The sequence below is a fragment of the Pseudomonas sp. 3JA genome (assembly GCF_036961705.1).
Lineage (GTDB): Bacteria > Pseudomonadota > Gammaproteobacteria > Pseudomonadales > Pseudomonadaceae > Aquipseudomonas > Aquipseudomonas fluorescens_Q.
In genome coordinates this window covers 1-113819 of record NZ_JBAMDJ010000008.1, presented here as the reverse complement: position 1 = coordinate 113819, position 113819 = coordinate 1, and the positions used below count along the sequence as shown (strand labels likewise).

General features: G+C 60.1%; 105 protein-coding genes and 3 tRNA genes (1 of these 108 running past the window's edge). 49 read left to right on the top strand and 59 right to left on the bottom strand.

The features are described 5' to 3' along the window. The 9 genes from V7773_RS08655 to V7773_RS08615 form a co-directional block, all read right to left on the bottom strand. Positions 1–1290, bottom strand: the 5' portion of a protein-coding gene (locus tag V7773_RS08655) for a SurA N-terminal domain-containing protein (protein WP_336073029.1). It extends 582 nt beyond the left edge of the window; 1290 of the gene's 1872 nt are visible here — the first part of the coding sequence; the start codon lies at positions 1288–1290; the stop codon falls past the left edge of the window. A gap of 224 nt (positions 1291–1514) precedes the next feature. Next, positions 1515–1787, bottom strand: a complete 273-nt coding sequence (locus V7773_RS08650) for an HU family DNA-binding protein (RefSeq protein ID WP_002552737.1) — start codon at positions 1785–1787, stop codon at positions 1515–1517. A gap of 148 nt (positions 1788–1935) precedes the next feature. Next, positions 1936–4332 (bottom strand): endopeptidase La, encoded by a 2397-nt coding sequence (gene lon, locus V7773_RS08645; RefSeq protein ID WP_057448844.1) that lies wholly within the window; start codon positions 4330–4332, stop codon positions 1936–1938. 161 nt (positions 4333–4493) lie between these two features. After that, the gene (gene clpX, locus V7773_RS08640; RefSeq protein ID WP_063322129.1) at positions 4494–5777 is read right to left on the bottom strand and encodes an ATP-dependent Clp protease ATP-binding subunit ClpX; all 1284 of its coding nucleotides are present in this window, start codon (positions 5775–5777) and stop codon (positions 4494–4496) included. Positions 5778–5884: 107 nt separating this feature from the next. After that, positions 5885–6526, bottom strand: a complete 642-nt coding sequence (gene clpP, locus V7773_RS08635; protein WP_003183177.1) for an ATP-dependent Clp endopeptidase proteolytic subunit ClpP — start codon at positions 6524–6526, stop codon at positions 5885–5887. A 93-nt stretch (positions 6527–6619) separates the two neighbouring features. Further along, positions 6620–7930, bottom strand: a complete 1311-nt coding sequence (gene tig, locus V7773_RS08630; RefSeq protein ID WP_063322130.1) for a trigger factor — start codon at positions 7928–7930, stop codon at positions 6620–6622. A 423-nt stretch (positions 7931–8353) separates the two neighbouring features. Then, a tRNA-Leu gene (locus tag V7773_RS08625) sits at positions 8354–8438 on the bottom strand. Between the two features lie 58 nt (positions 8439–8496). Further along, positions 8497–8572: transfer RNA gene (locus tag V7773_RS08620), tRNA-His, on the bottom strand. A gap of 41 nt (positions 8573–8613) precedes the next feature. Next, positions 8614–8690 (bottom strand) — tRNA-Arg (locus V7773_RS08615). A gap of 281 nt (positions 8691–8971) precedes the next feature. On the opposite strand from V7773_RS08615, the gene folD reads away from it, so the two are divergent. After that, complete coding sequence (gene folD / locus V7773_RS08610) at positions 8972–9826, top strand: bifunctional methylenetetrahydrofolate dehydrogenase/methenyltetrahydrofolate cyclohydrolase FolD (protein WP_003199858.1); 855 nt, start codon at positions 8972–8974, stop codon at positions 9824–9826. Positions 9827–10139: 313 nt separating this feature from the next. Then, positions 10140–11078 (top strand): D-alanyl-D-alanine endopeptidase, encoded by a 939-nt coding sequence (gene pbpG, locus V7773_RS08605; RefSeq protein WP_336073016.1) that lies wholly within the window; start codon positions 10140–10142, stop codon positions 11076–11078. Positions 11079–11090: 12 nt separating this feature from the next. Here the strand turns inward: pbpG and V7773_RS08600 are convergent, their stop codons facing one another. Then, positions 11091–11285, bottom strand: coding sequence for a DUF6021 family protein (locus V7773_RS08600; protein WP_060738326.1), 195 nt, complete (start codon positions 11283–11285; stop codon positions 11091–11093). 100 nt (positions 11286–11385) lie between these two features. Further along, positions 11386–12063: a peptidase C39 family protein gene (locus tag V7773_RS08595; protein ID WP_336073015.1), complete on the bottom strand. Its 678-nt coding sequence runs from the start codon at positions 12061–12063 to the stop codon at positions 11386–11388. 223 nt (positions 12064–12286) lie between these two features. Here V7773_RS08595 and V7773_RS08590 point away from each other — a divergent pair, with 223 nt between their 5' ends. Continuing rightward, positions 12287–12451 carry a hypothetical protein gene (locus tag V7773_RS08590; protein ID WP_336073014.1) on the top strand — a complete coding sequence of 55 codons (165 nt, stop codon included), beginning with the start codon at positions 12287–12289 and terminating at the stop codon, positions 12449–12451. Between the two features lie 71 nt (positions 12452–12522). On the opposite strand, the gene V7773_RS08585 is transcribed toward V7773_RS08590, so the two are convergent. Both V7773_RS08585 and V7773_RS08580 read right to left on the bottom strand, forming a co-directional pair. Further along, positions 12523–13272, bottom strand: coding sequence for a TerC family protein (locus V7773_RS08585; protein ID WP_092145405.1), 750 nt, complete (start codon positions 13270–13272; stop codon positions 12523–12525). Between the two features lie 26 nt (positions 13273–13298). Continuing rightward, positions 13299–13550, bottom strand: coding sequence for a hypothetical protein (locus V7773_RS08580; RefSeq protein WP_063322134.1), 252 nt, complete (start codon positions 13548–13550; stop codon positions 13299–13301). A 139-nt stretch (positions 13551–13689) separates the two neighbouring features. Here V7773_RS08580 and nhaR point away from each other — a divergent pair, with 139 nt between their 5' ends. Continuing rightward, entirely contained in the window at positions 13690–14586 is an 897-nt protein-coding gene (nhaR, locus tag V7773_RS08575; protein WP_063322135.1) for a transcriptional activator NhaR, read from the top strand. Here nhaR and V7773_RS08570 read toward each other — a convergent pair. Beyond that, positions 14583–15734, bottom strand: coding sequence for an MFS transporter (locus tag V7773_RS08570; RefSeq protein ID WP_336073013.1), 1152 nt, complete (start codon positions 15732–15734; stop codon positions 14583–14585). The genes nhaR and V7773_RS08570 overlap by 4 nt on opposite strands. Before the next feature lie 281 nt (positions 15735–16015). On the opposite strand from V7773_RS08570, the gene sstT reads away from it, so the two are divergent. Continuing rightward, complete coding sequence (sstT, locus tag V7773_RS08565) at positions 16016–17248, top strand: serine/threonine transporter SstT (RefSeq protein WP_092223871.1); 1233 nt, start codon at positions 16016–16018, stop codon at positions 17246–17248. Between the two features lie 217 nt (positions 17249–17465). On the opposite strand, the gene V7773_RS08560 is transcribed toward sstT, so the two are convergent. Next, complete coding sequence (locus V7773_RS08560) at positions 17466–17975, bottom strand: DUF1993 domain-containing protein (protein ID WP_072346575.1); 510 nt, start codon at positions 17973–17975, stop codon at positions 17466–17468. Between the two features lie 130 nt (positions 17976–18105). Between V7773_RS08560 and V7773_RS08555 the strand changes: the two genes are divergently transcribed. After that, positions 18106–18753: a YceH family protein gene (locus V7773_RS08555; protein ID WP_336073012.1), complete on the top strand. Its 648-nt coding sequence runs from the start codon at positions 18106–18108 to the stop codon at positions 18751–18753. Positions 18754–18759: 6 nt separating this feature from the next. Here the strand turns inward: V7773_RS08555 and V7773_RS08550 are convergent, their stop codons facing one another. Continuing rightward, positions 18760–19581: a shikimate 5-dehydrogenase gene (locus V7773_RS08550; protein WP_092223869.1), complete on the bottom strand. Its 822-nt coding sequence runs from the start codon at positions 19579–19581 to the stop codon at positions 18760–18762. Positions 19582–19841: 260 nt separating this feature from the next. Here V7773_RS08550 and V7773_RS08545 point away from each other — a divergent pair, with 260 nt between their 5' ends. Continuing rightward, positions 19842–20192 carry a hypothetical protein gene (locus V7773_RS08545; RefSeq protein ID WP_063322141.1) on the top strand — a complete coding sequence of 117 codons (351 nt, stop codon included), beginning with the start codon at positions 19842–19844 and terminating at the stop codon, positions 20190–20192. A gap of 170 nt (positions 20193–20362) precedes the next feature. Here the strand turns inward: V7773_RS08545 and V7773_RS08540 are convergent, their stop codons facing one another. The 6 genes from V7773_RS08540 to V7773_RS08515 all read right to left on the bottom strand — a co-directional run bounded on the left by V7773_RS08540 (position 20363) and on the right by V7773_RS08515 (position 29030). Beyond that, entirely contained in the window at positions 20363–21883 is a 1521-nt protein-coding gene (locus V7773_RS08540; protein WP_072346569.1) for a nucleobase:cation symporter-2 family protein, read from the bottom strand. A gap of 124 nt (positions 21884–22007) precedes the next feature. Beyond that, entirely contained in the window at positions 22008–22832 is an 825-nt protein-coding gene (locus tag V7773_RS08535; protein WP_092223865.1) for an arylamine N-acetyltransferase family protein, read from the bottom strand. Positions 22833–22949: 117 nt separating this feature from the next. Further along, on the bottom strand, positions 22950–23744 hold the full coding sequence (xth, locus tag V7773_RS08530) for an exodeoxyribonuclease III (RefSeq protein WP_063322144.1): 795 nt from the start codon (positions 23742–23744) through the stop codon (positions 22950–22952). A gap of 69 nt (positions 23745–23813) precedes the next feature. After that, a complete protein-coding gene (locus V7773_RS08525; protein WP_336073010.1) occupies positions 23814–26390 on the bottom strand; it encodes a bifunctional diguanylate cyclase/phosphodiesterase in 2577 nt (858 codons plus the stop codon). 204 nt (positions 26391–26594) lie between these two features. Further along, positions 26595–28166, bottom strand: coding sequence for a sensor domain-containing diguanylate cyclase (locus V7773_RS08520; RefSeq protein ID WP_336073009.1), 1572 nt, complete (start codon positions 28164–28166; stop codon positions 26595–26597). A gap of 204 nt (positions 28167–28370) precedes the next feature. Next, positions 28371–29030 (bottom strand): ribonuclease T2, encoded by a 660-nt coding sequence (locus V7773_RS08515; RefSeq protein ID WP_336073008.1) that lies wholly within the window; start codon positions 29028–29030, stop codon positions 28371–28373. 179 nt (positions 29031–29209) lie between these two features. Here V7773_RS08515 and chrA point away from each other — a divergent pair, with 179 nt between their 5' ends. Then, the gene (gene chrA / locus V7773_RS08510) at positions 29210–30568 is read left to right on the top strand and encodes a chromate efflux transporter (RefSeq protein ID WP_336073007.1); all 1359 of its coding nucleotides are present in this window, start codon (positions 29210–29212) and stop codon (positions 30566–30568) included. Here the strand turns inward: chrA and arsN2 are convergent. Further along, the gene (gene arsN2 / locus V7773_RS08505) at positions 30565–30996 is read right to left on the bottom strand and encodes an arsenic resistance N-acetyltransferase ArsN2 (protein ID WP_336073006.1); all 432 of its coding nucleotides are present in this window, start codon (positions 30994–30996) and stop codon (positions 30565–30567) included. The two genes, chrA and arsN2, sit on opposite strands and share 4 nt — an antisense overlap. A 179-nt stretch (positions 30997–31175) precedes the next feature. On the opposite strand from arsN2, the gene V7773_RS08500 reads away from it, so the two are divergent. The 3 genes from V7773_RS08500 (at position 31176) to V7773_RS08490 (ending at position 32353) form a co-directional block, all read left to right on the top strand. Further along, the gene (locus V7773_RS08500) at positions 31176–31442 is read left to right on the top strand and encodes a type II toxin-antitoxin system RelE/ParE family toxin (RefSeq protein ID WP_336073005.1); all 267 of its coding nucleotides are present in this window, start codon (positions 31176–31178) and stop codon (positions 31440–31442) included. A gap of 2 nt (positions 31443–31444) precedes the next feature. Beyond that, positions 31445–31732 carry a NadS family protein gene (nadS, locus tag V7773_RS08495; RefSeq protein ID WP_336073004.1) on the top strand — a complete coding sequence of 96 codons (288 nt, stop codon included), beginning with the start codon at positions 31445–31447 and terminating at the stop codon, positions 31730–31732. Between the two features lie 132 nt (positions 31733–31864). After that, entirely contained in the window at positions 31865–32353 is a 489-nt protein-coding gene (locus V7773_RS08490) for a hypothetical protein (RefSeq protein ID WP_336073003.1), read from the top strand. A gap of 76 nt (positions 32354–32429) precedes the next feature. Here V7773_RS08490 and V7773_RS08485 read toward each other — a convergent pair whose 3' ends face one another. After that, positions 32430–33647 (bottom strand): MFS transporter, encoded by a 1218-nt coding sequence (locus V7773_RS08485; RefSeq protein ID WP_336073002.1) that lies wholly within the window; start codon positions 33645–33647, stop codon positions 32430–32432. 361 nt (positions 33648–34008) lie between these two features. On the opposite strand from V7773_RS08485, the gene V7773_RS08480 reads away from it, so the two are divergent. Next, positions 34009–34926, top strand: a complete 918-nt coding sequence (locus tag V7773_RS08480; RefSeq protein WP_336073001.1) for an AraC family transcriptional regulator — start codon at positions 34009–34011, stop codon at positions 34924–34926. 5 nt (positions 34927–34931) lie between these two features. Here the strand turns inward: V7773_RS08480 and V7773_RS30405 are convergent, their stop codons facing one another. The 3 genes from V7773_RS30405 to V7773_RS08470 form a co-directional block, all read right to left on the bottom strand. Next, positions 34932–34991, bottom strand: coding sequence for a hypothetical protein (locus V7773_RS30405; RefSeq protein WP_442963463.1), 60 nt, complete (start codon positions 34989–34991; stop codon positions 34932–34934). Positions 34992–35129: 138 nt separating this feature from the next. Beyond that, positions 35130–36644 carry an amino acid racemase gene (locus tag V7773_RS08475; protein WP_336073000.1) on the bottom strand — a complete coding sequence of 505 codons (1515 nt, stop codon included), beginning with the start codon at positions 36642–36644 and terminating at the stop codon, positions 35130–35132. 10 nt (positions 36645–36654) lie between these two features. Then, positions 36655–37956 carry a dicarboxylate/amino acid:cation symporter gene (locus V7773_RS08470; protein ID WP_336072999.1) on the bottom strand — a complete coding sequence of 434 codons (1302 nt, stop codon included), beginning with the start codon at positions 37954–37956 and terminating at the stop codon, positions 36655–36657. A gap of 184 nt (positions 37957–38140) precedes the next feature. Here V7773_RS08470 and V7773_RS08465 point away from each other — a divergent pair, with 184 nt between their 5' ends. Next, the gene (locus tag V7773_RS08465; protein WP_336072998.1) at positions 38141–39088 is read left to right on the top strand and encodes a LysR substrate-binding domain-containing protein; all 948 of its coding nucleotides are present in this window, start codon (positions 38141–38143) and stop codon (positions 39086–39088) included. Positions 39089–39098: 10 nt separating this feature from the next. Here the strand turns inward: V7773_RS08465 and V7773_RS08460 are convergent, their stop codons facing one another. The 3 genes from V7773_RS08460 to V7773_RS08450 all read right to left on the bottom strand — a co-directional run bounded on the left by V7773_RS08460 (position 39099) and on the right by V7773_RS08450 (position 40769). Then, positions 39099–39959, bottom strand: coding sequence for a nickel/cobalt efflux protein RcnA (locus V7773_RS08460; RefSeq protein ID WP_336072996.1), 861 nt, complete (start codon positions 39957–39959; stop codon positions 39099–39101). A 7-nt stretch (positions 39960–39966) separates the two neighbouring features. Further along, complete coding sequence (locus V7773_RS08455) at positions 39967–40254, bottom strand: metal-sensing transcriptional repressor (RefSeq protein ID WP_053183374.1); 288 nt, start codon at positions 40252–40254, stop codon at positions 39967–39969. Positions 40255–40493: 239 nt separating this feature from the next. Beyond that, positions 40494–40769: a hypothetical protein gene (locus tag V7773_RS08450; RefSeq protein WP_013692639.1), complete on the bottom strand. Its 276-nt coding sequence runs from the start codon at positions 40767–40769 to the stop codon at positions 40494–40496. Positions 40770–41277: 508 nt separating this feature from the next. On the opposite strand from V7773_RS08450, the gene V7773_RS08445 reads away from it, so the two are divergent. The 4 genes from V7773_RS08445 to V7773_RS08430 all read left to right on the top strand — a co-directional run bounded on the left by V7773_RS08445 (position 41278) and on the right by V7773_RS08430 (position 43363). Next, positions 41278–41448 carry a YhfG family protein gene (locus V7773_RS08445; RefSeq protein ID WP_003199786.1) on the top strand — a complete coding sequence of 57 codons (171 nt, stop codon included), beginning with the start codon at positions 41278–41280 and terminating at the stop codon, positions 41446–41448. Then, positions 41448–42047 (top strand): putative adenosine monophosphate-protein transferase Fic, encoded by a 600-nt coding sequence (locus V7773_RS08440; protein WP_336072993.1) that lies wholly within the window; start codon positions 41448–41450, stop codon positions 42045–42047. Before V7773_RS08445 ends, V7773_RS08440 begins: the two co-directional genes overlap by 1 nt. A gap of 143 nt (positions 42048–42190) precedes the next feature. After that, entirely contained in the window at positions 42191–42874 is a 684-nt protein-coding gene (locus V7773_RS08435) for a metallophosphoesterase (protein WP_336072992.1), read from the top strand. Between the two features lie 216 nt (positions 42875–43090). After that, positions 43091–43363, top strand: coding sequence for a CopG family ribbon-helix-helix protein (locus V7773_RS08430; protein ID WP_336072991.1), 273 nt, complete (start codon positions 43091–43093; stop codon positions 43361–43363). 145 nt (positions 43364–43508) lie between these two features. Here V7773_RS08430 and V7773_RS08425 read toward each other — a convergent pair whose 3' ends face one another. Both V7773_RS08425 and V7773_RS08420 read right to left on the bottom strand, forming a co-directional pair. Then, on the bottom strand, positions 43509–43817 hold the full coding sequence (locus V7773_RS08425; RefSeq protein ID WP_072346527.1) for a BrnA antitoxin family protein: 309 nt from the start codon (positions 43815–43817) through the stop codon (positions 43509–43511). Then, positions 43795–44070, bottom strand: a complete 276-nt coding sequence (locus tag V7773_RS08420; protein ID WP_072346525.1) for a BrnT family toxin — start codon at positions 44068–44070, stop codon at positions 43795–43797. Before V7773_RS08420 ends, V7773_RS08425 begins: the two co-directional genes overlap by 23 nt. A gap of 179 nt (positions 44071–44249) precedes the next feature. Between V7773_RS08420 and dusA the strand changes: the two genes are divergently transcribed. Beyond that, complete coding sequence (gene dusA, locus V7773_RS08415) at positions 44250–45236, top strand: tRNA dihydrouridine(20/20a) synthase DusA (protein ID WP_442963457.1); 987 nt, start codon at positions 44250–44252, stop codon at positions 45234–45236. 178 nt (positions 45237–45414) lie between these two features. Continuing rightward, positions 45415–46341 carry a transaldolase gene (gene tal / locus V7773_RS08410; RefSeq protein ID WP_003199698.1) on the top strand — a complete coding sequence of 309 codons (927 nt, stop codon included), beginning with the start codon at positions 45415–45417 and terminating at the stop codon, positions 46339–46341. Between the two features lie 196 nt (positions 46342–46537). Here the strand turns inward: tal and rssC are convergent, their stop codons facing one another. The 3 genes from rssC to V7773_RS08395 all read right to left on the bottom strand — a co-directional run bounded on the left by rssC (position 46538) and on the right by V7773_RS08395 (position 49235). Then, a complete protein-coding gene (gene rssC, locus V7773_RS08405) occupies positions 46538–47020 on the bottom strand; it encodes an anti-sigma factor antagonist RssC (protein WP_028237685.1) in 483 nt (160 codons plus the stop codon). Then, positions 47020–48201, bottom strand: coding sequence for a two-component system response regulator RssB (gene rssB / locus V7773_RS08400; RefSeq protein ID WP_053120765.1), 1182 nt, complete (start codon positions 48199–48201; stop codon positions 47020–47022). The genes rssC and rssB overlap by 1 nt, the downstream gene beginning before the upstream one ends. Before the next feature lie 344 nt (positions 48202–48545). After that, positions 48546–49235: an MlaA family lipoprotein gene (locus V7773_RS08395; RefSeq protein ID WP_003199692.1), complete on the bottom strand. Its 690-nt coding sequence runs from the start codon at positions 49233–49235 to the stop codon at positions 48546–48548. A 202-nt stretch (positions 49236–49437) separates the two neighbouring features. On the opposite strand from V7773_RS08395, the gene V7773_RS08390 reads away from it, so the two are divergent. Next, on the top strand, positions 49438–50058 hold the full coding sequence (locus V7773_RS08390; RefSeq protein WP_336072989.1) for an HAD family phosphatase: 621 nt from the start codon (positions 49438–49440) through the stop codon (positions 50056–50058). A gap of 109 nt (positions 50059–50167) precedes the next feature. Next, on the top strand, positions 50168–50431 hold the full coding sequence (locus tag V7773_RS08385; protein ID WP_336072988.1) for a DUF4404 family protein: 264 nt from the start codon (positions 50168–50170) through the stop codon (positions 50429–50431). Between the two features lie 186 nt (positions 50432–50617). Here the strand turns inward: V7773_RS08385 and queF are convergent, their stop codons facing one another. Together queF and copI are read right to left on the bottom strand one after the other, a co-directional pair. After that, entirely contained in the window at positions 50618–51448 is an 831-nt protein-coding gene (gene queF, locus V7773_RS08380; RefSeq protein ID WP_013692631.1) for an NADPH-dependent 7-cyano-7-deazaguanine reductase QueF, read from the bottom strand. Between the two features lie 61 nt (positions 51449–51509). Next, positions 51510–52055 carry a copper-resistant cuproprotein CopI gene (gene copI, locus V7773_RS08375; protein WP_336072987.1) on the bottom strand — a complete coding sequence of 182 codons (546 nt, stop codon included), beginning with the start codon at positions 52053–52055 and terminating at the stop codon, positions 51510–51512. 157 nt (positions 52056–52212) lie between these two features. Between copI and V7773_RS08370 the strand changes: the two genes are divergently transcribed. Next, positions 52213–52893 carry a heavy metal response regulator transcription factor gene (locus V7773_RS08370; protein ID WP_063322168.1) on the top strand — a complete coding sequence of 227 codons (681 nt, stop codon included), beginning with the start codon at positions 52213–52215 and terminating at the stop codon, positions 52891–52893. Next, positions 52890–54248 carry a heavy metal sensor histidine kinase gene (locus V7773_RS08365; RefSeq protein ID WP_336072986.1) on the top strand — a complete coding sequence of 453 codons (1359 nt, stop codon included), beginning with the start codon at positions 52890–52892 and terminating at the stop codon, positions 54246–54248. The genes V7773_RS08370 and V7773_RS08365 overlap by 4 nt, the downstream gene beginning before the upstream one ends. Positions 54249–54406: 158 nt before the next feature. Here V7773_RS08365 and V7773_RS08360 read toward each other — a convergent pair whose 3' ends face one another. From V7773_RS08360 to V7773_RS08350, 3 genes are all read right to left on the bottom strand, one after another. Then, the gene (locus V7773_RS08360) at positions 54407–55651 is read right to left on the bottom strand and encodes a lipoprotein-releasing ABC transporter permease subunit (protein WP_063322170.1); all 1245 of its coding nucleotides are present in this window, start codon (positions 55649–55651) and stop codon (positions 54407–54409) included. Positions 55652–55714: 63 nt separating this feature from the next. Beyond that, complete coding sequence (gene lolD / locus V7773_RS08355) at positions 55715–56398, bottom strand: lipoprotein-releasing ABC transporter ATP-binding protein LolD (protein WP_162843734.1); 684 nt, start codon at positions 56396–56398, stop codon at positions 55715–55717. 7 nt (positions 56399–56405) lie between these two features. Continuing rightward, the gene (locus V7773_RS08350) at positions 56406–57656 is read right to left on the bottom strand and encodes a lipoprotein-releasing ABC transporter permease subunit (protein WP_063322171.1); all 1251 of its coding nucleotides are present in this window, start codon (positions 57654–57656) and stop codon (positions 56406–56408) included. Positions 57657–57750: 94 nt separating this feature from the next. Between V7773_RS08350 and V7773_RS08345 the strand changes: the two genes are divergently transcribed. Both V7773_RS08345 and V7773_RS08340 read left to right on the top strand, forming a co-directional pair. Next, positions 57751–58347, top strand: a complete 597-nt coding sequence (locus V7773_RS08345; protein ID WP_063322172.1) for a PilZ domain-containing protein — start codon at positions 57751–57753, stop codon at positions 58345–58347. Beyond that, positions 58344–59066, top strand: coding sequence for a glycerophosphodiester phosphodiesterase (locus V7773_RS08340; RefSeq protein ID WP_063322173.1), 723 nt, complete (start codon positions 58344–58346; stop codon positions 59064–59066). Before V7773_RS08345 ends, V7773_RS08340 begins: the two co-directional genes overlap by 4 nt. Before the next feature lie 42 nt (positions 59067–59108). On the opposite strand, the gene sthA is transcribed toward V7773_RS08340, so the two are convergent. Together sthA and V7773_RS08330 are read right to left on the bottom strand one after the other, a co-directional pair. Then, positions 59109–60503: a Si-specific NAD(P)(+) transhydrogenase gene (gene sthA / locus V7773_RS08335; RefSeq protein WP_003183399.1), complete on the bottom strand. Its 1395-nt coding sequence runs from the start codon at positions 60501–60503 to the stop codon at positions 59109–59111. Between the two features lie 359 nt (positions 60504–60862). Next, positions 60863–61912: an FAD:protein FMN transferase gene (locus tag V7773_RS08330; protein ID WP_442963456.1), complete on the bottom strand. Its 1050-nt coding sequence runs from the start codon at positions 61910–61912 to the stop codon at positions 60863–60865. Between the two features lie 70 nt (positions 61913–61982). Here V7773_RS08330 and V7773_RS08325 point away from each other — a divergent pair, with 70 nt between their 5' ends. After that, the gene (locus tag V7773_RS08325) at positions 61983–63281 is read left to right on the top strand and encodes an MFS transporter (protein WP_336072984.1); all 1299 of its coding nucleotides are present in this window, start codon (positions 61983–61985) and stop codon (positions 63279–63281) included. Between the two features lie 99 nt (positions 63282–63380). On the opposite strand, the gene V7773_RS08320 is transcribed toward V7773_RS08325, so the two are convergent. After that, positions 63381–64844: a glyceraldehyde-3-phosphate dehydrogenase gene (locus V7773_RS08320; protein ID WP_336072982.1), complete on the bottom strand. Its 1464-nt coding sequence runs from the start codon at positions 64842–64844 to the stop codon at positions 63381–63383. A 168-nt stretch (positions 64845–65012) separates the two neighbouring features. Between V7773_RS08320 and mfd the strand changes: the two genes are divergently transcribed. The 3 genes from mfd to V7773_RS08305 are packed head-to-tail and all read left to right on the top strand — an operon-like array spanning position 65013 to position 71744. After that, a complete protein-coding gene (gene mfd / locus V7773_RS08315) occupies positions 65013–68462 on the top strand; it encodes a transcription-repair coupling factor (protein ID WP_063322178.1) in 3450 nt (1149 codons plus the stop codon). A 10-nt stretch (positions 68463–68472) separates the two neighbouring features. Next, positions 68473–69039 (top strand): CsiV family protein, encoded by a 567-nt coding sequence (locus V7773_RS08310; RefSeq protein WP_063322179.1) that lies wholly within the window; start codon positions 68473–68475, stop codon positions 69037–69039. A gap of 11 nt (positions 69040–69050) precedes the next feature. Next, a complete protein-coding gene (locus V7773_RS08305) occupies positions 69051–71744 on the top strand; it encodes a DEAD/DEAH box helicase (RefSeq protein WP_336072980.1) in 2694 nt (897 codons plus the stop codon). Positions 71745–71825: 81 nt separating this feature from the next. On the opposite strand, the gene V7773_RS08300 is transcribed toward V7773_RS08305, so the two are convergent. The 3 genes from V7773_RS08300 to V7773_RS08290 all read right to left on the bottom strand — a co-directional run bounded on the left by V7773_RS08300 (position 71826) and on the right by V7773_RS08290 (position 77036). Further along, positions 71826–75110 carry a DEAD/DEAH box helicase gene (locus tag V7773_RS08300; RefSeq protein WP_336072979.1) on the bottom strand — a complete coding sequence of 1095 codons (3285 nt, stop codon included), beginning with the start codon at positions 75108–75110 and terminating at the stop codon, positions 71826–71828. A 36-nt stretch (positions 75111–75146) separates the two neighbouring features. Continuing rightward, positions 75147–76145, bottom strand: a complete 999-nt coding sequence (nagZ, locus tag V7773_RS08295) for a beta-N-acetylhexosaminidase (RefSeq protein WP_336073075.1) — start codon at positions 76143–76145, stop codon at positions 75147–75149. A gap of 183 nt (positions 76146–76328) precedes the next feature. Then, positions 76329–77036, bottom strand: a complete 708-nt coding sequence (locus V7773_RS08290) for a TetR/AcrR family transcriptional regulator (protein WP_063322182.1) — start codon at positions 77034–77036, stop codon at positions 76329–76331. A 241-nt stretch (positions 77037–77277) separates the two neighbouring features. On the opposite strand from V7773_RS08290, the gene lexA reads away from it, so the two are divergent. Together lexA and sulA are read left to right on the top strand one after the other, a co-directional pair. Beyond that, entirely contained in the window at positions 77278–77886 is a 609-nt protein-coding gene (gene lexA / locus V7773_RS08285; RefSeq protein ID WP_003199651.1) for a transcriptional repressor LexA, read from the top strand. 10 nt (positions 77887–77896) lie between these two features. Further along, the gene (gene sulA / locus V7773_RS08280) at positions 77897–78370 is read left to right on the top strand and encodes an SOS-induced cell division inhibitor SulA (protein WP_063322183.1); all 474 of its coding nucleotides are present in this window, start codon (positions 77897–77899) and stop codon (positions 78368–78370) included. A 71-nt stretch (positions 78371–78441) separates the two neighbouring features. Here the strand turns inward: sulA and V7773_RS08275 are convergent, their stop codons facing one another. From V7773_RS08275 to V7773_RS08245, 7 genes are all read right to left on the bottom strand, one after another. Then, positions 78442–78675: a hypothetical protein gene (locus V7773_RS08275; RefSeq protein WP_003183419.1), complete on the bottom strand. Its 234-nt coding sequence runs from the start codon at positions 78673–78675 to the stop codon at positions 78442–78444. 106 nt (positions 78676–78781) lie between these two features. Beyond that, a complete protein-coding gene (locus tag V7773_RS08270) occupies positions 78782–79306 on the bottom strand; it encodes a DUF6586 family protein (protein ID WP_336072977.1) in 525 nt (174 codons plus the stop codon). A 233-nt stretch (positions 79307–79539) separates the two neighbouring features. Further along, a complete protein-coding gene (gene topA / locus V7773_RS08265) occupies positions 79540–82152 on the bottom strand; it encodes a type I DNA topoisomerase (protein ID WP_092148387.1) in 2613 nt (870 codons plus the stop codon). Positions 82153–82267: 115 nt separating this feature from the next. Next, on the bottom strand, positions 82268–82504 hold the full coding sequence (locus tag V7773_RS08260; protein WP_003199644.1) for a DUF1653 domain-containing protein: 237 nt from the start codon (positions 82502–82504) through the stop codon (positions 82268–82270). A gap of 108 nt (positions 82505–82612) precedes the next feature. Beyond that, positions 82613–83788 (bottom strand): acetyl-CoA C-acyltransferase FadA, encoded by a 1176-nt coding sequence (gene fadA / locus V7773_RS08255; RefSeq protein WP_024618393.1) that lies wholly within the window; start codon positions 83786–83788, stop codon positions 82613–82615. Positions 83789–83818: 30 nt separating this feature from the next. Further along, the gene (fadB, locus tag V7773_RS08250; RefSeq protein WP_092148389.1) at positions 83819–85966 is read right to left on the bottom strand and encodes a fatty acid oxidation complex subunit alpha FadB; all 2148 of its coding nucleotides are present in this window, start codon (positions 85964–85966) and stop codon (positions 83819–83821) included. 487 nt (positions 85967–86453) lie between these two features. Then, the gene (locus V7773_RS08245; protein ID WP_063322187.1) at positions 86454–86891 is read right to left on the bottom strand and encodes a hypothetical protein; all 438 of its coding nucleotides are present in this window, start codon (positions 86889–86891) and stop codon (positions 86454–86456) included. A gap of 102 nt (positions 86892–86993) precedes the next feature. Here V7773_RS08245 and V7773_RS08240 point away from each other — a divergent pair, with 102 nt between their 5' ends. Then, a complete protein-coding gene (locus V7773_RS08240; protein WP_336072976.1) occupies positions 86994–87434 on the top strand; it encodes a universal stress protein in 441 nt (146 codons plus the stop codon). Positions 87435–87567: 133 nt separating this feature from the next. Here V7773_RS08240 and V7773_RS08235 read toward each other — a convergent pair whose 3' ends face one another. Continuing rightward, entirely contained in the window at positions 87568–89484 is a 1917-nt protein-coding gene (locus V7773_RS08235) for an ATP-binding cassette domain-containing protein (protein WP_336072975.1), read from the bottom strand. A 213-nt stretch (positions 89485–89697) separates the two neighbouring features. Here V7773_RS08235 and V7773_RS08230 point away from each other — a divergent pair, with 213 nt between their 5' ends. Further along, the gene (locus V7773_RS08230; protein WP_336072974.1) at positions 89698–91626 is read left to right on the top strand and encodes a transglycosylase SLT domain-containing protein; all 1929 of its coding nucleotides are present in this window, start codon (positions 89698–89700) and stop codon (positions 91624–91626) included. A gap of 119 nt (positions 91627–91745) precedes the next feature. On the opposite strand, the gene V7773_RS08225 is transcribed toward V7773_RS08230, so the two are convergent. After that, positions 91746–93527 (bottom strand): ABC transporter transmembrane domain-containing protein, encoded by a 1782-nt coding sequence (locus tag V7773_RS08225; protein WP_336072973.1) that lies wholly within the window; start codon positions 93525–93527, stop codon positions 91746–91748. Positions 93528–93776: 249 nt separating this feature from the next. On the opposite strand from V7773_RS08225, the gene V7773_RS08220 reads away from it, so the two are divergent. Beyond that, positions 93777–93956 (top strand): PA1571 family protein, encoded by a 180-nt coding sequence (locus tag V7773_RS08220; protein WP_003199629.1) that lies wholly within the window; start codon positions 93777–93779, stop codon positions 93954–93956. 181 nt (positions 93957–94137) lie between these two features. Here V7773_RS08220 and pdxB read toward each other — a convergent pair whose 3' ends face one another. Further along, positions 94138–95280: a 4-phosphoerythronate dehydrogenase PdxB gene (gene pdxB / locus V7773_RS08215; protein WP_336072972.1), complete on the bottom strand. Its 1143-nt coding sequence runs from the start codon at positions 95278–95280 to the stop codon at positions 94138–94140. A 317-nt stretch (positions 95281–95597) separates the two neighbouring features. On the opposite strand from pdxB, the gene V7773_RS08210 reads away from it, so the two are divergent. Continuing rightward, positions 95598–96998 (top strand): MATE family efflux transporter, encoded by a 1401-nt coding sequence (locus V7773_RS08210; protein ID WP_336072970.1) that lies wholly within the window; start codon positions 95598–95600, stop codon positions 96996–96998. On the opposite strand, the gene tusA is transcribed toward V7773_RS08210, so the two are convergent. Together tusA and rlmM are read right to left on the bottom strand one after the other, a co-directional pair. Continuing rightward, positions 96995–97246 carry a sulfurtransferase TusA gene (tusA, locus tag V7773_RS08205; protein ID WP_063322194.1) on the bottom strand — a complete coding sequence of 84 codons (252 nt, stop codon included), beginning with the start codon at positions 97244–97246 and terminating at the stop codon, positions 96995–96997. The genes V7773_RS08210 and tusA overlap by 4 nt on opposite strands. A gap of 187 nt (positions 97247–97433) precedes the next feature. After that, entirely contained in the window at positions 97434–98507 is a 1074-nt protein-coding gene (rlmM, locus tag V7773_RS08200) for a 23S rRNA (cytidine(2498)-2'-O)-methyltransferase RlmM (RefSeq protein ID WP_336072968.1), read from the bottom strand. 172 nt (positions 98508–98679) lie between these two features. On the opposite strand from rlmM, the gene acnA reads away from it, so the two are divergent. The 4 genes from acnA to V7773_RS08180 all read left to right on the top strand — a co-directional run bounded on the left by acnA (position 98680) and on the right by V7773_RS08180 (position 104940). Continuing rightward, positions 98680–101421, top strand: coding sequence for an aconitate hydratase AcnA (gene acnA, locus V7773_RS08195; protein WP_336072967.1), 2742 nt, complete (start codon positions 98680–98682; stop codon positions 101419–101421). 406 nt (positions 101422–101827) lie between these two features. Next, positions 101828–102616 (top strand): CPBP family intramembrane glutamic endopeptidase, encoded by a 789-nt coding sequence (locus V7773_RS08190; protein WP_336072966.1) that lies wholly within the window; start codon positions 101828–101830, stop codon positions 102614–102616. Between the two features lie 86 nt (positions 102617–102702). Then, entirely contained in the window at positions 102703–104268 is a 1566-nt protein-coding gene (locus tag V7773_RS08185; RefSeq protein WP_092345893.1) for a methyl-accepting chemotaxis protein, read from the top strand. Positions 104269–104475: 207 nt separating this feature from the next. Beyond that, positions 104476–104940 (top strand): hypothetical protein, encoded by a 465-nt coding sequence (locus V7773_RS08180; RefSeq protein ID WP_336072965.1) that lies wholly within the window; start codon positions 104476–104478, stop codon positions 104938–104940. A gap of 98 nt (positions 104941–105038) precedes the next feature. Here the strand turns inward: V7773_RS08180 and V7773_RS08175 are convergent, their stop codons facing one another. Beyond that, positions 105039–105725 (bottom strand): alpha/beta family hydrolase, encoded by a 687-nt coding sequence (locus V7773_RS08175; RefSeq protein ID WP_336072964.1) that lies wholly within the window; start codon positions 105723–105725, stop codon positions 105039–105041. 96 nt (positions 105726–105821) lie between these two features. Between V7773_RS08175 and ccoN (V7773_RS08170) the strand changes: the two genes are divergently transcribed. The 10 genes from ccoN (V7773_RS08170) (at position 105822) to V7773_RS08125 (ending at position 113560) form a co-directional block, all read left to right on the top strand. Beyond that, the gene (ccoN, locus tag V7773_RS08170) at positions 105822–107246 is read left to right on the top strand and encodes a cytochrome-c oxidase, cbb3-type subunit I (RefSeq protein WP_060738426.1); all 1425 of its coding nucleotides are present in this window, start codon (positions 105822–105824) and stop codon (positions 107244–107246) included. A gap of 10 nt (positions 107247–107256) precedes the next feature. Then, complete coding sequence (ccoO, locus tag V7773_RS08165) at positions 107257–107865, top strand: cytochrome-c oxidase, cbb3-type subunit II (RefSeq protein ID WP_063322200.1); 609 nt, start codon at positions 107257–107259, stop codon at positions 107863–107865. Positions 107866–107868: 3 nt separating this feature from the next. After that, entirely contained in the window at positions 107869–108072 is a 204-nt protein-coding gene (locus V7773_RS08160) for a cbb3-type cytochrome oxidase subunit 3 (protein WP_063322201.1), read from the top strand. Continuing rightward, a complete protein-coding gene (gene ccoP / locus V7773_RS08155; RefSeq protein ID WP_336072961.1) occupies positions 108069–109025 on the top strand; it encodes a cytochrome-c oxidase, cbb3-type subunit III in 957 nt (318 codons plus the stop codon). Before V7773_RS08160 ends, ccoP (V7773_RS08155) begins: the two co-directional genes overlap by 4 nt. A gap of 498 nt (positions 109026–109523) precedes the next feature. Beyond that, positions 109524–110966, top strand: a complete 1443-nt coding sequence (gene ccoN / locus V7773_RS08150) for a cytochrome-c oxidase, cbb3-type subunit I (RefSeq protein ID WP_063322203.1) — start codon at positions 109524–109526, stop codon at positions 110964–110966. Then, complete coding sequence (gene ccoO / locus V7773_RS08145) at positions 110966–111574, top strand: cytochrome-c oxidase, cbb3-type subunit II (protein WP_018925301.1); 609 nt, start codon at positions 110966–110968, stop codon at positions 111572–111574. The genes ccoN (V7773_RS08150) and ccoO (V7773_RS08145) overlap by 1 nt, the downstream gene beginning before the upstream one ends. 6 nt (positions 111575–111580) lie before the next feature. Beyond that, entirely contained in the window at positions 111581–111766 is a 186-nt protein-coding gene (locus V7773_RS08140; RefSeq protein ID WP_003183474.1) for a CcoQ/FixQ family Cbb3-type cytochrome c oxidase assembly chaperone, read from the top strand. Next, the gene (ccoP, locus tag V7773_RS08135; protein WP_336072959.1) at positions 111763–112746 is read left to right on the top strand and encodes a cytochrome-c oxidase, cbb3-type subunit III; all 984 of its coding nucleotides are present in this window, start codon (positions 111763–111765) and stop codon (positions 112744–112746) included. Before V7773_RS08140 ends, ccoP (V7773_RS08135) begins: the two co-directional genes overlap by 4 nt. 149 nt (positions 112747–112895) lie before the next feature. Continuing rightward, a complete protein-coding gene (locus V7773_RS08130; RefSeq protein WP_336072958.1) occupies positions 112896–113150 on the top strand; it encodes a type II toxin-antitoxin system Phd/YefM family antitoxin in 255 nt (84 codons plus the stop codon). Next, the gene (locus tag V7773_RS08125) at positions 113150–113560 is read left to right on the top strand and encodes a type II toxin-antitoxin system VapC family toxin (RefSeq protein WP_336072957.1); all 411 of its coding nucleotides are present in this window, start codon (positions 113150–113152) and stop codon (positions 113558–113560) included. The genes V7773_RS08130 and V7773_RS08125 overlap by 1 nt, the downstream gene beginning before the upstream one ends. Positions 113561–113819: the final 259 nt, after the last annotated feature.

Here is a 113819-nt window from a genome sequence, read left to right as displayed (position 1 = left end):
TTCACCGCCTTCACGACCGAACGGGGCCGATGTATGAATGGTCAGCTTCAGGTCCTGGGCCGGCTGCGCCAGGTCGGACGCTTCGAACGAGGCATCTTCCAGTTGCTTGGTCGCCTCCACGAAACGCTGCTCCACCTGCTGAGTCTTCAGCTCGCGGGTCAGTTTGTCCTTGAGGCTGGCGAAGGTCGGCACTTCAGGCGCTTCGACCCCCAGCAGCTTGATCAGGTGCAAACCGAAATCGGTACGGACCGGTGCCGAGACCTGGTCCTTGTTCAAGGCGTACAAGGCCTTTTCGAACTCCGGATCGTAGACACCTGGGCCGGCATAGCCGAGATCGCCGCCGTTGTTCGCCGAACCCGGGTCCTGGGAAAACTCCTTCGCCAACGCTTCAAACGACTCGCCTTTGGCCAAGCGAGCCTGGATCTCTTCGATCTTCGCCTTGGCCTGGGCTTCGGTCACCTTGTCGTTCACTTCGATCAGGATGTGCGCAGCGCGACGCTGTTCGGACAGGTTGGCGATTTCTTTCTGATAGGCCGCTTGCAGGTCTTCGTCCTTGACGCTGACCTGATCGAAGAAAGAGGCTTTCTTCAGCTCGAGATAATCGATGACCACCTGGTCAGGTGTCATGAATTCCTTGGCGTGTTGGTCGTAGTAAGCCTTGACCTCATCGTCGGTCAGCTTTACCGACGCAGGATCGGCCTTGATGTTCAAGGTGGCGAAATCACGCGTCTGTTTTTCCAGGCGTGCAAATGCCAGCACTTGGGCATCGGTGACGAAACCGCTGCCCGCCAGGCCGGCGCGCAACTGACCGATCAGCATTTCCTGAGCCAGCATCTGGCGGAACTGCATACGGCTATAACCCAGCTGGCGGATCACCTGATCGAAACGCTCGGCGCTGAATTTACCATCCACCTGAAACTCAGGCGTCTGCAGGATGACTTGATCAAGCGCAGCTTCCGAGAAAGCGAATTTCGCATCGTGTGCACCTTGCAGCAGCAACTTGCGGTCGATCAGGCCCTTGAGCGCCGAATCGCGCAGCATTTTTTCGTCCAGCAGGGAGGCGTCGAAATCCTTGCCCAGCTGTTGCATGAGCTGACGGCGTTGCATGTCGACCGCCTGGCTCAGCTCGTTCTGGCTGATTTTTTCGCCGTTGACCTTGGCCGCGTCATTGCTGTTGGTGGTGGCTTGAAAAATGGCATCGAAACCGGTCAACGCCATCAATGCGACGATGACCCCGATGATGGTCTTGGCAATCCAGCCTTGTGAATTGTCCCTGATATTCTGCAGCATGCGTCCCCCAAAAACGGTTGAACTTCAAATTTAGGCAACCGTGGAGCGTGGGTAGAATCCGGATAGAAGAAAGGCGCATCCGAGGATGCGCCTTCTCGTAACTGGCGGAGCGGACCGGGCTCTAACCTGCAAGCCCTGGTGTGCCAGACCGGTTGCAACCGGCCGTATTACCGCTCCGCTGCCAAGCCAGGCATGACCCCGACCCGGATAAACTCAACGAAACCTTAGTTAACGGCTTCTTTCAGTGCTTTACCAGCTTTGAAGCCTGGCTTTTTGGCAGCAGCGATTTCCAGCGTCTTACCGGTCTGCGGGTTGCGACCGATACGAGCAGGACGATCGGTCACGGAGAAGGTACCGAAACCAACCAGAACAACGGAGTCGCCAGCCTTCAGAGCGCCAGTGACGGATTCGATTACAGCGTCCAGCGCACGGCCAGCAGCAGCTTTCGGGATATCAGCGGATGCAGCGATAGCATCAATCAGTTCCGACTTGTTCACTCTAAGTCCCCTTATATCTATTTGAGATGATTCTAAGTTTTTTTGGTGAAAGCAAAAACGAGTGCTGAATGGCCTGCAGACACTTAAGAGCCGCTTTATAACAAGGGCTCTAAAAAACTGTCAAGGAAGCCCCCCAGGCAAATGCGTATTAATGCGTGCTAATTCTTTCCTTAGAGTCAGACTCTCGCTTTTCTTCCTTCGCGACAATCTCCGGAGCCACATCCGGCAAGGGCTCCGGCGCGTATTGCAGCGCAATTTGCAGGACCTCGTCAATCCATTTAACGGGTTTGATCTGAAGATCTTGCTTGATGTTGTCAGGAATTTCCTTCAGGTCGCGGACATTCTCTTCGGGAATGATCACGATCTTGATCCCGCCACGGTGTGCCGCCAGCAGTTTTTCCTTCAGGCCGCCAATCGCCAGGACCTGGCCACGCAACGTGATTTCACCCGTCATGGCGACGTCGGCGCGCACCGGAATACCGGTCAATGCCGAAACCAGGGCCGTGCACATGCCTACACCAGCGCTTGGGCCGTCCTTGGGCGTAGCCCCTTCAGGCATGTGGATATGCGTATCGCGCTTCTCATGGAAGTCCAGGGGAATACCCAGGCTCCGCGCGCGACTGCGAACCACCGTCAGCGCAGCGGTGATCGATTCGACCATCACGTCGCCCAGGGAACCGGTCTTGATCAGTTGCCCCTTGCCCGGCACCACGGCGGCTTCGATGGTCAGCAACTCACCACCGACCTGGGTCCAGGCCAAGCCAGTCACCTGGCCGATCTGGTCCTGTTGCTCGGCAAGGCCATAGCGGAACTTGCGTACGCCCAGGAAGTGCTCCAGCAGGTCAGCAGTGACCTTGACCGCGAAGCGTTTTTCCAGCGCATGTTCCTTGACCGCCTTGCGGCAAACCTTGGCAATCTGCCGCTCCAGGCCACGCACACCGGCTTCGCGGGTGTAGTAGCGGATGATGTCGCGAATCGCTTCCTCGTCGAATTCCAGCTCGCCTTTTTTCAGACCGTTGGCCTGGATCTGCTTGGGCGAAAGGTATTTCACGGCGATGTTGATCTTCTCGTCCTCGGTGTAACCCGGCAGACGAATCACCTCCATCCGGTCCAGCAACGCTGGCGGAATGTTCATGGAGTTGGAGGTGCAAAGGAACATCACATCCGACAGGTCGTAATCGACCTCCAGGTAGTGATCGTTGAAGTTGTGATTCTGCTCAGGATCGAGGACTTCGAGCAATGCAGAGGCTGGATCGCCGCGCATGTCGCTACCCATCTTGTCGATTTCGTCCAAAAGGAACAGCGGATTGCGCACGCCGACCTTTGTCATCTTTTGAATCAATCTTCCTGGCATCGAACCGATGTAGGTACGGCGATGGCCCCGAATTTCCGCCTCATCGCGCACACCGCCAAGGGCCATGCGTACGAATTTGCGGTTGGTGGCGTGGGCAATCGACTCCGCAAGGGAAGTTTTACCGACCCCTGGAGGACCAACCAGGCACAGGACCGGGCCACGGATCTTCTTCACGCGCTTCTGCACGGCGAGGTATTCCAGGATGCGTTCCTTGACCTCTTCCAGGCCGTAATGATCGGCGTCGAGGATGTCTTCGGCACGCGCCAGGTCCAGACGCACCTTGCTCTGGGCTTTCCACGGCACCTGGACCAACCAGTCGATGTAGGAGCGCACGACGGTGGCCTCGGCAGACATCGGCGACATTTGCTTGAGCTTGTTCAGCTCGGCCTGGGCCTTAGCCAGTGCATCCTTGGGCAAGCCGGCAGCATCGATGCGCTTTTTCAGCTCCTCGATTTCGTTGTGACCTTCGTCGCCATCGCCCAGCTCTTTCTGGATGGCCTTCATCTGCTCATTCAGGTAGTACTCGCGCTGGCTGCGCTCCATCTGCTTCTTGACGCGACCGCGGATGCGTTTCTCGACCTGCAACAGATCGATTTCGCCGTCGAGCAGTGCCAGCACGTGTTCGACACGGGCCGACAAATCAATGATTTCGAGAATTTCCTGCTTCTGCTCGATTTTGAGGGCCATGTGGGCCGCCATCGTATCGACCAATCGCCCAGGCTCATCGATGCTGTTAAGCGACGACAGGACCTCTGCAGGCACCTTCTTGCCCAGTTGCACGTATTGTTCGAACTGCGACAGCAGGCTGCGGACAAACACTTCTGATTCACGCTCGGGCGCATCGACCTCTTCGATCAGCGACACCTCGGCCCGGCAATGGCCGTCCACTTCGCTGAAACGCTCGATAGCACCACGCTGCTCGCCTTCGACCAGGACCTTGACGGTGCCGTCGGGCAGCTTGAGCAATTGCAGAACCGTTGCAATCGTACCTACGCGATACAGTGCGTCTTCGCCGGGATCATCGTCGGCAGGATTTCTCTGAGCCAGCAGAAGAATCTGCTTGTCACCCGTCATCGCAGCCTCAAGGGCTTCGATAGACTTCTCGCGCCCCACGAACAGCGGGATAACCATGTGCGGATACACCACGACATCGCGCAATGGCAGGAGAGGCAATTCGATGGTTGTCTTCATGATTTCGCCTCTACGGCGGCCCTCGGGCCGGAAACAGATGGAAGTAAGCTTGAAACCAAGATGGGGGCAGCCTCGAAAAAAAACAAGCGCTAAGACACGTCTAAAACGCGCAAAAAGCAAAGGGGCCCGAAGGCCCCTTCTTTGTTCCGGCAGCGGGACGCTTAAGCGTCCGGTGCGGCCTTGGCAGCCGGCTCATTGTTTTCATAGATATACAATGGCTTGGACTTGCCTTCTATGACGCTTTCATCGATCACGACTTTACTCACCTCTGACTGCGAGGGGATCTCGTACATCGTGTCGAGCAATACGCCTTCGAGGATCGAGCGCAATCCACGCGCACCGGTCTTGCGTTCCAGGGCACGTTTTGCGACCGATTTCAGCGCGTCGGAACGGAACTCCAGGTCTACACCTTCCATTTCGAACAGCTTGGCATACTGCTTGGTCAGGGCGTTTTTCGGCTCGGTCAGGATCTGCATCAACGCAGCTTCATCCAACTCGTCCAGCGTCGCCAGGACCGGCAGACGACCGACAAATTCCGGGATCAGACCGAACTTGACCAAATCGTCAGGCTCGACTTCACGCAGGGACTCACCGACCTTCTTGCCCTCTTCCTTGCTGCGCACTTCGGCGTTGAAACCAATGCCGCCACGGGTGGAACGGTTTTGAATAACCTTTTCCAGGCCGGAGAACGCACCACCGCAGATGAACAGGATGTTACGGGTGTCGACTTGCAGGAATTCCTGCTGCGGATGCTTGCGGCCACCTTGGGGTGGAACGGAAGCGACCGTACCTTCGATCAACTTGAGCAAGGCCTGCTGCACGCCCTCACCGGAAACATCCCGGGTGATGGACGGGTTGTCGGACTTGCGCGAAATCTTGTCGATTTCGTCGATATAGACAATGCCCATCTGGGCCTTTTCCACATCGTAGTCGCACTTCTGCAATAACTTCTGAATGATGTTCTCGACGTCTTCACCTACATAACCCGCCTCGGTGAGGGTGGTTGCGTCGGCGATGGTGAACGGAACGTTCAGCAAGCGGGCCAGGGTTTCGGCAAGCAGGGTCTTACCCGAGCCTGTCGGGCCGATCAGCAGGATGTTGCTCTTGCCGAGTTCGACCTCGTCATTCTTCTTGTCACGCTGGTTCAGGCGCTTGTAGTGGTTGTACACCGCTACGGCCAGTACTTTTTTCGCACGTTCCTGACCAATCACATACTGATCAAGGATGCCGCTGATTTCTTTAGGCGAAGGCAATTTATGCGCGCTGCTCTCGGCCTGGGCTTCCTGCACCTCCTCGCGGATGATGTCATTGCACAGGTCGACGCACTCGTCGCAAATGAAGACCGAGGGGCCGGCAATCAATTTGCGCACTTCATGCTGGCTTTTGCCACAGAAGGAGCAATAAAGCAGTTTGCCGTTGTCCTCGCCGTTGCGGGTGTCAGTCATTCGATCGATCCAAATCCGATAGGCTTGCAACACAAGATGAAGGCAATTGCGGGCTTTTTCAAGCCCGCAGGCGGCCGGTCATCCCAACCACCTGCATATTGAGCGGCTTAGGCAGGCATTTGACGCTTGTTGATCACGGAGTCGATCAGGCCATATTCGGCCGCACGCTCCGCGCTCATGAAGTTGTCACGCTCGGTGTCACGCTCAATGGTTTCGAGGCTTTGGCCGGTATGATGGGCCAGCAACGAGTTCAGGCGCGAACGAATGTGGAGGATTTCCTTGGCATGGATGTCGATATCCGACGCCTGGCCCTGGAAGCCGCCCAACGGCTGGTGAATCATCATCCGCGAGTTAGGCAGGCAGTGACGCTTGCCCGCTGCGCCGCCGGCGAGCAGGAAAGCGCCCATGCTGCAGGCCTGGCCGATGCAGATGGTGGAAACGTCAGGCTTGATGAACTGCATGGTGTCGTAGATCGACATGCCCGCAGTCACCGAACCGCCAGGTGAGTTGATGTACAGATGGATATCCTTGTCCGGGTTTTCCGCTTCAAGGAACAACAGCTGCGCCGCGACCAGGTTGGCCATGTAGTCTTCAACGGGGCCGATCAGGAAGATGACGCGTTCCTTGAGCAGACGCGAGTAGATGTCATAGGCACGTTCGCCGCGGGCGGACTGCTCGATAACCATCGGGACCAGGCCGCCTGCGGCCTGGATGTCAGAGCTCTGCTGATAAAAAGAATTGCGGGACATGTCTCGCAGTCACTCCCAAATAGTTATGTCTTGAATACGCATAAGCCAGCGCGAAGGCTGGCTTATGGGTGTTTATTTCTTACCGCAGAACCATCAATCGGCTTGTGGAGCTTCCACCGGCTTGACCGCTTCTTCGTAAGAGACCGCTTTATCGGTCACGCTAGCTTTCTGCAGAACAGTATCCACAACTTGTTCTTCCAGCACAACCGAACGGACTTCGTTCAGTTGCTGGTCGTTCTTGTAGTACCAGGACACGACTTGCTCAGGCTCTTGATAGGCCGAAGCCATTTCCTGGATCAGCTCGCGAACGCGGGCTTCGTCAGGCTTGAGCTCGAATTGCTTGACCACTTCGGCGACGATCAGGCCCAGTACGACGCGGCGCTTGGCTTGTTCTTCGAACAATTCGGCAGGCAGTTGGTCCGGCTTGATGTTGCCACCGAACTGCTGAACAGCCTGCACACGCAGACGGTTCACTTCGTTATCCAGCAGAGCCTTTGGCACTTCGATCGGGTTGGAGGCCAGCAGACCGTCCATGACCTGGTTCTTGACCTTGGACTTGATGGCCTGGCGCAGCTCACGCTCCATGTTCTTGCGAACTTCGGCGCGGAAACCTTCCAGACCGGTTTCCTTGATGCCGAACTGGGCGAAGAACTCTTCGTTCAGCTCAGGCAGTTTCGGCTCGGAAACAGTGTTGACGGTCACGGTGAACTCGGCGGCTTTGCCAGCCAGGTCCAGGTTCTGGTAGTCCTCAGGGAAGGTCACGTTCAGAACGCGCTCTTCACCGGCCTTGGCGCCAACCAGGCCGTCTTCGAAGCCAGGAATCATGCGACCGGAGCCCAGCACCAACTGAGTAGCCTTGGCGGAACCGCCGGCGAACACTTCACCGTCGACCTTGCCGACGAAATCGATGTTCAGTTGATCTTCGTTCTGGGCAGCACGCTCAGTCACTTCGAAACGGGTGTTCTGCTTGCGCAGGATGTCCAGCATCTTGTCCAGGTCGGCATCCGACACGTCAGCGCTCAGGCGCTCGACGGCGATGGATTCGAAACCGGCAACCGTGAACTCAGGGAACACTTCGAACGTGGCGACGAATTCCAGGTCCTTGCCTTTTTCCAACACTTTAGGCTCGACGGACGGAGCGCCGGCCGGGTTCAGCTTCTGCTCGACGACCGCTTCGTAGAACGAAGACTGGATCACGTCGCCCACGGCTTCCTGACGCGCATCAGCTTCGTAACGCTGACGGATCACGCTCATTGGCACTTTGCCTGGGCGGAAACCTGGGATTTTGGCCTTTTGGGCAGTCTGCTGCAGACGCTTGTTGACCTGAGTCTCGATGCGCTCAGCCGGCACGGTGATGCTCATGCGGCGCTCAAGAGCAGAAGTATTTTCAACAGAAACTTGCATGGATATTCCTCGTTGCACAGACGTTGGCCGGGCGTTTCCGACCCCAGAATCAAGGGCATGCATTCTAGTAGGTCAAACTCAAGAAGTCACCCTACTGAAAACGCGCTGGAAACAGGCGCCGGATTTAGGACGGGACAAACGCTCATGCCCCACCCGGATTGCAAATACAGTCGATTCAGCCCAGGGCTCTGCGCCGACGCTTCTATATATAGAAGCAGCTTGCCCGATCGCGCGACGCCCGCCCCCATAAGGGGACCGACGGCCATGTCACGCATCATCGCGAAACACATTCGCGAAAAACCGATCGCTACGCGCAGCGCCAAAAAACCGTACCGACGCCAAACACAGAACCACTGAAAACAAAAACGGCGCAGCCCTTTTCAGGTACTGCGCCGTTTTCTGCTATTTAAATAGCGACTTGTATGGTGCGGACGGAGAGACTCGAACTCTCACACCTTGCGGCGCTGGAACCTAAATCCAGTGTGTCTACCAATTCCACCACATCCGCGTATCAAGCTTTTAAAGCAAAGGCGCCAGATTGTTAGATCTGGCGCCTTTCTAGAATATGGGGTGGACGATGGGGATCGAACCCACGACAACGGGAGTCACAATCCCGTGCTCTACCAACTGAGCTACGCCCACCATATTGCCTTGTTGCCTTACTTGTGCCAAAGCTGCCTAATTGGCGCACCCGGCAGGACTCGAACCTGCGACCATCCGCTTAGAAGGCGGATGCTCTATCCAGCTGAGCTACGGGCGCCTTTTTAATCTGTATTCTTGGACGATTACAAACTAAGTGCTTTCAGTTTCGCCGAGTTTAAACAACCAACTCCGCTCCACCTTCTTAACCAGTGCTAGGCTGTGCCCGACAAGTGCGACGAATGTTATAGACGGCCTGATAGGTCGTCAACTCTTTTTTAAAAAAAATTCATTTAATTAAAGGGGTTAGGGGAATTTGCAGACCAAGCGCCTTTGCCCTCACGCCCCGGCATGCGAGAATGCGTTCTCTTTTTTTCCCCTCTCGATGGTTAACCACGCGCAATGACTGCACAACTTATCGACGGCAAATCGATCGCCGCCAGCCTGCGCCAGCAGATCGCCCAACGAGTCACCGAGCGCCGCCAGCAAGGCCTGCGCACGCCCGGCCTTGCGGTGATTCTGGTCGGCAGCGATCCTGCCTCTCAGGTTTATGTCTCGCACAAGCGTAAAGACTGTGAAGAGGTCGGCTTCCTTTCCCAGGCCTACGACCTGCCTTCCGAAACCACCCAGCAAGCGTTGGCCGATCTGATCGATCGCTTGAACGATGACCCGAACATCGACGGCGTTCTGCTCCAGCTGCCGCTGCCTGAACACCTCGACGCCTCCAAGCTGTTGGAGCGTATCCGCCCGGACAAAGACGTCGATGGCTTCCATCCTTATAACGTCGGTCGCCTGGCCCAGCGCATCCCGTTGCTTCGTCCCTGCACCCCGAAAGGCATCATGACGTTGCTGGAAAGCACTGGCGTGGACCTGTATGGCCTCGACGCCGTAGTGGTGGGTGCGTCCAACATCGTTGGTCGTCCAATGGCCATGGAGCTGCTGCTGGCCGGCTGCACCGTGACCGTGACCCATCGTTTCACCAAGGATCTGGCTGGCCATGTCGGCCGCGCGGACCTGGTGGTGGTGGCCGCCGGCAAACCCGGCCTGGTCAAAGGCGAGTGGATCAAGGAAGGCGCCATCGTCATCGACGTGGGCATCAATCGCCAGGAAGATGGCAAGCTGGTGGGCGACGTGGTCTACGAGACCGCCCTGCCCCGCGCCGGCTGGATCACGCCGGTACCTGGCGGCGTAGGCCCGATGACCCGCGCCTGCCTGCTGGAAAACACGTTGTACGCGGCTGAAACGCTGCACAGCTGATACGCGGCAACAAAAAACCTGTGGGAGCGAGCTTGCTCGCGATAGCGATGGACCAGCCAGCATCCAGTTGACTGGCACACCGCTATCGCGAGCAAGCCCGCTCCCACAGATGTTTCCGGCGACGGACTTTAGCCGCCAAATTACACATTTTTCAGATTCGTTTCGCCAAAATCCCCCGCCATGAAACTTTATTTATTCATAAGCCTTGGCGGTACAGGCATATAGCGCTGCTGTCGCCCATACTCCTAAAATGCGACGTTTTTTTTAAAAGTCGTTGCTCAACGGCACCTTCAACTCTATCGAGCCTACTCGCGTGAAAATCCGTCTTTCGATCATCAGCCTGTTCATCGCTTTCACAGGCAGTTTTATCACGCAGAATGTCGCTGCACAGGAAACCATCGCAGCCCCACGGGATACGGCCAAACTGCAAGTCGCCTCGGGCAGCGCGATGTTGCTGGACCTGCAGACGGATAAAGTCGTTTATTCGAGCAACCCGGACGTGGTGGTGCCCATCGCGTCGGTGACCAAACTGATGACCGGCCTGATCGTACTGGATGCCAAACAGAACCTGGATGAATACATTTCCATCACCATCGCCAACACCCCAGAGATGAAGGGCGTGTTTTCCCGGGTCAAGCTCAACAGCGAGCTGTCGCGCCGGGACGTGCTGCTGATCGCCCTGATGTCTTCGGAAAACCGCGCCGCCGCCAGCCTCGCCCACCACTATCCGGGGGGCTATGCGGCGTTCATTGCCGCCATGAACGCCAAGGCGAAGGCGCTGGGCATGACCAGCACCCATTACGTCGAACCGACGGGCCTGTCGATCCACAACGTCTCGACTGCCAGGGACCTGACCAAGCTGCTGATCGCCGCGCGCAAGTACCCTCTGCTGAGCGAACTGAGCACGACCAAGGAAAAGACCGTTACCTTCCGCAAGCCTGTGTACAGCCTGGGATTCCGCAACACCGACCACCTGGTCCACAAGGCTAACTGGGATATCCAGTTGACCAAGACTGGCTTCACCAACCAGGCCGGTCACTGCCTGGTGCTGGTGACGAAAATGGGCAATCGCCCGATGGCGCTGGTGATCCTCGACGCCTTTGGCAAGTACACGCACTTCGCCGATGCCAGCCGGATTCGTAGCTGGGTGGAAACCGGAAAAAGCACCGCGGTACCAGCGGTGGCCCTGCAATACAAGGCCGCCAAGAATCTCAAGAGCCGCCAGAGTGGCGTGGTGGAAGCCTCCCAATAACCCACCGGTTATTTATGGCTTCAAGTCACCCAGCGGATCATAGGGCTTGGGCTTGCGCTCATCCTTCTTGTCCAGGGGCGCCTTGGCCGGCCCTACCGGATCGACCTGGGGATCCTCAAGATCCGGTGAATCCGGATCGAACCCCAAGTCATCACCGCTGGAATGCTCCGACGAATGTGGCCCCGTAGGTGTTTTCGACTGCGCCATGCGTGCCTCCTCCAATCACGGTCGGAAAATGCCCAACCCTGACGATAAGAGCTTCAGACCTGCCAGGTTGTGCCCGGCAAGTGACGAACGGGGTGAGCGATCAATGCGCCGCTTCCAAGGTCTTGGTGGCCCGCGCCGCGGCTTGCTCCTGCCCTGCCCCGCCCAACTCGACCGCCGCCTTGAGCCACCGCTGCGAGTCGACATTGGCCGGAAGCTGCGTAGGTCGCTGGACCAGCACCGCCCAGCCACCCGCGCTCTGGAAGGCCGACTCGAAGGCACTGAAGCTCATCAATTGCCGCCGGTTCATGCCTGAGCGCAGCAATACCGTCTGCTTCTGACGGTTGTAGCCGGCGAGAATCCCATACCGAGGCTCGGCCCAGAACGCCGAACCGTCGATATAGCGCACCAGCACCGGATAGCCCGCCGCGACCTGTTCCAACAACGCGGGCAGCTTGGCGTCGAGGGGATACACCAGCAACCCGTATTCACGCGCCAGGGTCTGCATATTCAGTTGCAAACCGGCTTCGCCACCCGGCAGGTGCAACGGTTTCTCCAGCAGCCCCGGCGTGATCACCGTGCCTTGCAACGTCAGCAGGGCAGCCAGGGACTGCGGGGCACCCTGGTACATTTCGCCGCGAAAGAACGGCACGCTGTTAAGTTCCACCCGCTCGGGCAGGCGCTGGATCTGCGGCGACACACTGCCCGCACACCCCACCAGGGCAACGAGGCAGGACAGCGCCAGGACCAGTGATCGAAAAGATGAAATAACCGGCGACATGATGACTCTCTTGTTCAGACACCCGGCATCCGGGCCAGGCTTGGGTCGACGATCATAAGGCGCGCACAGCCCGGGGTATAGCCATAACGGCAGTTTTACGAGCGCGATAGAACGAACCAATCCGTGCCCGAGCGCCACGGATCGATTACCTGCAACACTTGGACGACTAGACTGTCCATGTATTAGGTGCGTGATCCCGGACCGGGATAAAAAGGAGGCACAGATGAGCCTGACCACGACAATTCTGATGCTGATATTCGGCTGGCTGAGCGTAGCCACTGCCATGCTGTGGGGTGTGCTCCGGATCACCCGGCGCCATCATCACGCGCCACCTGCGCAATCGAAAAACACCAGAAAACCCGCGCGACGCCACGCCACCGCACACTGAGCATTCGCTTTTCAACCCCTCGCAAAAAAGCCACCCGGGCCTGGACCCGGGTGGCTTCTGTCTGCCTGGCATCAGGCGTTGTCGGCCAACGCCCTTTCCCTGGCCCGACGGGACAACATGTTCAACACTTCGATCGCCGCCGAGAACGCCATGGCCGCATAGATATAGCCCTTGGGCACATGGGCACCGAAGCCTTCGGCGATCAGCGTCATGCCGATCATGATCAGGAAACCCAGGGCCAACATCACCACCGTCGGGTTGTCATTGATGAACTTGGCGAGCGGTTCGGCCGCCAGCAGCATCACCAACACCGACACAACGACCGCGATGATCATGATCGGCAAATGTTCGGTCATGCCCACAGCCGTGATGATGCTGTCGATGGAAAACACCAGGTCCAACATCAGGATCTGACCGATTGCTGCAGCAAAGCCCAGGGTCACGGCGGACGTGGCCGACTTGGGATCATTCGGTGCAGGGTCCATGCTGTGGTGAATTTCAGTGGTCGCTTTCCACAGCAGGAACAGGCCGCCGGCAATCAGGATCATGTCTTTCCAGGAGAACGCCTGGCCCAGGATTTCGATGACCGGTTCGGTCAACTGCACAATGAAGGCAATGGTGCTCAACAAGCCCAGGCGCAGGATCAGCGCCATGCCGATACCGATCCGCCGCGCCTTGGCACGGTGCTGGGCGGGCAGCTTGTTGGTCAGAATCGAAATGAAGATCAGGTTATCGATGCCAAGCACGATTTCCATGACCACCAGAGTTGCCAGGGCGATCCACGCGGTGGGGCTGGCGGCGAGCTGTAGAAGATAATCCATGGGTCAGTCCTGACTGATGTGACGAGTTAGATGGTTTTGGTCGGGGTTTGTGTTTCGTCAGCTTCGTCCGCCGGTTTTTTCTTCGGGCTGATCAACCCGCCGGTGGCTTCGCTGATCGCCTGTTCGGCGGCCTTGTGGGTGTCATCAATAGCCTGCTTGGCGGTTTCCGCTGCCTGGCCCATCAGTTGCTGGGCACTTTTCTCAGCCTGTTCACAACCCGCCAGTGTCGTTACGGACATCACAAGCAGGGCTGCCAGCCCCAGGGATTTGTACGTCATGGAATGAATGCCTCTTGGGAGAATAAAAGGAGCACGAAAGTGGCCCACCAATGGCAAGGCATTCTAGAGACGCGAATACTTCAGGAAAATTCGTATTTTCAGCGGTTATACTTCGGTTTTTACGAAGCAACGTGATCCCATGCTCAACTATCGACAACTGCATTATTTCTGGGTGGTGGCTAAAACCGGCAGCATCGTGCGCGCCTGCGAGCAGTTGAACCTGACCCCACAGACCATCAGCGGGCAGATTTCCCTGTTCGAACAGACCTATAACATCAAGCTGTTTCGCCGCGTCGGACGGCAGCTGGAACTGACCGAGGCCGGCCGCCAGACCTTGCCCTACGCCGAACACATGTTCCAGTTGGGTGGCGAGCTGGAATTGATGCTGCGAGCCCAGCCCAACGAGCAGCAAACCCTGTTTCGGGTCGGGGTGGCGGATGTGGTGCCCAAATCCATCGTCTACCGGCTGCTCGCGCCGACCATGGAGTTGAGTGAGCCGCTGCGCATCACCTGTCGCGAGGACAAGCTCGAACGGTTGCTGGCGGACTTGGCAATCCAGCGTCTGGACCTGGTGATTTCCGACAGCCCGATGCCGACCCACCTGGACATCAAGGGCTACAGCCAGAAACTGGGGGAATGCGGGATCAGCTTTTTCGCCACCGCCGCGCTGGCCGAACGCTACGGGCAGGATTTCCCCCACGGCCTGCATGACGCTCCACTGCTGATTCCCGGGCCGGAAACCGTGGTGCGCAGTCGCTTGCAACGCTGGTTCGCCGAGCAACAGATCCAGCCGCGTATCGTCGGCGAGTTCGACGACAGCGCATTGATGCAGGCCTTCGGCCAATCAGGCAGCGGGATTTTCATCGGCCCGAGCGTGATCGCCGAAGAGGTCAAGCGCCAGTACGGCGTAGAAGTGATCGGCCAGACCGATGCGGTGAGCGAATCCTTCTACGCCATTTCCGTGGAGCGCAAGGTCAGCCACCCCGGCATCGTCGCGATTGCCGAAGGCGCGCGTCGCGAGTTGTTCAGCGCTTAGCAGCTGACACGAGGTTTGAAGGTCATCAGCAGCAACGCCAGCAGGATCGATACGAAGATGAACCCGGCCGCCGCAAACCCGACACTGCCCAGGCCCAAGGTATCGATGACCCGGCCACCGACCATCGCCCCCAGGCCAATCCCCAGGTTGGCCCCGGCGATGTTCAACGATGCGGCAAAGGCCGGGGCCTGCGGAGCCGCCTTCATCAGCCGCACATGACTGACCAGGAACAAGGCCGCCTGGGTTACGCCCCAGATGCCCATCGCCGCCGCCAGCGCGAGGGGCGAATGAATGCTCGGCACCAACGCCACCATGCCGCCGATCAGGAACAGGCAGAAGACCATCGATGCGATCAACGGATGCCGGTCCACCGCCCGACCGCCCAGGGAATTGCCCAATAGCCCGACGGCGCCGAAGCCCATCAGGCACCAGCCCACCAGGGTGCCATCGAACCCAGCGAGGCGTTCGAGGATATCCGCCAGGTAGGTGTAGGCGGTGAACATGCCGCTGAACACCAGGATCGACAACAGCACATGCCCTTGCATCAACGGGCTGCGCAGGATCTTGAATTGCGAACGAAAGCTCACCTGATGCTGGTGCAGGTTGGTTTTCGGCAAGTAGATAAACAGCAGCAAGGCCTTGGCGAAGGCGATGACCGCCAGGATCGCGAACGCACTGCGCCAGCCAAACGCATCGGAAATCAACGTGCCCACGGGAATGCCGAACACCGTGGCACAGACGATGCCAAAGCCGATTCGGGCGATGGCCCGCCCGGCCAACTGTGGCCCGACAATGTCCACCGCCGTTTCACTGGCCAGCGCCCAGAACACCGGCAGGCCCAGGGCCGGGATCAACCGGGCAACGGCCATCACCCAGATGTTGGGGGCAACGGCGGCGAGCATGTTGGCCAGACCGAACATCACCAGCACGCTGATAAACAACTTGCGCCGCTCAAAGCGGGCGAACCAGGCCGTCAGGAAAGGCCCGAACGCCGCCACCGTAAACGCGAACAACGTCACCAGTAGCCCGGCCTGGGGGATGCTGACCTGCAAGTCGCGGGCGATAGAGGGCAACAGGCCAACGATGACGAATTCCGTGGTCAGCACCGTAAAACCGGCGGCCGACAACAGGAAAATGGGTAACAACATGCAGAACTCCAGCGAAACGACGACACCAGCGTTAGCCCAAGGGCCCGCTGGCAGTAAGAAAGTGAGAACGGCAAAGCCTAACAGAATGCACGCGTCTTACAAACGCATGCCAGGCCCCGGATAAGGGTGACGGACTGTCACAGGTCCGTCAGATTTGTTACCGGCTGTGATAAAGTCCGCGGCCTGCAAACGCCGTACTTCCCACGGTCCGCTCATGTGGCCTGCCCGCTTGTTGCCCTGACTCGTCGACCGTCGCACACAATAAAATCAGAGATGCCGCTATGACAGCTTCGTCCGTTACCCCTATGCAACGCCTCAAACGCACCAGCCTGGTGACGCAAATCATCATCGGTCTGATCGCCGGTATTGTCCTGGCATGGCTGGCGCCCGACGTGGCCAAGTCCACCGCATTCATCGGCAAGGTCTTCGTGTCCGCGCTCAAGGCCGTAGCACCGATTTTGGTATTCGTGCTGGTCATGGCATCCATCGCCAACCACAAGCACGGCCAGGAAACCCATATCCGGCCGATCCTGTTCCTCTACCTGCTGGGCACTTTCGCCGCGGCGGTGGTCGCGGTGGTTGCCAGTACACTGTTTCCGTCCAGCCTGGTGCTATCGACCCAAGACGTCGCGGTCACGGCGCCCGGGGGCATCAGCGAGGTGCTGCAAAGCCTGTTGCTGAGCGTGGTGGATAACCCGGTCCGGGCGCTGATGGACGGTAACTTCATCGGCATCCTGGCCTGGGCCATCGGCATGGGCATCGCCATTCGTCATGCTGGTCAGACCACCCGCACCGTGCTCGAAGACCTGTCCAACGGCGTGACTGTCATCGTGCGCGTGGTCATTCGCTTCGCCCCACTGGGGATCTTCGGCCTGGTAGCCTCGACCTTGGCCACTTCCGGCTTCGGCGCGCTGCTCGGTTACCTGCACCTGCTCACCGTACTGATCGGCTGCATGCTGTTCGTGGCGTTGGTGGTCAACCCACTCATCGTGTTCTGGAAACTGCGTCGCAACCCCTACCCGCTGGTATTCACCTGCCTGCGCGAGAGCGGTATCACGGCATTTTTCACGCGCAGCTCGGCGGCGAATATTCCGGTGAACCTGGAGCTGAGCAAACGCCTGGGCCTGCACGAAGACACCTATTCGGTGTCGATCCCCCTGGGCGCGACCATCAACATGGCCGGCGCCGCCATCACCATCACCGTACTGACCCTGGCGGCCGTGCATACCCTGGGTATCGCAGTGGATATCCCAACGGCCGTGCTGCTGAGCGTTGTCGCGGCCATTTGCGCGTGCGGCGCATCCGGGGTGGCCGGTGGTTCGCTGTTGCTGATTCCCCTGGCGTGCAGCCTGTTTGGCATTCCCAGTGAGATCGCCATGCAAGTGGTCGCGGTGGGCTTCATCATCGGTGTCCTGCAGGACTCGGCGGAGACGGCGTTGAATTCGTCTACGGATGTGCTGTTCACAGCGGCGGCGTGCCTGGGTGAGGAAGAGAAGCTCGCGCGTACGGCGTAACAACTGCGGTGGCTATTCGGTCGTCATCGTCGGATCGCCGCCCAGAGCAAGCGCTCCCACAGAGGGCAGCGGCGCTCACACAATAGCCGCTACACAACAGATCCCCTGTGGGAGCGAGCTTGCTCGCGACAGCGGTGGTACATCCGCCGAGGATGTGCCAGACACAAAAAAGCCCGGGAACGGCCCACACCGTCCCGGGCTTTTTCATGCCGGCGGGTTAGAACGCGCCCATGTAGTCGCGCTTGCCCACTTCCACGCCATTGTGGCGCAGCAAGGCGTAGGCGGTGGTGACGTGGAAGAAGAACTGCGGCAGGCCGTAGGTCAGCAGGTAGTTCTGGCCGCTGAAGCGCTTTTCCTTCGGCGTGCCCGGACGGGTGACGATTTCGATGCCTTCCTTGCCATCGATCTGCGCAGGGCTGATGCCGTCGATAAAGGCCAAGACCTTGGCGATCAGGGCTTGCAGCTCGGCGAACGTAGTCTCGCTGTCCTCATACTTCGGCACCTCGACCTCGGCCAGGCGGGCGGATACACCCTTGGCGAAATCCACCGCGATCTGTACTTGGCGCACCAGCGGGAACATGTCCGGGTACAGGCGAGCTTGCAGGAAGGCGTTCGGGTCGATGTTTTTCGCGGTGGCGTGGGCTTCGGCCTTGTTCAGAACGTCGCTCAACGCGTTGAGCATCTGCTTGAAAACCGGGACGGAAGCGGCGTACAGGGAAATAGTCATGGCAATCTCATGCTGGTGGCAGGAAAGAATGAATCAAACGGCTGCGATTATAGCCACGGCTTGTTGCACGACTTGTCTTTTATTGCGCAAGGATTAGGCTAGGCGGCTTCCACAGCATAGGGAACGCGCGATGAGCATCGAAGAACAACAGCAGGCTGAAGAACCACGGCTCAATAGCACGGAAATTCGCATCCTCGGCGCGCTGGTCGAAAAACAGGCCACCAACCCTGAGACCTACCCGCTGACGCTCAACGCCCTGGTACTGGCCTGCAACCAGAAAACCAGCCGCGAACCGGTGATGAACCTCAACCCGGGCCAGGTCGGCCAGAGCCTGCGGGCGTTGGAAGGTCGCGGCTTTACCAAACTGGTGATGGGCAGCCGCGCCGACCGCTGGGAACATCGGGTCGACAAAGCCCTGGAGCTGGTGCCAGCCCAGGTGGTCCTGATGGGCCTGCTGTTCCTGCGTGGCCCGCAAACAGTCAATGAGCTACTGACCCGCAGCGGTCGGATGCACGACTTCGAAGACGCCGAGCAAGTGGTGCACCAGCTCGAACGCCTGATCGCCCGAGGGCTGGCGCTGCTGGTGCCACGCCAGGCCGGCCAGCGCGAAGACCGCTATGTACACGCCATGGGCGATCCAGCGGACATCGAAGCGATTCTCGCCGCCCGCCAGCATCCGGTGGAGCGTGGAGCCGGTGGCGCTGTCTCGCTGGAGCGTATCGAAGAGCTCGAAGCCCGGATCGCGGCCCTGGAAGAACGCCTGTCGCGGCTGGAATAGCAGTGCCTACGCCGACCGGGCGAAGGTCACGGCTTTTTCAAATTGCTCCAGGTTGGGCCGCACACCGGTGTACAGCACGAACTGTTCCAGGGCCTGGATCGCAATGACTTCCAGCCCGGTGATGACCCGCTTGCCTTCGGCCCGGGCGCGCACGATCAGTGGCGTTTCCGACGGGATCGCCACGACATCAAACACAGTCTCGGCCGCGACGATGGTCTCGGGCTCAAACGCCAACTGATCGGCCTCCGGGCCGCCAGTCATGCCGATCGGCGTGACGTTGATCAGCATCTGCGGCCGCCGGGTACCCAGGTCAGCTTGCCATTCATATCCCAGGGACTCGGCCAGGGCTCGCCCCGCGGCTTCATTGCGGGCAACGATCAGCCCGTTCTGGTAACCCCCATCGCGCAAGGCACTGGCCACAGCCTTGGCCATGCCGCCGCTACCGCGCAAGGCAAAGGTCGAGTCCTTGGGCACCGCGTGGCTTTGTAACAACTGGGCGATGGCAATGTAGTCGGTGTTGTAGGCCTTCAGATGGCCGTTGGTATTGACGATCGTATTGATCGACTGGATCGCGGCGGCGGAAGGATCCAGCTCATCCACCAGGGCAATGCAGGCTTCCTTGAACGGCATCGACACACCGCATCCACGAATCCCCAGGGCACGGATACCGCCCACGGCTCCAGGCAAATCCTGGCTGCTAAACGCCTTGTAATAGAAATTCAGGCCCAATTGTTCATACAGGTGATTATGAAAACGCAGGCCGAAGTTTCCAGGACGCCCCGAGAGCGACATGCACAGTTGGGTGTCTTTGTTGGGATTGATCTGCATGCGTGTCTCCTTGCATTCACTTTCGGACAGATGGAAGGGCCGTCGCGAAAGGTTTATTCGATGATGATACCGCCAGGCCCGGCCCTATCTCAGGCCACAGGATGACCCGGCGCGGTCAATAAAAGCGCTACAGACCTTACACAATATTTACCCAACGGCGTTGCAAATCCTGAGAAAATCGCTGTCATAGCAAGTATCCCCGCGACCCTCATCGGGTCTGTTGCAGACCACAGGCGCCGGGGCCGAAACGAGGAACAGCCATGAATCGTAGACTTCCCATCATCGCCCTGCTCATGGGGGCACTCGCGGTCACCGGCCAGGCATCCGCCCACGGTCGTGGTGGTTGGGAGGGGCCCGCCGTTTTTGGTGCCATCGTCGGTTCGGCCATCGTTGGCTCAGCCATCATCAACCGTGATCGGCCGGTGTATGTGCAGCAACCGGTCTATGTCCAGCCACAGCCGGTCTACTACCAGGCCCCGCCACCGGTCTACTACCAGCCGCAGCCGGTGTATGTAGAGCGACCGATCTACTATCGCCCGGCACCGGTGTATTACGGGCCACCACGGGGCTATTACTACGGCCCACCCCGGGGTCATTACGGCCGCTGGTAACCGGCTCCCGGGCGGCACAAAAAAGCCTGTGATCATTGATCAAAGGCTTTTTCGTGTCCACTGGATAACCCCTGTGGCGAGGGAGCTTGCTCCCGCTGGGCTGCGCAGCAGTCCTAAAACAGGGCCGCTTTGCGTCCAGCGGGAGCAAGCTCCCTCGCCACAGGGAATTGTCAGACGTGCTCGCTGCTTTTCAGTCGGATCGGCGCATGCTCCGCTGCCCCGTGAACAGGCTCAGCCACCACGGGAATCTCGTTGCCATCGCAGTCGTGCAGCTTGCCATCGCTGAAGTAATCACCTTCACGTAGCGCTGCCAGGTCCTGATAGCGCAACACTCGCTCGGTGCCGGCGGCGAAAACCGACTGCTGGTCGGAGTTACCGGCGGTGAAGTGGTTGAACGCCAGGTTCAGCGCGATCGCCATGATCGCCGAAGAACTGATGCCCGAATGGAAAATGGTCGCGAACCAGCTCGGGAAATGGTCATAGAAATTCGGTGCGGCGATGGGAATCATGCCAAAACCAATAGAGGTGGCGACGATGATCAGGTTGACGTTATTACGGTAATCGACTTTCGACAGCGTACGGATGCCGCTGGCAGCCACGGTGCCAAACAGTACGATACCGGCACCGCCCAGCACCGAGGTCGGCACCGCCGCGATCACCCGGCCCATGAACGGCAGCAGCCCGAGCACCACCAAGAAGACCCCGCCGGTCGCCACCACGAAACGGCTCTTGATCCCGGTCACCGCCACCAGCCCGACGTTCTGGGCAAAGGCACTCTGGGTGAAGGAACCGAAGATCGGCGCGATCATGCTCGACAGCATGTCAGCCCGCAAGCCGTTGCCCAGGCGCCTGGAGTCGACCTTGGTGTCGATGATCTCGCCCACCGCCAGGATGTCGGCGGAAGTTTCCACCAGGGTCACCATGATCACGATGCACATCGACAGGATCGCGGCGATGTGGAAAGTCGGCATGCCGAAATGGAACGGTGTCGGGAAGCCGAACATCGGGCCTTGGCTGACCGATGAAAAGTCCGCCATGCCAAGGAAAACGGCGATGACGGTACCAATGACCATCGCCAGCAGAATCGACAACCGGGAGATGGTTGCGCTGCCCATTTTGCTCAGCAATAGCACCAGCACCAGGGTCACCGCCGCCAGGCCGATATTGGCCATGCTGCCAAAATCAGCGGCGTGGCTGTTGCCACCCATGGCCCAGCGCGCCGCTACCGGCATCAGGGTCAGGCCGATGGTGGTGATCACGATGCCGGTGACCAACGGCGGAAAGAACCGGGTAATGCGCGAAAACACCGGGGTAATCAGCAAACCAATCAGCGACGCGGCGATCACCGCGCCCAGGATGGCTTGAAAACCGCCTTCCCCGCCGCTGCCGACAATCGCCACCATGGTCGCCACGCCCGAGAACGATACGCCCTGCACCAAGGGCAATTGACAGCCAAAAAACGGCAGGCCGAGGGTTTGCAGCAACGTTGCCAAGCCCCCCGCGAACAATGACGCGGCAATCAACAGACCGATGTCCGCGGGCGAGAGCCCGGCCGCCTGGCCGATGATCAACGGCACGGCGACGATGCCGCCGTACATGGTCAACACATGTTGCAGGCCGTAAGCCATATTCGCGCCGACGCCAAGGTTTTCGTCCTCGGGCCGTGGGAGTGAAACATGGGGCGTTTTCATGGTTCGGGGATTCCCTGTTTTTTGTTATGGGCACACTGTATTCAAAACTCAGGACAAATGTCCATATAGTTGTATACAACTTGTTGCCCTACCCAGGAACAGGTACCCCCGGCCAACAGCCTTCTTATGGCTGGAGCACCTTCACAATCGCCGGCCGCAACAGCTCGCGCGGCGGTACGCGCAGGCCAAACTCTTGTTCGAGCAAGTCAATCAATTCATCGGCATCGGCGATCACCCGGCGTTCGCTCTGCTGCCCTATCCGGTGCACCGCGTAGCTGTTGCCGTTCAGGGTCTTGCGCAACCCGTCACCGGTGCGTGCAACCATCAACCGGCCCATGAACGGGGATTCCGGGTGGCTGCTGACGTACCAATTACCGAGGGTGTAGTCGATGTCTTCCTGGCGTTGCAGATCGAACAGATACATTGGCCGCCATTCGTCGTCGACGTTGGCGCGCAGCAGGTAACCGTCCGCATGGGTTTCGATGCGGTACAGCTCATGGGGGGTGGTTTGGGCCTCACGGCTGTCCAGCAGCAACGGCGCAGTGGGCACCATGCCACCAAAGCCGACGTCGGTGATGTAGCGCACGCCGTCTAACGTCACCAGGCTCAACCGGTGGGTCCGGGCAGCCCAAGAGCCTTCAGGCGCGTTCATCACCACGCGCCCGGTGATGCCGCGGGCGTCGAAACCCAACTCCAGCAACAGCGCAAAAAATAGTTGGTTGAGTTCATAGCAATAGCCGCCGCGCCCTTGTTCGAACACTTTTCGTTCGACCGATTCAAGGTCGATGGGCACGGGTTGACGCAGCAACGTCGACAGGGTTTCAAAAGGGAACTCGGCGGTATGGCGCCGTTGCAGTTGACGCAACGTGTCGAGGGTCGGCGCTGGCGGGGTATCGAAACCCAGGCGCAGCAGATAGCGGGCCGTGTCGCTCAGTTGGAGGTGACTCATGAGGGGTGTCCTTTTCCAGGGTCGGCGCTACGCTCACGACAAGCGCACTGATGTTGGGCGCCAGGTATAAGGCATTCCCCTCACAGAGACAACAATCGACCGGGATGCCTCGCCTGTTCACCGCCGCTTGCGTGACGCCAGCCGGATCCAGGTGGGCGCGTGGTCGCTGGGGTGGGGTTGGTTCCGGACCCAGGCGTCCACGCCGGCCTCGCTCAGGTACGCGCTGGCCGCCGGGTTGAGTAGCAGGTGATCGATGCGCAGCCCGGAGTTTTTCTGCCAGTGCTGACGGAAATAGTCCCAGAAAGTGTAGACCCGCTCATCGGGATACAGGTGGCGCAACGAATCGGTCCAGCCCTGGTCCAGCAGTCGCTGGTAGCACGCGCGGCTTTCTGGCTGCAACAGCGCATCCTTGAGCCAGGAGCGCGGGTTGTAAATGTCCATGTCGGTGGGAACCACGTTGTAGTCACCGGCCAGCACCACAGGGTGATCGCTGGCCTGCAACCCTTGGGCGTAGTCGATCAGCCGTTCGAACCACGCCAATTTGTAGTCGAACTTGGGACCCGGCTGTGGATTGCCATTGGGCAGGTACAGGCAGCCCACCAGTACGCCATGCACCGCCGCCTCCAGATAGCGACTATGGCTGTCGTCATCCCCACCAGGCAGGCCTCGGCGGCTCTCCAGCGGCTGCGCGTCACGGGCCAGGATCGCGACGCCGTTCCAGGATGCCTGCCCATGCCAGATCGCCCCGTACCCCACCGACTCCAGTTCCGCCGCCGGGAAATCATTGTCCACGGCCTTGAGCTCCTGCAAACAGGCAATGTCGGGTTTTTCCCGCTCCAGCCATTCCAGCAGATTGGGCAGCCGGGCCCGGATGCCATTGATATTGAAGGTCGCGATCCGAAGGTTTTTCATAGTGCCAGAACTCGAAATGCCCAGTCACAGTTGTGACCGACAACCGGACTGGGTGGTTGCAACAGGTTTTCAGGAACCCGTTTTCGGCAGGGGCAGGCCACTCTCCAATAAGCGTGCAAAGGCTTGCTTGTCGATCGGCCGGCTGAGGAAATAACCCTGCACCTCGTGGCACTGGTCCGAGCCCAGTGAGCCGAGCTGGGCCAGGGTTTCCACGCCCTCGGCAGTCACCGTCAGCCCCATGGCCTTGCCCAGGTTGATGATCGCCTGCACCACGGCGCGGTCATTGCTGCTGTTGCTCATCGAAGCAATGAAGCGCTTGTCGATCTTGATGCCATCGAATGGATAGGTGCGCAGATAACCGAGGGACGAATAACCGGTACCGAAATCGTCCATGTTCAAGCGCACGCCCAGTTCCTTCAGGGCATTCATGACCTGCAGAGCGCCATCAACGTCGTTGAGCATCACGTTTTCAGTGATCTCCAGTTCCAGGCGACTCGCCGGGAAACGGGTTTCGATCAACACCTGTCGCACATCCTCCACCACATCGCTGCGCTCGAACTGCGCCGGTGACAGATTCACCGAAACCATCAATTCTCCCGGCCAGGTCAGTGCGGTTTCGCAGGCCTCGCGCAATACCCATCGCGAAAGCGGGACAATCAGGTCGGTTTGCTCGGCCAATGGAATAAAGGCGTCGGGGCTCAACAAGCCTTGGGTCGGATGCTGCCAGCGCACCAACGCCTCGACCGCCACGATCTCCCGACCATCGACGGTGTAGCGCGGCTGGAAATGCAGGACGAATTCGTTTTTCTTCACCGCCTGGCGCAGGTCGCTCTCCAGTTGGCGACGATGCTGGATCTGATCGTTCATCTGCGAAGCGAAATAGCACCAGGTTTTCTTGCCCTCGGACTTGGCCTGGTACAAGGCAATATCGGCGCAGCGGATCAGTTCTCCGGGTATATAACCCTGGCGGCGGCTGACAGCGATGCCAATGCTCGCGCCGATGTGCAACGAATGGGTTTCGTAGAGGATCGGCTGCTGCAGACTGTCGATCAGCCGCTCACAGAATCGATCGATCTCAGTGGTGTGCTCCATCCCATTGAGCACTACGACGAACTCGTCCCCTCCCAGGCGCGCCACCAGGTCTTGCTCGCGGGTGCAGTCGCGCAGTCGCTGGGCCACTTCCAGCAACACCGCGTCGCCGGCCGGGTGGCCGAGAGAGTCGTTGATCGGCTTGAAGTTGTCCAGGTCGACCATCAGCAAGGTCAGCGGCGCGGAATGCTCCTTGGCCACCAGCGCATCATCGAGGTGTCGCGCCAGCTTGTTACGGTTTGGCAGGCCGGTCAGTGCATCATGCATCGACAGGTGCTGGACCTGGGCATGGGCCGCCACTTCATCGGTGATGTCACTGGCGGTGCCGCGATAGCCCACCACCTCAGCCTTGTTAAAGATCGGGCGTGCCGAGACACGGCAGAAACGCAACTGCCCGGAATGATCACGGTAGGAACAGCGCAAGTTGCTGGCGTTCTGCTCCTCCGTCAACTTGCCCAGCCAGAGGGCAATCGGCGTGGTGTCGCAATACAGCAGTTGTTCGATGTCCTGCCCCAGCCATTGCTGATCGGAAAACCCGGTGACCGTATTGAAACGCCCCGACAGATAAGTGATGCGTTGCTGCCCGTCGATTTCCCAAATCCAGTCGGAAGCCGCCTCGGCCACGGCCCGGAAGCGCTCTTCGCTGGCCTCCAGGGCATGCGCCGACTGTTCCAGCCTGTCGTAACTGGCGTCCACATGCCGTGCCGTGCGCAACGCATAGCGAGAAAAGTAAGCGGTCAGCAGTGCCAGAATCAGCAACGCGCCACCCAGCGGCGGCAACAGGGACCAGAGCAATTGCTGGCCCGGCCGCTCCAGGCGAGACACCAGGCTGAAACCGGTACTGTCCAGCGGCACGGCCGGCTGGCCAGGCTCAAGCTCGATGTCTTTCTTGAGATTCAAGTCGGTGAGGCCATAACTCTTGCCCAACTTGCGCAGCTTGACCGGCGTCAGTTGGTCGACGAACAGCAAGACCGAGGTGCCTTTGGACTCGACCTGGGGTCGTTCGTCGTTGGGCAGGATCACCGAAGCCGTCATGATGGCCGGCCAGCCCTCGAACAAGGTGTAGCGAGTCATGGACATCGTCAGGTCGGGCTGCGCCTGGAGCTGGTCGACCAGGTCCGTCAGCGATGCATTCATATACATCGCGGCATCACCTTGGACATTGCGCCCGCGCACCACGGCATATTTGGTGCGTTGCCGATCAACGACAAACACACCCTCGTATTCATCATTGGTGAACAGGGTTTTGCCCATGTTCTGTTCGGCGTAGGCCCATTGCACATCGACTTCACCGTTGAGGCGCTCGTAGCCCGTGGTCCAGTAGGCATAGCTGGCAATGTAGTTTTTCGAAGCGGTGATGCGATTCTCGAGGGCACGCTCGATATAGAAATGCGTCTTGCGCACATCCTCCGCGTCCAGCTTTTGCGCAATATTGAACAACGCGGCAACCGCCACCAGAACGCCCAGGACAAAAAGTGCCCCGACCGCCACGACCAGGCGACGGGTAATCGGTGTGTGACGCGCAGTGCTTGAAGGGGTATCGGCAGCGGAATCCATTGATCTGCTCCTGTCCTGTCAACGCTGGCTCCGATCGAGAACGGTGAGGATCCGCGCCAGTCATGCTCCCAACCTTAGCACCCGCTGCCTGATCATTTGGCGAGCCCACGGTTTTTTGCGAAAGAACCTACACACCTCGTCTATGGCACCAGCGCAATGTCTGAACAATGGACCGTGGCACGTTGCCGATGATTCCAACCGATCTCAACGATCCGAGCGCGCCAGCGTATCGAACCCACCTTCCGTCGATAGCACCGCCACACGGTTGCGGCCGCTGTGCTTGGCCTGGTAAAGCGCCGCATCGGCCCGCTGGATGAAGACTTCGATGCTGTCCAGGCTGCTGGGCACAAAGGCATAGCAGCCCAGGCTCACCGTGAGGTAACCGGTCGGAGAGCCGGAATGGATGATGTGCTTGTCGATGACGCTGCGGCGGATCTGTTCGGCCAACGCCATGGCCCCCGAAAGAGGGGTGTCGGGCAACAAAACCGCAAACTCTTCGCCGCCATACCGCACCGCCAGATCGGCCTTGCGATGGCAACAGTCCTTGAGCACCTTGGCCACTTCCGCCAGGCAATGATCCCCGGCCACGTGCCCATAGGCGTCGTTGTAGCGCTTGAAGAAATCGATATCGAGCATGATCAGGCCCAAGGGACTGCGCTGACGGGCGCCCCGCCCGAATTCGACGTCCAAGGCCCGTTCGAACAGACGCCGGTTCGCCAGCCCGGTGAGGCTGTCATGGGTGGCAATCAGCTCCAACGCTTCCTGAGCCTTGCGCAAGTCAGCCTCGATCCGTTCGCTGTTACGTACCTGGCGCACGAATACCCAGCCGAACAAGCAAATGCCCAGCACCACCAGGCCGACAATCAGACTGGATTGGAAAGCCCTGTCATGCCATCCCGACAGGATCGCGTCTTCGGACACCGCGGCACTGACCACCAGCGGATAAGCCTGTAAATGTTGGTGCCCATACAGCCTGACGACGCCATCGATGGCTGATCGGATGATTGCATCGCTGGCCATCACGCTTGCCGCGTCATGCTTGAAGATATTCTCTTCACCCAGCGGATGACCGATTCGCGCCTGATCGAAAGGGCGACGCGCCAACAGTGTCCCGTCAGACAAGGCCAGGGCCATCTCGCCTTGATCATCCAGATTGAAGCTCCTGAAAAATCGGTCGAAGTACGACATTTTGATGCCGGCCATCAACACGCCTTGGAAGTTGCCATCCTGATCGTTCAAACGCCGGGAAACGGGAATGATCCACTCGCCGTTTTGCCGGCTGCGGATCGCCGGGCTGATATGAGCGATCAAGGAGGCATTCTGTTCGTGGAAAGTAAAATACTCCCGATCCGCCACCCCTGCGCCCCTGTGCAGGTTGTCAAAAGAGGTCACCACCCAGTGGCCGTGCTTGTCGAACAGGAACAGGCCATGCAATTGCTCAAGCGATTGCACACGTCGGGCAAAGGTTTGCTGCAAGCGCGGCTGTACGGCGGGACCATAGCCATCGATCTGGATCCAATCCGCCAGGCTGGCCAACACCAGATCAGCTTGGAGAAAGGTGTCCTGGGCCTGCTGGGCCATGGCCCGGGTAAGCGTCGCCGAAGCGACGCGGGCCGACTCCAGATCGTGGCTGCGGGACTGTTCCAGCTGCAGGTAAAGCAAACCGCACAAGCACAGGCACACCGCCGCGATAAACGTCACCGCTGCCTTGAGCAACGGCAGGCGCTTCAAGGCACCGCCAGGGGCATGGAAAGGATCGAGAATAGGGATAGGCAAGCGAATTCCTGAAGGGGGCAAAACATGAGCGAATTCGCTCAAAGCCCCCAATATTCGTGAGCTTAGCCTACCGCTTGTGAGGCGGCAATTTGCCCGTGCAGCAGAGCCGATGGGTGGCTGCAGTGGATCCAAAAAACCGCCTGCCAGCCGATAAAAATGCCCTCTTCAGAACGAAGAAATTCCCTGTGGCCAGGTTTGTGACTCTCACCGTACCGGGGGCACCCGGATCTCCCCGGCCCGGCATTGTGTCCTGACGCCCCTGCCACACGCGGCGAACGCCAGGTCCTTGTCCATGCACACTCGCACTTCCGACAATTGAGGTCCGCTGCAAATCACCGCAATGCCGTCGGGCGCAATGCCTGGATTGCTTTGACGGAACAGCCGGATGATTTCATCAGCCTCGAAATAATACGAGGAGTTGAACGGTTGCAGCTGCGGTGGGATTTTCACCGCGCCCAAGGCTTTGTCGGCAACCTCCAGGTAGCCCATGGCACCCAGGCCACTGCAAGTGCCGTGCTTGGACCATTCATGCGCCATCAACTTGCGGGTGGGAAACAAGGTCAGGCCCTTCTGCTGCTCCGCCGCCGTCAACGGCACCTGGGGCGCACAGGATTGCGGCCAGCCGCCCCGGGTGTATTGCGGCCAGAGGCCATGGAGCACAAAGCCGTAGCCCTTGCCGGAACACTGCGCATCCTTCTGGTGAGTCAGGCAGAACGTCGGCGACCAGGACAGCGCCAGCAAGTAGTAATCGAATACCCCGGCCACGGATTGCGCCCGTGCATTGCCGGATTCGCGGGCATTGGCCGCGCCCATGGAACCCAGTGCCAGTACGATCAGCACGACAATGGCAAGACGTTGTTTCATTGACCCACTCCTTGGGGCGATTGTGCGAAAGCAAGATGATCGGGCGATGATTGTTTCAACCTTGTGTTTCAAATCTCTGAAGGGCTGTTTTTTTACAAGCAAACCTTGCCGGGGGCTATCTAAATTGCGTAACGCCCCATAACGTAGATCGCCTTTGACTTTTACGTGCCCCGTCGCCCATGAGCAAATCGACCCGAACCGATGACGAACGGCCCCTGACCCGACCCGACGCCGTCAGCCTGCGCGTGGCCTTCTGGTTCTGGCTCAAACTAGGCTTCATCAGCTTCGGCGGCCCTGCGGGGCAGATCTCGATCATGCACCAGGAGTTGGTGGAGCGCCGACGCTGGATTTCCGAACGACGATTCCTGCATGCCCTCAATTACTGCATGTTGTTGCCGGGGCCAGAAGCCCAGCAACTGGCCACGTACATGGGCTGGCTGATGCACCGCAGTTGGGGCGGGATCATCGCCGGGGCATTGTTCGTACTGCCTTCGCTATTCATCCTCATCACCTTGTCCTGGTTGTATGTCGCCTTTGGCGAAGTGCCGGTGGTAGCGGGCATTTTCTACGGCATCAAGCCAGCGGTTACGGCAATCGTGGTGCATGCCGCCCACCGGATCGGCTCCCGCGCGCTCAAGAACAACTGGCTGTGGGCGATCGCTGCGGCGTCGTTCACGGCGATATTCGCCTTCAACGTGCCCTTCCCGCTGATCGTGCTGGGTGCCGCCGTCATCGGTTACCTGGGAGGGCGCTGGGTACCGGAAAAATTCAGCCTGGGCGGCCACGATGACAAGCACCAATCCTTCGGCCCGGCATTGATCGACGATGACACCCCGCCCCCGGACCACGTCCGGTTCAGCGCTTTCAGGCTCGCCCGGCTGGCGATCATCGGTGCCCTGCTGTGGGCGTTGCCAATGGGCCTGCTGACCGCGGTGTTCGGCTGGGAAGGCACGCTGACGCAAATGGCCTGGTTTTTCACCAAGGCTGCATTGTTGACGTTCGGCGGTGCCTATGCGGTTTTGCCCTACGTGTACCAGGGTGCCGTCGGACACTTCGGCTGGCTGACGCCGACACAAATGATCGACGGCCTGGCCCTGGGCGAAACCACGCCCGGGCCGCTGATCATGGTCGTGGCCTTCGTCGGTTTCGTCGGAGGCTACGTGATGCAAGTGTTCGGTCCCGAACAGGCGTTTCTCGCCGGGGCCGTCGCGGCCACGCTGGTGACCTGGTTCACGTTCCTGCCCTCATTCCTGTTCATCCTGGCCGGCGGCCCGTTGGTGGAGTCGACGCACAACGCGCTGAAATTCACCGCGCCGCTGACTGCGATTACCGCGGCGGTGGTCGGGGTGATCCTCAACCTGGCGTGCTTCTTCGGTTACCACGTACTTTGGCCCAATGGTTTTGCAGGTGCCCTGGACTGGCCGTCGGCAATCATCGCAATCGCAGCGGCCGTTGCGCTGTTTCGCTACAAGCTGGGGGTGATCCAGGTGTTGATCGCGTGCGGGCTGGCTGGGCTGGCGGTGCACTTGCTGCGCTAGACGAGACGTTTGCCCAGGTAGGTCGCCGAAGCCGGGCACAAGGTTTTGAATTGGGCCGTCGCACCGATCGAAGCAGGCGCCAGCGATCGGTCCCGCGCCTGATAGCCCTGGCCGGTAAAAAACGCGGCGGCACTGTCAGTCAGCAGATGGAGCTGCTCTACACCCTCACGTTTTGCAAACGCCTCGATAGCGGCCAACACCGCCGCGCCAACGCCCTTCCCCCGCTGCCCCTCGAGGACAACCAGCGAGCGCAGCAACCGGTCAGCCCCCTCCCCCTCGATGCCACCAAACGCCACAACAACATCTTGGTCGCTGAAGCTGAAGAACTGTCGACCGGGATACGCCAGATCGTCGATGGGTAGACCGGCCAGGGTGAGCGCATCGCGCAAAGGTCCCAGGTCGTTGTTGCTCAGAGCTGTCATGCGCATAGTGGGGGCTCGGTCCTGTGTCCTGTCCTGATCATCGGGGCATTCCCGAATTTGGTTACAACTCACGGGGTGAATCGGAAGATGAAGTTCAATAGGATTGCTCGAAAGTAAGCCACTGGCGTACATCAGCAACGATTTTTATTGAAACTCCAATTTTTACCCGTCGGGTCAAAGAACTGATGGATGACGATGATTTCGCTGTCCTACAGAAAATATGGGTCCGTAATCCTTCCGCTGGCGATGTAATGGAAGCCACTGGAGGGATCCGAAAGATCCGCATCGCAGCCAAAGGCCATGGCAAACGGGGTGGGGCCAGGGTGATCTACTACCACTTCGTCCATGCCTCGCGGATCGCGCTGTTGATGATATACCCGAAAAATGAACAGCAAGATTTGACTGTCGATCAACGCAAAGCATTAAAAATGATTGTCGAGCACTGGAGATAACCATGAGCAAATTTTTCGATGAGCTGATGGCAAGCGTAGAACAGATGGATGAAATCGTCCGAGGCGAACGCCAGCCGTCCCGGGAATTCATCGTCGACGCGTTGCAAGTGAAAGAAATACGCAAGGCTACCGGCCTGACCCAAGCCAAATTCGCAGCACTGATCGACGTCCAATTGGGCACGCTTCGCAATTGGGAGCAAGGACGACGCGAGCCAACCGGCCCCGCTAAAGCGCTGCTGCGAGCGATTCATAATGATCCGAAACACGTGATCAGCGCCTTGGCAGTTTAAGTGTTACCGAATCTTAGTCACCGCTTACATGTCGTGAAGGCGCTTGCTCCCCACACCACCCCATGACCCAGCGCAAATGAACACCCCAGCCCATCAGCTAAGCTCAATCTATCATCACGACAGGGAATCGACATGAGCAAGGCAGACGAGCTAGCGGCCAAACTGAGGAAAACCCAGCAAACCCGCGCGGATACCGACAATTGCGCCGACCTGGCGATCGAACACTGGCCCGCCCAGGTCTACGAACTGTATCGCCAGATCGAAATCTGGCTGGCGCCCGTGTGCGAGGCGGGCCTGGACATTCGGCGCAACCCCACCCATGTATTTGAAAGTCATTCCAGCGGTTCGACGTACAGCTACGCCATCGATCAGCTGGTGATCGAAGGCAATCATCACCGCATTTCATTCGACCCCATTGCACGTTTCTCGTCCAAGGGAGAGGGATGTATTGAAGTTCATATGAAGGGGCAGGAACACTGCATCGTGCGCAAACTTGGCGAACATGGTGAATCGCTCTGGCATATCCAGGCACTGCGCCTGAGCGGACAACCGCATCCTGAACCCGCCCTGCTGGACGAGGACACCTTGCTCGCGCTGGTAGAGCAAGGCCTGGGGCTTTAACGCAAATGGGCGACCCTTGAGGTCGCCCTTTCAACTGTATTTACACCAGGTCATCCTCGACTGACGGATATTTATCTCAACCCACCGTGCTGTAGGGCGTTGCTTGTGTAGTCGATGAAGATTCCCGAACCGCTGACCGAGCAGCCAGCACCGCAAGAACAGCGGCAACGCCCAACACCGCCGCACTGGTTTCGAAGGTCGCGCGATAGCCACTCAGGTCGAACAGAAGGCCGCCCACTGTCGCGCCCGCGGCGATGGCGAGCTGGACGATCGCCACCATCAGACCGCCGCCGGCTTCGGCATCTTCCGGTAGCGTTCGCGAAAGCCAGGTCCACCAACCTACGGGCGCCGCCGTGGCCACCAGGCCCCAAAGGCCGAGCAGGAAGGTCGCGATCGTTACCGACCCGCCGAACCCCACCAGGGCAATGGCAATTGCCGCCATCAACAGCGGGATGACGATGAGCGTCCGATAGAGGTTGTTTTTCAAGCAGACCCCGATCAGAAAGGTGCCCAGCAGACCCGCCACACCGATCACCAGCAGGATGAAGGACAGCATGGAAACACTCACCTGTGTCACCGTTTCAAGGAACGGACGCAGGTAGGTGAACAACATGAACTGGCCCATGAAAAATGTGCTGACCGCCAGCATGCCCAGCGCGACCGGTGCCCGGGTCATCAACTTGAAGACATTGGTGCCGCCCCGCTTCGCCTGCGAAGGCATGGAGGGCAGGCGTAACAGCAGCCAGACCAGGGCGATGGCGGCGACGGGTACGATACAGAAAAACGCGCCACGCCAACCGATGATCGCCCCCAGGAAACTGCCCAGCGGCGCAGCGACCACCGTCGCCAAGGCATTGCCGCCATTGACGATGGCCAGAGCCTGCGGAACCTGATCGTCCGGCACGAGCCGCATGGCCGTGGCCGCCGACAACGACCAGAAGCCGCCAATCGCCACGCCGATCAACGCGCGACCGAGCATGAATACCGGGTAATTCGGCGCGAACGCCACCACGGTGCCTGAAACGATCATCAGCAATGTCAGCCCCAGGAGAAGCCATTTGCGATCGACCTGGGCGGCAATCGAGGCGATGAACAGGCTGGTGATCAGGGCAAAGGCGCCAGAGACGGCAATGCCTTGGCCGGCCTGCCCTTCGCTGACGTGAAGATCGGCCGCTACCGGCGTCAGCAAGCTGACCGGCATGAACTCCGAAGCAACCAGCACGAACGCGGCGAGCGACATGGCAAGTACCGCGCCCCAGGCGGGCGGGTCTTGTGACAATGGGTTATCGGTCATTGAATGACAATCCTGTATTGCTTGATGGATCTGTGGGAGCGAGCTCGCTCGCGATGACGGCGGCACATCCAACACCACCGCCTCAGGCAGACTGCTAACGCGAGCAATCCGTTGACGCGTCTATCAGCCGGTCGAAGTCGCGTTATCGACCGCGAAGCGATACTCGACGTCGCCCTGGAAGACGCCTTGGTGAATTGAGTGAGGGAGTATTTTCAGCGCTCGATCCGGCCGGCCGTTAACGCATTACGCTGAGATGCTTGCCTGATCCTATGAGTTCTTCCGTCGCGTATAGGCAGCGCTTCGTTTAGCACGTTAATGTTCTGCCTATAGCGCTTGAGCCGAGATGACACCCGGAGCCGACATGGCCGCCCAACGCAGATCCGTACAAGAGACATTGACCGCCGTCATTAGCGCCTGGACACCACACCCGGGCGACTTCGAAACGCCCATTCCCGGCCTCGCCTTCTTCCGGCGCGAAGCCCCGGCGCCGCCGGTGATTTGCATGATCGAACCGAGCATCGTGCTGGTGGCCCAGGGCGAGAAGCAGGTGTGGATCGGTGGCGAAGCCTATGGCTACGACACCGGGCGGTTCCTCATGACCTCCCTCGACATCCCGGCCAATTCCGAGGTGATGCAGGCCCGCCCGGAACAACCCTGTCTGGGCCTGGTCCTGAGGCTCGACTTGCGCATGGTGGCCGATCTGATCGCCCAAGGCAGCCTGTCGCCGCCGCGTGATCGAGCGGTCGGGATCGGCGCGGGAATCGGCACCGCGACGCCAGACTTGCTGGCGCCATTCGCACGCCTGCTGGGGTTACTGGATGAACCCGATGCGATCCCCATACTGGCGCCGTTGATCCAGCGTGAGATTCACTACCGGCTGCTGCTCAGCGACCAGGCTGCCCGACTGCGGCAGATCGTTTCGGTCGATAGCCAGGGTTACCGGATCGCCAAGGCCATCGACTGGTTGAAATTGAACTACACCGAACCCGTGCGCGTAGACGACCTCGCGGCGCGGGTGCAAATGAGTGCGCCGACGTTTCACCACCACTTCCGTCAGCTCACGGCGATGAGCCCACTGCAATACCAGAAGTGGCTGCGGTTGAACGAAGCAAAACGCTTGATGCTCAATGAACACGTGGACGTGGCGAGTGCGGCCTTCAAGGTGGGCTATGAAAGCCCTTCCCAGTTCAGCCGCGAATACGCCCGTTTGTTTGGTGTGCCGCCCAAGCGGGACATTGCGGCGTTGCGCGGGCCGGCCAACCACACCAAGGTGGTTTGATAGATTCAGGTTTGACTCATTATGGCCTGACTCATTGTGGCCTGACTCATTGTGGCCTGACTCATTGTGGCCTGACTCATTGTGGCCTGACTCATTGTGGCGAGGGAGCTTGCTCCCGCTGGGCTGCGTAGCAGCCCCTTTTGTGAGCGCTTCGCACTCAAGCGGGAGCAAGCTCCCTCGCCACAAGAGCCAAATTTCAACCGTCAGATAGCAGCAACATCCTTCGACGTTTTCAGAACGCTCATCGGCTTGTCAGCCCTCTGCGCCAACGCAACGCACCTCAACGCCAGAATCATCGTCGGATCAACCAGCGCCACCCTGTGCCCATTGATATCGAACGCATCGCAATGCGCCAGCACCAGCGGCAACTCCGTACACCCCAGGATCAACACCCCGGCCCCCAGCTCACACAGATGCTCGGCCGCCAGCAACAGTTGCTCTTTGCAGAGCCCTTGTGTGAAGCCAGCCTTGATACCCCGCGGTCCGTAGATGGCGTCCATGACCATCGCCTGGTAATCGACACCTGGCGTGAGGACCTGGAGCCCGGCATGGCGCGCCGCCTGGTGATAGACCTGGCTCTGCACCGTACCGGAAGTCGCCAGCAGGCCAATCGCCTTGCCCGAACCATAGGTCCGCGCGATCCACTCCACCGTCTCACTCAACATGTTCACGATGGGCACCCTCAGGTGGGCCTGGATCCGCTCGACGAAGGCATGGGCGGTGTTGCAGGGAATCGCAATGGCATTGGCGCCGGCACTTTCGAGGCGTTTGCAGGTGGCATACATCGCCATCGTCGGGTCGGTTTCATCACGCAGCAGGCTGGCCGTCCGATCCGGTATCTGCGGGTTTTGCTCGACCACCATCTTGATGTGGTCCTGGTCCTTTCCCGCCGGGGTATTGGCCACCACCTTGGCCATGAAGTCCACTGTGGCGGCAGGCCCGACGCCTCCCACGATGCCCAGCTTGAAAGGTGGGCGCCTGGGCTGCTGGTCCAGCGTCGCGAAGTCGGCGTAGATCTCATTGATGTCCAGCACGGTGATCCCGCGACGCTGTAAATCGGCACAAACCAGGGACAGCTCGGTCATGCCGGGCAGCATCACCGTCGCACCCTGGGCCTGCAATGAGAGACACGCCCGATAGACCGCCTCAAGCGGCACGCCTTCGAGATGACCGTCCTTGATGCCGTTGAGGCCGTACATCGCCTCCATCAACCCCACTTGAGCGTCTGCGTCGGGGTAAACAATCCGAAAGTCTTTCCCGAAATATCGCTCGAACAATCCGCAATGACGCACGAAGTCGGAGGCGATCACCCCCAACGTCGCCTGGGGCGGCACCGTGTGGCTGACGTGCTGGGTCAAGGCGGCCATCATGTCCAGCACGGGAATGCCCAGTTCCTCCTCGATTTCAGCGCGAAAGGTATGGCTGGCGAAGCATGGGAGCATCACCGCATCGAAGCCACTGTCCTCGAACGACTTGCACACCTGGAACACATAAAACTTGCGCGACGTCATGCTCGCGCCCTGGTCCAGCGGCAGCAGCACGTCCTTGAACGGGTGCTGTTCGAACAGGAAATGGTAGCGCCCCTGATCCTCGAGCACCGCCCGGGACTTGACCAACTTGAAGAACAGATCGCCCCCGGCCAGAGACCCAAGCCCACCGACGATGCCCAACTTGCGCACCACAGAAGCCTTGTGACTCGACTTCGCTTTAGCCTTCATGAACGTATCCTCAAGCCACCGGCACCGGCTCGGATCGCGACCGAACCGGGGCACCTGCGCCCTCGTCCTCGTCCTCGTCGGCCTCTTCGTGGGGTTCGGACTTGGCGACAACCGCCGTCGCAATGCTGTTACCCACCACGTTGGTGGCGGTACGGGCCATGTCGAGGAACTGGTCGATGCCGATGATCAACAGCAGCCCCGCCTCGGGAAGATTGAACATCGGCAACGTGGCCGCGACCACAACCACCGAAGCCCGCGCGACACCGGCCATGCCCTTGCTGGTGATCATCAGTGTCAGAAGAATCAGCATCTGCTGCGTGAAACTCAAATCAATGTTGTAGGCCTGGGCGATGAACAGGATGGCGAACGCCTGATACATCATGGAACCATCGAGGTTGAACGAGTAACCGAGGGGCAACACGAAACTGGACACGCGTTTGGGCGCACCAAATTTCTCCAGTGCCTCGATGGTCTTCGGGTAGGCGGACTCGCTGCTGGCGGTGGAAAAGGCCAGGAGAATCGGTTCGCGGATGAGCTTGCCGAGGTGGAAAACCGAGCGACCAAGGAACAGGTAACCGGCACCGAACAGCAGCGCCCAGAGAATCAGGATTCCCAGGTAAAACTCGGCAATCAGCTTGCCGTAATCCACCAGCAGGCCAAGCCCCTGGGTGGTAATGGCCGAGGCGATGGCGGCAAACACCCCAATCGGCGCGAAGGCCATCACGTAGTCGGTGATCTTGAACATCACCTTCGCCAGCTCTTCGATGCAATCGGTGATCCGGGTGTAACCCGCCCGTTTCACGCCGGCCAGTGCAAAGCCGAAGAACAGCGAAAACACCACGATTTGCAGGATCTCGTTGTTGGCCATCGCTTCGGCAATGCTGCGCGGAAACACATGACCGATGAACGCCTTGAGACTGAAGTCGCCGGTGTTGACCGGCACGGCCGCTGTTGCGTGCTGGGCCACGTCCATGTTCAGCCCGGCACCGGGTTGAAACAGGTTGACCAGCCCCATGCCGATCAGCAGCGAGACGACCGAGGCGGTGACAAACCAGGCCATCGCCCGAGCCCCGATCCTGCCGACGGAACGGGAATTACCCATGCTAGCGATACCACCGACCAGCGTTGCAAAAACCAGCGGCGCGATGATCATCTTGATCATGCGCAGGAAAATATCAGTGACCATCGAGAAGTAACTGGCGATCTCTTTGGCACTTTGCTCGCTCCCTGCGAAATGGTGACACGCCCAACCAACAAGTACGCCCAGGGCAATGCCCATGGCAATTCGACGTGGGAGCTTATTCTTCTTCACGGAGCTGTCCTCAAGTAGTTCTTGGAGTTTTTTTACTTGGCAGGATCGATTCTAAGGAGCCGATTCGCAGAGATGATGAGTAATCCAGCTAACCCCATGCGCTTTTGGAATAGTTAGCGAAAGGCCGCGCTATGCCGGGAGATTGCGCAGTAAAATCGCGCTCTCACAGGGGGAGTTTCTCGATATGCAACTCAAATGGCTGGATGATCTTCAGGCGATTGGCGAATGGAAAAACTTCTCCCGCGCCGCCGAGGTTCGTTGCGTGACACAATCGGCCTTGTCCCGGCGTATCCGCTCACTCGAGGAATGGGTGGGCGTCAAGCTGGTGGACCGGGGCACCTACCCTGTCCAACTCACCCCCGCGGGAGTCACCTTCTGCGATGAAAGCCGAGAGGCCCTCGCCGGACTACTGAGGTTGCGCTCGACGCTGCGCGACGTGGAACGAATGCCCGGACGCTCGATCCAGATCACCGCCGGCCACAGCCTGTCGATGACCTTCCTGCCCAAGTGGCTCTCGCAGTTCCAGCAACACAACGAACAGTTCAACGCCCGGGTGGTGGCCGCCAATATTCATGACGCCGTCATTGCACTGGAGGAAGGCAGTTGCGACTTGATGATGGTCTATCACCATCCGCTTGCCCCCATCCTGCTGGACCCCGAGCGTTTTGGCAGCCTGGTGCTCGGCCACGATGCGTTCATCCCCTTGTGCGCGCCCAACCGCAAGGGCGAACCGCTGTTCCGCCTGCCCGGCCGCGCCGGCAAACCGGTGCCTTACCTGGCCTACACGGCAACGACGTTCCTGGGGCGCGTCGCGGACATCGTCATCAACAACGGCCCTGAACCGATCACCCTGGAACGCTGTTATGAAGCGGACATGGCGATGCTACTGATGCGCATGGCCATCGAGGGCTACGGCGTGGCCTGGCTGCCGCAGAGTGCAGTGGCCGACGAGTTGGAGCGTGGACTGTTGGTGCGGGCCGGTAACGAGCAATGGAGCACGCGATTGGAGATTCGCTCGTACTGTGCGATTGCCAATCGCAACCCAACGATGCGTAAGCTGTGGAAAACCCTGGAAGGCGCTTCGCTGCAGCGGCCGGGCAACGCACCCACTGCGCCAGAAGGTGCGAACTGATCGGTGGAGGCTACGCGTTCAAGCCGATCCAGCCGTGGATGCCCACGTAGAGACCGACGCCGATGATCAATACACTGGACAAGTAAGGTGCCCGGCGAGCAACGGTGCCCAGCCAAGGCCAGCGATTGGAAGCCTGTCGTGCACCAATGGCCGCCGCAGCCCCCACGGTCACCAAGGTAATCGCCAGGCCGATGCTGAAGCACAGGACGAGCAAGCCACCCAGCGCGACCTCTTTGACTTGCAAGCACAGCAGCAGCACGGTAATGGCCGCGGGGCAAGGAATGAGCCCGCCCGTCAGGCCGAACACGATGATCTGGCCGGTGGTGACCTGCCGATTGGTGAAGCGTTTACGGATATCGTTGGCATGTGCCTGCTCGTGGGCATCCTGATAGCCCTCCAGCGACAGCGCCAGGCCTTTGGGTTCGGGATGCCCGTGGTCATGTTCGTGGTGGTGGTGATCGTGATCGTGATCGTGATCGTGATCGTGATGATGGTGGTCATGTCCCTGTTGGAACCTGAACATCCGCTCGCCACGCCAGGTACGCCACAGCATCCACAGCGCGATGGCAACGATCAGCGCAGCGGATGCCAGTTGGAAATAAGGCTCGGTGGTTTCAGCGTCCAACTCCTGGCCCAGGTACATGCCGCCGATGGCGACCAGCCACACCACGACGGTGTGGGACAGCGTCGCCGCCAGGCCTAGCAACACTGCCTGTTTGACCGAGCCCCGAATCGCCACGATAAACGCCGCCATCATGGTTTTCGAATGACCAGGCTCCAGGCCATGCAAGGCGCCCAGCAAGATAGCGCTGGGGAAATACAGCCAGGCGTGCGTGCCACCCTGTTGCAGCAATTCAGCAAAATTGGGCATGTCAGGCCTAGAGGTACTTGGTGATTTGTTTGAAGGCTTCCAGCGGCGCGCGCTCGCCTTTATTCAACGACGAAACGGTGTCCTCCAGGCAGTGATCGATGTGATCCTGGATCAACGTCCGCTTGGCTTGGCACACCGCTTTCTCCACCGCATGCAACTGCTGGGCGATATCGACGCACTCACGGCCCTCTTCGATCATCGTGATAATGCTGCGCAAATGACCGTCCGCGCGCTTGAGACGTTTGATGATCGCCGCATGGCTTTGGTGGGGATGTTCGTGGTCGTGCTCAGTCATGGTTTGAGCCTTGGGTTTCGATGAATTTACCCTCGCCATCCTATCCCCCCAGGGGGGATATAAGCAAACCCATCGAAACGCTGACAAAACTGTGGGAGCGAGCTTGCTCGCGATGACAGCGCACATCCAACATCCTCACCAACTGACCCACCGCTATCGCGAGTAGGCTCGCTCCCACAGACTGCACAGGGTGGATGAGCAAGACAGTGCAGGCGACCTCGTGAGGTCGCCCACTTCCCTTACGACGCCAAGACCTGCGCCTGCAATCGCCGCCCAATCACATCCAGCAAATCACACCCATCGCGCAGGGGGATCGCTAGCACTTGGGCGAAATCATGAAGTATCACGGCGTCCGTACTAATGTCAGAACGCATGGCGAGGTTTTCCAGCAACTGAGTGACAGCGGCGATGCGGTAAGCGGCGGTGTCGTGCAGCACGTCCAACGGTGCTTCTGTGTCGATCAAGAGCGCGTGGAAATTGTTTTCGATACCGGTGATGGGCATGTAACGGGACATGAGGGGTTACTCCTGCGGGAATGGGAGGTCAGTGCTGGGTTGAAGATAGGGATGCCACTGATGAAGGACCGAATCCGGGGTCGGAATTCGTAGATTGAGCAGGAGGTGGGAATTGATGTAATGGAACACAGGTTGGATGAGGTTGAGATGATGCGTGCCTTGCGAACACAGTTTTAAAGCAATAGCTGTACCTTTTTTCATTGAACGATCTCAGGATTAATTGAAAAAATCCCAGGTATTAGGGCTTCCACACCCTGCCGCTGAATTTGCAGCGACGGATGAAACTTAGCGCACGAGGTGATTGGGTGGACAGTCAGCGGGGAGCGACACAACTTGAGGGAAATTTCCGATGGGGGTGTCCGGCGATGGATTGGGCTGCGCAGCTAGGGGCGACAAGAACAAATCTCGAAACGAATGAGCGCCCAACGGCCTTCACCCGAGTCGCAAATAGGCCATGCCAACGGGATGGGCTATAATCCGCCCACCAGCGCGATTTGAGGTCCAGCCCATGGGCAATGTCAGCCTTGAAACCAAAAAGGCCTATGCCGCCAGGACGCGTAGATCCAACTACGCGGCCAGCCTCCGCCTGGAAGGTTTTAAAACGACCTTCGCGGACGGCGAACGCAAAATGCCAACGCGTGAAGAGGTCTTGAAGGCCTTCACCCAGACCAGAACCTGATGGCTGACAAATATGGAGTCGGCGAGGACGCTTATTGCTATCCCGGCTCCACGGTCCTTCGCAACAAACTCGATATCCGTGACGAACCGACCCTAAGCGAAGCCGAACAACAGCTCTCGGCCATCGCAGCGGACAACGTCGAATTCAGCCCTCCTCCCTACAGCCTGGCCTACCTTCAGAACATTCATCGAATCCTCTTTTCAGACCTGTTCGAATGGGCCGGCGAGTTGCGCACCGTTGGCATGTCCAAACAAACCACCCGCTTTTGCCAACCCCAGTACATGCAAGCGGAAGCCAACAAGATCTTCATGAGCATGGCGACGGCCAACTGGTTCGAGGGCATGGAGCGGGCTGAGCTGATCGTCGCCGTTGCAGAGGCCTATTCCGACATCAACGTCGTACACCCCTTCCGCGAAGGCAACGGTCGTGCGCAACGCATCCTGTTTGAACACCTCATCATGAATGCCGGGTTTGAAATCAGTTGGTGGGGGATTGAGAAGGACGAGTGGATCTTTGCCAATATTGCGGCTTATAACGGCGTCATGGAGCCTATGGAGCAGGTTTTTGAGAAATGTATCGGGCAGGCGATTCAAGCTTGACCGTACAACGTTATTCCCTCGCTCACCGCCTTACGGTTTATTTCGCCAAGTGATACAGTCGCCGCCAATCAACATCTGCTGAAGCACTGAAAATGTACAGGACGAGATCTTTCCCACCCAACAAAAAAGGTCGCGACTTTGTGGTGGGCGACATTCACGGGCATTTCAAACTTCTAACAGCAGCCTTGAACAAACTAGCCTTCAACACTGAGCTGGATCGCATCTTTTCCGTGGGAGACCTTATCGACCGCGGCCCCGATTCCATGGACGTATTGAACTGGCTTGAAAAGCCGTGGTTCCATGCCGTGCGCGGCAATCATGAACAGATGCTTATTGACTGCATTTCCGGCCATGGTGACATACCCCGACATATCCGAAACGGTGGTGCCTGGCTCTACGAGTTACAACCAACCGTCCAGCAGGAGCTTTTAAAAGCCATGCAGGCACTGCCATTAATTATTGAAATCAATTCAGCAAACGATCAAACAATTGGAATAGTCCATGCCGAAGTTCCTGTCATCAGGAACAATGATGGCTGGCAGGAAGCTAAAGACGCTATCACTGGAAGTTCTGGGGAGCCACATCAGCGGCACGCCTTGAAAACAGCGCTATATGCAAGAGAAAAAATCGAGCAACAAGACCACACTTCCATCAAAGGAATAGACCGGCTCTATGTTGGACACTCAACAGTACCCAGTGTTATACGCCTGGGCAACGTCGTTTATATCGACACAGGCTGCTCATTTTCCGACGGTGCATTGAGCTTGGTAGACATCCAAACCGAAACCATAATCAACATGAGCATGAGCATGAGCATGAGCCAGTGAGAATGGGGCAGTCTCATTTACTTTGATTCTCGGTGTGAGATCAACGTCATGCTATTACCCGCAGAAATGTACCCTCGACGGCGGCGTCTGTGAGGCTTTTCAGATCTACGCAAGAGGGAAACAATTCACGTCGAGACACACCTTGCGACGGCCTGCTGATTCAAGCGCTCGGTCAACGGTGTAAGATGCCCGAAAACGTCCACCATCGAGGCTGCCATGTCCGGCATATCCCTGAATCTGCCCGAAGACCTATCAAACTCCCTCGCCGATCTGGCCAAGACCAACGGCCAAAGTGCGAGCTACCTAGCGATGGACGTTCTTCGCGACTACATCGAACATGAAAAAGCGCTGACCACACAGATCGAACTTGCGGTAAAGGAAGCTGACCAAGGCAAATTCGCTTCCGATGACCAAGTGGCAGCGATGCGTGCCCGGCACTGGAATCAAAACAGACGCGAGAATGGGCAGTCCCAAACGGGTCTTATCTGATTCCGTATAGCGTAGACGGTGATCCCCTCCAAATCCTGAAAAAGTGGACGGATTTATTATACCGTTACCGAGACAAAGCTAATCAGCAGGCAGCAAAAAGCCGCCTCATCGACGGCTAATTATTTTTGCGAATAATATTTGGCGACTAAGCCTTCAATTCTTCGGGTGTATGCGTTTTGAGCCAATCAGCCAAGGCGGCGTTCATCCGCGTTTGCCAGCCCGGGCCAGAAGCTCTGAATCTCTCCAGCACGTCAGCATCGAAACGAACATTGACGTGCTCTTTAGTGGCTACCGACTTGGGTCGACCACGCTTTGGCTTGAGCATTTCCTTTGCCTGAGCTTTGCCAAACAACCCAACAAGCACCTCGCTGGCTGGTTTGGCCTTGGCAAAGTCTTCGGTCGACCATTCGGGGTTTGCCGTATCGACCCTCTCAGGACTGGGTTTCTTGGTCATAATTTTTGACCTCCCGTTTGTTGGCTTTACGAAAGCTGATGATGTGGACCGCGTCACCCCGTGGGGTAAACACTACGACATGCAGCCGATCCCCTATGTACCCCATCGCCCGATAACGACACTCGCCGTAGTCGAATCGATCATCTTCCAGGATCAATGCTGTAGACCATTCAAAGTCCCGCACGAGGGCAAACGGAAGTCCACGTTCTTCGATGTTGCGAGCGTCTTTGGCTGGGTCATAGGTAATCTGCATGCAATTATCGTAGCCACAATAAATCGTTAACACAAGGTCTGCTTAGAAACCCTAAACCGAGCAAGCGCTCTTTCTGGTTGTCACGGAAGATTGAGGGCCAGGCTTGAGAACCCGCCAAGTACCTGACAAGCATCCCTGATAAACTGCGCCCCATTCGCCCCGATAACTCAGACTCCCCAATGCCCCTACAAACCGCTCCACTCACCCGCCGCTTTTCCGTCGCCCCTATGATGGACTGGACCGACGCCCACTGTCGCTTCTTCCTACGCATCCTCTCCAAACACGCCCTGCTCTACACCGAAATGGTCACCACCGGCGCCTTGCTCAACGGCGACCACGAACGCTTCCTGCGCCATCACCCATCCGAACACCCCCTGGCCCTGCAACTAGGCGGCAGTGTCCCAGCCGACCTGGCTGCCTGCGCCCGTATGGCCCAGGAGCACGGTTACGACGAGGTGAACCTCAACGTCGGCTGCCCCAGCGATCGGGTGCAGAACAATATGATCGGCGCGTGCCTGATGGGGCATCCGGATTTGGTGGCTGACTGTGTGAAAGCCATGCGCGATGCGGTATCAATTCCGGTGACGGTCAAGCATCGCATCGGGATCAATGGGCGGGACAGTTACGAGCAGTTGTGTGAGTTTGTCGGGACGGTGCGCGAGGCCGGGTGCACGAGTTTCACCGTGCATGCGCGAATTGCGATTCTGGAGGGGCTGTCGCCGAAGGAGAATCGCGACATCCCGCCGCTGCGTTATGACGTGGCCGCGCGGTTGAAGGCGGATTTTCCGGAGTTGGAGATTGTGCTCAACGGCGGGATCAAGACGCTGGAGGCCTGCCACGAGCATCTGCAGACGTTCGACGGTGTGATGCTGGGGCGCGAGGCGTATCACAACCCGTACCTGCTGGCCGAGGTGGATCAACAGCTGTTCGGCAGCACCGCGCCGATCATCAGCCGGGCCGAGGCGCTGGCGCAGTTGCGACCTTATATTGCCGATCACCTGGCCGCCGGTGGCGCAATGCATCACATCACCCGTCACGTGCTCGGGCTGGGTACCGGTTTTCCAGGGGCGCGGCGGTTTCGCCAGTTGTTGTCGGTGGATATCCACAAGACCAAGGATCCGCTGGCGTTGCTCGATCAGGCGGGGCAACTGCTGGAAGGGCGTTAACCGTCACTTGCTTTGAACCTGCGCGCTGTTTTGGCATCGTATCTACCGATACCGCCCCGGCCTTTCAAACAGCCGTTTTCAGGTTGTTGCCGCTGGGGCCCGTCGATCCCCCTTCACGCCCTTGAGTGGCTGCCAGCCCTCGGGTAATGTCAACGGACCCATAGGACAGAGCACGCTCATGACTTCCAAGCTGGAACAACTCAAACAGTTCACCACCGTCGTGGCCGACACCGGCGACTTCGAGGCCATCGCCCGCGTCAAGCCCGTGGACGCTACCACCAACCCTTCCCTGCTGCTCAAGGCGTCGGCCATTCAAGGTTATGCCGAGCAACTGAACGCCTGCGTGGCGGACTGCAAGGGCGATGTGGGCCTGGCCAGCGACCGTTTTGCCGTGGCGGTTGGGCAAGAAATCCTGAAAGTGATCCCGGGGCGTATTTCCACTGAAGTGGACGCGCGCCTGTCGTTCGACACCGAGGCCATGTTGAAGCGTGCGCATCGCCTGATCGATCTGTACGAAAAGGCCGGCATTGGCCGCGAGCGCGTGCTGATCAAGATCGCTTCCACCTGGGAAGGTATTCGCGCCGCCGAGCAGCTGGAGCGTGAAGGCATCCAGTGCAACCTGACCCTGCTGTTCTCCTTCGCCCAGGCCGCCGCCTGCGCCGATGCCGGGGTGTTCCTGATTTCGCCGTTCGTGGGCCGTATCTACGACTGGTACAAGAAAGCCAATGGCAACGACTACACCGGCGCTGATGATCCAGGCGTGCAGTCGGTGACGCGCATCTACAACTACTACAAGGCCAATGACTACAAGACCGTGGTCATGGGCGCGAGCTTCCGCAACCTCAACCAGATCGAGCAACTGGCCGGCTGCGACCGCCTGACCGTCAGCCCGGACCTGCTGGAAAAACTCGCCGCCGACGAAGGCAAGCTGGAGCGCAAACTGGCGCCAGGGCAAGCCGGGGAAGCGCGCTTGATCCTCAATGAAGCGCAGTTCCGCTGGTTGTCCAATGAGGACGCCATGGCGACCGAGAAACTGGCAGAAGGTATTCGTCAGTTTGCCCGGGACCAGGAGAAGCTGGAGGCGTTGCTGCAAGCCAAGCTTTGAGCTGATTCACAAAGGCATGCAAAAAGGGCGAACCTTGGTGGGTTCGCCCTTTTTTATGTGGCTTGGCCTGAGGGGAATGGCGGATCGATAAACGCTATCGCGAGCAAGCCAGGTGACTGCATTCCAATGAGGGAGCGAGCTTGCTCCGGGCGGCGTTCCGACGATGAGGCCGGTCAGCCTAAGCAAAACCCAGGGGTCAAGGCCCTTCCAGCGCATTCACCAGGTCATGGAAGGCTTCACGATTGGAATCGTTGAGCCCCATCAGGATCTTGTGGGCTTCGAGCACCTTGATCCGCACTTCTTCCTCGGACTGGTCCTGGTCAGGCAGGTCGTCCAGGCATTCCGGGCACGGCACAGGGTCGCCCACGATGTTGAACACCTGGTCGAAGCCCATCGATTGCAGTAGACGGGTAATGTCGTTGTGGGTGGTGACGACAGTCGGCAGCAGGCCGACCTTCTGCCGCGACAGGATCGACAGTTTGGCCAGCAGGCCCAATGTGGTGCTGTCGATGCTGCGGGTTTCGGTCAGGTCGATCACGATGGCGTTGAAATTCAACGAAGTGAAGATCCGCTCAATAGTCGCATCCAGCGCCGAACACAGAGTCAGGCGCACTTCACCGACAAACTTCAGGACAAAGGTGCCGTCCTGCTCGGCGAACTGGATTCTACCGGTACTCATCAAAGGTTCCTGCTCAACACTAACAGGGCGATATCATCCGGCATCTCCCCGAGCGTGGCTAATCCAAACACTTGACGCAAGCCTTCCAGGCTGCCGCCCGCTGCACTCACCCGTTCAGGCAAGGCCGCTTCTTTCTCTTTGAGTGTAGGTTCTGTCAAAAGATCCAAAATGCCATCAGACATCAGCGTCAGGCTGAATGTCGGCGGCAATTCCAGTACGTGGTCTTCGTAGGTGGCCTCGTTGAACAGGCCCACCGGCAAACCGCGCCCTTCCAGGTAACGCACACTGTCTGGTGTATACAACACAGGCAAAGGCAGGTGGCCGCCGATGCTATAGGTCAACAAACCAGTCTCCTCGTCGATGACTCCACCGACCATTGTGACGTGTTTGCCCAGCTTACAACTGATCAGGCCTCGGTTGATATGCCCAAGGACCTCAGAAGGCTTGAATTCTGGCAGAGTGCCATTACGTTTGGACTCGAACAACAGGCGCGTGGTCATGAACTTCAACAGCACCGTGACGAATGCCGAAGAAGCACCATGGCCGGAAACGTCCGCCAGATAGAACGCTACACGCCGCTCGTCGACCCGAAAATAGTCCACGAAATCGCCCGACAGGTACAACGACGGGATGATCTGGTGGGCAAAACGGAAATCGTCGACGGTCCAGGGGCTGACCGGCAGCATGTTCATCTGCACCTGGCGCCCAGCGTTCTGGTCTTCCTGCAACAGGTTCAGGCTGGCTTCCAGCTCGCGGTTGGCGGTTTCCAGCTTCTCGCGGTAGCGCTGGTTTTCCACCAACAGGCGCGAGCGGTCCAAGGCCCGGCGCACCGAGTGCTCGAGCACCGCAAGGTCTTCAAGGGGCTTGATCAGGTAATCCGCCGCGCCCAGGCGCAACGCCTCGACCGCGTCGTTCATCACGCCTGCGCCCGAAACCACGATCACCGGGGTCTGCGAGGAAATCTCGGTGACCTGGCGAATGAGTTCGAGTCCGCCCATCTGCGGCATGCGCAGGTCGCAGATGACCAGGTCGGGCTTGTCTTGCTCGAATACCTGAAGACCCTGTTGGCCATTGCTGGCCTGCAGGACGCTGAAACCACTGTCTTCCAAGTAGGCTGCGAGACTGGCTCGCACCACTTCGTCATCATCGATTATCAGCAGCGTGGCACTGGTTTTTGGCATGTGGGCAAACGGCGCCAGAATTAGGTTGGCGTAGCGGGCTGGGCCGTCTGGCCTTGCACGCACTACTGGATTCGCTTTCTAGCCTCTCTGTCGTACCGGTTTCAGGCCATTGCCCTACACACAACTACACCAGAGGTGCCCTTCTAAGGCGCAGACGGTACTCCCATCCGCGGGGCGTTTCAAGCTCAGGCAGATAGCCGCTTGCCGTCTTTATTTGTCAAAGTACAGAGAGTTATAAGAACCGAGCGAAGCGTAACTCAATGGAAGGATCAAACCCGCTCAAACACGACGCCAAAGCACAGAGGCGGCCTTTTTGGCCGCCTTCGTGGTTTTACAGGTCGGAATTAAAAATCGTCTTCGACCTGGCCATCCTTGACCTTGAATTCGCGGTTTTGCAAATAGGCGTTGCGGATGAAGACATACTTGTCGCCGCTCACCATCTTCTCGGCCGACAACAGGCTGGCGCGAGTGTCGACGACGTTCAGGCCTCGAATAGAGTTACGCACCGAGACGTTATCGATATAACGATACGGGGCGGTGTAGTCATCGACCAGCTTGGCCGGCGCGTCACGCAGGGTACTTGGCCCCAGCAGCGGCAGCATGACATATGGCCCGCTGCCCAGGCCCCAGTAGCCCAAGGTCTGGCCAAAATCTTCATCGCTGCGCTGCAGGCCCATCTGGGTGCCCACATCAAAGAAACCCAGCAGGCCGAAGGTGGTGTTGAAGATCAACCGGGCGGTGTCGACCCCGGCAGCGGCCGGCTTGGCCTGCAGCACGTTGTTGGCCAGGTTGCCCACGTCACCGATGTTGCGGAACATGTTGTGGACGCCGTCTTCGAGGAACTGCGGCGTCACATATTGATAACCCTGGGCCAGTGGCTTGAGCGCGTAGGTATCAATGGTGTCGTTGAAGGTAAAGATCGGACGGTTGATGCTTTCCCAAGGATCTTCTTCCGTGGCGGCCTGGGCAGCGAACGGAACCAGCACGACGCTGGCAGACAAACACAGCTGAGCTAGACGATGGCTCCAGCGCATAGGGGAAAACTCCTTGGATTAATCAGGCAAGGGCGCCGAGCCCAGGCGGTAAGGTGGCTAGTATAAGACGGAACGCGTGGATAGGCAGCACCGAAAAAACAAGCACGCCGTAGGACGTTTCCACGACTGGCAGCCTTCACTTCACTGTCACCGGACTGTCATCGCGGCCCTTTAGGCTGCAGGTTATTTCAAGGACGTTCCCATGCCCCGCGCTGAAGCCCTGCCCCTCCTCGCCCCCAGCCTGACCGCCGTACTGTTTGGCCTGAGCGGATGCCTGGTGGATTTCGGTGCGCGCATCCGCCAACCAGGGGCAGCGCCGGTCGAGCATGCGCAGCCAACACCGGGCGCCCTTGAGAGCTTGCACCACCTGCAGCTTCAGGAAATCCCCTGCGCCTGGCTCGACGAACTGCCACCTGCCGTCAGCCATGCCTTGGCGGCCTCATTGCCGACGTGGATCAAGCCGCCGCAACTTCCAGCAACAAATAATCCTTGGCCAGCGCCACATGCCTGCTGGCAGGCGCTGATGGCGCTGAACGTCCAGCAACTGGACGGTTGCGTGTTGGTCAGTGGCGAACCCCGGTTGTTGCAGTCAGGGCTCAACGCCGGTTTATGGACCATCGGATTGGCGTCCTGCGGCTCGCTATGTGGCCTGACGCCTGATGAATGGCAGGCGCTGAGCCAACAGCAACGGGAAATCAAACGCGCCAAGGCCACCGTGCAATTGTTCGGCCTGGGGGTGCATTCGGTGATCGATCACCTGGGCGAACTCGACACTTGCCTGGCGGACATCAGCCTGCGCCGACTCAAAGGCGAGAAGCCATGACCGGGATCATGCAGGGAGCGCGAGGGTAGATTACTCTTAAGACAGGCCATGGACTTTTGACCCAGCGTCGCGGTCCATGGCAGTGCCTATCAATAAAGGGAGTACGCCAATGCCTGCCCGCGAATTGCAAGAACAGCTCAACAAACTGCGCGAGCAATTGGAACAGAATCCACCCCTGTCCGAAACCGAACGCGCAGACCTGCAGGCGCTGATGCAACAGATCGAATTTGAGCTTGAACTGGAAACCCAAACACAGGACACCAACCTCGCTGACAATGTGAACCTGGCCGTCGAACGCTTCGAGCTGGAGCACCCCACGCTGGCCGGGACCTTGCGCAACATCGTGCAAGCCTTGGGCAACATGGGGATCTGAACCCTTCGCATGCAAAAAGCCCTGCTAACTAGCAGGGCTTTTTAGTTTCACATGTCTGCAATGCAATCCCTCTGTGGGAGCGAGCTTGCTCGCGATAGCGGTGTATCAGCCAACCTCCATGTTGGATGTGCTGCCCTCATCGCGAGCAAGCTCGCTCCCACAACAGCTCACTTCCTCAAGGAAAGTTTATTGCCGGACCAGACGATGGTTCGGCAGTTGAACGTCTTCGGTACTGCGATACGGGTTGATATCCAGCCCGCCCCGACGCACATACCGCGCGTACACCGTCAATTTCTCCGGCTTGAGCAAGCGCTGCAGGTCGAGAAAGATCCGTTCCACGCACTGCTCATGGAAATCCGAATGCTGGCGGAAGCTGACGATGTAGGCCAGCAGGCTGGCGGGATCCAGGGCCGCACCGCGATATTCCACCGCCACGCTGCCCCAGTCCGGCTGGCTGGTCACCGGGCAGTTGGACTTGAGCAGATGGCTGTGCAGGCTTTGCTCGACGATGCGCGAGGCATCACAACGCAGCAGTTCCGGGCGCGGGTGCGCGTAGGAGTCGACGCTGATGTCCAAATCGTCGATGCACGTACCGGGCAATGCCACGATACCTTCACGCTCCACATCCTTGAGGCTGCGGATCCGCACACCCACTGCTTTACCGGCAGCCGCCGACAGGTCCTGGCGCAGGGTCGCTTCCAGGCTCGCGGTATCGGCAAACGGGGTCTGGTTCAAGGAGTTGAGGTACAGCTTGAAGGATTTGGACTCGATGATATTCGGCGAATCCGCCGGGATCGCGAATTCACCGATGGCCACCACCGGTTTGCCGGACGGCAGCAGCCACGACAGCTCGAAGCAGTTCCAGAAATCCACGCCCTTGTACGGCAGGGTCTCGGCCGTCAGGCCCAATTCCGCCCATTTCGCCGTGCGCGGGATCGGGAACAGCAGTGACGGTGTGTACGTGGCGATGTATTCGCTGGATTTGCCCAGCGGCGAATGTTCGGCTGCGGGATGCATGACGGAAACCTGACTGAAGAATCAGCCGATTCTATCAGCCTTTGCCGCAGCCTTTGAGTGCTTACTGACTGACTGTCAGGTCGCCCTTCATCCCGGCCTGGTAATGACCGGGAACATTGCAGGCAAATTCCAGCCGGGTAGCCTTATCGAAGGCCCAGGTCAGCTCGGCGGACTTGCCCGGCTCAACCAGCACGCTGTTAGCGTCGTCGTGGCGCATCATGCCGTCTTTACCACCGTGCTCCATCGAGGCCGGATTCATCGAGGCATGGTCCATTCCCGGCTTCATCCCGGTCGGCGTCAACATGCCGCTCTGTTGCATCTTGAGCATTTCCTGCTGGTGCTGGGCATGCATCGCGGCGTTACCGAGGTTGAATTCGTGCAACAACTGGCCTTTATTGATGAGTACAAACCGCACCGTCTCGCCTGCCTTGATATCCAGCGTGCCAGGATTGAACGACATGTCGCCCATCACCACCTCGATGGTGCGACTGGCCTTGGCCGCCGGTGCGGGCTGGCCGAAATCAAAGTGCGCACCGGGAGACGCCCACAACGAGGTACTCAATACCCACACAGAGGCGGCCAGGATCAGACGGTTTACCATCAACATATTCATACTCCGACAAGGTAAGGTTCAACTTGCCCAAGACTCTAGATCGGTGCGGCTGCCAATTGACTGACAGTTGCATTACAACTCTGTCAGGTTGTGCCACGGCCCTGGCCGCTGCGGTATAACGCCCACGTTAAAACCATGCCCTGAGCTGCCCATGAAACTGCTGATCGTCGAAGACCAAACCAAAACCGGCCAATACCTGCGCCAAGGCCTGGGCGAAGCCGGGTTCAACGCCGACCTGGTGGCCGATGGCATCACCGGCCAGCAACTGGCCTTGAGCGGTGAATACGCCCTGCTGATCCTCGACGTGATGTTGCCCGGCCGCGATGGCTGGCAGATCCTGCAAGCCGTCCGTGGCGCCGGGCTGGATACACCGGTGCTGTTTCTCACCGCGCGGGATGCGATACAGGATCGCGTACACGGCCTGGAGCTGGGCGCCGATGATTACCTGGTCAAGCCCTTTGCCTTTTCCGAGTTGCTGGCACGGGTGCGCAGCCTGTTGCGTCGAGGCAGTTCGACGCAACAGGAAACCAGCCTGCAACTGGCCGACTTGCGCCTGGACCTGATTCGCCGTCGCGTCGAACGCAGCGGCCGACGCATCGACCTCACCGCCAAGGAATTCGCCTTGCTGGAAATGCTTCTGCGCCGCCAGGGCGAAGTGCTGCCCAAATCGCTGATCGCGTCCCAGGTCTGGGACATGAATTTTGACAGCGACACCAACGTCATCGAGGTCGCGATCCGGCGCCTGCGAATCAAGATTGACGATGACTTCCCCAGCAAACTCATCCATACCGTGCGGGGCATGGGCTATGTGCTTGAAGAGCGCAGCCTGTGAGGGGCCGGTGGTCGCTGAGCAGCCGCCTGGCCCTGCTGTTCGCCGCCTGCACCGCGGTGGTGTCGTTGTTTGCCGGGGTGTTGTTCAGCCGCGGCAGCGAGGCGCATTTCATCGAGCTGGACCAGCAACTGCTCGAAGGCAAGCTGATCGGTCTGCGCCGGGCCCTGCAAGACCTTGACGCCGAGCAGACCCAGCGCCGCCTGGAAGATGAATTGAGCCGTCAGGCCGACCTGGCGCTGCGCATCAAGGGCAGCGACGGTGTGCGCTGGTACGACAGTTCGATCCGGATTCCGGCCCAGTTGCCGGAGCAACCCGGCCTGTCGACCCTCAGCGATGCCGACAACGATTACCGAGTGTTGAACGCGCCCTTGCACCCCAATCGAGCCGATTCGCCGCAACTGACCCTGTTGCTGGACATCACCCACCACCAGCACTTCCTGCAACGCATGCAGCGCCTGATCTGGCTGACCGTCGGCCTCTCGGCCCTGGCCACCGCCCTGCTCGGTGCCTGGGCCGCCCGGCGGGCCTTGCGCCCCTTGCGACGCATGGGCGCCATTGCCGGCAGTGTCTCGGCCCGCTCACTCAACGCCCGACTGCCCGAAGAGCAAATGCCCGCCGAACTGGCGGAATTGGCCCACAGCATCAACGCCATGCTCGGACGCCTCGACGATGCATTTCAGCGGCTCTCAGCGTTCTCTGCCGACATCGCCCATGAATTACGCACGCCGCTGTCGAACTTGCTGACCCACACCCAGGTCACCCTCACTCGCGAACGCCCCCTGGAGGATTACCGCGAGGCGTTGCACAGCAATCTCGAAGAACTGCAATGGATGGCGCAACTGGTCAACGACATGCTGTACCTGGCCAAGGCCGACCACGGCTTGCTGGCGCTCAATCGCGAACCGCTGCAATTGGCCGAGGAAGTGGACGTGCTGCTGGACTTCTTCGCGCCGCTGGCCGAAGACACCAACGTCCGCCTGAGCCGCGAGGGCGATGGCCGCATAGAGGGTGACCGCAACATGTTGCGCCGGGCGCTCTCCAACCTGCTGGACAACGCCCTGCGCTTCACCCCCGCTGACGGCGAAGTGCGGGTGCAGATTGTCGATGCGACTCAAGGGATGAGCGTCAGTGTGGAGAACAGTGGCGAAGGAATTGCAGCGGACTTGCTGCCGCGCCTGTTCGACCGCTTCTACCGCGCCGACCCGGCTCGCCAGGAGGGCAGCAGCGAACACGCGGGGCTCGGACTGGCCATCACCCGCTCAATTATCCGCGCCCATGGCGGGCAGATCCGCTGTGAATCGACCGATGGCTGGACGCGGTTCCTGATAGAGCTGCCAAAGACAAGCCAGCCCTGACACAAATCCCTGTGGCGAGGGAGCTTGCTCCCGCTGGAGTGCGAAGCGCTCCCAAAAATCTGAAAGCCCGCACATCATTTTGCATAAGCCCGCCGCTTTTGGGGCTGCTGCGCAGCCCAGCGGGAGCAAGCTCCCTCGCCACGGGGCTTCACGGGGTATCAGGAATACCGCAACGCCTGCGCCGGTTCGATCTTCGCCGCACGCCACGCCGGGTACACGGTGGCGAGGAAGCTCAGGATGAACCCGGCCGAGCAGATCAGCACCACGTCCCCACGCTGCAGCTCCGACGGCAGGTTGCTGACGAAGTACACGTCGGAACTGAAGATGTGCTGGCCGCTGACCCTTTCCAGCCAGCCCACCAGCGCACTGACGTTCAACGCCGCGATCACCCCCAGCACGCCGCCAATCAGCGTACCGACAACGCCGATCACCGTGCCCTGGACCATGAAGATCGCCATGATCTGCCGCGGCGTGGCGCCGATGGTGCGTAGGATCGCGATGTCCGCGCCTTTGTCGTTCACCACCATGATCAGGGTGGCGATGATGTTGAACGCCGCCACCGCGACGATCATCAGCAGCAGCAAGCCGATCATGGTTTTTTCCATTTTCATGGCACTGAACAGGCTGCCCTGGGTGTGGGTCCAATCGTCAGCCTTGTAGGCCGCGCCAAGGTTGGTGGCGATGTCACCGGAGACCTTCGGCGCCGCGTACAAATCCTTCACCGCCAGGCGCACGCTTTGTACCTGGTTCGGCTGCCAATGCTGCATCTGTGCGGCATCGGCCAGGTGGATCAGCGCCATGGAGCCGTCCAGCTCGGCGCCCACCTTGAACACACCCACCACATTCAGCCGCTGCATCCGTGGGGTGATGCCGCCGGGGGCCGTGCTGACTTCCGGCACGATCAGGGTGATTTTGTCGCCGACGTTCAGACGAAAACGCCGGGCGGTGATTTCGCCGATCACGACACCAAACTCGCCCGGCTTCAAGGCATCCAGACGCCCCTGGACGATATGCTGGGCGACAATGGACACCTTGCCTTCCTGGGCCGGGTCGACGCCGCTGATCTGGATCGGCTGCATCGAGCCCTTATGGCTGAGCATGCCCTCCATTTCGGTGAATGGCACCGCAGCGGTGACTTCAGGATTTTTCAGCGCCGCGGCGGCCACCGGTTGCCAGTCGTCGATCGGATTGACGCCGACGATCGTGGCGTGGGGCACCATGCCGAGGATGCGCGAGCTCATTTCGCGCTGGAAACCGTTCATCACCGACAACACCACGATCATCGCCAGCACACCCAGGGCGAGGCCGATCATCGAGGTCATGGATATGAACGAAACAAAGCGATTGCGGCGCTTGGCGCGGGTATAGCGCGTGCCGATGAAGATCGATAACGGTCTGAACATTCGCGGGGCACCGTATGAAAATAAAAGACCCGGCGCTTGCAGCAAGTACCGGGTTTCGGTCGGTCAGATGGGCGTCAGGCAACCTTCCTGCAAGTGCAGGACACGGTCCATCTGCCGGGCCAGGTTCATGTCGTGGGTCACCACCAGGAACGCGGTACGCATCGACGTGCTGAGCTCCAGCATCAAATCCTGGATGCCTTGGGCGGTGTGGGAGTCGAGGTTGCCGGTCGGCTCGTCGAGCATCACCAGCCCAGGCTTGTTGACCAAGGCCCGGGCAATCGCCACGCGCTGGCGTTCACCACCGGACAATTCGGCCGGCTTGTGCTCCAGGCGATGCCCCAGCCCTACCCGCTCCAGCAACGCCGTGGCGCGCTGACGGGCCTCAGGAATCGCCGTGCGGCCAATCAACAGCGGCATGCAGACGTTTTCCAGCGCGGTGAACTCGGGCAGCAAATGGTGAAACTGGTAGACGAAGCCCAGGGAACGGTTGCGCAGCAGGCCACGGGCTTTCTCGTTCAGTGCCGAAAGTTCTTCGCCAGCCAGCCAGACACTGCCGGCGGTTGGCGTATCCAGGCCGCCCAGCAGGTTGAGCAAGGTACTCTTGCCCGACCCGGAGGTGCCGACAATCGCCACGCGCTCGCCAGGATGCAGCTCCAGTTGCAGGCCCGACAACACCACCACCGACTCCGGGCCCTCCTCGTAGGATTTGCCCAGGTTGCGGCAACTCAAGATTGCTTTTTCACTCATGCCCGACTCACTCATAACGTAACGCCTCCGCAGGCTGGGTGCGCGCGGCACGCCAGGCAGGATACAGGGTGGCGAGGAAACTCAGGACCAACGCGGCGCCGCAGACCATCAACACGTCATCGACCTGCAATTGCGATGGCAGGTAGTCGATGAAGTACACGTCGGCGTTGAGAAACTTGTGCCCGATCAGGCCTTCAAGGGCGGCGATCGCGGCGCTGACGTTCAGCGCGGCGAACATCCCGACCAGGGCGCCGACAAACGTACCGATCACGCCAATGACCGTGCCCTGGACCATGAAGATCCGCATGATCTGCCCCGGCGTGGCGCCGAGGGTACGCAGGATCGCGATATCGCCCTTCTTGTCGTTCACCACCATCACCAGCGTGGAGATGATGTTGAACGCCGCCACGGCAACGATCAGCAACAGCAGCAGGCCGATCATGGCTTTTTCCATGCGGATCGCCTGGTACAGGTTGCCGTGGGTTCGGGTCCAGTCCCGGGCGTAGTAACGATCTTCGCCGAGTTGCTGGGCGATGGTCCACGCCACACGCGGTGCCTGGAACAGATCATCGAACTTCAACCGCAGGCCCTGGACCTGATCCGGCTTCCAGCGATGCAGGCGCGCCAGGTCCTGGAGATTGGTGACGCCCAGGTAACCATCGAGCTCGCCAGCGCCGACATGGAAAATGCCGACCACGGTAAAGCGTTTCATGCGCGGGAACATGCCGCCCGGGGTCACGGTGACTTCCGGGGCGACGAAGGTCAGCTTGTCGCCAATGGCAACGCCGAGCTTGGCCGCGGCCTTATCGCCGATGACGATGCCGAAACTGCCTGGCGCCAGGTCATCGAGTTTTCCCTGCTGCATGAAGTTGTCGATGATCGACACCTGCCGCTCGAGCCCGGGGTCGATGCCATTGAGCAACACTTTGGACACCTTGCCGTCGTTGGTCAGCAGCCCTTGCATCTGGGTGAACGGCGCCACGGCCAGCACCTGCGGGTTCTGCTTGACCTTGGCGGCCAGGCTCGGCCAATCGCTGATGGCTTCGCCGGACTCAAGGGTCGCGTGGGGCACCATGCCCAGCACGCGGGTGCGCATCTCATGGTCGAAGCCGTTCATCACCGAGAGCACGACGATCATCACGACCACGCCAAGGGCCAGCCCGATGATGGACGTCAGGGAAATGAACGATACGAAATGATTGCGACGCTTTGCACGGGTATAACGCGTGCCGATAAATACGAAGAGAGGTCTGAACATGTCGGGGCTTGTTCGGAGGGAAAAGGAACGTCCTTGTGGCGGGGGTCACAAACCAGCTTTACACTCAGACCACCGCCGCTACCATGGGTTCGCCATGTCGACATTAGATGAAGAAGATCGCCGCGAATACTACCGTATCGAGGACACGATCGCACTGGAAATTCGGCCCCTGTCCATTCCTGAAGCTGCTGGCCAGGAAGTGTTGCAGGATGCTTCTCCATTGTTCAATCTGCTCAGTGAATTGCACCTGAGCGAATTCGAGTCACAGCACCTGCTGCGCCAGATCAGCGAGCGCGAACGCAGCATCGCGGCATACCTCAAGGCAATGAACAAACGCATCGACCTGCTCAGCCAGGTCATCGCCCTGACGGTGCTCGGCGAAATCGGCGAACCGCAACCGGTGATCATTTCCGAAGGCGGCGTCGACTTCCAATACCCCACGCCAATCGCCGTCGGCACCCATTTGTCGATCAAGCTGGTGCTGATGCCGCAAGCCCTCGGTCTGTTGCTGCGGGCGCGGGTCACCCACTGCGACCCCAAGGGCGATGGCTTCGACGTGGGCACCGAGTTCGAACGCCCGACCGACGCCCAGCGCCAGTTGCTGGCCCGCTACATCCTGCAGAAACAGGCGCAAGAGCGGCGCCTGGCCCGGGAACAGAACGACTCAGGTATCAATAAGGAAGAACCGTGACCCTCATTTATGGCCACCGCGGCGCCAAGGGCGAAGCGCCGGAAAACACCCTGACCGGTTTTCAGGAGTGCCTCAAGCACGGCGTACGCCGTTGCGAGCTGGACCTGCACCTTTCGATGGACGGCGAGTTGATGGTGATCCACGACCCGACCCTCAAGCGCACCACCGATCGCCGGGGCAAGGTGGTCGAGCATTCCGCCGCCGAGCTGGTGACCTACGATGCGCGCAAAGGTGGCCCGGGCTGGATCAAGCCGTGCCCGATCCCACGCCTGGAGGAGCTGTTCGAGAAGTGTGATTTCGAGCACTGGCAACTGGAGGTCAAAAGCGCCTCGCGCACCCGCGCCGCCGCTACGGTGCTGGGCATTCGCGAAATGGCCCAGCGTTTCGGGCTGCTGGACAAAATCACCATCACGTCCAGTTCCCGGGAAGTGCTCAAGGCAGCCCTGGACCTGACCCCGGACATCTCCCGCGGACTGGTGGCCGAATACGCCTGGCTCGACCCGTTGAAGGTCGCCCAGAGTTACGGCTGCGAGATTCTGGCGCTGAACTGGACCCTGTGCACGCCGGAACGCCTGATCAAGGCGCAACGCCAGGGGCTGCATGTGTCGGTGTGGACCGTCAACGAGCCCGCGCTGATGCGCAGGCTCGCCGATTTTGGCGCTGACAGCCTGATTACAGACTTTCCCGGTTTGGCCACTGCCACCCTCGAGAATTGCTGAAATCGGTCTCCCCGGCCGGCTCAGGCCACCGGCCGGAGCCGCTCAAAAAAGCCGGTTGAGCCCGTCATAGGCAGCTACCCGATAGGCTTCGGCCATGGTCGGGTAGTTGAACGTGGTGTTGACGAAGTACTTCAACGTGTTCAATTCGCCCGGCTGGTTCATGATCGCCTGGCCGATGTGCACGATCTCCGACGCCTGGTAGCCGAAGCAGTGCACGCCCAGTACTTCCAGGGTCTCGCGGTGGAACAGGATCTTCAGCATGCCTTGCGGCTCGCCGGCGATCTGCGCCCGCGCCATGCTCTTGAAGAAGGCCTTGCCCACTTCATACGGCACCTTGGCCTGGGTCAGCTCCTGCTCGTTCTTGCCGATCGAGCTGATCTCCGGAATGGTGTAGATCCCGGTCGGTACGTCGTTGACGAAGCGCCAGCTGCCGTTGTCGACAATACTGCCGGCGGCCGAACGGCCCTGGTCGTGGGCGGCACTGGCCAGGCTCGGCCAGCCAATCACGTCACCGGCACCGTAGATGTTCGGTACACAGGTACGGTAGTTTTCGTCGACTTCGATCTGGCCGCGGCTGTTGACCTTCACACCAATGTTTTCCAGGCCCAGGGTGTCGGTGTTACCGGTACGACCGTTACACCAGAGCAAGGCGTCGGCCTTGATCTTCTTGCCGGACTTGAGGTGCAGGATCACGCCATTGTCGACGCCTTCCACGCGGTCGTAGTCTTCGTTGTGGCGCACGGTGATGTTGTTGTTGCTGAAGTGATAGCTCAGGGCCTGGGAGATTTCCGAGTCCAGGAAGCTCAGCAACTGGCCGCGGTTATCCACCAGTTCCACCAGCACACCCAGGCCGCTGAAGATCGAGGCGTATTCGCAACCGATCACGCCAGCGCCGTAGACGATGAGCTTCCGCGGGGTGTGACCCAGACTCAGGATGGTGTCGCTGTCGTAGATACGTGCGTGGTTGAAATCGATGTCGGCCGGGCGATACGGGCGCGAACCGGTGGCGATGATGATGTGCTTGGCCACCAGTTTCTCGACCACGCCGTTGCCGCAAACCACTTCGACGGTCTGCTCATCAGCAAAACTGCCGGTGCCAAAGAATACGTCAACGCGATTGCGGGCGTAGTAGCCAGTGCGCGAGGCCACCTGCTTGGAGATCACCTTTTCGGCGCTCTTGAGCACGTCCGGGAAGGAGAACCAACGCGGTTCGCCGATGGCACGGAACATCGGGTTGGTGTTGAACTGCATGATCTGCCGGACCGAGTGACGCAAGGCCTTGGACGGGATGGTACCCAAGTGGGTGCAGTTGCCGCCGACCTGCCGACGGCTGTCGACCATCGCCACCTTGCGCCCTGCCTTGGCCGCGTTCATTGCCGCGCCTTCCCCCGCCGGGCCGGAACCCAGTACCACCACGTCGTAGTTGTAGACAGCCATGCGTACTCCTCAGAACAGGCCGCGGCACCACACTTGGCGCCGACGGCTAAATCATGCCGGCCCGCGGCATGAAGGAACAATTTGGGGCCGGTTCACGAGCCCGGCCACAGTCTATAGAAGCGTCAACGCCGCGCACATTACCCCTTGGTCGCGTCGTAGGCTAGTTTTGCCTGCGCTATTTCGCCACACCTACACTTTCACCAGCCTGTCATCGCTACTATTTCAGATTTGCCTTAATCAATGTGGCGAGGGAGCTTGCTCCCGCTGGGCTGCGCAGCAGACCCATTTTTGTGAGCGCTTCGCACTCAAGCGGGAGCAAGCTTCCTCGCCACAGGTCGCCTGCATCCTGAAGGCTGTCATCATTGGGTTTTTCCACCACTGATCCGTTCAAACACATCGTTGGTACGGGAGACAAAACGATTGCCATCGCGCAGTACAAAAAATACCCCGATGCGGTGCTTTTCGGCATAGTCCCAACCCCGCTCAGGACCGAGAATCAGCAACAGCGTCGATAGTCCATCGGCCATCAACGCTGAAGGATGAATCACCGTGACGGACGCCAGGTCATGTAGGACCGGCGCACCGGTGCGGGCATCAAACGTGTGGGAATAACGCCTGCCGCCCTGCTCGAAATACTTACGGTAGTCGCCCGAGGTGGAAACCCCGTAGCCGTTGACCTCGATGACACGCTCCGCCACTTGCCGGTCGTCCCGGGGCTCTTCCAGGGCGATACGCCAGGCCGAACCATCGGGCTTGCGCCCGACGGCCTTGAGTTCCCCGGTGGCTTCGACCAGGTAACTGTCGATGCCCAGGGCCTGGAGCCTGGCGGCGATGCGGTCGACCGCATAACCCGCGGCGATACTGTTGAAGTCGACTTCCACTGCCGCGTCTTTGCACAACCGGTCGCTCTCGATGCGCAAATGACCATGACCGACGCGCTGGCGCACCAAGGCCAAGGCTTCGGCGGTCGGCACTTTTTCTTCGCGAGACTGAGGACCGAAGCCCCACAGGTTCAGCAGCGGTTCCACAGTCAGGTCGAAGGAGCCGTCGCTTTGAACCGACAACTGCTCACCTACGCCGACCAACTCCAGGAGCGGGCCAGGCATGACCTGACAGCTATTGGCCGGCAGCGCGTTGAAACGCTCGATGTCCGAGTCGCTGCGATAGGTTGAGAGTTGCCGATCCACTTCGGCGAGGATGCTTTCCACCTCGGCCTGCACCGCTTTCGCAGTGGGCCCGGCAGAATGTCTGACGTACTGAATCGAATAATGACTGCCCATGGTCGGGCCATCGAAGCGCTCCAGGGTGTCGCCGTTGCCGCAACCCGACAACACGCCGGCCAGCACCACAAGGCCAATCCATCGTCCAGTTAACAAATCTTCATCTCCCCTCAAAACCGCGACCGCCATTATGAACTCCAGCGCTCCCACTGGGGACGCAGTGCCTCCATACAAGATTTGCCAGAGTGAGTACCTACACATGTCTTCCCAAACGAGCAACGGCAAGGCGATTTTTCGCGTTGTCAGCGGCAACTTCCTGGAGATGTTCGACTTCATGGTCTATGGCTTCTACGCCACGGCCATCGCCAAGACGTTCTTCCCCGCCGACAGTGCATTCGCCTCGCTGATGCTGTCCCTGGCCACGTTTGGTGCCGGGTTCCTGATGCGCCCCCTCGGAGCGATTTTTCTCGGCGCCTACATCGACCGCCACGGCCGTCGCCAAGGCTTGATCATCACCCTGGCGATGATGGCCATGGGCACCCTCCTGATCGCGTGCGTGCCGGGCTACGCCACCCTGGGCGTGGCGGCCCCCTTGCTGGTGCTGCTGGGCCGATTGCTGCAAGGCTTCTCCGCCGGTGTGGAACTGGGCGGCGTGTCAGTTTACCTGGCGGAAATCTCAACGCCGGGGCGCAAAGGGTTCTTTGTCAGTTGGCAATCCGCCAGCCAACAGGCTGCCGTGGTGTTTGCCGGCCTGCTGGGAGTGGGTCTCAATCATTGGCTAAGCCCCCAGGAAATGGGCGAATGGGGCTGGCGCGTACCGTTCCTGATGGGGTGCATGATTGTGCCGGCCATATTCGTGATCCGTCGCTCATTGGAAGAAACACCTGAATTCCAGGCGAGAAAGCATCGCCCTACCCTGTCGGAAATCATCCGTTCCATCGGTCAGAACTTCGGCATTGTCTTGGCCGGCATGGCGCTGGTGGTGATGACCACGGTGTCGTTCTACCTGATCACCGCTTACACACCGACCTTTGGCAAGGCCGAATTGAACCTATCGGATCTGGACGCGCTGCTGGTCACGGTCTGCATCGGTTTGTCGAATTTTTTCTGGCTGCCGGTGATGGGAGCGCTCTCCGACAAAATCGGACGCAAACCCCTGCTGCTCGGCGCGACTATCCTGGCGATCCTCACCGCCTATCCCGCGCTGTCCTGGTTGGTGGCGAACCCCAGCTTCAGCCATTTGCTGATCGTCGAGCTGTGGTTGTCGTTCCTGTATGGATCGTACAACGGTGCAATGGTCGTGGCCTTGACGGAAATCATGCCGGTCGAGGTGCGCACCACCGGTTTCTCCCTGGCCTACAGCCTGGCGACGGCAACCTTTGGCGGCTTTACCCCGACGGCCTGTACCTACCTGATCCATGTGCTCGACAACAAGGCCGCACCGGGGATATGGCTCAGTGGGGCGGCGGTGCTGGGGTTGATTGCCACCCTGGTGTTGTTCAAGGGCAACCGTCATGAGTTGCGGACCGCGCAAGCTTCGGTGGTGGGCGGCGCCTGATAGATTGCCTGCTCGCGAAGAGGCCGGGCCACTCAACACAAAACCTCCAGATACAAAAACGCCCCGACAAGTCGGGGCGTTTTCACAAACGGCTAAAGCTTAGCGCGGGAATGCTGGCGGGTTTACACCAGCCATGTCTTCCATCACGCGAACCACCTGGCAGCTGTAACCGAACTCGTTGTCGTACCAAACGTACAACACAACGCGGTTGTCCTGAACGATGGTCGCTTCAGCGTCGACCACGCCGGCATGGCGCGAACCAACGAAGTCGGTGGAGACCACTTCCTGGGAATTGACGAAGTCGATCTGCTTGTGCAGATCGGAGTGCAGCGCCATGTAGCGCAGGTACTCGTTCATCTCTTCACGGGTGGCGGCTTTCTCAAGGTTCAGGTTGAGAATGGCCATCGACACGTTCGGCGTCGGCACACGGATCGCGTTGCCGGTCAGCTTGCCAGCCAGCTCAGGCAGGGCCTTGGCAGCGGCGGTGGCGGCACCGGTCTCGGTGATGACCATGTTCAGCGCGGCGCTGCGGCCACGGCGGTCGCCCTTGTGGAAGTTGTCGATCAGGTTCTGGTCGTTGGTGTACGAGTGAACCGTTTCGACGTGACCGTTGACGATGCCGAACTTGTCGTTCACAGCCTTGAGCACCGGCACGATGGCGTTGGTGGTGCAGGAGGCGGCGGAGACGATTTTGTCGTCAGCGGTGATTTCACCGTGGTTGATACCGTGAACGATGTTCTTCAGCTTGCCCTTGCCAGGCGCAGTCAGCACGACGCGGTCGATGCCCGGGCAGGCCAGGTGCTGGCCCAGGCCCTCGGCATCACGCCATACGCCGGTGTTGTCCACCAGCAGTGCGTCCTTGATGCCGTACTGGGTGTAGTCGACCTCGGTCGGGTTCTTCGCGTAGATCACCTGGATCAGGTTGCCGTTGGCGAGAATGGTGTTGTTTTCTTCATCGATGATGATGGTGCCGTTGAACGAACCATGGACCGAATCACGACGCAGCAGGCTGGCGCGCTTGGTCAGGTCGTTCTCGGCGCCTTTGCGCACCACGATGGCCCGCAGGCGCAGGCCGTCGCCGCCACCGGTTTTTTCGATCAGGATGCGTGCCAGCAGACGGCCGATACGACCGAAGCCGTACAGGACCACATCAGTGCCTTTGCGAGGCGAAGCGTTCTGCTGGCCAACCACATCGGCCATCTCTTCACGAACGAACTGCTCGGCGCTACGGCCATTGCCTTCGCTGCGGAATTTGAACGCCAACTTGCCCAGGTCCACCGAAGCCGCGCCGAGCTTGAGCTCGCTCATGGCCTTGAGCAGGGGGAATGTTTCGTGGACGGAGAGTTCGCTGTCGTCGGAAGAACGGTGGCGAGCAAAGCGGTGGGCTTTGAGGATCGCGATGACAGACTGGTTGATCAGGCTGCGGCCATAGATCGAGCTCACCACGTTGTTATTGCGGTAGAGCTGACCGATGAGAGGGATCATCGCTTCTGCGAGAGCTTCACGATCAATCCATTCACCAAGACACTGGTCGGGCTTCTGAGTCACGGTAACCTTCCACATGTAGGGGCTGAAAAAAGGGGCTACATTATGCCGCCGAGTCCTCGGCGGAGCAATGCGCGCCTGTCGCACCGTGGTTTTCCTGTCTGCCTGGGTAGTCTGCGACTGACAGCAGCCCCCTTCCCCCGCTACAATTGTCGACTTTGTCGCAACGCTGGAGCTCAACCTTCCGTGCCCGTCCTGCGTCTTCCGCTTCTCCCTGCCGCGGCAGGTAAACAGCACTGGGGCAACCTGCCCGGTGCCGCCCTGAGCCTGGCCATCGCCGAGGCTGCCAGCGCTGCAAAGCGCTTCACCCTGCTGCTGACCGCCGACAGCCAAAGCGCCGAGCGGCTGGAACAGGAGCTGAGTTTCTTCGCTCCGGATTTGCCGGTCTTGCATTTCCCGGACTGGGAAACCCTGCCCTACGATCTGTTTTCACCGCACCAGGACATCATTTCCCAGCGAATCGCCAGCCTTTATCGGCTGCCGGAACTCAGTCATGGCGTTTTGGTAGTGCCGATCACTACGGCCCTACATCGCCTGGCACCGACCCAATTCCTGCTTGGCAGCAGCCTGGTGCTGGACATCGGCCAGAAGCTCGATGTCGAGCAAATGCGCACCCGCCTTGAGGCCAGTGGCTATCGCTGCGTCGACACGGTGTACGAGCACGGCGAGTTCGCGGTACGCGGCGCCTTGATCGACCTGTTCCCGATGGGCAGCAAATTGCCTTATCGCATCGACCTGTTCGACGACGAAATCGAGACCCTGCGCACCTTCGACCCGGAAAACCAGCGGTCCATCGATAAAGTGCAGTCGATCCGCCTGTTGCCGGCCAAGGAGTTCCCGCTGCAAAAAGACGCCGTGACCCGCTTCAAGGCACGCTTTCGCGAACGTTTCGACGTGGATTTCCGCCGCTGCCCGATCTTCCAGGACCTGAGCAGCGGGATCACCCCCGCCGGCATCGAGTATTACCTGCCACTGTTTTTCGAAGAAACCTCCACCCTGTTCGATTACCTGCCCCAGGACACCCAGGTGTTCTCCCTGCCCGGCATCGAACAGGCGGCGGAAAATTTCTGGAACGATGTGCGCAATCGCTACGAAGAGCGTCGCGTCGATCCTTCCCGTCCTTTATTACCACCCGCTGAGCTGTTCCTGCCGGTGGAAGACTGCTTTGCCCGCCTCAAGAGCTGGCCGCGGGTAGTGGCGAGCCAGCAGGACGTGGAAACCGGCGTCGGCCGTGAGCGCTTCCCGGCCAGGGCATTGCCGGACCTGGCGATCGAAGCCAAGGCCACGCAGCCCTTGGCGGCACTGGCTGGCTTTCTCGATGCGTTCCCCGGTCGCGTGCTGTTCACCGCCGAGTCCGCCGGCCGCCGTGAAGTGTTGTTGGAGCTGCTCGAACGCCTGAAGCTGCGACCAAAGACCGTCGACAGCTGGCCGGACTTCGTCGCAGGCAAGGATCGCCTGGCGATCACCATCGCACCGCTTAACGATGGCCTGGTCCTGGATGACCCGGCCCTGGCCCTGGTGGCGGAAAGCCCGCTGTTCGGCCAGCGCGTCATGCAGCGCCGTCGGCGCGAGAAACGTGCCGACGCCGCCAACGACGCGGTCATCAAGAACCTCACCGAACTGCGCGAAGGCGCGCCCGTGGTGCACATCGACCACGGCGTGGGCCGCTACCTGGGCCTGGCGACCCTGGAAATCGACAACCAGGCCGCCGAATTCCTGACCCTGGAATACGCCGAGGGCGCCAAGCTCTATGTGCCGGTGGCGAACCTGCACCTGATCGCCCGCTACACCGGCAGCGACGACGCCCTGGCCCCGCTGCATCGCCTGGGCTCGGAAACCTGGCAGAAAGCCAAGCGCAAGGCCGCCGAACAAGTGCGCGACGTCGCCGCCGAACTGCTGGACATCTATGCTCGGCGCGCCGCCCGCGAGGGTTACGCCTTCGCCGATCCGAAAGCCGACTACGAAACCTTCAGCGCCGGTTTCCCGTTCGAAGAAACCGTCGACCAGCAGACCACCATCGAAGCCGTGCGCGCCGACATGCTCGCGCCCAAGCCGATGGACCGGCTGGTGTGTGGCGATGTGGGCTTCGGCAAGACCGAAGTGGCGATGCGCGCCGCGTTCATTGCCGTGCACGGCGGCAAGCAGGTGGCGATCCTGGTGCCGACCACCCTGCTCGCCCAGCAGCACTACAACAGTTTCCGCGACCGCTTTGCCGACTGGCCGGTGACCGTGGAAGTGATGAGCCGTTTCAAATCCACCAAGGAAGTGAACGCCGCGGTGGCCGACCTGGCCGAGGGCAAGATCGACATCGTCATCGGTACGCACAAGCTGCTGCAGGACGACGTGAAGTTCAAGAGCCTGGGGCTGGTGATCATCGACGAAGAGCACCGCTTTGGCGTGCGCCAGAAAGAACAGCTCAAGGCCCTGCGCAGCGAAGTCGACATCCTGACCCTGACCGCCACGCCGATCCCGCGCACGCTGAACATGGCGGTGTCGGGCATGCGCGACCTGTCGATCATCGCCACGCCACCGGCCCGTCGCCTGTCGGTGCGCACCTTTGTCATGGAGCAGAACAAAAGCACGGTCAAGGAAGCCTTGCTGCGTGAGTTGCTACGTGGCGGCCAGGTCTATTACCTGCACAACGACGTGAAGACCATCGAGAAGTGCGCCGCCGACCTGGCCGAACTGGTGCCGGAAGCGCGGATCGGCATCGGTCACGGGCAAATGCGCGAGCGTGAACTCGAACAGGTGATGAGCGACTTCTACCACAAGCGCTTCAACGTACTGATCGCCTCGACCATCATCGAGACCGGCATCGACGTGCCGAGCGCCAACACCATCATCATCGAGCGCGCCGACAAATTCGGCCTGGCCCAGTTGCATCAGTTGCGCGGCCGGGTCGGGCGCAGCCACCACCAGGCCTATGCCTACCTGTTGACGCCACCGCGCCAGCAGATCACTCCGGATGCGGAAAAGCGCCTGGAGGCCATCGCCAATACCCAGGACCTGGGCGCCGGGTTCGTGCTGGCCACCAACGACCTGGAAATCCGCGGCGCCGGCGAATTGCTCGGCGACGGCCAGAGCGGCCAGATCCAGGCCGTCGGCTTCACCCTGTACATGGAAATGCTCGAACGCGCGGTCAAGTCGATCCGCAAGGGCGAGCAGCCGAACCTCGACCAGCCCCTGGGCGGCGGGCCGGAAATCAACCTGCGGGTGCCGGCGCTGATCCCGGAAGACTACCTGCCAGACGTCCACGCGCGGCTGATCCTCTACAAACGCATCGCCTCGGCCAGCGACGAGGAAGGCCTCAAGGACCTGCAGGTGGAGATGATCGACCGCTTCGGCCTGCTGCCGGAACCGACCAAGAACCTGGTGCGCACCACGTTGCTCAAGCTCAAGGCCGAACAACTGGGCATCAAGAAAGTCGACGGTGGCCCCAACGGCGGGCGTATCGAATTCGAGGCCCAGACCCCGGTCGATCCACTGGTGCTGATCAAGTTGATCCAGGGCCAGCCCAAACGCTACAAGTTCGAAGGTGCCACGATGTTCAAATTCATGGTGCCCATGGAACGCGCGGAAGAGCGTTTCAATACCGTGGAGGCGCTGTTCGAGCGCCTCACTCCGACCACTGCTTGAAGGACGCCACATGCGCCTGTTCCGCTCACTGACCTTGTTGATGACCCTGGTCGCCCCCCTGGCGTTTGCCGACGACCTGTATCAGGTTGAAATGATCCTGGTGCGCCAGAATGCCGAACCGGCAATTATCAGCCGTGCCGCACCGGAAGACTGGGACGCCGGCGCGCAACGCCTGGGCGCGGATAGCCAGCGCACGCCGGCCATGGGCAACATCGTCGAGAAACTCACCGCCAGCGGCCAATACACGGTATTGATGCACAAGGCCTGGCAGCAGACGCTCGGTGAACAGGGGCGCAAAGTTGCCATCAGCGACGGCGCCGAACAATTCGGGCAATTCCCCATCGAGGGCACCCTGGAACTGAAGCTGGGCCGTTTCACCGACGTGGATGCCGATTTCTGGATCAACCAGATCAACGCCAATGGCCTGGTCACCTCCAGCGAGCGCCTCAAGCAGCAGAGCCATACCAAGAATGGCCAACTGAACTTCCTCGACAACGGGCATCTTGGCCTGCTGATCAAGATCACCTCGTTGACCGCGCCCGCGCCACGGCAGGCACCTGAAGTCATTCCGGACTGAGTGGCGCGCCTATGCCCTCGCCCCTGAGCAAACCCCTGGCACCTTCCTGGGTCAATCGATTCAAGGAACAGAGCCTGGAGCGCGGGCGCCGTTATGCGCTGGAAAACCGCGTCAGGATTGTCGAAGCCGGCGACAGCACCATCACCGCCAGTTGCGAAGGCTCTGGCGGTAACGTCTACCGTCAGACCATTCGCCTTAAAGAGTCAGCCAAGGGCGCGCTGATTCTGCTCGAAGCCGCGTGCTCCTGCCCGGTGCGCATCAACTGCAAACACTGCGCGGCCGTGTTGCTGCAAGTCCAGGAAACCCTGGCTTACCCGGCCGCCGAAAAAGACGCGCAGTTGCTGGAGAAGCTCCAGGCCGTGCTGGACAACCGCAGCCCCAAGGCCCCGCCACAAGTACTGGTGGACAACGTGCAACCAGTGCCGCGCCTGTGGCTGGCCAGTATCGAGTTCAGCGCCTTCGAGCCGCGCAACGGCAAGATGCAGCGCTACATTCAACACCGCGCCGCACTGTCATTCAGTTACCTGGACGAATACGTCAGTGGCCAGCGCAACACCGACGTGCTGATTCGCCAGGAAACCCAGACACTGCGGATAAAACGCCACACCGATGTGGAACAGTCCTACCGCGAACAACTGCGAATCCTCGGCTTCAAGGTCGCGACCCGACAAAGCAAGGCCCTGCCGGAAAGCGCCGGCGAACTGTACGAAATGGTCAACGACAGTGCCTGGCTGACCTTCACCCTCAATGACCTGCCGAAACTGCGCAGCCAAGGCTGGGAATTGCAGATCGACGAGGACTTCGGCTTCGACCTGACGGCAGTGGACGAGTGGTACGCCACCGTCGAGGAAACGCCGGAGCGGGATTGGTTCGACCTGGAACTGGGGATCATCGTCAATGGCGAGCGCCTGAGCCTGCTGCCGATCCTGCTGAACCTGATGCGTTCGCACATCGAATTGTTCAACCCGGAACGCCTGGCCCGGCGTCGGGACGACGAACTCATCCTGGTCAACCTGCCCAACCGCCCGAACTCGGAGTTCGGCCCGCAGCAGGTGGCCCTGCCTTATGGCCGGCTGAAGCCAGTGCTGGCGACCCTGGGCGAGTTTTACCTGCAAGAGCCCGGCACCACCAAACTGCGCCTCAACAGCGCGGATGCCCTGCGCCTGAACCCGCTGCAAGACATGCCCTTGACCTGGGAAGGTGGCGAACACATTCGCGGCCTGGCGCAACGCCTGCGGGACATCAAGGATTACACCGCCATCGCGCCCGAGGGCCTGAACGCGACGCTGCGACCTTATCAACTCGAAGGCTTGAGCTGGATGCAATCGCTCAGGCAGCTGGAAGTCGGCGGCATTCTTGCGGACGACATGGGCCTGGGCAAAACCCTACAGACCCTGGCGCACATTCTCAGCGAAAAAAACGCCGGGCGCCTGGACCGGCCGTGCATGGTCGTCATGCCGACCAGCCTGATCCCCAACTGGCTCGACGAGGCGGCTCACTTCACGCCGCAGCTCAAGGTATTGGCGCTTTACGGCGCCGGGCGCAAGAAATATTTCGACCGACTGGCCAATTACGACCTGGTCCTCACCACCTATGCCCTGCTGCCCAAGGATGTCGAGCGCCTGGCCGCGCAGCCGTTGCACGTGCTGATCCTCGATGAAGCCCAGTACATCAAGAACCCCACCAGCAAAGCTGCCCAGGCCGCCCGCGAGCTCAACGCCCGCCAGCGGCTGTGCCTGTCCGGCACGCCGTTGGAAAACCACCTGGGCGAATTGTGGTCGCTGTTTCACTTCCTGCTGCCGGGGTGGCTTGGGGACGTCAAGAGTTTCAACCGCGATTACCGTGTACCGATCGAAAAGCGCGGCAGCGATGTACGACTGCAGCACCTCAACGGTCGGATAAAACCTTTCCTGCTGCGCAGGACCAAGGAGCAAGTGGCGACGGAGTTGCCGCCCAAGACCGAGATCATCCATTGGGTCGAACTCAGCGACGCCCAGCGCGACGTCTACGAGACCATGCGCCTGGCGATGGACAAGAAGGTCCGCGACGAGATCACGCGCAAAGGCGTGGCCCGCAGCCAGATCATCATTCTCGAGGCGCTGCTCAAGCTGCGCCAGGTGTGTTGCGACCTGCGCCTGATCAACGACGCCACCCTGCCCGCCCGAGGCAGCACCTCGGGCAAGCTCGACAGCCTGATGGAAATGCTCGAAGAACTGTTCGAAGAAGGTCGCCGGGTACTGTTGTTTTCCCAATTCACGTCCATGCTGGCGCTGATTGAAGAGGAGCTGAAGAAACGCGGCGTCGATTACGCCCTCCTGACCGGCCAGACCCGCGACCGGCGCACGCCCGTCAAGGAATTCCAGAGCGGCAAGCGTCAGATCTTCCTGATCAGCCTGAAGGCTGGTGGTGTAGGCCTGAACCTGACCGAGGCCGACACAGTGATTCACTACGATCCATGGTGGAACCCGGCCACCGAAAACCAGGCGACCGACCGCGCCTACCGCATCGGCCAGGAAAAACCGGTATTCGTCTACAAGCTGATTGCCCGGGGCACGGTGGAAGAAAAGATCCAGCTACTGCAAAAGGAAAAATCCGACCTCGCGGCCGGCGTACTGGACGGACGCGTGGCCGGAGACTGGAAACTGCAGAGCGACGATATCGAAGCGTTGTTCGCGCCGCTGCCGGACAAACTGGAAAAGCGCTGATTCACAGCGTTTCCTGTGGGAGCTGAGCTTGCTCGCGATGGCTGACTATCAGACGACATAGCCAGTGAATGTGCCAGCGAATCAGGCCTTGGGCAACGGTGCAAACAACGCTTCGATATCGCTCTGCTCAAGCTTCCACCCACCCGTCGCGCCGCCATCCAGCAGACTGCCCGCCAACGCGGCCTTATCCTCCTGAAGCGCCTGTATCTTCTCTTCCACCGTGCCTCGGGCAATCAATTTATAGACGAACACTGGCTTGTTTTGACCGATCCGATAAGCCCGGTCGGTCGCCTGGTTTTCCACCGCCGGGTTCCACCACGGATCAAAATGAATCACCGTGTCGGCAGCCGTCAGATTGAGCCCCGTACCGCCGGCCTTGAGGCTAATCAGAAACAGCGACACCTTGCCACTCTGAAAATCCCTCACCGGGGTGCGGCGATCCGTGGTGGATCCGGTCAGCAAGGAATAGGTCAGGCTGCGCTTTTGCAGTTCCGCTTCAATCAGGACCAGCATCGAGGTGAATTGGGAAAACAGCAGAATCTTGCGCCCTTCGCTGAGCAACTCTTCGAGCATCTCCATCAGACTGATCAACTTGCTGCTACCGGAACGCAGCGCCTTGGCCGTCTGCACCGTATTGAGCAACCGCAAATCACAGCAGACCTGGCGCAACTTAAGCAACGCATCGAGAATGATGATCTGGCTACGGCCCACGCCGCTGCGAGCAATTTCGTCACGCACTTTCTTGTCCATGGCCACGCGCACGGTTTCATAGACATCCCGCTGCCCGTCACTGAGGTCGACCCAATGGATGATTTCAGTCTTGGGTGGCAGTTCGGTGGCGACTTGTTCCTTTTTGCGCCGCAGTAGAAACGGTTTTATTCGCGCCGTCAGATGGTGCATTCGCTCGCTGTTGCCATGTTTTTCGATCGGCGTCCGGTAGTCTCGGTTGAAGCTTTTGTTATCCCCCAACCAGCCGGGCAGGAGGAAATGAAACAGCGACCAGAGTTCGCCCAAGTGATTTTCCAGGGGCGTACCGGACAGGCACAAGCGCTGCCGGGCATTGAGTTCGCGAGCAGCCTGGGCGGCCTTGCTGGTGGGATTCTTGATGTTCTGCGCTTCATCGAGAATCAGCACACTCCAGGCCTGGGATTTCAGCACCTCCAAATCCCGCGGCAACAAGGCATAAGTCGTCAGAACCAGGTCGTACTGTGCAAGGCTGGCGAAATCTTTTTGCCGGGCTGCACCATGAAGCGCCACGACGTTGAGCTGCGGCGTGAAGCGTGCCGCTTCGTCGAGCCAGTTGGGAATCAGACTGGTGGGCATGACTGCAAGCGCCGGGACATCCAGGCGCCCGGCCTGCTTCTCACAAAGCAGGTGAGCCAGGGTCTGCAAGGTTTTACCCAAGCCCATGTCATCGCCCAGGATGCCGCCGACTTCCAGCTCGCGCAGAGTCTGCATCCAATTGAGCCCTTCCAGCTGATAAGGTCGCAGGGTGGCTTTGAGCCCCGCCGGCACCGGGACATGAGCATGGGTCGACTCGTGTAATCGCTTGGCGAACGTGCGCAACCGCTCCCCGCCTTGCCAGGTCAATGGCACGCTTTCAAGCACATTCAACCTGGCCGCATCAAAGGCATTCAACCGTATCGAGTCGCCCCGGTGCTCCTTCATGTACAACTCACCAAGCGTTGCCATCAGCGGCTTGACCCGCCCATATGGCAACGCGACCTTCACGCCAGGACCCGCCCCGAACTTTCCGCCGTTGAGATCGAGCAACATCAACTCTTCATCATCGCGCCGATCAAGGTTGTCCGGATCCATCATCTCCGGGCTTGAGCGAAGCAGATGAAGCAAGATCGGCAGCAGACTGTGCCGTTTTCCATCAACGACAATGCCCAGTTGTAAATCGAACCACTCTCGACCGGGAGACTCCTCGATGTCGGCGTACAACTGCTCCACCGGTTGCAGATCGAAATGAAAACCCGCTTCGATATCGATCTGCCAATTGGCGGCACGCAATCGCGGCAGGCCTTTGTCCATGAAGGCCAACCAGGCGTCGTCATCCGCCATTTGAAATAGCTCACCCCCGATGTCCGCCAGCGCAAGGCTCTTGCGACTGGTTTTCTTGAAACCAACCTTACGCAGAACGGTGCGAAAGGCTTGCTCGACATCCGGTTTACGCTGAATGCGCAAAATTTCGGTTCCGGACAGAATCGATAGTTCGGTGGATGCTTTGTCGCCCGCCATATGACCATCATAAATAAAGGTCAGTGCCGCGCGATGTTCTGGAACAGATTTCCAGTGCCGGAAGTTGATTGCACTTCCCAACGTCAACACCGCTCGCGGTTCAACACCGTCGATGATGCGCTCAGTCAGTTCTTTCGGCGGCGGGATAGGGAGGTCGATAGCATTGATTCTATGGCTGAAAAGCACGACATCCCGAGCGGGTACCTCCGGCGCACGGCATAAATGGCAGGCCAATTTGTCGTCCATTTCATAGGACAACCGGCCAAGTTCCCTGCGCGACAAATCCAGATAATGAAGCGGCTCAAGCACCAGGAGGTTATCCAGTACCTGATCGCCACTGCGCCACCGAGACCGATAGTTGCCATTGGCCTGCTCAGCCCAGAAAAACTGCGCATTTTTTAGCGGACCTGCGCCCAATGGCTGCGGCGGGTCGAAATCCAGGAACAAGCGTGAGGACTGTAATGCCAGCGCCAGCACTTCGGCGCCGTGGCGACCTTGCAACGGAAAGCTGTTCTGGCTGTGATAATGCTGACTGCTGATAAGCGACTGGCCAATCTGCTTGTCGACGTCGGACATATAATTCGGAAAACGATTCAGCATGTCCGTCAGTTGGCCAAACGCTTTCAGATCCTTCAGGGAACCATCATCAAGCTGGCGCCCCTTGAAGAGCTCCAAAATCCAATGCCCTATGTGCGACTTCTTGAGTTTGTAGAAGATCCGGACATCGGCGTCTTTTTTGCTCGGTAGCGAATCGGCGTCCCACTCGGGAATACACTTGATCCAGGTTTCAAGTTCAGAATTCAGGCGCTCGCTGGCGGAGCCAGCCTCCAGTGCTTGCGGATCCGATATCAAATGGAACATGACAGCAGCGCAGTGCTTGCAGCTGTCACCGACCGGACACGAGCATTCGTAACGAACGCCGTCGTATCCCCGAGTGAGCGCGATCACCTGCTGATAGACATTATCGCCGCCACCCTCGCATTCGGCGTGAATCGATTGCTCATCTATCCGCAGTATCCGTACTCGCGCTCTCTCGGCGTAGTCAAACCCGCGCTCAAGGTAACGTTGATGGAAGGACTCTTCCCAATCACTCTCAAGAAGCGCCTCAATTGGCTGGGTCATGGGTACCGCCGATCATTACGCATATCAGGACAATCCTTAATCGACCAGCTGGGCAGCCCTCAGCGCGCCAAGCGCCGCCAGCCAGCGTGGGTCCTGACGGTATTCAGTGGAGGCGTAGGCCTTGCCACGCATGCGGGCGATCCGTGCCGAAGGCTTGACCTTCAGGCGCTGGGCGGCGCTCAAGGCGAGCTCGGCAGCCGCGCGATCATTGCACACCAGGCCCATGTCACAACCGGCCGTCAAGGCAGCCTCGATACGACTGGCGGCATCACCGACCACATGCGCCCCAGCCATTGACAGGTCATCACTGAAGATCACGCCCTCGAATTGCAACTCGCCACGCAGGATGTCCTGCAACCAGCGGCGGGAAAACCCGGCTGGATTGGCGTCAACCTGCGGATAGATGACATGGGCCGGCATCACGGCGGCCAGTTGCTTGCTCAGCCTGGCAAACGGTACCAGGTCGTTGGCGCGAATCTGCTCCAGGCTACGCTCATCGGTCGGAATCGCCACATGGGAATCGGCCTCGGCCCAACCATGCCCCGGGAAGTGCTTGCCGGTGGCGGCCATGCCGGCGGCGCTCATGCCGCGGATGAAGGCACCGGCCAGCAACGCCGCGCGCTCGGGGTCGCCTTCGAAGGCACGACTGCCGACGACAGCGCTGCGCTGGTAATCGAGGTCAAGCACCGGAGCAAAACTCAAGTCGAGACCGACCGCCAGCACTTCAGCGGCCATGATCCAGCCGCACTGCTCGGCCAGGTATTCGGCGTTCGGGTTGTCGGCGATGGCCCGCATCGCCGGCAAGCGCACGAACCCCTGGCGCAGGCGCTGGACGCGGCCGCCTTCCTGATCCACCGCCAACAGGAGGTCGGGACGGATGGCACGGATCGACGCGCTCAATTCCCGCACCTGACGTGGGTGTTCGATGTTGCGGGCAAAAATGATCAGGCCGCCCACTTCGGGCTGACGCAACAGGTGGCGATCTTCGGCCGTCAGCCAGGTACCGGCGACGTCCACCATCAACGAGCCTTGCAGGCCGGCAGTCATAGAATTTCCTTGATAAAGATGAACCCGCGTGGCGACACACCCACGACAGCGTTGCCAGGAGCCAGGCCCGGCAGGTCGCGGTGACGCAAGGGAGGATAAGACGGATTAGAAACGAGAGTCGGCATGGGTGGCTAGCTTAGCGGATGTAGGCCGCTGCGCACACCCATGCTCTCACGCCTTGGCGAGCGCCGGGGCGGATTTGCTGCGCGGGCGCAATTGCGCGGCCGCCATGGCTTCATCGGTCACGCCGGTTTCGGCGCGCATGCCGGCAGCCAGGAACGGCACCATCAACCGCATCACCTGCTCGATGGAGGTGTTCACGCCGAAATCGGTTTCCGCGATAGCCCGCAGCGCCTTGATACCGGACATGCTGAACGCCGCGGCGCCGAGCATGAAGTGCACACGCCAGAACAGCTCGATCGGCGGGATACGCGGCGCCGCCTCGTTGACCAGCAACATGTAGCGGCGGAACACCTTGCCGTACATGTCTTCAAGATAACGCCGCAAATGCCCCTGGCTCTGGCTGAAGGCAAGGCCCAGCAGGCGCATGAAAATGGACAGATCGTTACCGCTGCGCGGCTGCACGACAAGGGCTTGCTCGACCAGGATTTCCAACAGCTCTTCCAGGGTCGGCTTTACGTCGGGCTTGGCCTGGCGGCGCTCCAGCTCGCGATCGAGGCTCAGGCAGAACGGCCCGAGGAACCGCGAGAACACGGCCTGGATCAGGGCTTTTTTCGAGCCGAAGTGATAGTTCACCGCCGCCAGGTTCACCCCGGCCTTGCTGGTGATCAGACGCAACGAGGTTTCAGCGAAACCTTTTTCCGCGAACAACTGCTCGGCAGCATCGAGAATGCGTTCAACGGTTTCCGACTGGGCCATGGTTACTCCGCCTGACAAACACTTGTTTGAAACATACGTTTCAGCCCTGGGGTTGTCAAGCCTGCCGGGGCGTTTTGCGAACGCCCGGTCACGTATTTAACCACACCTTTTCACGGGTGGTAGTCATGTCGCAGTCAACAGCCCGACCGACCGTCCAGCGCCTCGTGAAAAAAGGAGGATTGCCAAGCGCTGCCCACTGTATATAATCCCAGTCACTGTATAAAAAGACAGAGCGATCAATATGCTAAAGCTGACGCCACGCCAAGCAGAGATTCTGGCCTTCATCAAACGCTGCCTCGAAGACAACGGCTACCCGCCAACCCGCGCGGAAATCGCCCAGGAACTGGGTTTCAAGTCGCCCAACGCGGCTGAAGAACACCTCAAGGCGCTGGCGCGCAAGGGTGCTATCGAAATGACCCCGGGCGCATCCCGTGGCATTCGCATCCCCGGCTTCGAAGCCAAGGCCGACGAAACCACCCTGCCGATCATCGGCCGGGTAGCGGCAGGCGCACCGATCCTGGCCCAGCAGCATGTCGAGGAGTCCTGCAACATCAATCCTTCGTTCTTCCATCCTCGTGCCGACTACCTGCTTCGTGTACACGGCATGAGCATGAAGGACATCGGCATCTTCGACGGTGACCTCCTGGCCGTCCACACCACCCGTGAAGCCCGCAATGGTCAGATCGTGGTGGCGCGAATCGGCGACGAAGTGACCGTCAAGCGCTTCAAGCGCGACGGCAGCAAGGTCTGGCTCATTGCCGAGAACCCGGAGTTCGCCCCCATCGAAGTGAACCTGAAAGATCAGGACCTGGTCATCGAAGGCTTGAGCGTCGGCGTCATTCGCCGCTAAAGGAGGCTTTATGCAGTTCCCTCACACACCACAACACACACAACTTCCGCTGTTCGAGGCATTCATGGCCCAACCGCTGGTTCCAGTCCTGAAAGAGGTCATCGAGTCGCCCTGGGGCGTCGAACCCGAGGCCTTCAGTGAACTGTCGTTACGTGGTGCGGCCGGAAACTGCCTGAACCTGCTGGCGCCGATCTTGCGAGAACTCAGCCAGGACCAGGATGCTCGCTGGCTTACGCTGATCGCACCACCGGCCAGCGTCACCCAGGCCTGGTTGCGGGATGCCGGCCTGAACCGTGAGCGTATCCTGTTGTTGCAGCCGCGGGGCACCCAAAGCGCCCAACAGTTGACTTGCGAGGCCTTGCGCCTGGGCCGTAGCCACACTGTGGTCAGCTGGCTCAACCCATTGACCGCCGCCGCACGGCAACAATTGATCAGCGCCGCCCGCACCGGGGACGCACAAAGTCTGAATATTCGATTGGGCTAAGACAAACGCGGGGCTTCTCCAAGGCAGAGAAGCCGACCAGCCACACTCTTCAAAAAAGCCGACAGACGGGATCAATGAAGAACCCGCGGCCCCTCTTCCTTGTTGAATTCGCCTTCAACCAGGCGACCTGCCATCTGAACGCCCACGCTCAGCATCGCCTTGGCGACTTCGACGTGTTGCCCCTGGAGGAATACCTTGGCATCTTCGGAGAAGTTCAGGGTAACCAGAGAACCCTCGTCCTCAGCCCTGCGCAGCTCGATGCGGCCATCAGGAAGTTCGACAATTTCTAGAAAGGACGTAGGCATAAAAGTCTGTTCTCCACGAAAGGCGAGGATTATATAGTCATCGGCCAGGCTCCGCTCGGGATCTTGACCAAGCGTTATCAATGAACGTAACGGGCCGCGGGGAAACTCAGCACTCGTTCAAACCTTCGCGAAAGCGTATCGCCAGGCTCTTGAGGTTCTGACGCCAGCTCTCCAGCTCCTCCCGGCTCAACTCCGACTCGGGTTCTTGTTCATCCAGATTAACCGCCACGATCAACGGCTGGGTCACGTCCCCCTTGGGCTTGCGTGGGGCCCTGGGCGGCTCGAACAGCGCCGCATGGGCCGCCAATAGCTTCGCCAGCCAGGTTTCCGGGTTATGCGCCAGTTCGACCATTTCGGCCAGTTCCGGAATCGCGATGGTTTCCAGCACTTCGCGGGTCAACAGCAGCTCGGCCCGCGGGGCATTCGCTTGTGGCAGGCGATAGAAACCGGCGATTTCATGGCACAACCCCAACAACGCACCGTAAAGGTGAAACAGCGCGGATTCGCGTCCTGCCTGGAGCAACGCCGGGGAATTCATCGCACGTCCGTCTTCGGCCCTGGTGAGCGCTTCGAGCGACAGACCGGCGAAATAGATTTTCTGATTGGTGCGGGTATAGAGTTCGTGGGCCATGGCGGCATCTCCCCAACGAAATGAAAGCTTCACGCAAGTGCGACAGTGTCATGGATCAACCGAGGCCACTGCAAGCCAAAAACAAAAAGGCCGCATGAAAACCTACGGGTTGTCATGCGGCCTTTTTGTCAGGTCTGCGAATTTAGCGATTGCAGAGGGTGGCTGCGCCGCCAGCGGGAGCAAGCTCCCTCGCCACAAGAGCCTCAACCCCACCCTCCAGACAAGCCCTGCGATCAGCGCTTGTCTTCAACCGTCCACTTACCGCCGTCGTAGTAGGCCTTCCAGCCGGTCGGCTTGCCGTCGACTTCGGTCTGTACGTACTGCTCCTTGGTCTTGCGACTGTAGCGAATGACCGCCGGGCGCCCTTCCGGATCCTTCTGCGGCGCTTCGCAGAGGAAATGGTACTTCGGATCGATCTCGTCCTTGTGCGGCACGATTTCTATCACCAACGGTGCACGGGTCTCGCGGTTTTTCGGGAACTGGCTGGCCGCCAGGAACAGGCCGGAGGCACCGTCACGCAGGATGTAGGTGTCGTTGACCTTCTCGCACTTGAGCTCAGGCATCTTCACCGGGTCCATCTTCGGCGGCGCCGCGTCACCACTCTTGAGCAGTTTGCGGGTGTTCTTGCAGGTCGGGTTGGTGCAACCGAAGAATTTGCCGAAACGACCGGTCTTGAGTTGCATCTCGCTGCCACACTTGTCGCACTCCAGGCTCGGGCCTTCGTAGCCCTTGATGCGATAAGTGCCCTCTTCGATCTCATAGCCGGCACAATCGGGGTTGTTACCGCAGATGTGCAGCTTGCGCTTCTCATCCAGCAGGTAGGCGTCCATCGCCGTGCTGCAAATCGGGCAGCGATGCTTGCCGCGCAATACCAGGGATTCCGACTCGCCCTCGTCGTCAGCGGCGATTTCATCGCCCGGCACGAGGTTGACCGTCGCCTTGCAGCGCTCCTTGGGCGGCAGGCTGTAACCCGAGCAACCGAGGAACACACCGGTCGAGGCGGTACGGATTTGCATCGGACGCCCACAGGTCAGGCACGGGATGTCAGTCATGACCGGCTGGTTGGCGCGCATGCCGCTGTCAGGGCTTTCGGCCACTTCGAGCTTTTTCTTGAAGTCGCCGTAGAACTCGTCGAGAACGTTTTTCCAGTCGCGTTCGCCCTGGGCCACATCGTCGAGGTTCTCTTCCATACCGGCGGTGAAGCCGTAGTCCATCAGGTTCGAGAAGCTCTCGGACAAACGCTCGGTAACGATGTCGCCCATCTTTTCCGAATAGAAACGACGGTTGTGCAGCGCCACATAGCCGCGATCCTGGATGGTGGAGATGATCGCCGCGTAGGTCGAAGGACGACCGATACCGCGCTTTTCCATTTCCTTGACCAGGCTGGCTTCGGAGTAACGGGCCGGTGGCTTGGTGAAATGCTGGGTCGGATCAAGCTTGATCAGCTTCATCACGTCGCCCTGGGCCATGTCTGGCAGGACGTCGTCATCCCCAGGCTTGGTGATCTGCGGCATGACGCGAGTGTAGCCGTCGAACTTCAGGATGCGGCCCTTGGCGCGCAGCTCGAAGTCGCCGGCACCGACGCTGACCGTGGTCGACAAGTATTGCGCCGGCAGCATCTGGCAGGCCAGGAACTGGCGCCAGATCAGCTCGTAGAGACGCTCGGCATCGCGCTCCATGCCCGACAGCTTGCTTGGCTCGGTGTTGGCATCGGACGGACGAATCGCTTCGTGCGCCTCTTGTGCGCCTTCCTTGCTGCTGTAGACGTTCGGCGTGTCCGGCAGGTACTTCTTGCCGAATTCGCTTTCTATATAAGTGCGCGCCATCGCCACGGCATCGGCCGAAAGATTGGTCGAGTCGGTACGCATATAGGTGATGTAACCGGCTTCGTACAGACGCTGGGCCATCATCATGGTTTTCTTCACGCCAAAACCCAGGCGGTTGCTCGCGGCCTGTTGCAGCGTGGAGGTAATGAACGGCGCCGACGGCTTGCTGCTGGTCGGCTTGTCTTCGCGCTTGACGATGCTGTAGCTGGACGCCTTGAGCTTCTCCAGCGCAGCCATGGCCTGGGCTTCGTTGAGCGGCTTGAAGGCTTCACCCTTTTCCCGCGCCACGTCGAAGCGCACGGTGGCACCCTTCGCGGTGCCGAGGTCGGCGTGGACTTCCCAGTACTCTTCAGGGATGAACGCGCGGATCTCGCGCTCGCGCTCCACCACCAGCTTCACCGCAACCGACTGCACGCGACCAGCCGACAGGCCGCGGGCGATCTTGGCCCACAGCAGGGGCGAGACCATATAGCCCACCACGCGGTCGAGGAAGCGACGCGCCTGTTGAGCGTTGACCCGATCGATGTCCAGCTCGCCCGGCTGGGAGAAGGCTTCCTGGATGGCCTTCTTGGTAATTTCGTTGAACACCACGCGCTTGTAGCGGCTGTCATCCCCACCAATGGCTTCGCGCAGGTGCCAGGCAATGGCTTCCCCTTCGCGGTCCAAGTCCGTCGCGAGATAGATGGTGTCGGCATCCTTGGCGAGCCGGCGCAGCTCTTCGATGACCTTTTCCTTGCCCGGGAGGATCTCGTACTTGGCTTTCCAGCCGTGTTCCGGATCGACCCCCATGCGTGAGACCAGCTGCTTGCGCGCCTTGTCTTTCGGCGACAGCGCCGGCGCTTCACCAGCCGCAGCCTTGCCGCGCTTGGCGGCTGGCTCCTTGCTGGCGCTAGCCGAACCGCTGGTGGGCAGGTCTCGGATATGGCCGATACTCGACTTCACCACGTATTGGTTGCCCAGATACTTGTTGATGGTCTTGGCCTTAGCCGGGGATTCCACAATGACCAGCGATTTGCCCATGGATCAGAAAATTCCTGAATTCTAAAAAGTGAAAGGCGGTTGGCGCCTGACGCGGCACCGCTATATATAGTGGCTGCAAGGTGAGGTCAAGCGCAGGGTTGCCCGCATACCGGCCTCAAGGCTTGGAAAAAATGCTCTCCTCGGCCTGCACCAAAGCAAAGCGTGGCACCTGTTCGCCGTCAACCTCGACGGACTCCTCGAACATGCTCAAGGGACGCACCCAAAAGCCGTAATCGCCATACAGGGCTTGATAGAAGACCACTTCTTCCTCGGTCTCGGAATGCCGCGCAATGCTGAATACGCGGTACTGCGGACCTTTGTAATGCTGGTAGAGCCCAGGTTGTATCGGCATGTCTTGGCCCTCACTCAAATCTTTTCAAAATAAAAACAAAATTTTTCTACTAAACCCGGAAAAAACAAAAACCGGGGCACTTGGCCCCGGCTTCCATCAACGCAACGCTTAGACGCGTTCGAAGACAGTGGCAATGCCCTGGCCGAGGCCAATGCACATGGTCGACACACCAAAGGTGCCGCCATTCTGCTTCATGACGTTGAGCAGCGTGCCGGAGATACGCGCACCGGAGCAACCGAACGGATGCCCCAGGGCGATCGCGCCGCCGTGCAGGTTAACCTTCTCGTTCATCTTGTCGAGCACTTTCAAATCTTTCAGCACTGGCAAGGCCTGTGCGGCGAAAGCTTCGTTGAGTTCGAAGAAGTCGATATCGGCAATACCCAGGCCTGCACGCTTCAAGGCTTTCTGCGTGGCCGGTACTGGACCATAGCCCATGATCGCCGGGTCCACACCCGCCACGGCCATCGAACGAATCACCGCCATCGGCTGGATACCCAGGTCCTGGGCACGCTGGGCCGACATCACGATCATGCACGAGGCACCATCGGTGATCTGCGACGAGGTACCGGCTGTTACGGTGCCGCCCTTCGGATTGAATGCCGGCTTGAGGGCCGCCAGGCTTTCCAGGGTGGTTTCCGGACGAATGGTTTCGTCGTAGTCGAACAGCTTCAGGAAGCCGTTCTCGTCGTAGCCCTGCATCGGGATGATCTCATCCTTGAACTTGCCTTCCACGGTCGCCTTGTGGGCGAGCTGGTGGGAGCGCACGCCAAAGGCGTCCTGCTGTTCACGGGTGATGCCGTGCATTTTGCCAAGCATTTCCGCAGTCAAACCCATCATGCCCGAGGCTTTCGCCGCGTACAGCGACATGTGCGGGTTCGGATCGACGCCGTGCATCATGCTCACGTGGCCCATGTGCTCGACACCACCGACGACGAACACGTCACCGTTACCGGTCATGATCGCCTGGGCGGCGGTGTGCAGTGCGCTCATGGACGAACCGCACAGGCGGCTGACGGTCTGGCCCGCCGCCGTGTGAGGGATCTGGGTCATCAGCGAGGCCATGCGGGCGATGTTCCAGCCCTGCTCCAGGGTCTGGTTCACACAGCCCCAGATCACGTCTTCGACTTCGTTGGGGTCGACCTTGACGTTGCGTTCCAGCAGCTTGCTGATCAGGTGCGCCGACATGTCTTCGGCGCGGGTGTTGCGGTGCATGCCGCCCTTGGAGCGGCCCATCGGCGTACGACCGAAGTCGACAATCACGACGTCTCTAGGATTCAAGCTCATAAATGTTCTCTCGCTCTAGTCGTTGGGCGCTTAACCGAAGAAGCTCTGGCCGTTCTTGGCCATTTCACGCAGCTTCGCAGTCGGGTGGTACAGCGCGCCCAAATCAGCGTACTGGTCAGCCAGGGCAACGAACTCGGCGACACCGATCGAATCGATGTAGCGCAGCGCACCGCCACGGAATGGAGGGAAACCGATACCGTAGACCAGACCCATGTCGGCTTCGGCGGCGGTCTCGACAATGCCGTCTTCCAGGCAACGCACGGTTTCGAGGCACAGCGGGATCATCATCCAGTTGATGATGTCCTCGTCGGTGACTTCGCGCTGCTCGTAGACGATCGGCTTGAGCACTTCCAGCACCGACGAGTCGGCGACTTTCTTCTGCTTGCCGCGCTTGTCGGTCTCATAGGCGTAGAAGCCCTTGCCGTTTTTCTGGCCCAGGCGCTTGGCTTCGTAGAGCACGTCGACAGCCGAACGACGATCGTCCTTCATGCGGTCCGGGAAACCTTCAGCCATGACGTCGCGACCGTGGTGGCCGGTGTCGATGCCGACCACGTCCATCAGGTACGCCGGGCCCATCGGCCAACCGAATTTTTCCATGATCTTGTCGATGCGCACGAAATCCACGCCAGCACTGACCAGCTTGGCGAAACCGCCGAAGTACGGGAACAGCACGCGGTTGACCAAAAAGCCCGGGCAATCGTTGACGACGATCGGGTTCTTGCCCATTTTCTTGGCATAGGCCACGGTGGTGGCAATGGCATGTTCGCTGGACTTCTCGCCACGGATCACTTCCACCAGCGGCATCATGTGCACCGGGTTGAAGAAGTGCATGCCGACGAAGTTTTCCGGACGCTTGAGGGCCTTGGCCAGCAGCGAAATGGAGATGGTCGAGGTGTTCGAGGCCAGGATGGTGTCCTCTTTGACCTTGTCTTCGACTTCAGCCAATACCGCCTGCTTGACCTTCGGGTTCTCGACAACGGCTTCGACCACCAGGTCGACATGGCCGAAATCGCCGTAGGACAGGGTCGGACGAATGCCGTTGAGCACTTCGGCCATCTTCGCAGCGGTCATGCGACCTTTGTCGACACGACCGACCAACAGCTTGGCGGCTTCGGCCAGGCCTTGCTCGATCCCGTGTTCGTTGATGTCCTTCATCAGGATCGGCGTGCCTTTGGACGCCGACTGGTAGGCGATACCGCCACCCATGATGCCGGCGCCGAGCACGGCGGCCTGCTTCACGTCACTGGCGATTTCGTCGTAGGCCTTGGCTTTTTTCTTCAGTTCCTGGTCATTGAGGAACAGACCGATCAGGCTTTGCGCAGCCGAGGTCTTGGCCAGCTTGACGAAGCCGGCGGCCTCGACTTCCAGAGCCTTGTCGCGACCGAAGCTCGCGGCTTTCTGGATGGTCTTGATCGCTTCGACCGGCGCCGGGTAGTTCGGGCCGGCCTGACCAGCCACGAAACCCTTGGCGGTTTCGAAGGCCATCATTTGTTCGATGGCGTTGAGCTTGAGCTTTTCCAGCTTCGGCTGACGCTTGGCCTTGTAGTCGAACTCGCCGCTGATGGCGCGCTTGATGGTTTCAAGGGCCGCTTCCTGGAGTTTGCCAGGTTCGACCACGGCATCCACGGCACCGACCTTCAGCGCGTCTTCAGCACGGTTTTCCTTGCCGGCGGCAATCCACTCGATGGCGTTGTCGGCACCGATCAGGCGCGGCAGGCGCACGGTGCCGCCGAAGCCTGGGTAGATACCCAGCTTGACTTCCGGCAGGCCGATCTTGGCCGTGGTGGACATGACGCGGTAATCCGCTGCCAGGCACATCTCCAGGCCACCACCCAGGGCGATGCCGTTGATGGCCACGACGGTCGGTACGTTGAGGTCTTCGAAATCGCTGAAAATACGGTTGGCTTCGAGGTTGCCAGCGATCAGTTCGGCATCGGGCAGCTTGAAGTTGTCGACGAATTCGGTGATGTCGGCACCGACGATGAACACGTCCTTGCCGCTGCTGACGATCACACCCTTGATCGAAGCATCTGCCTTGATAGTGTCCACGGCCTGACGCAATTCATTCAGGGTTAGACGGTTGAACTTGTTGACGGACTCACCCTTGAGGTCGAATTTCAATTCGACGATGCCACTTTCAAGAGCCTTAACCGTGATGGCTTTACCTTCGTAAATCATCAACTGATCTCCACGATATGGAAGCTGAACAGTACACGTTGAACGCTGACCACTGGTTCGGCATTGACGTTTACCGTCGATGCTACGCCAATCCGCCAGGCACACCCGTCAACGCGATAGTCGGGGTCTGTAGGAGCCGTCTGAAAATACAAACGCTCAATTCATACGCCCGTTTGATTTGGGTACGTCACCTTCACGGAATTTCCGACAATTGTCAATCGCCCTAAACACAGGCGTGAACGCGACTTCACGGTCATTTCCGTACCGTACGGATCCGCAACACGGCGCCGCATGAGCAGCTATTCATAGGATCAATAATTAGAAAAATCGCCCTAATTCCGGACAGACTGGATCCAGCCGTCTACGCTGTCGGGACGCGATTGAAGATTGGGAACAAAGGACGTTACGAACGCACGCCCTGACATGAGATTGATTACCGGCCTGCCTGGCCAACCCGCCCGATGAGACTGTCGGGCTTTTTTATGCCTCAGGCCAGCGCCTTGAGCACCGCGCAAATATCCTGCAAAACAGTCGCTTCGCCCTTCTCGCCCCAGTACAAGGCAATCATTTGCCGATCGGCTTCAACCTTGTAGACGTTGGCCGGCAATTTTTCGAAATGATTGAGCAGGGACTCATCCTGGCAGGCTTCTCGCCACTGGTTGACCCAGACCCCTGGCGCAGTCTGCCAATAGCTCCAGACAGCCGGTTCCTTGCCGCGCCGGGGCCGGTGGTACTGGGCACAGGGGTTTGGCGGCTGCTGGCCGAGCCAGTGCGGCCACTCCTGCGGCGCCAGCTGCATGGCCAGGCCCAGGCGTCTCGCCTCCATGCGCAGGGCCATGCGACCACTCTGGACACGGGACGGTCGCAACCACGCCAGCGGACTTAACACCACCAACAGGATTGACACCACTATCCAGACCGTCATATTCGTACTCCCGAATTCTGATGAGCCCATTGAGCCACGTCGCCGTCAATGCGCTTGAAACCAGCCATACTTACCGTATCGCAATTCTCTGGAGTGCCTTCCATGTACTACAACCACGTTCTGGTCGCCGTTGACCTCACTGAAGAATGCGATCCCGTCGTCAAACGCGCTCGCGCCCTGTGCGACGGCAGAGACACCAAGCTGTCGCTGGTGCATATCGTCGAGCCGATGGCCATGGCCTTTGGTGGTGATGTGCCGATGGACCTTTCCCAGTTGCAGCAACAGCAATTCGATCAAGCCAAGGAACGCCTTGACCGATTGATCGTGAAGTACCCTGACCTGAAAAAGGAAAACTGCCACCTGACCTACGGCCAGCCGCGCCAGGAGATCCATCACCTGGCCAAGGAGCAGGGTTGCGACCTGATCGTCGTCGGCAGCCATGGCCGCCATGGCCTGGCGTTGCTGCTGGGCTCGACCGCCAACGACGTGCTGCATGGCGCGCCTTGCGACGTGCTGGCGGTGCACCTGGTCAAGCGCAGCTGATTCACCCAAGGAACTCACTGAACCTGTGGCGAGGGAGCTTGCTCCCGCTTGAGTGCGAAGCACTCACCGCCAGGGGCCGCTTCGCAGCCCGGCGGGAGCAAGCTCCCTCGCCACAGTCATTGAGCGTGCGGGCTCAAGCGTCCAGCTCGGCCCAGCGCTCGACCAGCGCATCCAGCTCGGCTTGCAGTTGCTCCAGGCGCGCAATCACCTTGGCGGTTTCGGCAGCAGGCCGCTGGTAGAACCCGGCGTCGGCCATTTCGGTTTCTACCGCTGCGATCTGCTGCTCCTTCGCGTCGATCTCACCCGGCAAGGCTTCCAGTTCACGCTGCAGCTTGTAGCTGAGCTTTTTCTTCGCTGGGGTCGGGGCCGCGGCGGCGACCGGAGCAGGCTCGGCCTTGACCACCGCCGAATTCAGGTCGGCCTTGCCGGACTTGCTCTCGGTGACCCCCAGCAGACGCGGCGAGCCGCCCTGGCGCAGCCAGTCCTGATAACCACCGACGTATTCGCGAACCAGGCCTTCGCCTTCGAACACCAGCGTGCTGGTGACCACGTTATCGAGGAATGCCCGGTCGTGACTGACCATCAGCACGGTGCCGTTGAACGTCAACAACACCTCTTCCAGCAATTCCAGGGTTTCCACGTCCAGGTCGTTGGTCGGTTCGTCGAGCACCAGCAGGTTCGCCGGTTTGCTGAACAACTTGGCCAGCAACAGGCGGGCACGCTCACCGCCGGACAGCGCCTTGACCGGCGTGCGTGCACGCTGGGGGCTGAACAGGAAATCGCCGAGGTAGCTCAACACGTGACGGCTCTGGCCATCGATATCGATGAAATCGCGGCCTTCGGCCACGTTGTCGATCACGGTCTTTTCCAGGTCCAGTTGATGGCGCAACTGGTCGAAGTAGGCGACGTCGATCTTCGTGCCCTCTTCCACCTTGCCGTTGGTCGGCACCAGACCGCCAAGCATCAGCTTGAGCAAGGTGGTCTTGCCGGTACCGTTGGCGCCCAGCAGACCGATGCGATCACCACGCTGCAGGACCATGGAGAAGTCCTTGACCAGGAACGGACCGCCCGGATGGGCGAAACTGACGTTCTCCAGCACCATGACCTGCTTGCCGGACTTGTCGGCCGTTTCCAGCTGGATGTTGGCCTTGCCGGTGCGTTCACGACGCTCGCTGCGCTCAACGCGCAAGGCCTTGAGGGCCCTTACACGGCCTTCGTTACGAGTGCGACGGGCCTTGATGCCCTGGCGGATCCAGACCTCTTCCTGGGCCAGGCGCTTGTCGAACAGGGCGTTGGCGGTTTCTTCTGCCGCCAGTACCGCTTCCTTGTGCACCAGGAAGCTGGCGTAGTCGCCGTTCCAGTCGATCAAGCCGCCGCGGTCCAGTTCAAGGATGCGGGTTGCCAGGTTTTGCAGGAAGGAACGGTCGTGGGTGATGAACAGCACCGCCCCCTGGAAGTCCTTCAAGGCTTCTTCAAGCCAGGCGATAGCGCCGATGTCCAGGTGGTTGGTCGGTTCGTCGAGCAGCAGCAGGTCCGGCTCGGACACCAGGGCCTGGGCCAGCAGGACGCGACGACGCCAGCCGCCGGACAGCTCGGCGAGGGTCTTGTCGGCAGGCAGTTGCAAGCGACTCAGGGTGCTGTCGACCAATTGCTGCAACCGCCAGCCATCACGGGCTTCGAGGTCGTGCTGCACATGCATCAACTTGTCCAGGTCAGCGTCGGTGACGATGTTCTGGCTCAGGTGGTGATACTCGGCCAGCAGCGCGCCGACACCGTCCAGGCCTTCGGCGACCACGTCGAATACGGTCCGCTCGTCGGCCACCGGCAGTTCCTGGGGCAATTCGCCGATTTTCAGGCCTGGCGCGCGCCAGACCGAGCCGTCATCGGGCTTCTGATCGCCCTTGACCAGCTTCATCATGCTGGACTTGCCAGTGCCGTTGCGGCCGATGATGCACACCCGCTCACCACGGGCGATCTGCCAGGACACCTTGTCCAACAACGGCATAGCGCCGAAAGCAAGGGACACATCGCTGAATTTGAGCAGGGTCATGAGCTTCTCCAAAAACCGGGCGCGCATTCTACCTGAGATGAGGCCTCAGGGGTCCGCCAATTTCGCCACCGAAGCACTCTGCATAACAAATGTTGCGAACTTGCACCGGCGGCCCTGCAAAGCTTTCGCCGGCTGCTGGCAAAAGGCTAAGCTACAGACAGTTACCCTGGGTTACCCCTTGGGCTTGTCATGTTTTCTATGCCCGGACGTCTCATGCGCAGTCGCCTTTTCAGTGTTTTATCGTGTCTTTTTGTATGTGCCACTGCCGTTCAATCCGCGCAGGCGGTGGATATCTCCACTCAACGCCAATATTACGACGAGGCCAAGCGCGCCTTGGCCAAGGGTGATTCCGGCCCTTACTTTCGCTACAGCCAGGCCCTGCGCGATTATCCGCTGGAACCCTACCTGGCCTACGACGAATTGACCGCTCGCCTCAAGAGCGCCAGCAACGCCGAAATCGAGAAGTTCCTCGCCGAACACGGTGATCTGCCCCAGGCCAACTGGATGAAGTTGCGCTGGCTGCGTTGGCTGACCGAGCGCGGTGACTGGGAGACCTTCGTCAAGTATTACGACCCCAAGCTCAATTTCACCGAACTGGACTGCCTTAACGCCCAGTACCAGCTCAGCCATGGCTTGAAGGCCGAAGGCTATGCCAATACCGAAAAGCTGTGGCTCTCCGGCAAATCCCAACCCCAGGCGTGCGATGCCTTGTTCGGCCTATGGGCCTCCCAGGGCCAGTTGACCGAACAGAAACGCTGGGAACGCACAAAACTGGCGGCCCAGGCCCGCAATTACCCGCTGGCCAACAGCCTGGTCAGCGGTCTGACCACCCTCGCCCCCCGCGGCAAGCTGCTGGTGGACGTGGCGCAAAAACCCGAACTGCTCAACCAGCCCTCGCGCTTCACCCCGGCCGATGAACCGATGTCCGACATCGTCAGCCTCGGCTTGCGCCGTCTGGCCCGTCAGGATCCGGAAAAAGCCATGACGCTGCTGGATGGCTACGCCAGCACCATGCACTTTTCCCGGGATGAAAAAGTCGCGATTGCCCGGGAAATCGGCCTGACCCTGGCCAAGCGCTTCGACAGCCGCGCGCTCGACGTCATGACCAAATACGACCCGGAACTGCGCGATGACACTGTTTCGGAATGGCGCTTGCGCCTGCTGCTGCGCCTGGCCCGCTGGGACGATGCCTACCAACTGACCCGTCGCCTGCCCGAGACACTGGCCAGCACCAATCGCTGGCGCTACTGGCAGGCCCGTACGCTTGAGTTGGCACAGCCGCAGAACCCCGAGGCGCTGGCGCTCTACAAGCACCTGGCCCGTGAACGAGATTTCTATGGCTTCCTGGCCGCCGACCGCTCCCAGTCACCGTACTCGCTCGTCAACAAGCCGTTGGTGATGAGCCAGGCGCTGATCAACAAAGTGCGCAACACCCCTGGCGTGCGTCGGGCGCTGGAATTTCATGCCCGTGGGGACATCGTCGACGGACGCCGCGAGTGGTATCACGTCAGCCGGCATTTCAACCGGGACGAAATGGTCGCCCAGGCGAAACTGGCCTATGACCTGAAGTGGTATTTCCCGGCCATTCGCACCATCAGCCAGGCCAAGTACTGGGACGACCTGGACATCCGCTTCCCGATGGCCCATCGCGACACCCTGGTGCGCGAAGCCAAGGTCCGCGGATTGCATCCAAGCTGGGCGTTCGCCATTACCCGCCAGGAAAGTGCGTTCATGGACGATGCTCGCTCCAGCGTCGGTGCCGCCGGCCTGATGCAACTGATGCCCGGCACTGCCAAGGAAACCGCACGCAAGTTCAGCATTCCCCTGGCCTCACCGCAGCAAGTGCTGAATCCGGACAAGAACATCCAGCTCGGCGCGGCCTACCTGAGCCAGGTCCACAGCCAGTTCAACGGCAACCGTGTCCTGGCCTCGGCAGCCTACAACGCCGGCCCCGGTCGCGTGCGCCAGTGGCTACGCGGCGCCGACCACTTGAGCTTCGACGTCTGGGTCGAAAGCATTCCTTTCGACGAAACCCGCCAATACGTGCAGAACGTGTTGTCGTACTCGGTGATCTACGGCCAGAAACTCAACTCGCCGCAACCGCTGGTGGACTGGCATGAGCGGTATTTCGATGATCAGTGAAGGTTAGCGGCAAGCGTTGAGCTTCAAGCGGCAAGCTGTTCCTCAAAAGCAAAAAAAAGCCCGTATCGAAAGATACGGGCTTTTTTTGATCGGTTGTCTGGACCTTGCGGGAGCAGTTCTCAGTCAGCTGTCGACTCCAGCCCCACATTGAACTGCAACGCTGCCAGCCGCGCGTACAGCGCATTGCTGGCGACCAGCTCCTGGTGAGTGCCCACGGCAACCACCTTGCCCTGATCCATCACCGCGATCCGGTCAGCGTTTTTCACCGTGGCCAAGCGGTGGGCGATGACCAGGGTCGTGCGGTTTTTCATCAGGTTGGGCAGGGCTTGCTGGATCAGGTGTTCGCTTTGCGCATCGAGGGCACTGGTGGCTTCGTCCAGCAGCAGGATCGGCGCGTCCACCAGCAATGCCCGGGCGATGGCCAGGCGTTGGCGCTGGCCGCCGGACAGCCCCAGGCCACCGTCGCCCAGGTGGGTCTGGTAGCCGCCGGGCATTTTTTCGATGAAGTCGTGGGCGTGGGCAATCTGCGCGGCCTCACGCACCTGCTCGGACGTTGCCCCAGGGTTGCCGTAGCGAATATTCTCTTCGACCGTGCCGAAAAACAGCGCCGGGTTCTGTGAGACCAGGGCGAAGTGGCGGCGCAGGTCCAGCGGATCGAGTCGAGTCAACGGCACGTCGTCGATCAGGATCTGCCCTTGCACCGGATCGTAGAAGCGCAGCAGCAGGTCATACACCGTTGACTTGCCCGCACCGGAAGGCCCGACCAGGGCCAGGGTCTCGCCGGCCTTGATGGTCAGGTCGAGACCGTCGACCGCATAACTGTCCGGCCGGGAGGGGTAGGAAAAACGCACGCCTTCGAGGCGCAGATCGCCCCGAACGCGCTCCGGCAACGTGACAAGGCCTGAAGCCGGTGGCTGGATGATGTTCTGCGAACGCAGTAACTCGGCAATGCGCTCGGCAGCACCCGCCGCCCGTTGCAGCTCGCCGATCACCTCGCTCAGCGTGCCGAAGGCACTGCCGACGATCAGGCTATAGAACACAAATGCCGCCAGCTCACCGCCGGAAATCCGCCCGGCGATCACATCCATGCCGCCGACCCAGAGCATCACCCCCACCGCGCCCAGCACCAGCACGATCACCAGGGTAATCAGCCAGGCCCGTTGGGCGATGCGCTTGCGGGCGGTGTCGAAAGCCTGCTCCACCGTCACGGAGAATCGTTGTTCGTCCTGGACCTGGTGGTTGTAAGCCTGCACGGTCTTGATCTGGCCAAGGGTTTCGGAGACGTAGCTGCCGACGTCGGCAATGCGGTCCTGGCTCTGGCGCGACAAACTGCGCACCCGACGACCAAAGACCAGGATCGGCGCCAATACCAGCGGCAGGGCGATCACCACGATACTGGTCAACTTGGGATTGGTGATGAACAGCAGCACGATGCCGCCCACCACCATCAAGACGTTACGCAAAAACAACGACAGCGACGAACCGATCACCGATTGCAGCAAGGTCGTATCGGCGGTCAGCCGCGACTGGATTTCCGAACTACGGTTGTTTTCATAGAAACCGGGGTGCAAGTACACCAGATGGTTGAAGACCTGCCGCCGGATATCGGCCACCACCCGCTCGCCGATCCAGGACACCAGGTAAAAACGTGCAAACGTACCGATCGCCAGCCCCACCACCAGCACCATGAACAGGCCGATGGATTGATTGAGCAGGTGCGGTGAGCGGGTCATGAAGCCCTGGTCCACCAGCAAGCGGATGCCTTGGCCCATGGACAAGGTAATACCGGCAGTGACAATCAAGGCCAGCAAAGCGCCGGCGACCTGTTTACGGTAAGGGGCGATGAAGCCGCTGGCCAGGCGTATGGCACGGCGATGTCGGGAAGAAAGCATCAAGGGCATCCGATAATGCAGCAGGAAAAAGGCCGGCCAGCGACGCCAAAGCGTAGCGGAGCCAAGTTGAATCAGAATGAGTCAGGTTAAATATGACCACAACGACTAGAGGCTAGATGTTATCGGTCTAAAGTCTGGCTGGAAACGCAACTGTGTTTCTGATTGAGTGGAGGTGTCGCCATGAACCTACAAGGAGTGTCATGGCTCGGTCACCTGGCGACATTAAAGTAGGCACACAACCTGATGAGGAGACAGGCCATGTCCTTGCAACACAGCAGCGACGACAAGATTCAAGTAATCCGCACGCAACCGGACCAGTCTCTGGGCTGCTCGTTCATCGATGCCCAAGGGCGCGAAGTACCGATCACCGAAGACATGATCCAAAAAGCCTGCAGCGAGCTGGAAAAACGACTGGTCAAGCCTGCCGAACAAAAGTGATACAGCCCGTCTTCAATTGGACCCGACCTTGATGTCGGGTTTTTTATGCCTGTTGATTTTGCAGGAACCTGTGGCGAGGGAGCTTGCTCCCGCTCGGCTGCGCAGCAGTCGTCGCTCTTTGGATTGGGGTTGCTTCGCAACCCAGCGGGAGCAAGCTCCCTCGCCACAAGAGCATTTCCCCTTAAAAGGCGGTGGCACCCAGCGCCGTCACGATCTGTTGCAAGGCCGCCGACTGCCCTTCGATACGCACCTTCAGGCTGTCGATTTCCCGCCGCGGCGGGTAGTGCTTGCGCAGGGCATCGAATGCACTGCGTTGCTCGCTGACCGTTCCAACCAAGCTGCGGCGAAAGTTCGCGTCGTCGCCACGGGGGTCATACACGCTCCGGCATAACACCGCCAAGGCCCAGGCCGGGTCGGTTGCGGCATCCAGGGTGATGCCACCCAGCCAAGGCCGAGGCAACAGGTCGCCGAGGCTGACTTCAACCGGCCGCTCCAGGAAAGCGCACAAGGCCTGGTAGATCTGCGCCGTGCCGCGCTGGCGGCCATCGAGGCTGTAACCGGCAATGTGCGGGGTCGCGATCACGCACAAATCGGCCAGGTCCACATCCACGGTGGGTTCCTGCTCCCAGACATCCAACACCGCTTGCAGATCCTCACGTTCCAGCAACACTTCGCGCAGCGCGGCGTTGTCGATCACCGGGCCGCGGGCCGCGTTGATCAGCCAGGTCCCGGGCTTGAGCTGGTTCAGACGCGCCTCGTCGAACAGGTGCCAGGTCGGTTGCTCACCGTCGCGGGTCAACGGTGTGTGCAGGCTGATCACATCGCACTGCTCGATGATCTGCTCCAGGCTCATATAGTCGCCCCCCTCGGCGGCCTGACGCGGCGGATCGCAGACCTTCACGGCCCAGCCCAACCCCTTGAGCACCTCGATCAACCGCCCGCCCACCTGGCCTGCGCCGACCACACCGAAGGTTCGTTGCTCAAGTTGCGCACCTTCGATTTCTGCCAGGGTCATCAGGCTGCCCAGCACATAGTCCACCACGCCACGGGCATTGCAGCCCGGCGCGCTGGCCCAGCGAATACCGGCCTCGGCGAAATAATCCAGGTCCAAGTGGTCGGTGCCGATGGTGCAGGTGCCGACGAAGCGCACCTTGCTGCCTTCCAGCAGAGCCCGATTGATCTGGCTGACCGAACGAACCAGCAGCACGTCGGCTTGCTCGACCATCGTCCGGTCGATCCCCCGGCCAGGTACCCGGCGGATTTCGCCGAATCCTTGGAAAAATGCATCAAGCAGGGGGATGTTTTCGTCGGCGACGATCAGCATGGCAAAGCTCCTTTGGCGGGGTAGGCAGTGTAGGCGTTCCAGTAACTCCGTGCATTCCTTCAGTGAATGCTGTTGTGGCGAGGGAGCTTGCTCCCGCTGGGTTGCGCAGCAACCCCAATCCAAAGAGCGACGACTGCTACGCAGCCGAGCGGGAGCAAGCTCCCTCGCCACGGGTCACCCTGTTCCCGGTCCAAAGAGTACAGGCTGGATACAAGGGAGCGAGCAATTACAAATCCACAACACAGGTTTTTTCCTGACCACTGTGTCAAGGCGTAGAATTCGCCGCCTTGCGCTTAATCTTTTCGGACGCTTCGCCTGTGAACCCTGTAATCGATACCACCACCCCCTCCCGCCCGGCCCGCGTTCGCCTGGAACTCAGGACCTTGCTGGCCCTGGCCTTGCCGATCATGGTGGCGCAACTGGCAACCACCGCCATGGGCTTTGTCGATGCGGTGATGGCCGGTCGGGTTGGCCCGCGGGACCTGGCGGCCGTGGCCCTGGGCAATTCGATCTGGGTGCCGGTGTTCCTGTTGATGACCGGCACATTGCTGGCGACCACGCCGAAAGTTGCCCAACGCTTCGGTGCCGGTACGTTCGCCGAGATCGGCCCGCTGGTGCGCCAGGCGCTGTGGCTGGCATTGGTGGTGGGGTTGATTGCCTCACTGGCGCTGTTCAGCGCCGAACCGATCCTGCACATCATGAATGTCGACCCCGAATTGATTGGCCCATGCATGGAATACCTGCGCGGCATCGGCACGGGCCTGCCAGCCGTGGCGCTGTACCACGTACTGCGCTGCTTCAGCGACGGCCTGGGACGCACGCGCCCGGCGATGGTGCTGGGGCTGTGCGGGCTGGCGCTGAACATTCCACTCAATTACATCTTCATCTACGGCCACCTGGGCGTGCCGGCCATGGGTGGCGTCGGGTGCGGCTGGGCCACGGCCATCGTGATGTGGGTCATGGCCTTGGGCATGGCCGGTTGGGCCCGCTGGGCGCCGGCCTATCAATCGAGCCGGTTGTTCAGCCGTTTCGACTGGCCGCAGTGGGCGGTCATCAGGCGCCTGCTGGGCATCGGCCTGCCGATTGGCATCGCGGTGTTTGCCGAGTCGAGTATTTTCGCAGTGATTGCCCTGCTGATCGGCAGCCTCGGCGCCACGGTGGTGGCCGGGCACCAGATCGCACTGAACTTCAGCTCCCTGGTGTTCATGATTCCCTACTCCCTGGGCATGGCCGTGACGGTACGGGTCGGCCAGGCCCTGGGGCGCGCTCAGCCCCGTGAAGCGCGCTTCGCCGCGGGGGTGGGCATGGGCACGGCGCTGGCCTACGCCTGCCTGTCGGCGAGCCTGATGTTCGCATTGCGCGGCCCCATCGCCGCGATCTATACCGCCGACCCGGTGGTGATCGAGGTGGCGTCGATGCTGATCGTCTACGCGGCGCTGTTTCAGTTTTCCGATGCGATCCAGGTCACGGCGGCGGGCGCGTTGCGCGGCTATCAGGACACCCGGGTGACGATGATCCTGACGCTGTTCGCCTATTGGGGTATCGGCCTGCCAGTGGGTTACGCCCTGGGCCTGACCGACTGGCTCGGCGCAGCCAGCGGCCCGAGCGGGCTGTGGCAGGGTTTGATCGTGGGCTTGAGCTGCGCGGCGCTGATGCTGTCGATCCGTCTGGCCCGCAGCGCGCGCAAGCAGATCCGCATCAGCCGCTCGACGGGTTAAGCAAGCTTCTTGCGGATCCAGTAGAGGTAGGTACCCGCCTCTTCATGCTGGGCCACCAGTTCGTGGTCCAGGAACACGCAAAACTTGGGGATGTCGCGACGGGTCGATGGGTCGGTGGCGATGACTTTCAGCAGGCCACCGGGGGCCAGGTCGCGGATGTGCTGGTGCAGCATCATCACCGGTTCCGGGCAATTGAGGCCCGTGGCATCCAGCGTGCCGTCGACCGGCGTGTCGTTCATTTCACTCATGTTCTACTCCTGAAACTGGCCGGCATTGTCGCGCAATGTCGGCGCCCTTAACAGACCTGCATCCACCCCTGTGGCGAGGGAGCTTGCTCCCGCTCGGCTGCGCAGCAGTCGTCGCTCTTTGGATCGGGGTTGCTTCGCAACCCCGCGGAAGCAAGCTCCCTCGCCACAAAAGCTGTTCAAGACAGCATCAACGGGACTTCGGTTTCTTCGTATCCAACCGCCGCAAATGGCAGGTCACTTCCTCACGGTCGTGGTACAGCTGCTTGCAACCGATCTCGACCTTGATGCCCCGCGCCTTGAAACCGTCGGCGATGCGTTCAAGCAGGCGCTTGACCTCGGCGTATCGTTGCTTCATTGGCAGCTTGAGATTGACCACCGCCTCGCGACAATGGCCCTCGCCGATCCATTCTTCCAGCATCGCCGCGTTACGCGCTGGCTTCTCGACGATGTCACAGACCATCCAGTCCACCGGCTGCTTGGGTTTGAACGTGAAGCCGTCTGCCATCAAATGCTGCACCAGGCCGGTGTCCATCAGGCTTTCAGCCATCGGTCCGTTGTCGATGGCCGTCACCAGCATCCCACGGTTGACCAGTTGCCAGGTCCAGCCACCCGGTGCCGCGCCGAGGTCCACGCCGGTCATGTCACTGTGCAGGCGCTCGTCCCACTGGTCCCGGGGAATGAAATGGTGCCAAGCCTCTTCAAGCTTGAGGGTGGAACGGCTCGGCGCTTCCCGGGGAAACTTCAGGCGGGGAATGCCCATGGGCCACATGGCCGAGTTATCGGATTCGGCCAAGCCCAGGAACACTTCGCGGCCACTCTTGAATGTCAGCAGCAGGCGCGGCTTGCGCGGATCGTCCACCAGCTTGCCGGAGCCAATCAGCGCCTTGCGCAAGGGGCCTTCGAATTTCTTGCAGAAGTTCGACAGTTCCTTGCCGTCGTTGGTATCCACCACTTCCAGCCACAGGCTGCCGCAGATCGGGAAAGCAGCCAGGTGGGCCAGGATGACACTGATGCGGTCGGTCTCCGGCAAATCGATGAAAGTACCCCGCGCCCACTGGCGCGGAAAAATCAGTTCGGCGAAACGCAGACCACCCATCAGCCGCTCGGCACCGTCGTCTTCAGTGCAGACAAATTCAGCGCAGGCACTGGCCGGTTTGGCCTTGGCGTAGCCGGCAACGTTGAGTCGGGCCGCGTGTTCGGCGATCTCGGAACAGACCTCGCCTTCGAAGCCCGGCCGGCAGTGCATGAAAAGCGTGTTCATTGAAACTCCGTAGCAAAGCCTGTCACGAAAACCGCCGCATGATAGCGGAGTTCGGAACCGCGAACCTGCCCATAGAGTCCAGTGATTAGTCATACGCTCAAAACAGGGCTAGGTTAAAGGCTCTGTCCGTTCCGTCAGTCCGTAGCCGTGCGGACTCAAAGGAGTGATTGCAATGCCGTCCCTCGATAGCCTGAAAACCCTTAAAACGCTGCAAGTCGACGCCAGGACCTACCACTATTTCAGCCTGCCGGAGGCCGCCCGAAGCCTCGGTGACCTGGACAAGCTGCCCATGTCGCTGAAAGTGCTGCTGGAAAACCTGCTGCGTTGGGAAGATGAAAAAACCGTCACCGGCACCGACCTCAAGGCCTTGGCCGGTTGGCTGAAAGAGCGCCGATCCGACCGAGAGATCCAATACCGCCCGGCACGGGTGTTGATGCAGGACTTCACCGGCGTCCCCGCCGTGGTCGACCTGGCCGCCATGCGCGCCGCCGTGGAGAAGGCCGGTGGTGATCCCCAGCGGATCAACCCGCTGTCGCCGGTGGACCTGGTGATCGACCACTCGGTGATGGTGGACAAGTTTGCCAGCAGCCAGGCGTTCGAGCAGAACGTCGACATCGAAATGCAACGCAACGGCGAACGCTACGCCTTCCTGCGTTGGGGCCAGAGCGCTTTCGACAACTTCAGCGTGGTGCCGCCGGGCACTGGCATCTGCCATCAGGTCAACCTCGAATACCTGGGCCGCACCGTGTGGACCAAAGAGGAAGACGGTCGCACCTACGCGTTCCCGGACACCCTGGTAGGCACCGACTCCCACACCACCATGATTAATGGCCTTGGCGTGCTGGGCTGGGGCGTCGGCGGGATCGAGGCGGAAGCCGCCATGCTCGGCCAACCGGTGTCGATGCTGATCCCCGAGGTCATCGGCTTCAAACTCATCGGCAAGCTACGCGAAGGCATCACCGCCACCGACCTGGTGCTGACCGTCACGCAGATGCTGCGCAAGAAAGGCGTGGTGGGCAAGTTCGTCGAGTTCTATGGCGACGGCCTGGCCGACCTGCCCCTGGCCGACCGCGCCACCATCGCCAACATGGCGCCGGAATACGGCGCCACCTGCGGTTTCTTCCCGGTGGATGAGGTGACCCTGGACTACTTGCGCCTGTCGGGACGTCCAGCGGAGACGGTGAAATTGGTGGAGGCCTATTGCAAGGCCCAGGGCCTGTGGCGCTTGCCCGGCCAGGAACCGGTGTTCACCGACACCCTGGAGCTGGACATGGGCAGCGTCGAGGCCAGTCTCGCCGGACCGAAACGCCCGCAGGACCGGGTTTCGCTGCCGAATGTCGGCCAGGCTTTCAGCGACTTCCTGGGGTTGCAGGTCAAACCCACCAGTAAAGAAGAAGGTCGCCTGGAAAGTGAAGGGGGCGGTGGCGTCGCGGTGGGCAATGCCGACCAGGTGGGCGAAGCCGAATACGAATTCGAAGGCCACACCCATCGCCTGAAAAACGGCGCGGTGGTGATTGCCGCCATTACTTCGTGCACCAACACCTCCAACCCCAGCGTGATGATGGCCGCCGGGTTGCTGGCGAAAAAAGCCGTGGAGAAAGGCCTGACCCGCAAGCCTTGGGTCAAGAGTTCCCTGGCCCCGGGTTCCAAGGTGGTCACCGACTACTACAAGGCGGCCGGCCTGACCGAATACCTGGATAAACTCGGTTTCGACTTGGTGGGCTATGGTTGCACCACCTGCATCGGCAACTCCGGACCGTTGCCGGAGCCCATCGAAAAAGCCATCCAGAAAGCCGACCTGACGGTGGCTTCGGTGTTGTCGGGCAACCGCAACTTCGAAGGCCGGGTGCACCCACTGGTGAAGACCAACTGGCTGGCTTCGCCACCGCTGGTGGTCGCCTATGCCCTGGCCGGCACCGTGCGCATCGACATCAGCAGCGAGCCGCTGGGCAACGACCGGGACGGCAAGCCGGTGTACCTGCGGGATGTCTGGCCCAGCAGCCAGGAAGTGGCCACCGCCGTCGCCCAGGTCAACACCAGCATGTTCCACAAGGAATACGCCGCCGTATTTGCCGGTGACGAGCAATGGCAAGCCATCGAAGTGCCGCAGGCGGCGACTTACGTCTGGCAGGACGACTCGACCTACATCCAGCATCCGCCGTTCTTCGACGCCATCGACGGGCCGCCACCGGCCGTCAAGAACGTCGAAGGCGCCCAGATCCTGGCCCTGCTGGGAGACTCGGTCACCACCGACCACATCTCCCCGGCCGGCAACATCAAGGCGGACAGCCCGGCCGGTCGCTACCTGCGCGAACAAGGCGTGGAACCGCGAGACTTCAACTCCTACGGTTCCAGGCGTGGCAACCACCAGGTGATGATGCGCGGCACCTTCGCCAATATCCGCATTCGCAACGAAATGCTCGACGGCGAAGAAGGCGGCAACACGATCTACATTCCCAGTGGCGAAAAAATGCCGATCTACGACGCCGCCATGCTGTATCAGGCTGCGGGAACGCCGCTGGTGGTGATCGCCGGCCAGGAATATGGCACCGGATCGAGCCGGGACTGGGCAGCCAAGGGCACGAACCTGCTAGGGGTCAAGGCGGTGATCGCCGAAAGCTTCGAGCGTATCCATCGTTCCAACCTCGTGGGCATGGGCGTGCTGCCATTGCAGTTCAAGCTCGACCAGAACCGCAAGAGCCTGAACCTCACGGGCAAGGAAACCCTGGACATCCTCGGGCTCAATGACGTCGAACTGACGCCGCGCATGAACCTACCCTTGGTCATTACCCGCGAGGACGGCAGCCGGGAGCGAATCGAAGTGTTGTGCCGGATCGATACCTTGAATGAAGTGGAATATTTCAAGGCCGGCGGGATCCTTCATTATGTGTTGCGACAATTGATTGCAGCTTGAAAAGACCGCCTCCTGTGGGAGCCGAGCTTGCGCGCGATGCCGGTGGGTCAGCCTGGCATCTGTGCTGAATGCTCCGTCGTCATCGCGAGCAGGCTCGCTCCCACAGTAGATCCTGGCTGTTCATAGACTCAGCGTTCGACCCCGCCCCCCTGAGGGAGCGAGCTTGCTCGCGATAGCGATGGATCAGCCAGCATCGTGTTGACTGACCTGCCCCTATTTAACAGGCGCTGTTTTTGTATCGGCCCGCCTATAATCCCGCCGGCACTCACGGAACAGAGTCCGCCAACGGCTTGCCCCTCCTGCGCATGAACCTGCATGGACACCAATGTGCCCTTTGCGCGATACGGTGGCGTCGAAGCCCCAACGGCCGCTCTCGCCCCGAGCTCTTCCGCTAAAAGGATGTTGTATGCCCGCTTTACCCTGGCTTCACCTGGCCCTCCTCTCCACAGGCTACGGTCTGGCACTGGTCTACGGCCATTTGACCTGGACGGCTGTCATCTCGGTCGCGCTATTGCTGTTTGCCGGGTATGCGGTTCGCCAACAGCAAACGCCGGTAGGCCAGTTTCTCGGGCACGCCCTGTTCCTGATCATGGCCCTGGCATTGGCCCTGCACTGGATGCCCGGCTTCTTCAACGGGCGGGCGATCCCGGCGCAACGCTTGACCGACGACGCCGCGCCATTTGCCATGTACCTGAACCAGGACAAGCCCCTGATCGGATTCTGGCTACTGCTGGCCTGCCCCTGGATCGTCGGCCGGCGGTCATTTCGCCTGTCGGTCTATGCCACGGCCCTGGGGCTGGCGCTGAGCGCGGTGCTGGCCCTCGGCGGGGCGATGCTGCTGGGCATGATCCACTGGGCACCAAAATGGCCGGAGCACGCCTGGTTGTGGGTGCTCAATAATCTTTTATTGGTGACGCTTGTGGAGGAAGCGCTATTTCGTGGCTACATTCAAGGAGGCTTGAGCCGACGCTTCAAACACCTGGGTTACGGCGACAACCTGGCGCTGCTCCTGACCTCGCTGCTGTTCGGCCTGGTACACGCTGGCGCAGGTTGGCAATGGGTGCTGTTGTCGGGCCTGGCGGGGGTCGGCTACGGCCTGGCGTATCGTTTTGGCGGCCTGGGCGCGGCGATTGCTACGCATTTTCTCCTCAATCTGCTTCATTTCGCCCTATTTACCTACCCGATGCTGGCGTGATAGCGACAGGCAAAAATAACTTCAATTAAAACCTGACACCGCCGACAACCTTTCATAGCCTTTCAAAGCCTTGCGGATCAACACACATGCGTAACAACCAACCCGTCACACAACGCGAAAGGACCTTCCCGGCCCAGCAACGATTGATTTCGACCACCGATGCCAAGGGCGTGATCACCTACTGCAACGACGCGTTCGTTGACATCAGCGGGTATTCGAAGGAAGAACTGATTCGTTCACCGCACAATCTCGTGCGCCATCCCGACGTTCCATCCGCAGTGTTTGCACACATGTGGGGGACGCTGAAACAAGGCTTGCCATGGATGGGCATCGTCAAGAACCGCAGCAAGAACGGCGACCATTACTGGGTCAATGCCTATGTCACACCCGTGTTCGAGGGCAATCAGGTGGTCGGCTACGAATCGGTGCGGGTCAAGCCCTCCGCCGAACAGATCGCTCGGGCCGAAGCGCTTTATCAACGCATCAACCAAGGCAAGTCCGCGGTTCCGGGCAGCGACAAATGGGTACCCATACTGCAGGACTGGCTACCGTTTATCCTGGTCAGCCAGTTGAGTTTCGTCGTCGGCGCGTTCCTGGATTCCTCCTGGGGTTTTGCCCTGGCGGCCGTGCTGTCGGTGCCCTTGGGGCTGATGGGCCTGCAATGGCAGCAACGCGGAATCAAGCGCCTGCTGCGCCTGGCCGAGCAAACCACGTCCGACCCGCTGATCGCCCGGATGTACACCGACAGCCGCGGCGTCCAGGCACGCCTGGAGATGTCGATCCTCAGCCAGGAAGCACGCCTGAAAACCTGCCTGACCCGCCTGCAGGACACCGCCGAACACCTTAACGACCAGGCTCGCCAATCCAACACCCTGGCTCATAACAGTTCCAGCGGCCTGGAGCGCCAGCGGGTGGAAACCGAACAGGTCGCCACGGCCGTCAACCAGATGGCGGCAACCACCCAGGAAGTCGCCAGCCACGTGCAGCGCACCGCCGATGCCACCCAGGAAGCCAACCGCCTGACCAGCCGCGGCCGCGACATCGCCGGCGAAACCCGCGAAGCCATCGAGCGCCTGTCGGTGGTGGTCGGCGAAACCGGGCAGACCGTGACCCAACTGGCCAAGGACAGCGACGAGATCGGCGGCGTGGTGGACGTGATCAAAGGCATCGCCGACCAGACCAACCTGCTGGCTCTCAACGCCGCCATCGAAGCGGCCCGTGCCGGGGAGATGGGCCGTGGCTTTGCCGTGGTGGCTGACGAAGTGCGGCAACTGGCACAACGCACCAGCGAATCCACCGGGCAGATCCACGCCCTGATCGCCAAGCTCCAGCAGACCGCCACCAACGCCGTGCAGACCATGGACGCTGGCCATCGCCAGGCCGAAGAAGGCGTGGCACGAGTCATGGAAGCGGACGAGGCTCTGGTGGGGATCAGCGAAGCGGTGGCCCACATCACCGACATGACCACCCAGATCGCCGCCGCCACCGAGGAGCAAAGCTCAGTGGCCGAGGAGATCAGCCGCAACATCAGCAATATCTCGGAACTGGCCGACCAGACCTCTGGCCAGGCTCACAGCTCGGCGCTGCTCAGCGAAGAACTGACCCGCACGGCCAATACGCAGTATTCGTTGGTGGAGCGGTTTAACCGCTGACAGATGCCTGCCTCACAAAAAACCCGGACAGCCTAGGCTTCCGGGTTTTTTTGTCGACTGGAAGGCCGCTCACGCGTGCCTGCTCGCGATGAGGTTTTGTCGCGACCTGTCAACTCTGACAGTAGACCGCAATCGCCACATCGTTAAAGTGCAAATGCAACAAGGGAGAACGTTTCATAAAAACGATTAGCAATGAGGTTCTTTCACATGAAAGTTCATGACTTCTACTTTCCCAAAGACGAGCACCAGCGGCTCAACGGATCCTTTTCTTGGTACCTCGGCCCTACGCTCGTTCATGCAAGATCTACGTCTTTCTTACTGCGTCTCTCTCCGCCCCCGAGAGAGCACACCTGGTTCCTTACCGGCACTGCCGACTACCCAAGTACTGGTGATTATTTCTATTTCCAAATTGGGGTTGATTATGTCAGCGAGGAAGTGATGGACGCGAGTTACACATTAGAAGGCGGCTTCTCCTTCCGTCACATGCATTCGATTCCTGGTCAGCCCGGCTGGTATCAATCGGTCCGCGCTGACAGCGCAGAATTGACTATCAGGCTCGATCCTGTGGGTGGAACCGCGAAGGGCAATTTCACCGCTCATTTCAACACCGATGGGTACGACATGCACCCGACGGGGACATTCGACTTAATCCGGGATGACATGAAAAATTAGTTACGGTCTGAATGATCCATCGCGAGCAAGCGCAATTCCAGGAAGTAAAAACTGCAGCAGGTCAGTTCGCGATGGGACGGTGACAGTCAGGCAAAAGGTTACTCAAGGAATTTTGTCACCCCGAGCGCCGCCGCCTCCATATGCTGCTCATGACTAAACCCCGAAGCCTTCAGCGGCTTCAGGTCATGATCCCCCGCCACCAACCACATCACCTCGATGCCCGGTGACAATTCATACCCCTGCACCGCCTCCCGGTTACCCAACGCATCGCGCTCGCCCTGTACGATCAAGGTGGGGGTCTTCAACGCCGCCAGGTGTTCGACCCGCGGTTTCTCCGGCTTGCCCACCGCATAGAAGGGATAGCCCAGGCACACCAGCGCGTCGACGTCCAACTCATCGGCTACCAGGCTCGCCATGCGCCCGCCCATGGACTTGCCGCCAATGGCCAACCGCCCAGCGACATAAGGCCGCACCGTGGCGTACACCTGTCGCCAGCATTCCAGCAGCTTCGGTGCCGGATTGGGTGGGCGCTTGCCCCCATCCAAACGTCGTTGGGCCATGTAGGGGAACTCGAAGCGCAGCACGTTGACCCCATGCGCGGCAAGGCCCGCAGCCATTTCCTCCATGAATCCGCTGTCCATCGGTGCACCGGCGCCGTGGGCCAGGATCAGGGTCGGCGCCTCGGCACTGGCACCCGGCCACGCGGCCGTCCATAGCCAACCGTGTTCGGCCACACACCGCACCCATTGATCCCCGTCAATACTGGCCTTGTGCTGTTTGTCCATGCTGATCTCGCTTTTAGTCTGCCTATAACTCCAGGCGAAGAACGCCGCACTGCCTTGCGCAGGCGCTCACTTCGGCTGAACCGTGGATGGGGAACCATGAACACTTCTATCAGTACCGCCTACAACTACAAGGTGGTCCGCCAATTCGCCATTATGACGGTGGTGTGGGGCATCGTCGGCATGGGGCTCGGGGTTTTTCTCGCCGCCCAATTGGTCTGGCCACAGCTCAACTTCGATTTGCCCTGGACCAGCTTCGGCCGCCTGCGCCCGCTGCACACCAACGCGGTGATCTTCGCCTTCGGTGGCTGTGCGTTGTTCGCCAGTTCGTTCTATTCGGTGCAGCGCACCTGCCAGACTCAGCTGTTTGCGCCGAAAATCGCCGCGTTCTGCTTCTGGGGCTGGCAACTGGTGATCCTGCTGGCGGCCATCAGCCTGCCACTGGGCTACACCAGTTCCAAGGAGTACGCCGAACTGGAATGGCCGATCGACATTCTGATCACCATCGTCTGGGTTGCCTACGCGATTGTGTTCTTCGGCACCGTGGCCAAGCGCAACACCAAGCACATCTACGTTGGTAACTGGTTCTTCGGCGGGTTCATCCTGACCGTGGCGATCCTGCACATCGTCAACAACCTGGAACTGCCGGTGAGCCTCACCAAGTCCTACTCGGTCTACGCCGGGGCCACGGACGCGATGGTGCAATGGTGGTACGGCCACAACGCCGTGGGCTTCTTCCTCACCGCAGGCTTCCTGGGGATGATGTACTACTTCGTGCCGAAGCAGGCCGAGCGCCCGGTGTATTCCTATCGCTTGTCCATCGTGCACTTCTGGGCCCTGATCACCCTGTACATCTGGGCCGGCCCTCACCACCTGCACTACACCGCGCTGCCGGACTGGGCACAGTCCCTGGGCATGGTGATGTCGCTGATTCTGCTGGCGCCAAGCTGGGGCGGCATGATCAACGGCATGATGACCCTGTCGGGGGCCTGGCATAAGCTGCGCAGCGACCCGATCCTGCGGTTCCTGGTGGTGTCCCTGGCGTTCTACGGCATGTCGACCTTCGAAGGTCCGATGATGGCGATCAAGACCGTCAACGCCCTCTCCCACTACACCGACTGGACCATCGGCCACGTCCATGCCGGCGCACTCGGCTGGGTGGCAATGATTTCCATCGGCGCGCTGTACCACATGATCCCGAAAGTCTTCGGCCGGCCACAGATGCACAGCATCGGCCTGATCAACGCGCACTTCTGGCTCGCGACCATCGGCACCGTGCTCTACATCGCCTCGATGTGGGTCAACGGCATCGCCCAGGGCCTGATGTGGCGTGCGGTGAACGAGGACGGCACGCTCACCTACTCCTTCGTCGAAACCCTGGTGGCCAGTCACCCAGGCTTCGTCGTGCGGCTGGCGGGCGGGTCGATCTTCCTCCTCGGCATGCTGCTGATGGCCTACAACACCTGGCGCACCGTGCGGGCCTACCAGCCTGCCGAAGCCGCCGCTGCCGCGCAGATGGCCTGAGGAGTCCACCATGAAACACGAAACAATCGAAAAAAACGTCGGCCTGCTGATGCTGCTGATGGTCCTGGCCGTGAGCATTGGCGGCCTGACCCAGATCGTGCCGCTGTTCTTCCAGGACGTGACCAATAAACCGGTGGACGGCATGAAGCCCTACACCGCCCTGCAACTGGAAGGCCGTGACATCTACATTCGTGAAGGCTGCGTCGGCTGCCACTCGCAGATGATCCGTCCGTTCCGCGCCGAGACCGAGCGCTACGGCCACTACTCGGTGGCCGGTGAAAGCGTCTGGGACCACCCATTCCTGTGGGGCTCCAAGCGTACCGGGCCGGACCTGGCCCGGGTTGGCGCGCGCTACTCCGATGATTGGCACCGCGCCCACTTGTACAACCCGCGCAACGTCGTGCCCGAGTCGAAAATGCCGGCCTACCCGTGGCTGGTGACCCAAGCGGTAGACAGCAGCCACACCGAAGGCAAGCTGCGCGCCATGCGTACCCTGGGTGTGCCGTACACCGATGACGACATCACCGCCAGCGTGGCCTCGCTCAAGGGCAAGACCGAAATGGACGCCCTGGTGGCCTACCTGCAAGTGCTCGGCACTGCCATCAAGAGCAAGAGGTGAGCCATGGTTCTTGAAATGAGTACTGGAATGATCCGCGGCCTGGGCACGGTCGTGGTGTTCATCGCCTTCATCGGCCTGACCCTGTGGGTATTCAGCAACAAACGTCGTCCAGAGTTCGCCGAAGCGCGCCTGCTGCCGTTCGCCGACGAGCCAGCTGCCGACATCGTCCCCCCCCAAGACCCTGCAACAAGGAGTACCCGGCCATGACCACCTTCTGGAGTACGTGGATCTGCGTACTGACCATCGGCAGCCTCATCGGCCTGACGTGGTTGCTGATCGGCACGCGCAAGGGCGAAACCAAGGGCAGCGTCGACCAGACCATGGGCCACAGCTTCGACGGCATCGAGGAGTACGACAACCCGCTGCCGCAGTGGTGGTTCCTGTTGTTCGCCGGCACCCTGGTGTTTTCCGTCGGCTACCTGGTCCTCTATCCCGGCCTGGGCAACTGGAAAGGCATCCTGCCAGGCTACGAGAACGGCTGGACCGGCGCCCATGAATGGGAAAAGGAGATGGCCAAGGCCGATGCCAAGTTCGGACCGATCTTCGCCAAATTCGCCGCCATGCCCGTGGAGGAAGTGGCCAAGGACCCACAGGCCTTGAAGATGGGTGGCCGCCTGTTCGCCTCCAACTGCTCGGTCTGCCACGGCTCGGACGCCAAGGGTGCCTTTGGCTTCCCAAACCTGGCCGACAGCAACTGGCGTTGGGGCGGTGCTGCCGACACCATCAAGACCACCATCATGGGCGGTCGCATGGCGGCGATGCCCGCCTGGGGCGAAGTACTGGGGGACGCCGGGGTCAAGAACGTGGCCGCGTATGTACGCCACGACCTGGCCGGCCTGCCGTTGCCGGCAGACAGCGGTGCCGATCTGCAGGCCGGACAGCAGGCCTTCAACACCACCTGCGTCGCCTGCCACGGCGCCAACGGCCAAGGGACCGAAGCCATGGGCGCGCCGAACCTGACGCAACCGGCCGGTTTCATCTATGGCACCAGCCTGGCCCAGTTGCAGCAGACCATCCGTCACGGGCGCCAGGGTCATATGCCAGCGCAGAATGAGTTGCTGGGCAATGACAAGGTGCAACTGCTCGCGGCTTACGTTTACAGTCTTTCAAAGACTGATGAGCAGTTGAGCGGCAAGCCGCAAGCTGCAAGCCTCAAGTAAAAGCAAAAGCAAAAGCTGCAAGCGACGCGCACTCGCTTGCAGCTTGAAGCTCGCAGCTCGCAGCTCGCAGCTGCTTCTTTTTGTCGCACCCCTCCCATAGTCTTTCTTTCGGTTCCCCGGAATCGGGTCTAAGCTTGCCTTTGCGTGCACTGGCGACTGCCGGTTTCAGGTCGACCCGACCCGATGCGTTCGACAATCGTTCGTCAAAAAGGCCGCAAAGGCAGGTGAATACCGGCTGTTGCGACAGTTGCCTGGCATCCCCCGAACGCTGTGTTTGAACACACCCCGTTACAACCGACCCGACCCCCTCGCCTCTTTCCTTCGTTGCGACATTTTGCCGAGGGCCAATTTTGTCCCTACACGGAACATGGAAAGGCCGCAGAATCAGCTTTGGAAAGCATTGACCCAGGTCATGGCGCGTTGCAATGACCCCCCGCTTTCTCCATACTTGCGACCGATTTTTATCCTAATAAAACACCCAAACCGTGGAACCTTAGAATGAGCACAGCAATCAGTCCGACTGCTTATAACTATAAGGTAGTCCGCCAGTTCGCCATCATGACGGTGGTCTGGGGGATCCTTGGCATGGGGCTCGGTGTCTTCATCGCCTCGCAACTGGTCTGGCCGGAGTTGAACTTCGATCTGCCATGGACGACATTTGGACGCCTGCGCCCGCTGCACACCAACCTGGTGATCTTCGCCTTCGGTGGTTGTGCATTGTTTGCCACTTCTTACTACGTCGTGCAGCGAACCTGCCAAACGCGACTGATCTCCGACAGCCTCGCCGCCTTCACCTTCTGGGGCTGGCAAGCGGTCATCGTCGGTGCGATCGTGACCTTGCCACTGGGTTACACCACCACCAAGGAATACGCTGAGCTGGAATGGCCCCTGGCTATCCTGCTGGCCATCGTCTGGGTGACCTACGGTCTGGTGTTCTTCGGCACCATCGTCAAGCGCAAGACCAAGCACATCTACGTCGGTAACTGGTTCTACGGTGCCTTCATCGTCGTGACAGCCATGCTGCACATCGTCAACCACGCTTCCCTGCCGGTCAGCTTCTTCAAGTCGTACTCGGCCTACTCGGGCGCGACCGATGCGATGATCCAGTGGTGGTACGGCCACAACGCCGTGGGTTTCTTCCTGACCACCGGCTTCCTGGGGATGATGTACTACTTCGTGCCGAAACAGGCCGAGCGTCCGATCTATTCCTATCGCCTGTCCATCGTGCACTTCTGGGCGCTGATCACCCTGTACATCTGGGCCGGTCCGCACCACCTGCACTACACCGCACTGCCGGATTGGGCGCAGTCCCTGGGCATGGCAATGTCGATCATCCTGCTGGCGCCAAGCTGGGGCGGCATGATCAACGGCATGATGACCCTGTCGGGCGCCTGGCATAAGCTGCGCACCGACCCGATCCTGCGCTTCCTGGTGGTGTCGTTGGCGTTCTACGGCATGTCGACCTTCGAAGGCCCGATGATGGCCATCAAGACCGTCAACTCCCTGAGCCACTACACCGACTGGACCATCGGCCACGTGCACGCTGGTGCGCTCGGCTGGGTGGCGATGATTTCCATCGGCGCCATCTACCACATGATCCCGAAATTGTTCGGTCGTGCGCAGATGCACAGCACCGGCCTGATCAACGCGCACTTCTGGCTCGCGACCATCGGTACCGTGCTCTACATCGCCTCGATGTGGGTCAACGGCATCACCCAAGGCCTGATGTGGCGTGCAATCAACGACGACGGCACCCTGACCTACTCGTTCGTCGAAGCGCTGCAGGCCAGCCACCCTGGCTTCATCGTGCGTGCCCTGGGCGGCGCGTTCTTCGCCAGCGGCATGCTGCTCATGGCCTACAACGTGTACCGCACCGTTCGTGCCTCTGACCCGGCTGAAGCTGAAGCCGCCGCCAAGATCGCCGTAGTTGGAGCTCACTGATGAAGCACGAAGCAGTAGAGAAGAATATCGGCCTGCTGGCCTTCTTCATGGTCATTGCCGTGAGCATCGGCGGCCTGACCCAGATCGTCCCGCTGTTCTTCCAGGACGTGACCAACAAGCCGGTCGAAGGCATGAAGCCACGTACCGCCCTTGAACTGGAAGGCCGTGACATCTATATCGCCAACGGTTGTGTCGGCTGCCACTCGCAGATGATCCGTCCGTTCCGCGCCGAAACCGAACGCTATGGCCACTATTCGGTCGCCGGTGAAAGCGTCTGGGACCATCCGTTCCTGTGGGGTTCCAAGCGTACCGGTCCGGACCTGGCCCGCGTTGGCGGCCGCTACTCCGACGACTGGCAGCGTGCGCACTTGTATAACCCGCGCAACGTGGTGCCTGAGTCGAAAATGCCAGCCTACCCGTTCCTCGTAGAAAACAAGCTCGACGGCAAAGACACCGCCAAGAAAATGGAAGTCCTGCGCACCCTGGGCGTGCCTTACACCGACGAAGACATCGCCGGTGCCAAGGATGCCGTCAAGGGCAAGACTGAAATGGACGCGCTGGTGGCCTATCTGCAAGGCCTGGGCACCATCATCAAAAGCAAACGGTGATTCTTTATGGATATCGGGATGATTCGCGGCCTGGGCACCGTCGTCGTGATGGTGGCCTTCATCGGTCTGGCCCTGTGGGTGTTCAGCCCCAAGCGCAAGTCGGAGTTTGACGACGCGACCTTGCTGCCGTTCGCGGATGATCCCGAAGCCATCAAGCACGTCGAGCAAGCTTCTAGGAGTAACAAAGAATGACTACATTCTGGAGTCTGTACGTCACAGTCCTCAGCCTGGGAACGATCTTCTCCCTGACCTGGCTGCTGCTGTCGACCCGCAAGGGCCAGCGCGCCGAGCAGACGGACGAGACCGTCGGCCACTCGTTCGACGGGATCGAGGAGTACGACAACCCACTGCCGAAATGGTGGTTCATGCTGTTCGTGGGCACCATCGTGTTCGCCCTCGGCTACCTGGTGCTCTACCCTGGCCTGGGCAACTGGAAAGGCCTGCTGCCAGGCTACAACTACCTGGACACCGAAAAGCAGACCGCCTTCGCCAACGGCCAGACCGGCTGGACAGGCGTTCACGAATGGGAAAAGGAAATGGCGCGTTCGGACGCCAAGTTCGGTCCGATCTTCGCCAAGTTCGCCTCCATGCCGATCGAAGAAGTCGCCAAGGACCCGCAAGCCCTGAAGATGGGTGGCCGCCTGTTCGCCTCCAACTGCTCGGTCTGCCACGGTTCCGACGCCAAGGGCGCCTATGGCTTCCCTAACCTGACCGACGCCGACTGGCGCTGGGGCGGTGAGCCGGAAACCATCAAGACCACCATCATGGGCGGTCGTCACGCCGTGATGCCGGGCTGGGCTGCCGTGGTCGGCGAGCAAGGCGTGGCCGACGTGGCCGCTTACCTGGTGACCAGCCTGCACAGCCGCAAACTGCCGGAAGGCGCCAAGGCCGATCCAACCAATGGGCAGAAACTCTTTGCCGCCAACTGCGTGGCCTGCCACGGCCCTGCTGGCAAAGGCACGCCAGCCATGGGCGCACCTGACCTGACGCACCCGGCCGGTTTCATCTACGGTTCGAGCTTCGCTCAGTTGCAGCAGACCATCCGCTACGGTCGCCAGGGCCAGATGCCGGCCCAGGCCGACTTGCAAGGCAACGACAAGGTCCACTTGCTGGCCGCCTACGTCTACAGCCTGTCTCACGGCGAAAAAGCGCCTGCGGCTGACGCCCAGTAAAGCCTGCGCCTGATGAACCAAAGGCCCCGTCAACCCAGGTTGACGGGGCCTTTTTTTTTGCCGCCGCAACATGCCGAGCCGGTTTCATCTTGCCTGCAATCAACGCCAGTAGTAACGTGCCTACATTCAGTTCTCTTGAGGACACCGCCATGTCCATCACCACTATTTCCAGCCGCGAATTCAACCACGACACAAGTGGTGCCAAAAAAGCCACCCGCCAGGGGCCGGTCATCATCACCGACCGTGGCAAGCCGGCCCATGTGCTGCTAAGCATTGAGGAGTACCAGAAACTGACCGGCATCGGCACCAGCATTGTCGAGTTGCTGGTCATGCCCGACGCGCCGGATATTGATTTCGATACCGAACGTGCCGTCATCTCTCCTCGATCGGTGGACCTGTCCTGATGTACCTGCTCGACACTAACGTGATCTCGGAACTGCGTAAGCCTCAGGCCGATAAGAACGTACAGGCCTGGGCGCGCGGCGTACCCGCTCCCAGCCTTTACCTCTCGGCAATTACCGTATTGGAACTGGAAACCGGCGTGTTGCGCTTCGAACGCAAAGACCCGGCGCAAGGCAGCCGTCTGCGCGCATGGCTGGACAACCATGTCATGCCCGCTTTCGCCGGAAGAATCCTGGCGGTCGACCGCGCCGTTGCGCTGCGCTGCGCTCGCCTGCACGTTCCGGATCGCAGCAATGAATGCGATGCATTGATTGCCGCCACCGCGCTGGTTCATGGGCTGACCATAGTCACCCGCAATGTGACTGATTTCCGAGGCAGCGGCGTGGCGTTGCTTAATCCGTGGTCTAGCTGAGCCGTCCTTGCGACAGTCCCTCAATACCTTGCCAAGGAGATAGGCGCAATGGAAGGCATCACATCTACCCGCATGCCCCCCCGCCATGTCTGACGCGCTCTGGGCGGCCCGCCTGGGCGATGCACTCAACCACACCTCGATGATGGCCGACATCCTCGGCGGCGTGCTGGAGGTGGCGGCCAACATCGCGATCACCGCTCTGGCGACCGCCGCCGTGGTCGCGGCCACGGGCATCACCGTCGCCACCGGCGGCCTGGGC

Excerpts from the sequence above, each read along its gene's own strand:
- nhaR (WP_063322135.1), top strand. The coding sequence starts at position 13,690 with ATGCTCAACTATCGACAACTGCATTATTTCTGGGTGGTGGCTAAAACC.
- V7773_RS08305 (WP_336072980.1), top strand. The coding sequence starts at position 69,051 with ATGCCCTCGCCCCTGAGCAAACCCCTGGCACCTTCCTGGGTCAATCGA.
- ccoO (WP_063322200.1), top strand. The coding sequence starts at position 107,257 with ATGAAACACGAAACAATCGAAAAAAACGTCGGCCTGCTGATGCTGCTG.
- V7773_RS08190 (WP_336072966.1), top strand. The coding sequence starts at position 101,828 with ATGCCCGCTTTACCCTGGCTTCACCTGGCCCTCCTCTCCACAGGCTAC.
- lolD (WP_162843734.1), bottom strand. The coding sequence starts at position 56,398 with ATGAGTGAAAAAGCAATCTTGAGTTGCCGCAACCTGGGCAAATCCTAC.
- V7773_RS08260 (WP_003199644.1), bottom strand. The coding sequence starts at position 82,504 with ATGCCGATACAACCTGGGCTCTACCAGCATTACAAAGGTCCGCAGTAC.
- V7773_RS08460 (WP_336072996.1), bottom strand. The coding sequence starts at position 39,959 with ATGCCCAATTTTGCTGAATTGCTGCAACAGGGTGGCACGCACGCCTGG.
- V7773_RS08275 (WP_003183419.1), bottom strand. The coding sequence starts at position 78,675 with ATGCCTACGTCCTTTCTAGAAATTGTCGAACTTCCTGATGGCCGCATC.
- arsN2 (WP_336073006.1), bottom strand. The coding sequence starts at position 30,996 with ATGCGCATGACAGCTCTGAGCAACAACGACCTGGGACCTTTGCGCGAT.
- V7773_RS08545 (WP_063322141.1), top strand. The coding sequence starts at position 19,842 with ATGAATCGTAGACTTCCCATCATCGCCCTGCTCATGGGGGCACTCGCG.
- V7773_RS08310 (WP_063322179.1), top strand. The coding sequence starts at position 68,473 with ATGCGCCTGTTCCGCTCACTGACCTTGTTGATGACCCTGGTCGCCCCC.
- lon (WP_057448844.1), bottom strand. The coding sequence starts at position 4,332 with ATGAAGACAACCATCGAATTGCCTCTCCTGCCATTGCGCGATGTCGTG.
- tig (WP_063322130.1), bottom strand. The coding sequence starts at position 7,930 with ATGCAAGTTTCTGTTGAAAATACTTCTGCTCTTGAGCGCCGCATGAGC.
- clpP (WP_003183177.1), bottom strand. The coding sequence starts at position 6,526 with ATGTCCCGCAATTCTTTTTATCAGCAGAGCTCTGACATCCAGGCCGCA.
- V7773_RS08395 (WP_003199692.1), bottom strand. The coding sequence starts at position 49,235 with ATGCGCTGGAGCCATCGTCTAGCTCAGCTGTGTTTGTCTGCCAGCGTC.
- V7773_RS08590 (WP_336073014.1), top strand. The coding sequence starts at position 12,287 with ATGAGCCTGACCACGACAATTCTGATGCTGATATTCGGCTGGCTGAGC.
- ccoO (WP_018925301.1), top strand. The coding sequence starts at position 110,966 with ATGAAGCACGAAGCAGTAGAGAAGAATATCGGCCTGCTGGCCTTCTTC.
- V7773_RS08140 (WP_003183474.1), top strand. The coding sequence starts at position 111,581 with ATGGATATCGGGATGATTCGCGGCCTGGGCACCGTCGTCGTGATGGTG.
- copI (WP_336072987.1), bottom strand. The coding sequence starts at position 52,055 with ATGTTGATGGTAAACCGTCTGATCCTGGCCGCCTCTGTGTGGGTATTG.
- ccoN (WP_060738426.1), top strand. The coding sequence starts at position 105,822 with ATGAACACTTCTATCAGTACCGCCTACAACTACAAGGTGGTCCGCCAA.
- V7773_RS08350 (WP_063322171.1), bottom strand. The coding sequence starts at position 57,656 with ATGTTCAGACCTCTCTTCGTATTTATCGGCACGCGTTATACCCGTGCA.
- V7773_RS08555 (WP_336073012.1), top strand. The coding sequence starts at position 18,106 with ATGAGCATCGAAGAACAACAGCAGGCTGAAGAACCACGGCTCAATAGC.
- V7773_RS08185 (WP_092345893.1), top strand. The coding sequence starts at position 102,703 with ATGCGTAACAACCAACCCGTCACACAACGCGAAAGGACCTTCCCGGCC.
- V7773_RS08225 (WP_336072973.1), bottom strand. The coding sequence starts at position 93,527 with ATGCCCTTGATGCTTTCTTCCCGACATCGCCGTGCCATACGCCTGGCC.
- V7773_RS08245 (WP_063322187.1), bottom strand. The coding sequence starts at position 86,891 with ATGACGGTCTGGATAGTGGTGTCAATCCTGTTGGTGGTGTTAAGTCCG.
- V7773_RS08290 (WP_063322182.1), bottom strand. The coding sequence starts at position 77,036 with ATGGCCCAGTCGGAAACCGTTGAACGCATTCTCGATGCTGCCGAGCAG.
- ccoP (WP_336072961.1), top strand. The coding sequence starts at position 108,069 with ATGACCACCTTCTGGAGTACGTGGATCTGCGTACTGACCATCGGCAGC.
- V7773_RS08240 (WP_336072976.1), top strand. The coding sequence starts at position 86,994 with ATGTACTACAACCACGTTCTGGTCGCCGTTGACCTCACTGAAGAATGC.
- V7773_RS08480 (WP_336073001.1), top strand. The coding sequence starts at position 34,009 with ATGGCCGCCCAACGCAGATCCGTACAAGAGACATTGACCGCCGTCATT.
- xth (WP_063322144.1), bottom strand. The coding sequence starts at position 23,744 with ATGAAAAACCTTCGGATCGCGACCTTCAATATCAATGGCATCCGGGCC.
- pdxB (WP_336072972.1), bottom strand. The coding sequence starts at position 95,280 with ATGCTGATCGTCGCCGACGAAAACATCCCCCTGCTTGATGCATTTTTC.
- queF (WP_013692631.1), bottom strand. The coding sequence starts at position 51,448 with ATGCATCCCGCAGCCGAACATTCGCCGCTGGGCAAATCCAGCGAATAC.
- V7773_RS08160 (WP_063322201.1), top strand. The coding sequence starts at position 107,869 with ATGGTTCTTGAAATGAGTACTGGAATGATCCGCGGCCTGGGCACGGTC.
- folD (WP_003199858.1), top strand. The coding sequence starts at position 8,972 with ATGACTGCACAACTTATCGACGGCAAATCGATCGCCGCCAGCCTGCGC.
- sstT (WP_092223871.1), top strand. The coding sequence starts at position 16,016 with ATGACAGCTTCGTCCGTTACCCCTATGCAACGCCTCAAACGCACCAGC.
- V7773_RS08420 (WP_072346525.1), bottom strand. The coding sequence starts at position 44,070 with ATGCAGATTACCTATGACCCAGCCAAAGACGCTCGCAACATCGAAGAA.
- V7773_RS08580 (WP_063322134.1), bottom strand. The coding sequence starts at position 13,550 with ATGACGTACAAATCCCTGGGGCTGGCAGCCCTGCTTGTGATGTCCGTA.
- V7773_RS08450 (WP_013692639.1), bottom strand. The coding sequence starts at position 40,769 with ATGTCCCGTTACATGCCCATCACCGGTATCGAAAACAATTTCCACGCG.
- V7773_RS08345 (WP_063322172.1), top strand. The coding sequence starts at position 57,751 with ATGTCGACATTAGATGAAGAAGATCGCCGCGAATACTACCGTATCGAG.
- V7773_RS08500 (WP_336073005.1), top strand. The coding sequence starts at position 31,176 with ATGGATGACGATGATTTCGCTGTCCTACAGAAAATATGGGTCCGTAAT.
- V7773_RS08585 (WP_092145405.1), bottom strand. The coding sequence starts at position 13,272 with ATGGATTATCTTCTACAGCTCGCCGCCAGCCCCACCGCGTGGATCGCC.
- sthA (WP_003183399.1), bottom strand. The coding sequence starts at position 60,503 with ATGGCTGTCTACAACTACGACGTGGTGGTACTGGGTTCCGGCCCGGCG.
- rssC (WP_028237685.1), bottom strand. The coding sequence starts at position 47,020 with ATGAGTACCGGTAGAATCCAGTTCGCCGAGCAGGACGGCACCTTTGTC.
- sulA (WP_063322183.1), top strand. The coding sequence starts at position 77,897 with ATGCAGTTCCCTCACACACCACAACACACACAACTTCCGCTGTTCGAG.
- V7773_RS08330 (WP_442963456.1), bottom strand. The coding sequence starts at position 61,912 with ATGGCGGTCGCGGTTTTGAGGGGAGATGAAGATTTGTTAACTGGACGA.
- chrA (WP_336073007.1), top strand. The coding sequence starts at position 29,210 with ATGAGCAAATCGACCCGAACCGATGACGAACGGCCCCTGACCCGACCC.
- V7773_RS08515 (WP_336073008.1), bottom strand. The coding sequence starts at position 29,030 with ATGAAACAACGTCTTGCCATTGTCGTGCTGATCGTACTGGCACTGGGT.
- V7773_RS08445 (WP_003199786.1), top strand. The coding sequence starts at position 41,278 with ATGGGCAATGTCAGCCTTGAAACCAAAAAGGCCTATGCCGCCAGGACG.
- V7773_RS08485 (WP_336073002.1), bottom strand. The coding sequence starts at position 33,647 with ATGACCGATAACCCATTGTCACAAGACCCGCCCGCCTGGGGCGCGGTA.
- tusA (WP_063322194.1), bottom strand. The coding sequence starts at position 97,246 with ATGAGTGAAATGAACGACACGCCGGTCGACGGCACGCTGGATGCCACG.
- V7773_RS08535 (WP_092223865.1), bottom strand. The coding sequence starts at position 22,832 with ATGAGTCACCTCCAACTGAGCGACACGGCCCGCTATCTGCTGCGCCTG.
- V7773_RS08300 (WP_336072979.1), bottom strand. The coding sequence starts at position 75,110 with ATGACCCAGCCAATTGAGGCGCTTCTTGAGAGTGATTGGGAAGAGTCC.
- V7773_RS08230 (WP_336072974.1), top strand. The coding sequence starts at position 89,698 with ATGCGCAGTCGCCTTTTCAGTGTTTTATCGTGTCTTTTTGTATGTGCC.
- V7773_RS08385 (WP_336072988.1), top strand. The coding sequence starts at position 50,168 with ATGCCTGCCCGCGAATTGCAAGAACAGCTCAACAAACTGCGCGAGCAA.
- V7773_RS08325 (WP_336072984.1), top strand. The coding sequence starts at position 61,983 with ATGTCTTCCCAAACGAGCAACGGCAAGGCGATTTTTCGCGTTGTCAGC.
- V7773_RS08235 (WP_336072975.1), bottom strand. The coding sequence starts at position 89,484 with ATGACCCTGCTCAAATTCAGCGATGTGTCCCTTGCTTTCGGCGCTATG.
- tal (WP_003199698.1), top strand. The coding sequence starts at position 45,415 with ATGACTTCCAAGCTGGAACAACTCAAACAGTTCACCACCGTCGTGGCC.
- V7773_RS08130 (WP_336072958.1), top strand. The coding sequence starts at position 112,896 with ATGTCCATCACCACTATTTCCAGCCGCGAATTCAACCACGACACAAGT.
- lexA (WP_003199651.1), top strand. The coding sequence starts at position 77,278 with ATGCTAAAGCTGACGCCACGCCAAGCAGAGATTCTGGCCTTCATCAAA.
- V7773_RS08270 (WP_336072977.1), bottom strand. The coding sequence starts at position 79,306 with ATGGCCCACGAACTCTATACCCGCACCAATCAGAAAATCTATTTCGCC.
- V7773_RS08490 (WP_336073003.1), top strand. The coding sequence starts at position 31,865 with ATGAGCAAGGCAGACGAGCTAGCGGCCAAACTGAGGAAAACCCAGCAA.
- acnA (WP_336072967.1), top strand. The coding sequence starts at position 98,680 with ATGCCGTCCCTCGATAGCCTGAAAACCCTTAAAACGCTGCAAGTCGAC.
- topA (WP_092148387.1), bottom strand. The coding sequence starts at position 82,152 with ATGGGCAAATCGCTGGTCATTGTGGAATCCCCGGCTAAGGCCAAGACC.
- clpX (WP_063322129.1), bottom strand. The coding sequence starts at position 5,777 with ATGACTGACACCCGCAACGGCGAGGACAACGGCAAACTGCTTTATTGC.
- V7773_RS08455 (WP_053183374.1), bottom strand. The coding sequence starts at position 40,254 with ATGACTGAGCACGACCACGAACATCCCCACCAAAGCCATGCGGCGATC.
- V7773_RS08475 (WP_336073000.1), bottom strand. The coding sequence starts at position 36,644 with ATGAAGGCTAAAGCGAAGTCGAGTCACAAGGCTTCTGTGGTGCGCAAG.
- V7773_RS08320 (WP_336072982.1), bottom strand. The coding sequence starts at position 64,844 with ATGTGGAAGGTTACCGTGACTCAGAAGCCCGACCAGTGTCTTGGTGAA.
- ccoP (WP_336072959.1), top strand. The coding sequence starts at position 111,763 with ATGACTACATTCTGGAGTCTGTACGTCACAGTCCTCAGCCTGGGAACG.
- V7773_RS08360 (WP_063322170.1), bottom strand. The coding sequence starts at position 55,651 with ATGTTCAGACCGTTATCGATCTTCATCGGCACGCGCTATACCCGCGCC.
- V7773_RS08220 (WP_003199629.1), top strand. The coding sequence starts at position 93,777 with ATGTCCTTGCAACACAGCAGCGACGACAAGATTCAAGTAATCCGCACG.
- V7773_RS08425 (WP_072346527.1), bottom strand. The coding sequence starts at position 43,817 with ATGACCAAGAAACCCAGTCCTGAGAGGGTCGATACGGCAAACCCCGAA.
- V7773_RS08370 (WP_063322168.1), top strand. The coding sequence starts at position 52,213 with ATGAAACTGCTGATCGTCGAAGACCAAACCAAAACCGGCCAATACCTG.
- rlmM (WP_336072968.1), bottom strand. The coding sequence starts at position 98,507 with ATGAACACGCTTTTCATGCACTGCCGGCCGGGCTTCGAAGGCGAGGTC.
- V7773_RS08540 (WP_072346569.1), bottom strand. The coding sequence starts at position 21,883 with ATGAAAACGCCCCATGTTTCACTCCCACGGCCCGAGGACGAAAACCTT.
- fadB (WP_092148389.1), bottom strand. The coding sequence starts at position 85,966 with ATGATTTACGAAGGTAAAGCCATCACGGTTAAGGCTCTTGAAAGTGGC.
- V7773_RS08600 (WP_060738326.1), bottom strand. The coding sequence starts at position 11,285 with ATGGCGCAGTCGAAAACACCTACGGGGCCACATTCGTCGGAGCATTCC.
- V7773_RS08125 (WP_336072957.1), top strand. The coding sequence starts at position 113,150 with ATGTACCTGCTCGACACTAACGTGATCTCGGAACTGCGTAAGCCTCAG.
- V7773_RS08570 (WP_336073013.1), bottom strand. The coding sequence starts at position 15,734 with ATGTTGTTACCCATTTTCCTGTTGTCGGCCGCCGGTTTTACGGTGCTG.
- V7773_RS08550 (WP_092223869.1), bottom strand. The coding sequence starts at position 19,581 with ATGCAGATCAATCCCAACAAAGACACCCAACTGTGCATGTCGCTCTCG.
- V7773_RS08595 (WP_336073015.1), bottom strand. The coding sequence starts at position 12,063 with ATGTCGCCGGTTATTTCATCTTTTCGATCACTGGTCCTGGCGCTGTCC.
- V7773_RS08465 (WP_336072998.1), top strand. The coding sequence starts at position 38,141 with ATGCAACTCAAATGGCTGGATGATCTTCAGGCGATTGGCGAATGGAAA.
- V7773_RS08430 (WP_336072991.1), top strand. The coding sequence starts at position 43,091 with ATGTCCGGCATATCCCTGAATCTGCCCGAAGACCTATCAAACTCCCTC.
- V7773_RS08525 (WP_336073010.1), bottom strand. The coding sequence starts at position 26,390 with ATGGATTCCGCTGCCGATACCCCTTCAAGCACTGCGCGTCACACACCG.
- nadS (WP_336073004.1), top strand. The coding sequence starts at position 31,445 with ATGAGCAAATTTTTCGATGAGCTGATGGCAAGCGTAGAACAGATGGAT.
- V7773_RS08180 (WP_336072965.1), top strand. The coding sequence starts at position 104,476 with ATGAAAGTTCATGACTTCTACTTTCCCAAAGACGAGCACCAGCGGCTC.
- V7773_RS08560 (WP_072346575.1), bottom strand. The coding sequence starts at position 17,975 with ATGACTATTTCCCTGTACGCCGCTTCCGTCCCGGTTTTCAAGCAGATG.
- fadA (WP_024618393.1), bottom strand. The coding sequence starts at position 83,788 with ATGAGCTTGAATCCTAGAGACGTCGTGATTGTCGACTTCGGTCGTACG.
- V7773_RS08175 (WP_336072964.1), bottom strand. The coding sequence starts at position 105,725 with ATGGACAAACAGCACAAGGCCAGTATTGACGGGGATCAATGGGTGCGG.
- V7773_RS08390 (WP_336072989.1), top strand. The coding sequence starts at position 49,438 with ATGCCCCGCGCTGAAGCCCTGCCCCTCCTCGCCCCCAGCCTGACCGCC.
- rssB (WP_053120765.1), bottom strand. The coding sequence starts at position 48,201 with ATGCCAAAAACCAGTGCCACGCTGCTGATAATCGATGATGACGAAGTG.
- V7773_RS08440 (WP_336072993.1), top strand. The coding sequence starts at position 41,448 with ATGGCTGACAAATATGGAGTCGGCGAGGACGCTTATTGCTATCCCGGC.
- dusA (WP_442963457.1), top strand. The coding sequence starts at position 44,250 with ATGCCCCTACAAACCGCTCCACTCACCCGCCGCTTTTCCGTCGCCCCT.
- ccoN (WP_063322203.1), top strand. The coding sequence starts at position 109,524 with ATGAGCACAGCAATCAGTCCGACTGCTTATAACTATAAGGTAGTCCGC.